This window comes from Rhodococcus sp. Eu-32 (assembly GCF_003336925.1).
GTDB classification, from domain to species: domain Bacteria; phylum Actinomycetota; class Actinomycetes; order Mycobacteriales; family Mycobacteriaceae; genus Rhodococcoides; species Rhodococcoides kyotonensis_B.
The window spans coordinates 1-85,444 of the sequence record NZ_QGNK01000020.1; the positions used below are offsets into that span (position 1 = coordinate 1).

Annotated in this window: 78 protein-coding genes, 1 tRNA gene and 1 pseudogene; 47 read left to right on the forward strand and 33 right to left on the reverse strand. The window is 65.5% G+C overall.

Features of this window, described 5'->3' with window-relative positions:
• From DK926_RS20945 to DK926_RS20960, 4 genes and pseudogenes are all read left to right on the forward strand, one after another.
• Nucleotides 1-197 (forward strand): annotated as a pseudogene (locus DK926_RS20945) (IS30 family transposase); the annotation flags it as partial.
• A gap of 58 nt (nt 198-255) precedes the next feature.
• The gene (locus DK926_RS26890) at nt 256-1,200 is read left to right on the forward strand and encodes an MSMEG_6728 family protein (RefSeq protein ID WP_207890876.1); all 945 of its coding nucleotides are present in this window, start codon (nt 256-258) and stop codon (nt 1,198-1,200) included.
• 10 nt (nt 1,201-1,210) lie between these two features.
• Nucleotides 1,211-1,756, forward strand: coding sequence for a DUF2231 domain-containing protein (locus tag DK926_RS20955; RefSeq protein ID WP_114332013.1), 546 nt, complete (start codon nt 1,211-1,213; stop codon nt 1,754-1,756).
• A gap of 1 nt (nt 1,757) precedes the next feature.
• On the forward strand, nt 1,758-1,937 hold the full coding sequence (locus DK926_RS20960) for a hypothetical protein (protein WP_114332014.1): 180 nt from the start codon (nt 1,758-1,760) through the stop codon (nt 1,935-1,937).
• A gap of 12 nt (nt 1,938-1,949) precedes the next feature.
• On the opposite strand, the gene DK926_RS27230 is transcribed toward DK926_RS20960, so the two are convergent.
• On the reverse strand, nt 1,950-2,081 hold the full coding sequence (locus tag DK926_RS27230) for a hypothetical protein (protein WP_261768936.1): 132 nt from the start codon (nt 2,079-2,081) through the stop codon (nt 1,950-1,952).
• Between the two features lie 96 nt (nt 2,082-2,177).
• Nucleotides 2,178-2,552 carry an Lsr2 family protein gene (locus DK926_RS20965; RefSeq protein ID WP_114332015.1) on the reverse strand — a complete coding sequence of 125 codons (375 nt, stop codon included), beginning with the start codon at nt 2,550-2,552 and terminating at the stop codon, nt 2,178-2,180.
• A gap of 251 nt (nt 2,553-2,803) precedes the next feature.
• On the opposite strand from DK926_RS20965, the gene DK926_RS20970 reads away from it, so the two are divergent.
• The gene (locus DK926_RS20970; RefSeq protein WP_114332016.1) at nt 2,804-3,532 is read left to right on the forward strand and encodes a GAF and ANTAR domain-containing protein; all 729 of its coding nucleotides are present in this window, start codon (nt 2,804-2,806) and stop codon (nt 3,530-3,532) included.
• A gap of 74 nt (nt 3,533-3,606) precedes the next feature.
• Here the strand turns inward: DK926_RS20970 and DK926_RS20975 are convergent, their stop codons facing one another.
• The 10 genes from DK926_RS20975 to DK926_RS21020 form a co-directional block, all read right to left on the reverse strand.
• Complete coding sequence (locus DK926_RS20975; protein ID WP_114332058.1) at nt 3,607-4,062, reverse strand: hypothetical protein; 456 nt, start codon at nt 4,060-4,062, stop codon at nt 3,607-3,609.
• Nucleotides 4,063-4,088: 26 nt separating this feature from the next.
• Nucleotides 4,089-5,039, reverse strand: coding sequence for a DUF6745 domain-containing protein (locus tag DK926_RS20980; protein WP_243636933.1), 951 nt, complete (start codon nt 5,037-5,039; stop codon nt 4,089-4,091).
• Nucleotides 5,040-5,291: 252 nt separating this feature from the next.
• Nucleotides 5,292-6,110 carry a sialate O-acetylesterase gene (locus DK926_RS20985; RefSeq protein WP_068423007.1) on the reverse strand — a complete coding sequence of 273 codons (819 nt, stop codon included), beginning with the start codon at nt 6,108-6,110 and terminating at the stop codon, nt 5,292-5,294.
• Between the two features lie 11 nt (nt 6,111-6,121).
• On the reverse strand, nt 6,122-7,315 hold the full coding sequence (locus tag DK926_RS20990) for a lipase family protein (protein ID WP_114332060.1): 1,194 nt from the start codon (nt 7,313-7,315) through the stop codon (nt 6,122-6,124).
• Nucleotides 7,312-8,856 carry a cellulase family glycosylhydrolase gene (locus tag DK926_RS20995; protein WP_243636934.1) on the reverse strand — a complete coding sequence of 515 codons (1,545 nt, stop codon included), beginning with the start codon at nt 8,854-8,856 and terminating at the stop codon, nt 7,312-7,314. Before DK926_RS20995 ends, DK926_RS20990 begins: the two co-directional genes overlap by 4 nt.
• On the reverse strand, nt 8,853-10,109 hold the full coding sequence (locus DK926_RS21000; protein ID WP_114332017.1) for an acyltransferase: 1,257 nt from the start codon (nt 10,107-10,109) through the stop codon (nt 8,853-8,855). The genes DK926_RS20995 and DK926_RS21000 overlap by 4 nt, the downstream gene beginning before the upstream one ends.
• Nucleotides 10,110-10,119: 10 nt before the next feature.
• Nucleotides 10,120-11,337: a lipase family protein gene (locus DK926_RS21005; protein WP_114332018.1), complete on the reverse strand. Its 1,218-nt coding sequence runs from the start codon at nt 11,335-11,337 to the stop codon at nt 10,120-10,122.
• Nucleotides 11,334-12,005: a Wzz/FepE/Etk N-terminal domain-containing protein gene (locus DK926_RS21010; RefSeq protein WP_114332019.1), complete on the reverse strand. Its 672-nt coding sequence runs from the start codon at nt 12,003-12,005 to the stop codon at nt 11,334-11,336. Before DK926_RS21010 ends, DK926_RS21005 begins: the two co-directional genes overlap by 4 nt.
• Complete coding sequence (locus tag DK926_RS21015; protein WP_243636935.1) at nt 12,002-13,252, reverse strand: lipase family protein; 1,251 nt, start codon at nt 13,250-13,252, stop codon at nt 12,002-12,004. The genes DK926_RS21010 and DK926_RS21015 overlap by 4 nt, the downstream gene beginning before the upstream one ends.
• A 4-nt stretch (nt 13,253-13,256) precedes the next feature.
• The gene (locus DK926_RS21020; RefSeq protein ID WP_114332021.1) at nt 13,257-14,654 is read right to left on the reverse strand and encodes a polysaccharide biosynthesis tyrosine autokinase; all 1,398 of its coding nucleotides are present in this window, start codon (nt 14,652-14,654) and stop codon (nt 13,257-13,259) included.
• A gap of 233 nt (nt 14,655-14,887) precedes the next feature.
• Between DK926_RS21020 and DK926_RS21025 the strand changes: the two genes are divergently transcribed.
• The 10 genes from DK926_RS21025 (at nt 14,888) to DK926_RS21070 (ending at nt 26,456) form a co-directional block, all read left to right on the forward strand.
• Nucleotides 14,888-16,168: an O-antigen ligase family protein gene (locus DK926_RS21025; protein ID WP_243636936.1), complete on the forward strand. Its 1,281-nt coding sequence runs from the start codon at nt 14,888-14,890 to the stop codon at nt 16,166-16,168.
• Nucleotides 16,169-16,280: 112 nt separating this feature from the next.
• Nucleotides 16,281-17,792: a cellulase family glycosylhydrolase gene (locus DK926_RS21030; RefSeq protein ID WP_114332062.1), complete on the forward strand. Its 1,512-nt coding sequence runs from the start codon at nt 16,281-16,283 to the stop codon at nt 17,790-17,792.
• A gap of 528 nt (nt 17,793-18,320) precedes the next feature.
• Nucleotides 18,321-19,466 (forward strand): glycosyltransferase, encoded by a 1,146-nt coding sequence (locus DK926_RS21035; protein WP_114332023.1) that lies wholly within the window; start codon nt 18,321-18,323, stop codon nt 19,464-19,466.
• Nucleotides 19,463-20,458: a GDP-mannose 4,6-dehydratase gene (locus tag DK926_RS21040; protein WP_114332024.1), complete on the forward strand. Its 996-nt coding sequence runs from the start codon at nt 19,463-19,465 to the stop codon at nt 20,456-20,458. Before DK926_RS21035 ends, DK926_RS21040 begins: the two co-directional genes overlap by 4 nt.
• The gene (locus tag DK926_RS21045; protein WP_114332025.1) at nt 20,455-21,426 is read left to right on the forward strand and encodes a GDP-mannose 4,6-dehydratase; all 972 of its coding nucleotides are present in this window, start codon (nt 20,455-20,457) and stop codon (nt 21,424-21,426) included. The genes DK926_RS21040 and DK926_RS21045 overlap by 4 nt, the downstream gene beginning before the upstream one ends.
• Nucleotides 21,423-22,034: an acyltransferase gene (locus tag DK926_RS21050; protein ID WP_068422779.1), complete on the forward strand. Its 612-nt coding sequence runs from the start codon at nt 21,423-21,425 to the stop codon at nt 22,032-22,034. The genes DK926_RS21045 and DK926_RS21050 overlap by 4 nt, the downstream gene beginning before the upstream one ends.
• A 70-nt stretch (nt 22,035-22,104) precedes the next feature.
• Nucleotides 22,105-23,166, forward strand: coding sequence for a glycosyltransferase (locus DK926_RS21055; RefSeq protein ID WP_243636937.1), 1,062 nt, complete (start codon nt 22,105-22,107; stop codon nt 23,164-23,166).
• Nucleotides 23,163-24,308: a polysaccharide biosynthesis C-terminal domain-containing protein gene (locus tag DK926_RS21060; protein ID WP_114332064.1), complete on the forward strand. Its 1,146-nt coding sequence runs from the start codon at nt 23,163-23,165 to the stop codon at nt 24,306-24,308. The genes DK926_RS21055 and DK926_RS21060 overlap by 4 nt, the downstream gene beginning before the upstream one ends.
• On the forward strand, nt 24,305-25,414 hold the full coding sequence (locus DK926_RS21065) for a glycosyltransferase (RefSeq protein WP_114332026.1): 1,110 nt from the start codon (nt 24,305-24,307) through the stop codon (nt 25,412-25,414). The genes DK926_RS21060 and DK926_RS21065 overlap by 4 nt, the downstream gene beginning before the upstream one ends.
• A gap of 16 nt (nt 25,415-25,430) precedes the next feature.
• Nucleotides 25,431-26,456: a beta-galactosidase gene (locus DK926_RS21070; protein ID WP_114332027.1), complete on the forward strand. Its 1,026-nt coding sequence runs from the start codon at nt 25,431-25,433 to the stop codon at nt 26,454-26,456.
• Nucleotides 26,457-26,550: 94 nt separating this feature from the next.
• On the opposite strand, the gene DK926_RS21075 is transcribed toward DK926_RS21070, so the two are convergent.
• The 6 genes from DK926_RS21075 to dcd form a co-directional block, all read right to left on the reverse strand.
• A complete protein-coding gene (locus tag DK926_RS21075) occupies nt 26,551-27,603 on the reverse strand; it encodes a fused (3R)-hydroxyacyl-ACP dehydratase subunits HadA/HadB (protein ID WP_114332028.1) in 1,053 nt (350 codons plus the stop codon).
• 102 nt (nt 27,604-27,705) lie between these two features.
• A complete protein-coding gene (locus DK926_RS21080) occupies nt 27,706-28,644 on the reverse strand; it encodes an Hsp70 family protein (RefSeq protein WP_114332029.1) in 939 nt (312 codons plus the stop codon).
• 111 nt (nt 28,645-28,755) lie between these two features.
• A complete protein-coding gene (locus tag DK926_RS21085; protein WP_243636938.1) occupies nt 28,756-29,616 on the reverse strand; it encodes a hypothetical protein in 861 nt (286 codons plus the stop codon).
• Nucleotides 29,617-29,700: 84 nt separating this feature from the next.
• On the reverse strand, nt 29,701-31,149 hold the full coding sequence (locus DK926_RS21090) for a CYTH and CHAD domain-containing protein (RefSeq protein WP_114332031.1): 1,449 nt from the start codon (nt 31,147-31,149) through the stop codon (nt 29,701-29,703).
• A 38-nt stretch (nt 31,150-31,187) separates the two neighbouring features.
• Nucleotides 31,188-32,249 carry an Hsp70 family protein gene (locus tag DK926_RS21095; protein WP_165839640.1) on the reverse strand — a complete coding sequence of 354 codons (1,062 nt, stop codon included), beginning with the start codon at nt 32,247-32,249 and terminating at the stop codon, nt 31,188-31,190.
• Between the two features lie 110 nt (nt 32,250-32,359).
• Nucleotides 32,360-32,938: a dCTP deaminase gene (gene dcd / locus DK926_RS21100; protein WP_068422760.1), complete on the reverse strand. Its 579-nt coding sequence runs from the start codon at nt 32,936-32,938 to the stop codon at nt 32,360-32,362.
• A 225-nt stretch (nt 32,939-33,163) separates the two neighbouring features.
• On the opposite strand from dcd, the gene DK926_RS21105 reads away from it, so the two are divergent.
• From DK926_RS21105 to DK926_RS21130, 6 genes are all read left to right on the forward strand, one after another.
• Entirely contained in the window at nt 33,164-33,919 is a 756-nt protein-coding gene (locus DK926_RS21105; protein ID WP_125833440.1) for a hypothetical protein, read from the forward strand.
• A complete protein-coding gene (locus DK926_RS21110) occupies nt 33,916-36,066 on the forward strand; it encodes an Rv1355c family protein (protein ID WP_114332034.1) in 2,151 nt (716 codons plus the stop codon). Before DK926_RS21105 ends, DK926_RS21110 begins: the two co-directional genes overlap by 4 nt.
• 43 nt (nt 36,067-36,109) lie before the next feature.
• Complete coding sequence (locus DK926_RS21115; RefSeq protein ID WP_279387097.1) at nt 36,110-37,954, forward strand: EAL domain-containing protein; 1,845 nt, start codon at nt 36,110-36,112, stop codon at nt 37,952-37,954.
• Between the two features lie 56 nt (nt 37,955-38,010).
• Nucleotides 38,011-39,813, forward strand: coding sequence for an EAL domain-containing protein (locus tag DK926_RS21120; protein ID WP_243636939.1), 1,803 nt, complete (start codon nt 38,011-38,013; stop codon nt 39,811-39,813).
• Between the two features lie 50 nt (nt 39,814-39,863).
• A tRNA-Gly gene (locus DK926_RS21125) sits at nt 39,864-39,934 on the forward strand.
• Between the two features lie 137 nt (nt 39,935-40,071).
• Nucleotides 40,072-41,019 carry an alpha/beta fold hydrolase gene (locus DK926_RS21130; RefSeq protein WP_114332035.1) on the forward strand — a complete coding sequence of 316 codons (948 nt, stop codon included), beginning with the start codon at nt 40,072-40,074 and terminating at the stop codon, nt 41,017-41,019.
• On the opposite strand, the gene aac(3) is transcribed toward DK926_RS21130, so the two are convergent.
• Both aac(3) and DK926_RS21140 read right to left on the reverse strand, forming a co-directional pair.
• Nucleotides 40,959-41,810 (reverse strand): aminoglycoside 3-N-acetyltransferase, encoded by an 852-nt coding sequence (gene aac(3), locus DK926_RS21135; protein ID WP_114332036.1) that lies wholly within the window; start codon nt 41,808-41,810, stop codon nt 40,959-40,961. The genes DK926_RS21130 and aac(3) overlap by 61 nt on opposite strands.
• A complete protein-coding gene (locus DK926_RS21140; RefSeq protein WP_114332037.1) occupies nt 41,807-42,967 on the reverse strand; it encodes a helix-turn-helix domain-containing protein in 1,161 nt (386 codons plus the stop codon). The genes aac(3) and DK926_RS21140 overlap by 4 nt, the downstream gene beginning before the upstream one ends.
• A gap of 201 nt (nt 42,968-43,168) precedes the next feature.
• Here DK926_RS21140 and DK926_RS21145 point away from each other — a divergent pair, with 201 nt between their 5' ends.
• The 6 genes from DK926_RS21145 to DK926_RS21170 all read left to right on the forward strand — a co-directional run bounded on the left by DK926_RS21145 (nt 43,169) and on the right by DK926_RS21170 (nt 49,789).
• Nucleotides 43,169-44,863, forward strand: a complete 1,695-nt coding sequence (locus tag DK926_RS21145; protein ID WP_243636942.1) for an aldehyde dehydrogenase family protein — start codon at nt 43,169-43,171, stop codon at nt 44,861-44,863.
• Between the two features lie 9 nt (nt 44,864-44,872).
• Entirely contained in the window at nt 44,873-46,456 is a 1,584-nt protein-coding gene (locus tag DK926_RS21150; RefSeq protein WP_114332039.1) for a GMC family oxidoreductase N-terminal domain-containing protein, read from the forward strand.
• Nucleotides 46,457-46,728: 272 nt separating this feature from the next.
• Entirely contained in the window at nt 46,729-47,418 is a 690-nt protein-coding gene (locus DK926_RS21155; protein ID WP_114332040.1) for a hypothetical protein, read from the forward strand.
• A 6-nt stretch (nt 47,419-47,424) separates the two neighbouring features.
• Nucleotides 47,425-48,633: a molybdopterin-dependent oxidoreductase gene (locus tag DK926_RS21160; RefSeq protein ID WP_114332041.1), complete on the forward strand. Its 1,209-nt coding sequence runs from the start codon at nt 47,425-47,427 to the stop codon at nt 48,631-48,633.
• Nucleotides 48,630-49,124, forward strand: coding sequence for a hypothetical protein (locus DK926_RS21165; RefSeq protein ID WP_207890877.1), 495 nt, complete (start codon nt 48,630-48,632; stop codon nt 49,122-49,124). The genes DK926_RS21160 and DK926_RS21165 overlap by 4 nt, the downstream gene beginning before the upstream one ends.
• Nucleotides 49,121-49,789, forward strand: coding sequence for a methyltransferase domain-containing protein (locus DK926_RS21170; RefSeq protein WP_114332043.1), 669 nt, complete (start codon nt 49,121-49,123; stop codon nt 49,787-49,789). The genes DK926_RS21165 and DK926_RS21170 overlap by 4 nt, the downstream gene beginning before the upstream one ends.
• Before the next feature lie 44 nt (nt 49,790-49,833).
• Here the strand turns inward: DK926_RS21170 and DK926_RS21175 are convergent, their stop codons facing one another.
• The gene (locus DK926_RS21175) at nt 49,834-51,153 is read right to left on the reverse strand and encodes a hypothetical protein (RefSeq protein WP_114332067.1); all 1,320 of its coding nucleotides are present in this window, start codon (nt 51,151-51,153) and stop codon (nt 49,834-49,836) included.
• Between the two features lie 65 nt (nt 51,154-51,218).
• Here DK926_RS21175 and DK926_RS21180 point away from each other — a divergent pair, with 65 nt between their 5' ends.
• Genes DK926_RS21180 through DK926_RS26770 form a run of 7 tightly spaced genes read left to right on the forward strand, consistent with a single transcriptional unit; the run spans nt 51,219 to nt 55,349 of the window.
• A complete protein-coding gene (locus DK926_RS21180; RefSeq protein WP_114332068.1) occupies nt 51,219-52,010 on the forward strand; it encodes an S-methyl-5'-thioadenosine phosphorylase in 792 nt (263 codons plus the stop codon).
• A complete protein-coding gene (locus DK926_RS21185) occupies nt 52,007-53,062 on the forward strand; it encodes an NAD-dependent epimerase/dehydratase family protein (protein WP_114332044.1) in 1,056 nt (351 codons plus the stop codon). The genes DK926_RS21180 and DK926_RS21185 overlap by 4 nt, the downstream gene beginning before the upstream one ends.
• Nucleotides 53,055-53,696 carry a glycosyltransferase family 2 protein gene (locus DK926_RS21190; protein WP_207890878.1) on the forward strand — a complete coding sequence of 214 codons (642 nt, stop codon included), beginning with the start codon at nt 53,055-53,057 and terminating at the stop codon, nt 53,694-53,696. Before DK926_RS21185 ends, DK926_RS21190 begins: the two co-directional genes overlap by 8 nt.
• Nucleotides 53,693-54,340: a DUF2064 domain-containing protein gene (locus DK926_RS21195; RefSeq protein ID WP_114332045.1), complete on the forward strand. Its 648-nt coding sequence runs from the start codon at nt 53,693-53,695 to the stop codon at nt 54,338-54,340. The genes DK926_RS21190 and DK926_RS21195 overlap by 4 nt, the downstream gene beginning before the upstream one ends.
• A gap of 50 nt (nt 54,341-54,390) precedes the next feature.
• Nucleotides 54,391-54,807, forward strand: coding sequence for a helix-turn-helix domain-containing protein (locus DK926_RS21200; RefSeq protein WP_114332046.1), 417 nt, complete (start codon nt 54,391-54,393; stop codon nt 54,805-54,807).
• Entirely contained in the window at nt 54,804-55,145 is a 342-nt protein-coding gene (locus tag DK926_RS21205) for a DUF4180 domain-containing protein (protein WP_114332047.1), read from the forward strand. Before DK926_RS21200 ends, DK926_RS21205 begins: the two co-directional genes overlap by 4 nt.
• 45 nt (nt 55,146-55,190) lie before the next feature.
• On the forward strand, nt 55,191-55,349 hold the full coding sequence (locus DK926_RS26770; RefSeq protein WP_165839641.1) for a hypothetical protein: 159 nt from the start codon (nt 55,191-55,193) through the stop codon (nt 55,347-55,349).
• Nucleotides 55,350-55,352: 3 nt separating this feature from the next.
• Here the strand turns inward: DK926_RS26770 and DK926_RS21210 are convergent, their stop codons facing one another.
• The gene (locus DK926_RS21210) at nt 55,353-55,781 is read right to left on the reverse strand and encodes a MarR family transcriptional regulator (protein ID WP_243636940.1); all 429 of its coding nucleotides are present in this window, start codon (nt 55,779-55,781) and stop codon (nt 55,353-55,355) included.
• 118 nt (nt 55,782-55,899) lie between these two features.
• Between DK926_RS21210 and DK926_RS21215 the strand changes: the two genes are divergently transcribed.
• From DK926_RS21215 to DK926_RS21225, 3 genes are all read left to right on the forward strand, one after another.
• The gene (locus DK926_RS21215) at nt 55,900-56,994 is read left to right on the forward strand and encodes a DUF4185 domain-containing protein (protein WP_114332048.1); all 1,095 of its coding nucleotides are present in this window, start codon (nt 55,900-55,902) and stop codon (nt 56,992-56,994) included.
• A gap of 56 nt (nt 56,995-57,050) precedes the next feature.
• On the forward strand, nt 57,051-57,674 hold the full coding sequence (locus DK926_RS21220; RefSeq protein ID WP_114332049.1) for a class I SAM-dependent methyltransferase: 624 nt from the start codon (nt 57,051-57,053) through the stop codon (nt 57,672-57,674).
• Nucleotides 57,675-57,751: 77 nt separating this feature from the next.
• Nucleotides 57,752-59,587: an acyl-CoA dehydrogenase gene (locus tag DK926_RS21225; protein ID WP_114332050.1), complete on the forward strand. Its 1,836-nt coding sequence runs from the start codon at nt 57,752-57,754 to the stop codon at nt 59,585-59,587.
• A gap of 141 nt (nt 59,588-59,728) precedes the next feature.
• On the opposite strand, the gene DK926_RS21230 is transcribed toward DK926_RS21225, so the two are convergent.
• From DK926_RS21230 to DK926_RS21240, 3 genes are all read right to left on the reverse strand, one after another.
• Nucleotides 59,729-60,685: a hypothetical protein gene (locus DK926_RS21230; protein WP_114332051.1), complete on the reverse strand. Its 957-nt coding sequence runs from the start codon at nt 60,683-60,685 to the stop codon at nt 59,729-59,731.
• Nucleotides 60,686-60,920: 235 nt separating this feature from the next.
• Nucleotides 60,921-61,412, reverse strand: a complete 492-nt coding sequence (locus DK926_RS21235; protein WP_068422701.1) for a flavin reductase family protein — start codon at nt 61,410-61,412, stop codon at nt 60,921-60,923.
• On the reverse strand, nt 61,409-61,921 hold the full coding sequence (locus tag DK926_RS21240; RefSeq protein ID WP_114332052.1) for an NAD(P)H-dependent oxidoreductase: 513 nt from the start codon (nt 61,919-61,921) through the stop codon (nt 61,409-61,411). The genes DK926_RS21235 and DK926_RS21240 overlap by 4 nt, the downstream gene beginning before the upstream one ends.
• A gap of 165 nt (nt 61,922-62,086) precedes the next feature.
• On the opposite strand from DK926_RS21240, the gene DK926_RS21245 reads away from it, so the two are divergent.
• A complete protein-coding gene (locus tag DK926_RS21245) occupies nt 62,087-62,848 on the forward strand; it encodes an SGNH/GDSL hydrolase family protein (RefSeq protein WP_114332053.1) in 762 nt (253 codons plus the stop codon).
• Here the strand turns inward: DK926_RS21245 and DK926_RS21250 are convergent, their stop codons facing one another.
• The 3 genes from DK926_RS21250 to DK926_RS21260 all read right to left on the reverse strand — a co-directional run bounded on the left by DK926_RS21250 (nt 62,849) and on the right by DK926_RS21260 (nt 67,230).
• Entirely contained in the window at nt 62,849-65,134 is a 2,286-nt protein-coding gene (locus DK926_RS21250; RefSeq protein WP_243636941.1) for a VanW family protein, read from the reverse strand. It abuts the gene before it with no gap.
• A 216-nt stretch (nt 65,135-65,350) separates the two neighbouring features.
• The gene (locus tag DK926_RS21255; RefSeq protein WP_114332072.1) at nt 65,351-65,776 is read right to left on the reverse strand and encodes a GAF domain-containing protein; all 426 of its coding nucleotides are present in this window, start codon (nt 65,774-65,776) and stop codon (nt 65,351-65,353) included.
• A 140-nt stretch (nt 65,777-65,916) separates the two neighbouring features.
• On the reverse strand, nt 65,917-67,230 hold the full coding sequence (locus tag DK926_RS21260; RefSeq protein ID WP_068422686.1) for an acetyl-CoA C-acetyltransferase: 1,314 nt from the start codon (nt 67,228-67,230) through the stop codon (nt 65,917-65,919).
• 97 nt (nt 67,231-67,327) lie between these two features.
• Here DK926_RS21260 and DK926_RS21265 point away from each other — a divergent pair, with 97 nt between their 5' ends.
• Both DK926_RS21265 and DK926_RS21270 read left to right on the forward strand, forming a co-directional pair.
• The gene (locus DK926_RS21265) at nt 67,328-68,674 is read left to right on the forward strand and encodes a 3-oxoacyl-ACP reductase (RefSeq protein WP_114332054.1); all 1,347 of its coding nucleotides are present in this window, start codon (nt 67,328-67,330) and stop codon (nt 68,672-68,674) included.
• Complete coding sequence (locus DK926_RS21270; protein ID WP_114332055.1) at nt 68,671-69,528, forward strand: MaoC/PaaZ C-terminal domain-containing protein; 858 nt, start codon at nt 68,671-68,673, stop codon at nt 69,526-69,528. The genes DK926_RS21265 and DK926_RS21270 overlap by 4 nt, the downstream gene beginning before the upstream one ends.
• 340 nt (nt 69,529-69,868) lie before the next feature.
• On the opposite strand, the gene DK926_RS21275 is transcribed toward DK926_RS21270, so the two are convergent.
• Both DK926_RS21275 and DK926_RS21280 read right to left on the reverse strand, forming a co-directional pair.
• Complete coding sequence (locus DK926_RS21275) at nt 69,869-70,474, reverse strand: TetR/AcrR family transcriptional regulator (RefSeq protein ID WP_068422675.1); 606 nt, start codon at nt 70,472-70,474, stop codon at nt 69,869-69,871.
• A gap of 88 nt (nt 70,475-70,562) precedes the next feature.
• Nucleotides 70,563-71,732: a glycoside hydrolase family 3 N-terminal domain-containing protein gene (locus tag DK926_RS21280; RefSeq protein WP_068422982.1), complete on the reverse strand. Its 1,170-nt coding sequence runs from the start codon at nt 71,730-71,732 to the stop codon at nt 70,563-70,565.
• Between the two features lie 93 nt (nt 71,733-71,825).
• Here DK926_RS21280 and DK926_RS21285 point away from each other — a divergent pair, with 93 nt between their 5' ends.
• From DK926_RS21285 to DK926_RS21295, 3 genes are all read left to right on the forward strand, one after another.
• A complete protein-coding gene (locus DK926_RS21285; protein ID WP_068422672.1) occupies nt 71,826-72,293 on the forward strand; it encodes a universal stress protein in 468 nt (155 codons plus the stop codon).
• A gap of 121 nt (nt 72,294-72,414) precedes the next feature.
• On the forward strand, nt 72,415-72,585 hold the full coding sequence (locus DK926_RS21290) for a DUF2613 domain-containing protein (protein ID WP_084423591.1): 171 nt from the start codon (nt 72,415-72,417) through the stop codon (nt 72,583-72,585).
• Entirely contained in the window at nt 72,566-76,903 is a 4,338-nt protein-coding gene (locus DK926_RS21295) for an alpha-(1->3)-arabinofuranosyltransferase (protein WP_165839642.1), read from the forward strand. Before DK926_RS21290 ends, DK926_RS21295 begins: the two co-directional genes overlap by 20 nt.
• A 21-nt stretch (nt 76,904-76,924) precedes the next feature.
• Here the strand turns inward: DK926_RS21295 and DK926_RS21300 are convergent, their stop codons facing one another.
• Entirely contained in the window at nt 76,925-78,055 is a 1,131-nt protein-coding gene (locus DK926_RS21300; RefSeq protein ID WP_207890879.1) for an acyltransferase, read from the reverse strand.
• A 202-nt stretch (nt 78,056-78,257) separates the two neighbouring features.
• On the opposite strand from DK926_RS21300, the gene DK926_RS21305 reads away from it, so the two are divergent.
• Nucleotides 78,258-79,388, forward strand: a complete 1,131-nt coding sequence (locus tag DK926_RS21305; protein ID WP_068420383.1) for a DUF3068 domain-containing protein — start codon at nt 78,258-78,260, stop codon at nt 79,386-79,388.
• A 51-nt stretch (nt 79,389-79,439) separates the two neighbouring features.
• On the opposite strand, the gene DK926_RS21310 is transcribed toward DK926_RS21305, so the two are convergent.
• The gene (locus DK926_RS21310; protein ID WP_114332076.1) at nt 79,440-80,618 is read right to left on the reverse strand and encodes a polysaccharide biosynthesis protein; all 1,179 of its coding nucleotides are present in this window, start codon (nt 80,616-80,618) and stop codon (nt 79,440-79,442) included.
• A gap of 25 nt (nt 80,619-80,643) precedes the next feature.
• Between DK926_RS21310 and DK926_RS21315 the strand changes: the two genes are divergently transcribed.
• Entirely contained in the window at nt 80,644-82,338 is a 1,695-nt protein-coding gene (locus tag DK926_RS21315) for a hypothetical protein (protein ID WP_207890880.1), read from the forward strand.
• Here DK926_RS21315 and DK926_RS21320 read toward each other — a convergent pair.
• Nucleotides 82,320-83,513 (reverse strand): glycosyltransferase family 4 protein, encoded by a 1,194-nt coding sequence (locus DK926_RS21320; protein WP_114332075.1) that lies wholly within the window; start codon nt 83,511-83,513, stop codon nt 82,320-82,322. The two genes, DK926_RS21315 and DK926_RS21320, sit on opposite strands and share 19 nt — an antisense overlap.
• A gap of 102 nt (nt 83,514-83,615) precedes the next feature.
• Here DK926_RS21320 and DK926_RS21325 point away from each other — a divergent pair, with 102 nt between their 5' ends.
• Both DK926_RS21325 and DK926_RS21330 read left to right on the forward strand, forming a co-directional pair.
• A complete protein-coding gene (locus DK926_RS21325; protein WP_114332056.1) occupies nt 83,616-84,401 on the forward strand; it encodes a class I SAM-dependent methyltransferase in 786 nt (261 codons plus the stop codon).
• A gap of 31 nt (nt 84,402-84,432) precedes the next feature.
• Nucleotides 84,433-85,332: an ROK family protein gene (locus DK926_RS21330; protein ID WP_114332057.1), complete on the forward strand. Its 900-nt coding sequence runs from the start codon at nt 84,433-84,435 to the stop codon at nt 85,330-85,332.
• Nucleotides 85,333-85,444: the final 112 nt, after the last annotated feature.

Here is an 85,444-nt window from a genome sequence, read left to right on the forward strand (position 1 = left end):
CGTGGCAACGTGGCACCAACGAGAACACCAACGGACTGCTTCGTCAGTACTTTCCCAAAGGCACCGATCTGTCCGTTCACTCCCCGGAACGGCTCGCCGAGGTCGAGGACCTACTCAACAACCGTCCTCGTAGGACCCTCGGATGGGATACTCCTCTGAAGGCATACGACAAGACGCTCGTTGCGATGACCGCTTGAGACCGCCTACATTCGCGCGCACGGGTTTGCGGAACCCACCATCCGGGCACGCGCCACCGTGCAGACATTTCTTCCCGATGCCGGCTTCGTCCGCTCGGCGCGGGCGCTCGACGACAAGCGCCTCGGCAAGCAACGCGTCGAAACCTTCCAGATTCTGCGCGCCCTGATCTGGCCGACCTACGGATGGAAACGACACCCCGCAGTGACGATGTGGCGCGGCTTCACGCCTGCGCTCGTTGCCTACGGCGTCGCGACGTGCCGGGAATGGGCAGCGCGCGGTCATGCCGACGCGCTCGAGCCACAATTTCTCGACTACGGCACTCCGCGCACGTTCGACGAACTGAGCCGCGAAGGCCGTCTGCCACCATGGCTCGGGGACGACGCCGTCCACGAAAGCCACCGACGGGCATTGGCGAACAAGGCTCCCGAGCTCTATCCGAAGGAATGGTCCGGCGAGCCGGGATACGTATGGCCCGCACCGCCGTACCCGTTGTGGCCATTGCCCTTTCGCGTGGGACGCGACCCACTCACCTCGGAGACACCGACGAAAACCGTCGGCCATCTTCTCGACGTCGGAGCACCCGGTGCCGCCATGCTCGAACCGGGGAATCCCGCGTGGGATGCATTGCGAGAGTTGAAGAAAGGCGAGTCCGTCGACATCGAGTTCGACGAACCGTCGACGCTCACGATAGCGGCCAGCCGGGTGCGTGCCGGACTGACCGCATGCATTCTCGACCGCGACGAACCGACCGACGATTTGCTACCCGACGCGACGGCCGAGCAGGGAGGGACCGTGTCGACATCGATCGCCCGTACACCGAGCGAACTCGACCGCGAGGCGATGGCCGTCGAGAAGACCGATCCGGGACGAATCCGCTGGTTTCGACGCGGCCAGGCCATCGACCCCTCCGGCTTCTCCCTCGTCGTGACCACCGGCGCACAAATCCCACCCGAGCTGTCGGAATTGCCGACGCTGACGATTACGAGCACCCAGCGCGGGTAACCGACCCGGTATGAACCTGACTCCGCTGTTCCTGCCGTTGGAAAAAGCGTCACTGCTCGACCCCGTCAGCGATACCGTGGCCACGAAGTTGCGGTCCGCATTGGACGGCTCACCCGTGGACGGGCTGCTCCGAGGGACCTTCGTCGGACACCCGATGCATCCGATCCTGGCGTACTCGGCCGTCGGAACGTGGAGCAGCGCTGTGCTTCTCGACCTGACCGGGGGTAACGCCGAAGCCGCGCGCCTGCTGATCGGAGCCGGACTCATCGCCGCCCCGACGGCCATCGCGACCGGCTGGGCGACCTGGTCGACTCTGACTCGCGAGCAGCGACGCGTGGGCCTCATCCACGCGGGCAGTAATGCGGTAGCGGCCGGGCTGTTCGCGGCGTCGTATCGCCGTCGATCGAAAGCAGTGAATTCGACGCCGGACAAGACCGCCAAAGCGTTGGCGCTCGCGGGATTCACCGTCGCCGGGGTCGCCGGAGCGCTGGGCGGACACCTCGGGTTCAACATGGGCGGCGGAGTCGCAGCCCGGGCAGTCGCAGCGGGGGTGTGACATGGCCGTCGACAACCGATTCGCTGCAATGAGGGCCAGCGGAGTCACCGCCGACGGTGTGCGCCGATTCGCGGACGGCAGTTCGGAAAACCTGAATCCCGACGCGCTCGCGGCTCTGACCGAAGCGAACCTGACGGAGTCCGAACTGCACGACCTCGCCGAATGGCTCGAGACGTCCTAGCTCGAGAATGCTCTAGAACGTTCCGCCGCCGAGAATGTGGGCGAGACCCAGCCCGATGAACGTGATGACGTAGAGGGGCCCACGAATCGGGTCGCCCGCACTCGCTCCTTCGTGCAGCCAGGTGAGGAAATCTGCCGATCCCATGGGCCCTCTTCTCGTCGGTGTCCGTCCTGTGATCCGCTCCGATGGTAAGGCGTGAACCTTCACGTCGGCAGCGAATCGCAGGCAATTGTCGACGCGTCAGTGCGCGTCCTCGTACGCCTCGACAATGTCGGCCGGAATACGGCCACGATCGTTGATTTCGTAGCCACTGTCGGCGGCCCACTGACGGATGGCGCGAGTCTGCGATGCATCGCGCTTCACGGGCGCGGCAGCCTTCGATGCGGCTTTCGTCGTCACTCCGGCCGAAGCGGCTTTTCTCTTGCGCCCGCCGACCCGCGTCGCATAACCGACGTAGTAGTCGAGCTTCTTGCGAAAGTCGTTGGCGTTCTTGTTCTTCAGATCGATCACGTAGTCGACTCCGTCGAGCGAGAACTCGATGGATTCACCTTGGCCCTCATCGATTGCAGTGCCGTCGATGTCGTCGATCAATTCGTAGATCACTTGCTTCGCCACGTTGCGATACCTTCCGAAGTTTCGATGAGTGAGCCTCAGGTTAACTACTGTAGGTCCAGAAACGTGAATCGGAGTGACAGACATCGCCGAAAAACGCGACGGATTCCACATATTTCGGAACAATTCCGACGCGGCGAACCTTTCGGTACGAATACAGCGCCGTGCCGCGTTTCGTTTCGGAGATGCAATCGCCGACAGGCTCCTGGTGTGGCAGGGTAGGAATGGGATCACTACTGCCAGAGGAGGCCCGGATGAAAACGAACGCACATTCGGTGCAGCGCGCGATCGCGGATCTGGCACGGACGATGCACGCGTCCAGCAGTTCCGGTCCACACACCGCGGACGACGTCATCGCCGAGGTCACCGCAGGTGCCACACGAATGGTTCCCGGTGTGGACCATGCTGGAATCAGCTTGCTGCAGCGCCACGGAAAGAAGCACACGTTCGAGGCGAAAGCGCCTACCGGCGCTATTTCCGAGTTCATCGATCGCGTCCAGGACACCGTCGGCGACGGCCCGTGCCTGCATGCCATTCGCAACAGATGCACCGTTCTCGTCGACGATTACACGACCGAGTCCCGGTGGCCCGAGCTGACCGCAGCCCTGCTGGACGGCACACCGGTCCGATCCAGCGTGTCGATCCTGCTGTACACCGACCAGCACTCGATCGGAGCACTCAATCTGTACTCCGAAACGCCACACGCATTCGACGAGACGGTCGTCGACGAAGCCGAAGCCCTCGCCGCACACGCAGCAGTCGGCATCTCCGGGGCACGTCGGGACGCGCAGTTCAGGTCCGCGCTCGCGTCACGCGACATCATCGGCCAGGCCAAGGGAATTGTCATGGAGCGTTTCGGGCTGGACGCGCTTCAAGCCTTCCGCCTACTGAGCAAGGTGTCTCAAGACCGGAACGTCCCAGTCGTGCAGCTAGCGGAACAGCTGGCCACGACGAACATCCCGATGGTGCCGAATTCCGGCTGACGCAGACGACATGGGCAGCCGCGGACACCCTGGGCACAGCCCTGTCGAAGCAACCGATCACGGGGTACTAGGTTTCAGTCCGCCACGAGCCGTGACGACTGCAGATACCCACCGGTTCCGCGTTCACGTTGCCGCCCGATCACATACCGACCCGGTGCAATTCCGGTGGCACCGTGTTCGGGATGGATCAGGTACGCCACCGTGTCGACGTCGACGATCCCGAGGGCCAGACCGCGCGTATCGCGCACCGGTGCCGACCAGGTACACGCCCCCTCGTCGGCGACGAGGCTGTGCGGGTTCCCGCCCGCGGCGCTTCGGAGCAGTTCGATGCCGTACAACGGAACGGGAATCGTGCGGGTCCACGGGGCGGTCGTCACGTGCTCGGCGAGCACCGAATGCGGAACGACGATGAGGTCGCCCTGCGCTTGAAGACCGTTCACGACGGGAATCGACACCTCCGTGTCGAGGTAATCGAAGACGTCGAGACCGGTGAGGGACGTGAGTGCGGACAGAGTCATGTTCATACGAATCACCTTGTGCAAGGAGTAGGAAAAAGTCAGGTACGGCGGAGGAGCCGGGCGTAGTCGTCGCCGTCGATGCCATAGGTCCAGCCAGCGGCGTTCATGGCCGTCGACAACCAGTACGGAACGTACAGGCCATAGCGCCGACGACGGCCGTCGCGTTCTTCGGATCCGTTGGTGACGAGCAGAATTCGGCTGCGCCGTCCCCACGCGTCGGGAGTCGTGTAGAGCTCCAGACTGCACCCGGCGTTGCCCGGGTCGTCGGTAGCGTCGATCAGATCGAGGCCCGATGCCTCGATGTACGTATCCCATCCGATCCGTTCGATCGCGCATCGGCGGACCTCGACGTTGCGTTCCGCTGCGATGCGATCGACCGACGGATCACGCACCACCCACTCGGGGACGATGGCACCTCCGAGCACGAAAGCCGCAGAACCGTCGGCGAATTCGAGAGCCGGCCCGTCGTCGCGGTGCAGTCGACGTTCACCCTGCGGACTCCCGGGCATCGGCTCGGTGTGCAGCACCGTCGGGCGTTCCGACATGATGCACACGTCGTCGAACGCCCACCACCATCCGGTCGACACGATCAGAGCGGCCGACGCGTCGAGCAATTCGTGGTCCTGGGTCCACATCGATACACACCCGGACGAGCGATAGACGTCGAAGAACGCGACCCGATGCGCTTCCTGCTGCCCGTACCACGGAACACCCATCGTCACCGGCGGGAGCAGCGACTTGACGGCCGTCGCGACACCGTCGATCAGGCTGGTACGCAACGGATCCCAGATGGCCTGCCGAACCAGGTCGTGCGCGCGATCGTGTGACCAGTATCTGCGTTCGATCGCGGCGTTCATCCTTCTGCGCGACGCGGAGAGCAGACCAGCGATGGAGGCCGACGCCGACTCCACTCCGTCACCGCCCAGTGCGATGGGTCCCGACAGTGCCAGCGTCTTCGCCAATTCGACGGCAGCCGGGGGTGACGGCACCCATTCGAACCGCGGTAATCGTAGGCCGCATGATCGATACATCTGCGCCACAGCAGCTTCGGCCGTTGCACGATCGGACGGTCCGGACGCGAGTCCGTGTTCGAGCCATTTTCGACGGATGGCAGGGAGATCTTCGACAATGGCGCCCAGTAGTGTTCGGGCGCTCGTTCCGGCGGTCACGCGACGGAGGCGGAATCCGCCTTTCCTGTAGTCATAGTCATCGAGAATGGCACGACATTCCGCAGAGCGCAACTACATGTTCGCGAAGCTGTCCCACATTCGCCGACCGAGTTCGCGCTGCCCCGCGGCGTTGTAGTGAATCTTCTCGGTCTCGCTGTTGTAGAGCCCACGCGGCCCCGGCACGTAGACGACGCTGCCTCGACGACGCGGGGTGTCGCGATGGACCGCGTCGATCACCGGATAGTCCGGATGCGCGGATTCGATCTCGTCGGGCACCATCTGACCGATCACGAACGGCACTTCCCCGAACCGACCACGAACGGTGTCGATGACCGAATCCAGTTTCTGCGCATATACCGGACCGGGGGTCAGCGGCACGTCGCTCTCCCCCTGATGCCACAGCACCGCAGCCAAACTGTTGCCGGGAACGAGCGCGAGCCCGGATTCGATGCGCGCCAGCGCATTCCAGAAGAGATTGACACGGGCTGCCCTGTCCGCCGGGTCCCAGGAAATTCCGTTCACGCGCGCGAAGGCCGAATCGCCGCGCGCGTAGGGAACCAGCAGGACAGGCCGACCGGTGTCGTCGGCGAGGCTTCGTGCGAACGTCGTCGCGAATCCGACTGCCTTGGAGGGCACTTCGTGGAACAGTGGGTCACAGCCCGCGACGATCGTGTTCTTCGATCGACCCGACGACGCCCACTGATGCACCCGCGGGTGCGGCTTGTCCAGGCCGTCGCGATCCAGTCCGACGCCCGCGCCGTGCGCGTTCGATTGCCCCATCACCGCGACTACGAGGTACGGCTCGGTGAACGGTTCCACCGGCAGGCCCGTACCCAGCCGCCGCTTGACGACGTCCTTCGCACGAACTTCCAGGTTCCTTCGCAGACTCACGGCCCTGTCCTTCACTTGCAGTCGTCGACGGCGGGTTCGCCGGCGAATCGTTCACCGATCCAGTGGTTCACCGCAGTGCCGTCGACGTCGCCGTGTCCCTTTCCCGGCTGTCGATCGATCGCGACGGTATCTCCCAGCGCACACGCCCTTCTCACGGCTTCGTCCGTCCACGCCGCATCGATGTACGTATCCGCGTCGCCGTACACCACGAGCATCGGAGCAGTCGCACCCTGCTGCGGGACGGACATCTCGTCGAGGAAGTAGCGCAACAGTCCGGCCGCATCCTCGGTCTTCGGCGCCAGGTCCGTCGGACCGATCCGCTTCGCCGCCTCACCGCGCGCCGACGCCCCGTCCGGGGTGCAAGCGCTCAGTGCGTCCCAGTCCGCGGCGACGTTGCCACTGCGGTAGAGGTCCAGGTCCAGGCCCGGTAGCTTTCTCGACAGTGACTCCAGAACCCACTGCAGAAGCGGAGCCTGATCTGCGGTCAGAGTTCCTCGTTGCGCCTTGTCGACCAACCCTGCCATGTTGGCTCCTGGAGCGAGGCTCGCCGATCCGAGCATCTCCAATTCCGGTGCGTACCCGGCCTGTTCGTTGGCCGCCCACGCTGCACCGCCGCCCTGTGAGCCACCGAAGGCGACCCACCGGTTGGACACGTTCGGAAACACGTGCCCGAGCGCACGAACCGCGTCGATCATGTTGTAGCCCGCTGCGATGTTGTCCAGGTACGGGTGCACACCGGGATGCCCTAGACCCTCGTAATCGGTGATGGCGATGGCGAATCCGGCCGCGGTGTATCCCGCGACGAGCGGCGCCACGCCGAGCAGGTCGGACGACAGCGACGGACCGCACGCCTCGTCGATCCCCGTCGTGCCGTGGCCGAACGAGATGACGGGCCAGCCTCCGTCGGGGGCGTCCCCGGTAGGGGTGAACATGCTGCCGGAGACTTCGACATCGCCGACACTTCGGTAGACCACCCGCGCCGCGTTCAGTCCGGACCGAGTGACGCTCCACGGAAGATTCGGCATCGTCTCGGCGCTGACGATCGAGCCCGGGCCCGTGCCGTTCTCCGCGATCTCGATCGGCTCCGACGGTCTGTCCCGGAGCACGAACGCGGCAATCCCCGGGACGGCGAACAGCGACGGGTTGGCGGCGCAGCCCGTCAACAGGAGCGACAGGGACAGCACGGCAACAAGTTTGGATCTCATCGCGCCAGCACCTGCGCTCCCGAGTCGACTTCCCACCGGATGCGGCCGAATTCGAAGTCGGTCACCCGCCCGGTACCGTCCTGGTACTCCTCCGACGTGGGATAACCGATCTCCGGCGTCCACGCGTCGAGAATCGCACCGCGCACCACGTGCACACCCGTTCGCTCCGAATGGAACACGCGGGCACCGCCGTCGGCGTCCAACTGCTGTATGCCCTGCACGTACGGCCCTGCCGGCAGGAAACCGGACGCCAGAACAGTCGACGCCACCTGATTCGGAGACATCGCGAAACCGTTTGCCGAGCGGAACAGCACACCACCGGCGAACTCCTGCGCCACGTACGGCCTGCCGATACGATCGTGCCCCGGGTACACCGGAGTCAACGACTCGCCGAGTGACGGAATGCTCTGCGCCACAGCGTTCATGGCCAGATATTCCGGATCGTCGAGCATGCCCGACTTGATGGCCGAGGTCAGTGCGGTGTACGCCGGCTTCGGAGTGAAATCACGGTGCAGAACCCCGAAGTTGTCCTCCGGATTGTCCGAGCCGGCCAGCCGATCGCGAATCTCGTGCACGTACATCGGTCCCGCGAACGACAGCTGACTCCATTCGCGGATGAACGACGTCATCAACTCGCCCTGACGGTCCTCGGTGATTCCGGCACCCACATCCGTGGGTGAGCCGAACTCGGTGGCCCAGATCTGCTTCTGGTCGTCACCGTGCGTGAGCATGTGGCGACGCATGTCGGCGATCATCCGCAACGCGCCGTCCGGAATCGATTCGGTTCCGACCAGCGTGCCGGGGTACGAGTAGGGGTGCACGGACAGCGCGTCGAAGTAGCCCTGTGCCCCAGCCGCGTACATCCGTTTCAGGAATGTCAGGCCGTTCATCGTGTTCTCGTTGTCACCGACGGCCCCGATCGCACCGCCGATGACCATCGCGTCCGGGTCGACGGCTTTGATCTGCGTGTACGCCTCCCTCAGCATGTCGGCATACAGTTCGGGGTCGGCCCAGGGCGCGAAGAACACCTTGCCGTTCGGCTCGTTCCAGATCTCGTAGTGGTGGACGCGACCCGAGAAGTGCTGTGCCACTTGGCCCGCGTAGCGACCGTACTCCTGCGCCGACGCCGGCTTGCTCGTGAGTCCGAGCGACGGATCGGCAGCAGCCCATTCGGGTGTGTAGTCGAGGATCGCGAGCACTTCGATACCGCGGGCGAGAGCCGCATCGACGACGCGGTCCGTCGGCTCCCAGACCTGCACTCCCGGTTGGGGTTCGAGCAGAGGCCACGCCATGTCGAGGCGCAGGCGCGTCGATCCGGATGCCGCCACCGCGTCGAGACTGCGGTCGAGCTCGTCCTCACTCGCCCACAACAGGGGTGCGCCGCCGGTGAATCCGATGGGCTTCAACGGGACCGGAGCGGAAGGGCCGGGGTCCGGAATGCTCGGGCCGTCGAGCACGAGCGGGTTCTGCTGCACGGCGGGTGCCGACCCGCATCCGGCCAGCAGCACACCGGCGAGCGCCACGAGAAGCAGTCGCCTCACGTGGACTTGTATCGACGCGCCAACGTCAGCGCCGGCTTCTCCACGAGCCGGTAAGTGACGGTGCCGAAGACGATGCTGACGACCGTCACCACCGCGAAGTTCCACAGCATGCCTGCCGGACTGTCGCCTGCCATCCAGCCGAACCGTCCGACCATGATCAGAATCGGGAAGTGCCACAGGTAGACACTGAGCGAAATGGTGCCGATGTAGCTCAGCGGAGCCCAATCCGCGAGTTCGGCGAACTTCGACCTCTGACCGCGTGCCAGCGGCACGATGATGAAGAGAATCAACAGGGCGGACCCGATGGCGACGAACGTGCTCTGCCAGCGAGAGTTGTCGTCGATCAGCTTCAGCGACAGGGCCGCCGCGGGGATCATCGCCAGGAAAGCCCACCACCGCATCCGAGTGACGAAGCGGCCCTTTATGATTCCGCGTTCGATGGCCACGAACACGACGGCGACGAGCATGCCGTACGTGAAGTTGTCGGCGAGCGACCAGAAGCTACGGCTCAGGACGGCGATCTCGTTGGGGCCCCAGTCCAGAAGCAGCGGATCCGTGATTCCCGACGCCTCCACCCGGCTCTGCGTGTACAGCTTGCCGGTGAGGCCGATGACGAACATCGCCCCCACCGGGATGAGGGCGAGAACGGGTGCAGGGATGTTCGTGCGCCCCCGTAGGTAGAACGAGATCGCGGCGAGGAGCGGCAACGCGATGTAGAACGCGAACTCGAGGGACAGCGACCACGACGGGTTGATTCCGGTCTGCAGGTACTGCGGAATGTAGGAGTGCACGAGCGTCAGGTTCGCGAGCAGTGCGAGCGGATCGGTCAGCATGCCGAGCCCCGCGTCGGTGAAGTGCCGTTCGGCGACGGCAGCGTTCTCGACGAAGACCGCACGGAGCACGACACTGCACAGCAGGAAGATCACGATGTACGCCGGGAACACACGCAGGATGCGGTGTACCGCGTAACTCTTGTTGTCGGGCATCGGCTTTCCGGCGAACAGCCGTCGCACCATCGGCAGGAAGATCAGGAAGCCCGACAGTGCGAAAAAGAACACGAGCCCCTGACCGAGCAGACCCAGCTTGAACGTCGCCACCGTCTGCGGGCTGTTGTGTCCGCCCACGTGCACCGCGAGCACCATCAGGCATGCGATACCGCGCGGCCCGTCGAGTCCGAGGATGCGGGCCGGGCGCTTGTCGGTGGACGCCGGCTCGGTAGCGGCAGCGGCCGTCCTGTCGGGGGTTGCGGTCATCGTCTTCGCCTTACGGTTGTGGCGGTGCTGGGCAGGAACTGACGGCCGGTGTGCCCGCGAAGCGTTCGGTGATCCACGGGAACGCAGCAGCTCCGTCGATGTCTGCGTGGCCTGCATTCGGTTGGAGAAGCGATTCGACGGTGTCCCCCGCCGCACATGCTGCGGCGATGGCACCGTCCGTCCACGACTGCGTGATGAGCGAGTCCTGTCCGCCGTAGATCACCAACATCGGTGCCGCCGAACGGGTTCGGGGGAGACTCATCTCGCGTAGATAGCCTTCGAGGGCTCGTTCCGCTTCGGGGGTGGCCGGCCGCAGGTCGTCGTCGTCGATCTGCGCAGCCAGCTCCGTCCGGTCCGCGGCGAGAGGTCCACCGCACGCGGACAATTCGTCCCACCGTTCGGCGACGATGCCGCGGCGATAGTCGTCGAGATCGATCTCGGGATGCGACTCCGCCAGTCCGACGAGCACCCACTGCAGCAACGGCTTCTGGTCGGCGGTCAACGTGCCGTCGGCCGCGGCCCGTGCGAGGCCGGTGATGTCCGCCGCGGGAACCAGGCTGACCGAACCCACCATTTCGAGGCCGTCGCCGTAAGTGCCTGCGAGTTCGTTTGCAGCCCAGGCAGCTTGGCCGCCCTGCGAGCCGCCGAACGACGCCCACCGATCCGACGCGTCCGGGACCAGCTTCTGCGCGGCGCGTACCGAGTCGATCAGGTTGTTCGCGGCGGTCGTGGCATCCAGATACGGGTGATACGACGAGTCGAGCCCGAGACCCTGGTAGTCCGAGACCGCGACGACGTAACCGGACCGCACGAGTGCGGTGACGATCGGCGAACTGCCCAGCAGTTCCGGATCGGTCGACGGCGCGCAGTCCGGTTGCACACCCGTCGTGCCGTGGCCGTACGCGATGATCGGCCACCCGCCGTCGGGGGCATCCCCCTCCGGCGCGAAGATCGTGCCCGACACTTCCGTGGCCGAACCGTCGACACCCGACGTCGATCGGTACACCACGCGCGCCACGGTCGACGAGATTCCGCTGAGCCGGCGATCGACGGTCAGGAGATCGTCGGCGCTGACGAGCGAACCCGGCCCGTCGCCGGAGTAGTCGGCCGTCAGCGTTCCACCCAGCGCAGCCGAATCGGGTTGCGTCGGAGACTCATCGGAACATGCGCCCGCCACCAGGACAGCGGACAGTGCGCACGCCCCGCCGACGCGTCGTAGATGTTTCATCGTCTCGGTACCCCCACCTCTTCGAAGATGTGCTCCACTTCGTCACGGTGATCGACGGCATCACGCCACACCCCCGACGCGATCACCAGGACACAGCTGACGACGAATCCCATTCCCCCGCCGACGATCAGATTACCGACGAGCGTCTCCTCCTCCTCGGACACGGCAGCCGCGTCGATCAGCGTCACGTTCGACACCGGTCCGTTCGCACCCAGGTCGATCTCCTCGACCAGTTGAATCAGATTCGCGGCCAACGCATTCGCGATGTCTCTGGCTTGCTCTCCGGACTCGGCGACCGCCGTGATGTCGAACAGCGCGGACGCCGGCACAGGGCTGACGACGACGTCCTGCTTCAGCTCGTCCGGCCCCATCGGCAGACCCAATTCGACGATGACGCGCCTCAGCACCTGCTCGCTGGTCGTCAACTGCACGTAGCTTTCGACGCGCATCATCGAACTTCGGTTGCCTTCTTGCGCGGCTCGCGTCGTCGTCGGACCCGGCGCGGTGACGAACACACGCGTCGACGCCGTGTAGGACGGTGCCACAAGCGATGTGGCAAGCCATGCACCTGCCAGACTCAGTACCGTCGCGGCGAGGATCAGCGACCACGAGGCACGCAGCATCCGGCCGTAATCCTTCAGCCGTGGCACCCCGGTCGGCGCGATCATCGATCCAACTCGCACGTGTCGACGACGTCCTGACCGGCGAATCGCGCCTTGACCCACGGCAGCGATCGGGTGCTGTCGAGGTTGCCGTGGCCTTCGCCGCGGTGCAGTTCGTACTCGACCACATCGCCCGACGCGCAGGCCTGCTCGAGCGCCTTCTCGGTCCACGGCTCGAGGATGAGGTCGTCCTCGGATCCGTACATGACGAGAAGCGGGGACGTCGACTTCGCCTGCGGCACAGCCATACCAGCCAACCAGCCGCGTAGTCGATCCGTCGCCTCCCTGCTGACGGGACGCAGGTCCGACGGCTGCAGCCGCGCGACGAGTTCCGGTACCAGGTCGGAACCGGGCGGAAGGCACTGCATGAAGTCGTTCCACCGCTCCCTGGCCAGACCGGAACGGTAGTCGTCGAGGTTCATCTCGGGATGCGAGATCGACAGGCCCTGCAGCGCGTACATGAGGAGGGGGTACTGCGCGCGCGTCAACGTGCCGTTCGCGGCCGCGTCGGCAAGCCCGGTCATATCCGAGACCGGAACGATGGCCGCGGTGCCCACGAGTTCGAGCCCACCGCCGTACTCGCCGTTACGGTCGCTGGCGGCCCACGCCGCCATGCCTCCGAGCGACACCCCGTACGCGGCCCACCGGTTGCTCAGCGTCGGAACCAGGTTCCGCGCCGCACGGACAGCGTCGATCATGTTGTAGCCCAAAGTTTTCGAATCGAGGTACGGGTGATAGTCACCGCCCAGTCCGAGGCCCTGGTAGTCCGACATCGTCACTGCATAACCGTTGAGGACGAGTGCGGCGACGATCGGCGCGCTGCCCAACAGATTCGCGTACTCCGACGGGCCACAGTTGTTCAGCACACCCGTCGTGCCGTGGCCGAACGAGATGATCGGCCAACCGCCCTCGGGCGCAGCACCTCCCGGGATCAGCACGGTTCCGGACACGTCGGTGACCCTGCCGTCGATACCCGACGTCGATCGGTAGACGACGCGAGTTGCCGTCGCACCGAGTTCGGTCACGTCGTCGGCGATGTCGTCCATCGGCTCGAACGAGCGCAACGAACCGGGTCCGGTATCGGCCAGGTTCGGCGGCGGCAGAGGCTCGGGAGCCGACGTCGTCGCGGTAACGGGCGTCGTGGCCGCGTCGGGCGACAGAACCACCTGGTCGTCCCGGGCACACCCCGCCACCAACGACAGGGCCGCGCACATCCCCGCCGCGATTCGGGCCGGCCTCGTGGACCGCAGCATGCGTCTAGCCCCTACTGGACGAGGGAGCAGGTTCCTCCCAGGTGGCGTCGGCTGCCTGCGGCTTGGTCTGTGCCGCAGCACCTCTCGCGTGCGTCGCGGCACGACGACGGGTGGGCTCGAACGTCGTCACCACTCCGAGGACGTTGCCGCCCACACCGCCCAGAACCTTGACGGTCCGGCGCAGCTTGTCACGCGTCGTGCTGCCGACGCGTGCGAGCACCAGTGCGCCGTCGGCGAGCGCGGTGAGAACTGCACCGTCGGTGACGTCGAGCAACGGAGGCGTGTCGACGATGACGTAGCGATAGTCGCCGCGCAGCGTCTCGAAGAGAACCTGAGCACGGTCCGAGCCGAGCAGCTCGCTCGGGTTCGGTGGCACCGGCCCCGCAGGCAGCACGGAGACACCGCTGACGACGTCACGGTGAATGGCGTCGTCCGGACGATGCTCGCCGGACAGTACGGTGCTGAGGCCGCGAGTCTGCGCGATTCCGAGGCGATCGGCGAGTTCGGGCGTGCGCATGTCGCCGCCGACGAGCAGAACCTTGTAGCCGGCCTCGGCCATCACGGCGGCGAGGTCGATCGCGGTCGAGGTACGTCCCTCGCCTGTACTACCACTAGTGACGGTGATGACCCGCGGCGGCGAACCGGCACCGAGGAAACGAATGTTGGTTCGCAGGGCTCGCAGCGGCTCACCCATACGACTGAACGTGGCGACGGCGGTGGACGGTCGCTCCGGGTCGACCGGAAGACCGCCGATGACGGTGCGACCCGAGATGTCCTCTGCGCGAGCACGATCGCGAATCGAACGGTCCATCAACCCGCGGGCGAGCGCAGCGAGGACGCCGACGACGAAACCTGCGACTGCGCCGAGGACCAACAAGGTGACCAGACCGGTGCCGGACGGGCTCGACGGAACGTCTGCCTGATCGACGATGGTGGCTCCGGCAGCCGGGTTCCCGCCGCGCTGCGACGTCTCGAGTTCCTGGACGACCTGAGTCAGCTGACCCGCGACGGCGTTGGTCAGTGCGCGGGCGACGACCGGATCCGAATCGGTGGCACAGAGGTCGAGCAACACGGTCTTCTCGAGCGGCGTCGCAGTAAGCCTGTCGCGCAACTCGTTCGCGGTCATCGGCAGCTGCAACTGGTCGACCGCGCGCTGCGCGACCTGAGTGCTGGTGGCCAGGCCGGCGTACGAGTTGACGCGCTCCTGAGAGAACAGGTTGTTCTGATAGGCCTCGCCGACCGAGCTACCACCCTCGGTCGTGACGAACAGACGAGCACACGCCTGGTACTGCGGCGCCGAGACGAACGAGTACACGAGTCCGCCGACGATGCCGAGCACCGTCGCGACCGCGACGATCCACCATCCTGCACGGAGAATCCGCCCGTACTCTCGAATCTCCACGAAATGCTCCTCTTCGATTGCCCGGTTCGCCAGAAAGAATAAAGTGCAGAGAACAATTCAGCAGTACATACATGTTGCGACCGGATGAAAGCGTGACAACATCAGTGCCCATGAACATCTCGAAACGTGTTGACGCGGCTGTGATCGTCGTCGTCCCGTTGTTCGTTACATTCTTGATGATCGTCGGTGGAACGCCAGGAAAACTTGGTGCTTTCGCCCTTGTCGGGCTTGCGGTGGGAGCTTACATCGGACTCAGGCACCCCACATATCTGACTCGCGCTCTTGCATTTTCGCTGGGCGCGCTCCCGTTCGGCTACGTCCCCGGCGTTCACGCGCCGTTGGTATTCACGCTGGGATTCGGCGTCGTACTCGCGTCGGTGATCCACCGCACAGGAGTGAGTCGCGTCACACACGGTGAGATGGCCGTCATCGCATTGATCGTCACGTCCGCACTGTCGGTCGTCGCAACCGGCAGCGCGACAGTGGATTACGCGGAATTCGGGAAATGGCTCGTTTCGACTCTCGTAGCGGTATCGCTACTCCGGTTGCCGCGGACGGAACTCGAGTTGTTCGGGAGGATCTACGTCTACGCGGCCTCCCTCGCAGCGGCATTCGCGATCGTCGTTCTGATGGGCGACCCGGCGGGCAAGTTGATCGGCTACCTTTCCCCGTTCGGATACGGCACCGAGGAGGAAAGCACGCGCTTCGTCTATTCCGGCGGCGCGGCGACGGTTCGACTCGCCGGCACGTACATCGACCCCAACGCCGCGGGCATCGGTCTGTTCGTCGCACTCATGCTCTGCGTACTGCTCCTCCGCGACAGGATGCGAGTGGCACTGTCGGCGTTGCTGTTCGGCGCACTCGTGCTGACCCTGTCGCGCGCTGCCCTGTTCTCTGTGGTGTTCGGCGTCGTGCTGATGCTGCTGTTTCAATCCATGCGGACGCGCGACCGCGTCGTCATCATCGGCGGATTCTTCGCCGCGTTCGTGGCTGCACTGTCGGTCCCGACCGTGCGTAACCGGGTTTTCTCGTCCTTCGGCAGTGGCGATGCCGGGTCGAGCGCACGAGGTGACGCACTGGCCGATTTCCCCGGGCACATGGCCGGCCACTGGCTGTTCGGGCTCGGCTGGGGGCGCACCGAATTCAAGGATCCCGGCTCGGCGTTCGAGGTCAACTACGTGGCCAACGCCCCGCTGCTGTCCGTCTATCGCGGCGGAATTCTGGCAGGCCTCGCCTTTGCCGCGGTGATCGTCGTCGGCGCGATCATCGGCTACCGATGCCTACGATCGAAGCATTGGGAACACGGATTCATCGGGGGCGGATTCATCGGGTTCTGCGTCGTCGCGCTGCAGTTGGATTTCCCCGTCGTCACCATTCCGGCCACGACGATGGCCTTTTCGGTATTGATCGTCTTCCTCGTCGTCGCGTGGGAAAAGGCCACCGATAACGTGCCAGACGACCGAACCCGAAGGCCATTTGCGTCGCAAAGCCCGGTAGCGACAAACGTGGCTTGACCAGCAGTTCGATACGAAAAGACAAAGTGATTGCGGCTTGTAACACTTTCGATTTTCCTGCAATGATTTCTCGATGGGCTCGCGAAAAGAGCCCCCTTCCGGAGAGATCATCATGAGCCGTATTCGACTTCGATCAGTGGTGTCCGCACTGTCGGTAGCCGTGATGACCGCGAGCCTGTCGCTCGGGGTCACGTCCTACGTAGTACCGACCGAGCACACACTCGCCCAGGCCGACGCGGCCGTGACGCCGACGACGGTCGGCGTCTCCGACAACGGTGCGCTGTTGTGGTCGAGCGACGCCGAACTGAACACGACGCTGTCGATACTCGACGCCGCGGGCATCAAGTCGATGCGCGTGTCGATCCCGTGGGCCAACGTCGAGCCCGCACAGAACCAGCTCGTCTGGACCGCCGTCGACCGCGTCGTGAATGCAGTGAACGCGCGCGGCATCTCGATGCTCGGCATCATCGCCTACACACCGACCTGGGCGACGTCACCACCCGGACAGGCACTCAACTACCGGCCCGCGTCGCCCGCCCTGTTCGGCCAGTTCGCCGGCAAGGTCGCCGACCGATACAAGGGCAAGATCGAGGCCTACGAGATCTGGAACGAGCCCAACGGAGCGATGTTCTACGGTCCGTCCCCCGACGCCGCCGGGTACACCGACCTGCTGAAAGCCGCCTACCCGGCCATCAAGGGCGCCGACCCGTCGGCCACCGTCGTCGGCGGGGTACTAGGAGCCGTCGTCGACAATCACGGGATGCAGAACCCCGTCACGTTCACGCGGCAGATGTACGCCGCGGGCGCAGCCGGGAAGTTCGATGCGCTGTCGTTCCACCCGTACCAGTACACGATGAAGTTCGCCGACGGCACGTACGTCGACGACTCTCCCGTCCGTCAGGTCATGGACATTCGCGCGCTCATGGTCGCGAACGGCGACGGTGGAAAGAAGATCTGGGCCACCGAGTACGGCGTCCCCACCGCCGTCGCGTCGGAAGAGCAGCAGAGCGACATGATCACCCACTTCGTCACGAAGTGGCAGGAGCTGCCGTACACCGGCCCGATCTACCTGTACCAGCTGAAAGACCAGCAGACGGGTAGTCAGGACACCGAGATGACGTTCGGCCTGCTGCGCTCGGACTGGAGCGGCAAGCCCGCGCTCTGGGGCGTCATGTCGCAATTGATGAACGGCATTCCGCGCTCGGCCGAGTACAACCGGTTCCAGATGGTTCCGTCCGACCTGGGTGCAGCCGTCAGCCCGGTCTTTCCGATTCGCGACACGTGGGCGCAGATCCGCGACTACGCGACGGTTTTCCAGACGCCGACCGGGTTCATCGCGTCGCCGAACGTGGTCGCCGACGCGGTCCGCCGCACCGGCTTGCTGCCCACTACCGGCTTCGCGAACGGCTACCAGGACTTCGACAGCCCCTACGGCCTGCGCGTGTTCTCGACGGACCTCGGCGGGACGCGGCTGATCGGCGGCGGCATCATCTCCGCGTGGGACCCGACCCTCGGCCCCGCAACCAGCGACGAGACGCCCATCGACGGCGGCGGTGTGCGTGTGACCTTCCAGTACGGATCGATCACCTGGACGCCGACGGCGGGTGCGCGGGCGCAACGGTAGGCGCTTCACGTGCGCGCGAATGTATAGCGGGCTATACATTCGCGCGCACGCGGGGACCGAAACAAACTGAAAACCGAATTACTGCCACTTTCACCGACCAGTCGATTACAGACCGGTCGGTGTTTTTATTTCGAACCGAGTTTCACGCCTTTTTTTCGCAATATCGCCCGGCGGCTCGGAGAATTCATTTCCGTAGTGTTAAATCGCGAGGAATACCGAGTATCCATACTCTCTCGCGTCCGATTCGTCATTGTGAAGCACATCACTTAGTGCTACCAATTCAGGCGCATGTCGGATACTTGTTTACTGTGAACGACTGACACAGTGGGACACCACTGTGTTCGGAGTTCTCGTCCCAGTCGGGGGACGCACATAAGCCCGGAAGTACATCGCACAACGACGTCGCGAAATCCATGCTTTCCGCGGTCGGGAATTCAAGTCAGAGTCTCTTTGTGCACGGTTCGACACGATTGGTACAAGAATGAATGCAAACGCCGCTGTGCAACGGAAACATCTGCGGGTCGCCGCATGACGGAGCAACTCACCCGCCCGATACGCGTCGCCATCGCCCACGACTACCTGACACAGCGCGGCGGGGCCGAGAAGGTCGTGCTCGCCATGACCCGCGCTTTCCCCGGTAGTCCCGTCTACACGACGCTGTTCGAGCCGTCGACCACGTTCCCCGACTTCGCAGGCGTCGACGTTCGCACCTCGACGTTGAACCGAATCGGGTTCCTGCGCAAGAACCATCGCCTCGCGCTCCCTCTTCTGCCGTTCGCGTCGAGCTCGATAGCGATCGACGCCGACGTCGTACTCACCAGTACGAGCGGCTGGGCACATGGATTCCGCACATCTGGACGCAAACTCGTCTACTGCTATTCACCTGCACGATGGTTGTACGAATCGCAGATGTATCTCGGCGAATCCAGCAGCGCAATGAAACGTGTTGCACTGAAAGCACTCTCCTGGCCGTTACGCCGGTGGGACCGTCGCGCAGCAGGTTCCGCAGACCGCTACCTGGCCATCTCCACGATCATCAACAAACGCATCACAGATGCGTACGGCATCGCATCCACCGTGCTTCCCGCGCCGTTCACCGTCGAGACCTCACCGGCCGAACCGATCACCGACGTCGAGAACTGGAGCGGCGGAGAGCCGTTCCACCTGTGCATCTCGCGCCTGCTCCCCTACAAGAACGTCGACAAGGTCATCGCAGCGTTCGCCGGGACCGACCACAAGCTCGTCGTCGTCGGACGCGGCCCCGAAGCCGAGCGTCTGCGAAAAGTCAAGTCGGACAACGTTCTCATGCTCAGCGACCTCAGCGCAGGCGAAATGACCTGGCTGTACACGATGTGTAACGCCGTCGTCGCCGCGAGCTATGAAGACTACGGATTGACCCCCATCGAAGCCGGCTTTCACGGGAAACCGAGCGTCGTTCTCCGGTGGGGCGGGTTCCTGGACACCGTCGTCGAAGGCGTCACCGGTGTCTATTTCGACGAACCGACGCCCGAAGCAATCCGGGCAGCGGTCGAGAAGCTCGAACGAACATCATGGGAGCCGCTGAAGATTCAGGCTCACGTGGAGCAGTTCAGTGAAGAACGCTTCGCAGCAGAACTGATTGCGGCAGTCACGGAAATTCACGAAGAGAACATCGAGAGGAAGCTGTCGCAATGACCAAGAGGGCATTGATCACGGGAATCACCGGTCAAGACGGTCTTTACCTTGCCGAGCTTCTACTGAGCAAAGGGTACGAGGTCTTCGGATTGCTTCGGGGACAGAACAATCCGAAGGCTGCAATGCTCGAGCGCGTCCTTCCGCAGGTCGAGGTGCTGACGGGCGATCTGCTCGATCTGTCCAGCCTCATGCGCGCGTTCGCCTACGCAGATCCGGACGAGGTCTACAACCTCGGCGCCGTCTCCTTCGTCGCCTACTCGTGGGAGAACGCACGTCTGACCACCGATGTCACCGGCGGCGGGGTGCTGAACATGCTCGAAGCCACGCGTGGCTACCAGGACATGGCGGGCAAGCAGGTTCGCTTCTACCAGGCGTCGAGCTCCGAGATGTTCGGCAAGGTGCAGGACGTCCCGCAGCGCGAGTCGACGCTGCTGTGGCCGCGTTCGCCGTACGGAGTCGCCAAGGTCTACGGCCACTACATGACGATCAACTACCGCGAGTCGTACGACATGCATGCCAGCTCGGGCATTCTGTTCAACCACGAATCACCGCGTCGCGGAATCGAATTCGTGACGCGAAAGGTCACCCGCTCCGTTGCTCGTATCGCGCTCGGCCTGCAGAGCGAGATCTCGCTGGGCAATCTCGACGCCAAGCGCGACTGGGGCTTCGCCGGCGACTACGTCGAGGCGATGTACCTCATGCTGCAGCAGGAGCAGGCCGACGACTACGTCATCTCCACCGGAGAGACGCACTCCATCCGCGAACTGCTCGACCACGCATTCGCCGCCGTCGACATCACCGACTGGTCCGAGTACGTCAAGATCGACCCCCGCTTCTTCCGCCCCGCCGAGGTGGACCTGCTCGTCGGCGACTCGTCGAAGGCCCAGGAGAAGCTCGGATGGAAGCCTAAAGTCACCTTCCCCGAACTGGTTTCGATGATGGTGCAGAGCGACTTGGCCGAGCAGTCGGCCGACGTGGTCAAGATCGCGTGACTGCCAGGCGGGAGCCGCCTAGCGCCCTCGTGACGGGGGTTGCCGGGCAGGACGGCAGCTACTTGTCCGAAGCGCTCGTCGATCTAGGATGGACGGTCCACGGTGTGGCTCGGCCGGGCTCGATGAGCGTCGTCGACGACGTCACGATGCATCAGGTCGATCTCGGTGAGCCGGGCGCCGCGTCGGATCTCGTCGGTGCCACCGACCCCGACTACGTCTTCCATCTCGCCGGCATCTCGTCGGTGTGGCGGTCGTGGAAGGACCCGGTGTTGACCACCCGAGTCAACGGCGTCTCGGCCGCATCGCTGCTCGACGCCTGCCACACGCATCAGGAGGCGTCGGGCAAACGGGTCATGGTGATCAACGCGTCGAGTGCCGAGATCTTCGCCGGGTCCTCGGACCCGATCCAGAACGAGAATTCGCGTATCGCGCCGACGTCGCCCTACGGTGCATCGAAAGCACTGAGTCACAACATGGTTCAGGTGTACCGATCTCGCGGTCTCGAAGCCACGAACGCGATTCTGTTCAACCACGAGTCGCCGCGACGGCCCGATACGTTCGTCACCCGCAAGATCACGAAGGCGGCCGCCGCGATCGTTCGTGGCACGCAGAGCAAGCTCGAGCTCGGCAGTATGTCCGCGCAACGCGATTGGGGTTGGGCGCCCGACTATGTCGCCGCGATGGTCGCGATGGCGTTGCACGGCAAGGGTGACGACTTCGTCGTCGCGACCGGGCAGTCGCACAGCGTCGCCGACTTCGTCGCCGCCGCGATGGCAGCCGTCGGGATCGACGACTGGCGCAGCTACGTGGATGCGGATCCCGAGATGCTGCGTCCCGCCGATTCGGCCAGAATGATCGGCGACGCGTCCAAGGCACGCGACGTGCTCGGGTGGGCGCCCACCAAGAACTTCGAGGAGATCGTCACCGCGATGGTCGAATTCGACATGACCGAGGAGATGGCAGCATGACAGCGGTGGAAGAACCCACGACGGACGCGAAGATCCACCACGTGTCGGACTACAAGATGCAGGACATCTCGTTGGCCCGCAAGATCCGAAACCGGATCGGCACACTGGGTTTCAACATGGTGGTCACCTACATCCCGTCGCACGTCGTACGGCAGAACTTCCTGCGCGCGTTCGGGGCGACGATCGGCAAGGACACGTCGATCTTCCGCGGCACCACGATCCTCGACATCGAGAATCTCGTGATCGGTGAGGCATGCTCCATCGGCTTCCGGTGCATGTTCGACGCGCGCGGTGGAATCACCATCGGCGACAACGTCGTCATCGCGAGCGACACGCACATCATCGGTGGGTACCACGACCACAACGATCCGACGTTCAAGCCGATTCTTGAACCGACGTTCATCGGTGACTACGTCTGGATCGCCAGCCGGTGCACGGTGCTCAGCGGTGCCACGATCGGCCGTGGCGCCGTCGTCGGCGGCTGCTCGATGGTGCGCGGCACGGTGAACGAGCTCGAGGTCGTCGCAGGCACGCCCGCCAAGGTGCGCAGCATGCGTGATCCGAATGCGCTGCAGTACCGCCCGAAGTATCGTCCACTGTTCTACTGATCCCCACGTGCGTGCGAATACATAGCCCGCTATACATTCGCGCGCACGTGCTCCGAAGGAGCCCTCCCCGTTGATCCTCAGCGACCAGAGACTCGTCTACGTCGCCCCGCGCTCCGGCGTGGGCGGCGTCGGTGACTACTCCGACGACTTCGCGGCCGCCGTGCGTCCGCACTTCGGCGAGGTCGTCGAGTACCGCCACGACGGGCCGGGCAGCGATTCGGTGCGCGACATTCTCGCCCACCGCAAGGCCGTCGCCGCGCTCGTCGACCCCGGCCGCACCATCGTGCACTGCGAGCTCAGCGGCGGGTCCGTCGTCCCGTTCTGGGCGACGCATCGGCTCGCCGGGGCACCACCGGTGACCGCGACGGTCCACGACCCGCCCGGGCTCGTCTGGTGGCCTGCACGCACCAAGCTCCTGGCCGGCCGGAAGGTCCTCAATCACGGTCTGCACTACCCGTTTCGCTCGCTGTGGCGCACGCTCGAACGCCGTGTCGCGGCTGACCGCACCCTGTTCGCGTTGACCAAGGCAGGCGCCGACTCCCTGAACGCCGAATACCCCAGGGCCACGGCCAAAGCGAGCACGATCTTCGTGCCGGACCGTCCCGATCTTCCACCGGCGGAGGATCGCCCTCTCGCAGTCGGATTGTTCGGACTCGTGTACCGCGGCAAGGGTTTCGATCAGATTCAGAGCCTCCGCGACAGGTTGCCGCGCGAGATCGCGATTCGCGTCGCAGGCCGCGGCACCGACCAGCTTCCAGCCGTCGACGGCGTCGAGATCGTCGGCGAAGTCAACGACGCGGACGAGGACGCGTTCTTCGCATCCATTCGTGCACTCGTCGTCCCGTACGGCAAACGCACCATCTACGGCGACGCGTTCCCCGCGTCGTCCGTCGTCACGCGGGCCATCGCGTACCAGACCCCGATCGTCTGCCTGAAATACGGTGCCTTGTCCGAATCCGACGGCGGGGCAGTGGTCGTCGACGGAGGAATCGCCGACATCACCGACGCAGCGCGTGATCTGGTCACCGACCCCGTCGCGCTCCGCACGCTCCGGCTCGAGGTCGAGACGCTGCGCCGGGCCAACACCGCTGAACTCGTCGTGCAGGATTTCCTGGCGGAGTGGTCCAGGTGAACGCGAACCTGATCAAAGCCGGTGTCGCCGCACTCTGGACGTACGGCGGGCGCGGCATCGGACTGCTGTGGACCGTCGCACTGATCGCGCAGCTCGGTATCGCCGACTACGGCCACTACGCCATGGCGTTCGCACTCGCCGCGATCGTCGCTGCGCCACTGGATCATCCGTTCGGCGTTCGGTCCATCCGCGTCGACGAAGCCGACTACCTCGGCGAGCGCACCACCCGTGCACTGATCGGTGTCGCGCTGATCGCCGTCGGACTGTGCCTGATCGACGTGAACTACGTCGCGTGGTTCGCCCTCGTCGTCGCGGGCGGCGAAATGACCTTCAACGCATACAAATCGAGAGCTCTACGCGACGGCCACCCCGACGTCACCCAGCGGATGGACACCGTGCGTCAGGCGTCGAGCATCTCCTTGGCGACGGCATACCTCTTCGCCGTGTCCGAGCCGACCCTGCTCGTCGCGAGTCTGCTCTACGTCGCACCGTATTTCGTCATCGCCGTCGTCGCACTCGTCCAGACACGTGTCGCACGGCCGCTCCTGCCCGGGTCGTGGCGCGAGATTTCGATGTTGTTCTCCGAGAACCTCGCCAACGCCGTCTACATCCAGGGCGACGTGCTGCTGCTCGGCTACCTCACCGACAGCACCATCGCCGGCTACTACTCGGTCGCCTCGGTGACGGCATGGGCCGTCGCGTTCGTCGGCCAGTCGTTCGGCCACACGTTCCACGAGAAACTGCGCCTCGCCGACGGCCGCGTCACGGCAGGCCCCGCGTTGAAGCACACCGTCGTACTCGGCTGCGTCGCAGGTTCTTTGCTGCTGATCGCCGGTGTCGTCCTGTTCTTCACGCCCGCGCCGTCGCAGGTCGCCGGAGCATTGGTCGTCATGTCGTTCTTCGTCGTCATGCGCGTGATGAACTACGTGTTCACGACGGTGCTCTATCTGCAGCATCGCGACCGCACCCGCGTTCTGGCCGCGGCGGTACTCGCGCCGCTGAAGATGGTGCTGATTCTGTGTCTGTTCCCGCTCGGTGCCGTCGGCGCCGCTCTTGCATCGGTGGTCACCGATGCAGTCCTGCTCGTGTGGTTCACGCGGGCTCTCTACCGTGAACCCGCCAAGGAAGAGGTGGCCTCGTGAGGCGTGCGACGTTCCTGCTGTCGAAGGACCCGATCACCGAGCACGGCGGTGATATCGCGTTGTCGCGCTTGATGATGCAGCTCGCCCGCGAAGCGTTCGAGGTGCGGTCGTTGTGCTTGTCGAAAGAGACCGATCCGTCGCCCGATCCCGACGTCACCCGAGTCCTCAAGCCACGTGTCGACGCGAAGCTGCTGCTGAAATCGTTGCGTCCCACGCGCAGTGTCGTGCACGGCCGCTACGACGTCGACGCCTTCGTGCACGCAATCGAGGCGTCGCGCTCGGATGTGTATGTGGCCGAACACAGTTACATGGCCGAGCCGTTCATCCGCTCCGCCAAGTTCGGTTCGCCGTTCGTCATCAATACCGTCAACACCGAGTCCCAGGTGTGGAAGGTGACGCGTGGGCTCACCGGACGAATCGAGGCGCCGCGCATCCTGCGCGACGAGATTCGCGTCGCTCGTGCAGCCGATGCCGTCGGAACCTACGACGCCGACGAGGCAGAGATGTACCGCAGCAACGGCGTCCGAGACGCTCGGTGGATAGATCTGACGCTGGAGCCGACGCCCAAGCTCGACCTCACCGAAACCGCGAACCGTCTCGTCTTCATGGGCACGCGCGACTGGCCACCGAACCAGGAAGCGTTCAAGATCGCGCTCGAGTACTGGCCCCGGATCTCGGACGGCATCGACGACGCCGAACTGTGCATCATCGGCGCAAAGGCCACGGGCGCAGTTGATCCCGTGTATCCGCCCGGCGTCCGTGACCTCGGTTTCGTGGACGACCTGCAGGAGTTCCTCGGTACGTGCCGCGCACTGATCGCACCCGTCGCCACGGGCGGTGGAGTGCGTGTGAAGATTCTCGACGCAGCCAGCAAGGGGCTCCCCGTCGTCGGAACCTCGGCTGCCGTCGGATCGCTCGGCCCGGTGTTCGAACTGCCCACGTTCGACGACCCAGAGCACTTCGTCGCCGAATGCCGTCGCTACCTCCTCGACCGCAACGCCGCCGTCAAAGCAGGAGAGCGGATCTACGAACTCAACGCGGCTCGCTGGGAAGAACGCATCCCGCACACGACCGTCGCATCGTTGATCGGCGCACCGCTCCGATAACACCTAGGATCACGCCATGCTGACACGACGCCTGCTCACCGTCGCTGCTGCCGCAGCTGTTGCGCTCGGACTGTCCATGCCCACTGCGCAGGCTGCCCCGCCGTCGGGACTCGGTTTCAGCAGCGGTGCACCGTTCGTGCTTCTCGACGACGCGACCCTGAACAACGAGCTCGTCGCCGGCCGAGAGGTCGGTGCATCGTGGGTGCGTATCGTCGTCAACTGGGCTGCGGTCGAGACCGCGCCGGGCGTGTTCGACTGGAGCAACACCGACCGCGTCGTCGATGCAGCTCGGGCACAGGGATATTCGGTGCTGGCGGTGTTGGCGGGAACACCGGCGTGGGCGCAGGGTCCGATCCCGAGCATTCTGCCGGGTGCCGTTCCCGTCGATCCGAACACCTTCGGTGCATTCTCCGGCGCTGCGGCAACGCATCTGGGCGATCGCGTCGACACCTACGAGGTATGGAACGAGCCGAACATCCCGTCGTTCTTCGCACCCGTGGACGCGTCGCGCTACGTCGGTCTGCTGCGTGCCGCCTACCCGGCGATCCACGCGGGCGATCCCGGCGCGACCGTGATCGGTGGTGGGCTCGCCACGACGATCGACACCGGCGGCTGGACCGTGGCTCCGGTGACGTTCCTGCAGCAGATGTACGCGGCAGGTGCCGCAGGGTTCATGGACGCACTTGCCATGCATCCCTACACTTTTCCGTTCACCGTCGAGAACGACCCCAACGGCCAGTGGGCGCAGGTCGACCAGGCCCACGGCATCATGAATGCCAACGGCGACGGTGGTAAGAAGATCTGGATCACCGAGCTCGGTGCGCCGACCGGGAACGGTCCGATGGCGGTGACCGAGGACGCGCAGGCGGCGATCATCGGAAGTAGCCTGGCACGGGCGTCGACCCTTCCGTACGTGGGGCCGGTGTTCGTTCACTCGCTGCGCGACGCAGGAACCGACGCGTTCGATGCGGAGCAGAACTACGGTCTGCTGCGGAGCGACTTCAGCCGGAAACCGTCGTTCACTGTGGTGCAGGGCTCCTGACTTCTCGCCGCGTCCCTGCGCAGGTTTCAGCCGGCGCGCAGGTTGCAACGTGCGCGTTCGCTGCAACCTGCGCGGCACCCCCGTCGACGACGGGTTAACCGAGCTGAACCGTGGCGGTGGCGCGGTGCCCGAAGATTCGTTTTCCCTCGAACGTGGCTCCGAGCGCGACGACGGCAGTGCGGCTGTCGGCGTCGAGTGATTTGATCTTGCCGCTGAACTCGATCTCGGCAGCCTTGTGCGGGCCGACGGGAATCGGTGCGGTGAACCTGACGGTGTAGTCCTTGACCGCACCCGGGTCGCCGATCCACGAGGTGATGTAGCCGCCCCCGAGACCCATCGTCAACATTCCGTGTGCGAGAACGTCGTCGAGGTCGATGAGCTTGGCGAACAGTTCGCTCCAGTGAATCGGGTTGGCGTCTCCTGCAACGCCCGCATAGTTGACGAGGTCACCGCGAGTCAGCAGAACGGTACGGCCGGGGAGCGTATCCCCGACGGCAACGTCGTCGAACTTCACCGCAGGCTGGGCATGGTGCTCGACGATCTCGAGCGGCGGGTGCTCGATCTGCTCCTCGGCATGATCGGCCGCGTTGGCACGAGCTGCCGACGTCGTCGCGCCGTGCATGACGAGATTCTCGGCCGCCTCGACGATACCGCTGTCGACGTCACCCTCACGGCCGATGAGCAGCGTCGTGTACGTGGTCTGGACGAGCTCGTTGCGTTGATTGGACACGATGTTCTTGGTGACCATCATGTCCTTGCCCATGACTTCCTTGTAGGAGTCGAGCGAGACGTCGCAGTACAGCTGATCACCGGCGACGATCGGCTGATGGAATTGCAGAACCTGATCGGTCTGCAGCATCTGACTCAGATCGAATCCGACGGCGATCTTCTCGAGCAGCCGACGCTGCGCGAGAGTGCCGACCAACGAGATGAACGTGAGAGGCGCGACGACCCCGGTATACCCGAGCGCCTTGGCTGCGTCGCCGTCCCAGTGGGCCGGATTGAAATCCTGCACCGCGCGCGCGTATTCGCGGACTTTCTCGCGTCCGACCTCGTAGTAGTCGTCGGTTCTGTAGTGCTGGCCCACCATTGCCCGCGCGTGCTCAGCCGGATCGACCCCTGCCACTGTTGACTCGCTGTCGCTCATTCCAGAAAACCTACCGGTCTCTCCGCGACGGGTTCCACAGGGGACGAAGAGCTTGTGGAACGTCATAGGAACGGTTGGAGCGCATGATCGCTCGCCACAGTTCTACGCCGATCGATCGCGCGCCATCGGATCGAACCGCGGCGGCGAAATCGTGGTCACGGCGGCGAACGGCCGCGGCGGCCGACGTCGCACCGCATCGGCGGCAAGCAGCGCAGCCCCGTGCGCCGTCAACGACTCGGGGAGCGACGGCGCGAGAACGGGCAGCTTGAGATCTCGACGAAGAACTCGCCGCAGCGACGGAATGTGTGCGCACCCCCCGACGAGGGCGAGCGCGCCGACGGCCCTCGGCGCGTCGACGATGATGCTTGCCGTCCAGTCCTCGATCGAACGGATGGATCGGTCGATGATGTCGTCGAAAGAGTTGCGCCACAACCGAACCGGACCCCCGACGAACGGACCCGACACCTCCGCCACCCGCAAGCTCGACAGCTGTTCCCGCGCATAGCGGACCGCGGTCGTGAGAGCGTCGAGAGCTGCGGTCGACACGAGCTCGTCAGCGCCGTAGGTCTCGAGCAGATAGTCGCGCACCGCGTCGTCACACACAGCGCCACTGAACAGCGAAGTCCGCGCCGAACCGAAAACCTGTCCCGACGACGGGTCCACGACCGACACCGTCGTACCGGACGCACCGATATCGCAGATCGCAACGGTACGAAGACCGTCGAGCTCGCCGGTCCCGCGAAGAAAACGCAGCTGCGCGCCGAGCTCCGACACCACCATGCAGCGCTCGGACCGGTGCATCGAATACGCCGACGTACGCATCCGCGACGCGGGATCGTCCGGAACGGCGAGTACGACGTCCTCCCCGTCGACGCGCTGCGACAACGCCATCGAGTCGAGAAGATCGAGGGCGGCGCTGACGTAATCGGCCGGCTCGAACGAGCGCGCGACACTGGCCGACGTCACCGAATCGTCGGCGACGTCGAGTGCAGTTGCGCGTGCCGTCGACGTTCCCACCGAGACACCCAGCACCGCATTCATGACTACCTCGACTTCAGGTCAACCCCAATCCGACCAGCAGATACTAGCGGCAAACAAGTCTTCCGGTAGGTCGAACGACAGTTTTGCGATCTTTCGGTTTGTTTTCGCCGTTCACCCAGCGGCGCTCGTAGACGCCACAACCGCAGTGGTCGCGCTCGAACTCGGCGGCGTGGTCGTCGTTACCGGCGGCGTCGTGGTCGTCGTCGGCTCGGGAGCCTGAGTCGTCCGCGACGTCGTCGAGGCGACCGGACCGGGCTGCTGCGTCTGCGTCGACACCGGGCGAGGAGGGACGACGGGTACAGGGGCGATAGCGTCCCTCGTAGCGGAAATCGTTGTGGTCGTGCCGATTTCGACAGGCACGGGCGGACCAGGGGTCACGGCCTCCGGCTCGACGGGCTCGACGGGTTCGACCGTCATCGTCACCGCGTTCGTGGGATGCACCATCTCGACGGGAACGGGCGTGTGATCGGGCGTCGGCGACGACGTCATCGCCCATGCGGTGACACCGCCGAGCGCAGCCAGCACGCACGCGGCGGCCGCCGCGACCGGCCAGGCCCTTCGGCGAGCCCCAGGCAGGGCACCGGTCCTGGGTGCGACGACGTCGACTTCACCGACGAGCAACGCCGCGGCGACGTCGGGCGAGAAGGCATCGGTCAGTCGCTCGTCGAAGATGTCGACGACGAGCACCGGATCGGGTTCGGTCTCGGCCAACGCGTCGGCGACGATCTCACGTTGCAGCGAGTTCTCGCACACGACGGCAGCGCCGACGAGAACCAGGTCGTGCTGCCGCGCCTGAACCGACATGAAGCCGAGCGCAGTCGACACCGCACCGGCTATCCCACCCGGCGCAGCTGCGACCGGAACCGTTCGCTTGGCGATCGGGCCCTGCTCCGGCGTGCCGGTCTCGACGAGCGACGCGGTGACCTCGTAGGTGCTCACGTGCACGCCCAGCGCAATACGCACTTCTGTCACGGCTCCCTACGCTCGACGACCGACCGGGGATTCCGGTCGGTTTCTCGTGCGTCAGGTTACCGCTGTGCCCGGTTCGAGGGACAGTCAGAGGGACAAATCCGACACCGCGGCCCGGGCGGCCTCGGCTGCCTGCATTTCCCGGGCATAGAGCAACCCGAAGGTGAATCCGTTCTCACCCGGCGTGACACCGGCGACGCGGCCGAGTTTCTGCAGTGTCTGCGCAGCGACGACCGAATCCTGATGCTCGCCCAGCACCTCCTGGACGTGCTTGAACTTCTTGATCTCGGCCTTGGCTTCCTTCTTGCCGAGGATCGGCTGCATGAGCTCGGCGGCGTACCGGGCGCGCTTCGCCGCTTTCCGCGCCTTGTGCAGTGCTTCGTCGTCACCCAGTTCGATGGCCTGATCGATACGCCTGGCGACCTTCTTGGACGCTTTCCGCGCCAACTTGGTCAGAGACTTCTCGCCGACGTCCTCGGCTCCGTCGACCAACGGAAGCTTCTGCGACCATGTCGTCAGGGTGGTGAGCAGGCGGCGGTACCGGTCGCCGTCGAGTTCGGTGGTCACAATCGCACGAGAACGAATCTGCTCGGCCAGCAGGTCGTTCTCGATGCGCGACGCGACCGGGCCCAGCACCAGTTCTTCGGGGAGCGTGTGCACCGCGGCGGAGAATCGAGCTCGTTGCACCTGCCGGTCACGAACCTCACCGAGAAGCCCTGCATACCAGGACAATTCCTCGTCGAAACGCTCGGCTTGCTCGTCGTCGAACAGATCCGCGAACACACGGAGCGTGCTGCGGTAACGCCGGATCGCCACACGCGTCGAATGAATGGGGTCGAGACCGCGTCGCAGATAGACGTCGCCGGCGAAGATGGCCTGCGCCTGCTCGTCGAGGTAGGCCGCGACAACGCCGATCGGTGTCGACGACGGCCGGGCCGGCCGAGTCGTCAACGCGCGGTGCAGTTTCGAGGAACTGGCCGATCGCGTGGCGCCTGCGGACTTCAGGACCTTCGCGGCCTTGTCGAGAGTTTTCTCCGACCCGGCAGGCCCCAGTTCGACTTCGAGCTCACGCCAAACGCTCCCCGGCGCTCCTGGGACGTCGGCGCTGACCGAATCGTCGGCGACCTCGGCGAGTACCGCCCCACCGGCACCGGTGACGACATGAACGCGGCGCAACGACGTGAGCGTCGCGACGGGTACCAGTGGCTTGCCGAGGGCGGCGCCGACGAGAAGATCTGCGAGCTCGTCCGGAACCACCGCGTCCTCACCGGTTCCGAGCGGGAGCCGAATCTCTGTGCGGGCCTTGTCCGCCGGCACCTTCGCGTGCCATCCGGTATCGGCATCTCCCCGACGGCGACGGAGCGTGATGCCTCGCCGCAGAAGATCCAGATCTGCTGTGTCGTAGTAACTACTGACCAACTGCACTTCCGATACGTCGATCGAACCACCCTTCGGGGCCAGATCGGTCAAGGAGGGAAAGACGAAGTCCGCATCTGCGTCGAACTTGTCTTCACGTTCGGTCTGAATCGAAGCCATACCAACCAGTGTGCCCGATTCGAATGAACATCAATCGATCATCCGGCCGGAACGTGCGTCGGAGAGGTGAACACGGCACGGGACGGGTTGCCGTCGCCGCCAGCCTGATCCGCATCCCTCGACATTGCACCGGCGGACGCGGTCACCCCGCCTGCGACCACAAGCGCAACCACACCACCGAGATACCGAGACCTCTTCAGCCTGCCCCGGTGCCTGGACGACGAGTCGCTGTGCCGTGGTCTCCCCGCCGCCGGCCCTGCACCCGAGACGGAAAGCCGAGCCGCGGTTCCGGCAGCTCCCCTCGCGGCGAGCAGTTGTGGATCGGCAGGGACGAACACGGGCACCGATACCGCGTCGAACAGCGACTGTCGGACGATCTGCATGTCGGCGCCCCCGCCGACCGCGAAGAGCGCGCCGACGTGACCATGCGCGGCAATCATCGCCTCGGCGAGTGTGACCGCGTCGTAGACATCGTCACGAATGAGGTCGTCCAGGTCGCTGCGATACACCGTGACCGCGCCGCCCGACAGCGGGCCGTCGATGTCGACCGCGCTGAAACGCGACAGTCGCTCCTTGCCCGCGCACACGCTCTCGACGAACGTTTCCTGCACGTCGGGAGCCAACGGACGGCCGAAGCCGTACCGCTCGAGCAGAAACCGCACGAGGGCCGCGTCGCAGGCATCGCCGGACAACACGGTGGTGCGACGTGAGACGTGTACGTGGCCCGACGCGACGTCGACGATGGACACGGTGACGCCGCCGGCGCCGACGTCGAACAACGCAACGGTCTCCTCGTCGACGAGCAGTCCGGTTTCCTGCAGTGCACCGATCTGCGCACCGAGGTCGGACACGAGTGCAAGACCGTCCACGTACTCGACGCCGTAGGCCTCGGTCGGATTCTTGTCGCGCAGCGCCAGTACGGGAGAGGGCGTCTGTCCCGCCATGTCCTTCACCGTCGCGGTGACGGCCTTCCAGTAGTTCTGCGACGCGGCCGGAAGGGCGGCGAACATCTCGGTGCTCGTCGGTGGAGTACTGGTCGAGTCCACCGAAAGCCCGTGAATGCCACTCACGCCGAGGGATGCGCCGAATACGGCGGTCATCGAAAAACCTCGCTCCATGTAAGCCCCGACCCACACGGTTGCTACGCAAGGCTAGCCGAAAAACAAGCACAACGCAGGTTTCCAACCGATAAACCGACCTCTGGTGCGGTTCAGTCAACCGGGGACTGCACGAAGTTGAGGTAGGCCTTCGACGGCGTCGGACCCCGCTGACCTTGGTATTTCGACCCCACGGACGCGCTTCCGTACGGGTTCTCCGCGGGGCTGGACAGCCGGAACAGGCACAGCTGCCCGATCTTCATGCCCGGCCACAACGTGATGGGCAGATTCGCGACGTTCGACAGCTCCAGCGTGATGTGACCGCTGAACCCCGGATCGATGAATCCTGCCGTCGAGTGTGTCAGCAGCCCGAGACGGCCGAGCGAGCTCTTGCCCTCCAGTCGTCCCGCGAGGTAGTCCGGCAGTGTCGTCAGCTCCAGAGTCGAACCGAGCACGAACTCGCCCGGGTGCAGCACGAACGGCTCGCCCTCAGCCGGCTCGACGAGCGTCGTCAATTCGTCCTGCCGTTTCGATGGATCGATGTGGGTGTAGCGAGTGTTGTCGAACACCCTGAACAGCTTGTCGAGCCGCACATCGACACTCGACGGTTGCACCATCGAGGCATCGAACGGCTCGATGCCAAGGTTGCCGGTGGACACTTCGGCACGGATATCGCGGTCGGAAAGCAGCACACCGAAGGCTAACGTGCCGCCCGGAAAGTGGGTAACGCTGCACCACCCGTCCGCGACTGGTTACCGGCGGGTATCGAAGTCGCCGCTCGCGCGGGCACGCCGAGATCCGTCTCCGCGCCCACCCCTTCGGATTTTTGCCGGACTCACGTTCGTTCCATTTGCGCCGATAATGAGCAATGTCCACCAATTCTGGCCTCATCACGGGGCTATCACAGAGGGATGACGATGAATTCCACCTTCCTGCTCGATCGGGGACTCGGAGAACGAATGCGTAATCACGTTCTCGTTCCACCCGAGTCGAGCTATTTCGACCATGAATTGCAGTGCACGGTGCTGGCCACCACGCCGAGCGCACGCCCGGACCTGTGGCGAGAATTCGTCGAGGGCGCGCGAGAGAGTTATTCGCATTTCGGTGTCGAGAAAGCGTTGGAGTACGAGCGAATCGCAGACGGGTCGACGACGTCGCTGTTTTTCGCGAAGCTGAGCAGATCGGGAGAATTGTGTGGAGGTCTGCGGGTTCAGGGCCCGTACTCCTACCCGCAGCAGACTCACGCGGATCTGGAGTGGGCGTCGTCGCCGACCGGTCGAGCCGCACTGCGGTCGATGGTGGCCGATCGGCTTCCACATGGCGTCGTGGAAATGAAGACCGTGTGGTCGTCGGTCGACGGACCTCGGTGCGGTAGACCCGGATACCTCGGCGCCATCGGTGCATCGCTGGCCGCCGCCGTTCTCGGATGCCGCTTCACTCTCGCGACGAGCGCTGACCACGCTGTGGGCCCCTATCTCGACTCGGGTGCCGTGATGGCGGCCCACATCGACCCAGTGCCGTACCCCGACCACCGCTACAACACTCGGATCCTGTGGTGGGATCAACGCGCGATACATGCGACTGCGAGTGCCGAAACCTATCGCTACATCTCCGACGCGGTCGACGCTCTGTTGGGCCGCGCCCCCATCCCCACGGAGGCTGCTGCATCATGACCACACATTGGCAAGCAATCGTTCTCGACGAAACCGACGCGGCGGACCGCGCGGAACTCAGGCGGCTGCGCGACGATCCGACGATCGAGTTTCTCGACACACTGTCGGTACAACGCGAGGGACTCGCGCGGCTGACACCGCCTACGCCGCAGGAAATTCTCGACGAACCGATGCGGTGGGTGCACTACCCGTGGCGTCGAACCGTCGTCGCGACACTGGGACCCGTCGCCTTCCGCCGACTGCGGCTCGACCGCAATCGCAACAAGATCACCGCCGAAGAACAGGATCGATTGTCGACTCTGAAGATCGGCATCGTCGGCCTGAGCGTCGGTCATGCCATTGCCTACGCACTGGCTCTCGACGGAGTATGCGGCGCACTGCGACTCGCCGACTTCGACGAGATCGAACTGTCGAACCTGAATCGCATTCCCGCCACCCTGCTCGATCTGGGTGTCACGAAGCCCGTCGTCGCGGCACGCCGAATCGCGGAGATCGACCCGTACTTGCCGATCGAGATCGACGACCGTGGCGTGACCGCCGAATCCGCCGACAGCTTCGTCGACGGCCTCGACCTCGTGATCGAGGAATGCGACTCGCTCGACGTCAAACTCCTCGTCCGTGAGCATGCCCGCGCACACGGTGTGCCCGTCATCATGGAGACCAGCGACCGTGGCTTGCTCGACGTCGAACGCTTCGATCTCGAGCCGGAGCGCGCTCTGTTCCACGGCCTTCTCGGCGACATCGAATCGAGCACGCTGAAGGGATTGTCGACGCACGACAAGGTGCCCTACGTACTGGCGCTACTGGGGGCCGACGACCTGTCCGCTCGTATGGCGGCGTCGATGATCGAGGTCGACCGCACGACGACGACCTGGCCGCAGCTCGGCAGCGAGGTCGGGTTGGGAGGCGCGTCGGTAGCGGGCGCGGTTCGACGCTTCGGACTCGGACAGAAGCTCGAGTCAGGTCGCGTTCGCATCCACATCGACGAGCATCTGGACGCACTCGCCGTACCGACCGGCGACGTGCACATCGGCGGCGCGGTTCCGTCGCTGTCCGCCGACGAGTCCACGACCGCGACCGTAAGCTCTTTCGACGCGATCGCCGACGCGGCAAACCGGGCGCCCTCGGGAGGCAACGTCCAGCCGTGGCACATCACGGTGTCCGAGGGATCGATCGCACTCGAGGTCGACACGCACCGAACCTCCGGTCTCGACGTCGCCTACCGCGGCAGCCATGTGGCGTTGGGTGCGGCGTTGTTCAACGCTCGCGTCGCCGCAGCGGACCACGGCCTGGTCGGACAGCCGAAAATCCGAACGAACGGAGACACGGCACAGATCACCCTGCCGCTGACCGACGGCATCGACTCCGATCTGGCAGCCAAGTACCCCCGTGTGCTGTCCCGTGTCACGAATCGCAATCTCGGAACGCCCCGTCCGTTCGACGACGCGACGAAGGCTGCGTTGTCCGACGCGGCGGACGCCGAGGGTACGCGTCTGGCGCTCGTCACCGACCGCGACACGATCGAGCGCGTCGCCGACATCATCGCCGAGTCCGATCGCATCCGCTATCTCACGAACTCGCTGCATTCCGAGATGATCTCGGAACTGCGTTGGCCGGGGCAGGCCGATCCGAACACCGGAATCGACGTGCACGCGCTGGCGCTCGATCCGACGGACCTCGTCAAGCTCGATGTATCACGTCGCTCGGATGTCATGGCGCTGCTTCGTGATTGGGACGCAGGCGTCGCCCTCGGCGAGGACAGTCATGATCGCATCATGTCCAGTTCGGGTCTGGCGGTCACGATCGTTTCGGGAGACACACCCGCCGATTTCGTGCGCGGCGGGTCCGGCACTCAGAACGTGTGGATCGCCGCCGAAGAACACGGTCTCGCAGTACATCCTGCGTCACCGGTGTTCATCTACGCCCACGAGCCCGCGGAATTCGACGAATTGTCGGCGCACTACGCGCAGGCCCTGGCCCAGCTGAAACAGCAGTTCGATTCGATCGTCGGAATCGACGCCGGAGAGTCGATCGCGTTGGTTCTGCGTTTGTCTCACACCGACGAGACGGCTGTGCGCAGCCGTCGTCGAACGCGGCCTCATGTGGCTCCGAAGCCGGTAGAGTCGGGCGCCGTAGCGCAGAACTGAGTCAACCGCTGTCGGGCGGGCGTCGAGATGGCCGGGGGTAGCCGTGAAACACATCCGTAGTCTCGACGCTCTCGTCACCGACGTTGCATCGGAACTCATGGGAGTCGATGCAGCGTCGGTGATGACCGCGTACACGCGAGTACTGCGCACTCTCGTCGAATACTTCGGTGTGGACGCCGCGTACCTTCGACACACCGATTACGACAACCGCGCCACGGTCATGGTGGCCGAGTGGCCAGCCCGACCGGACGCCCCCGATCCGGACCCCCTCGGAGTCGTGTACTTCGCCGACGCCGACCCCGTCTTCGCAGCCTGCGAGCATCTGCTGCACCCCAAGGTGTTTCGGCCGCGTCCCGACGAAGAAGAATATCGACGACGGGTCAAGGCTGCGTCCGGGTACGCGGTCACGTCCATGGCGGTCGTCCCGCTCGTCCAGGGCAGGTCGATCGGGTGGGTCGGTCTCATCAAGGGCGGTGACCGCGACTGGTCCGAACAGGAGACCAACGCTCTGGTCGCGATCGCGTCGATGTTCACGCAGGTGCACGCTCGAATCGAGGCCGAGGAGTCACTGCGCACGGCGGCCGAACACGATGCACTGACCGGATTGTCGAATCGGCGTGGCGTGACCGACGACCTGGAACGACGGCTCGTCGCCAAGGCCACGGGCGGGCCGGTCGCGGTCCTGTTCCTCGACCTCGATCGATTGAAGGCACTCAACGACTTCTACGGTCATACCGCAGGGGACGCCTACCTGTGCGCACTCGCCGACACCCTGCGGGGTGTGCTGGATCCCGACGTCACCATCGCACGATGGGGCGGTGACGAATTCGTCGTCGTACTCCAGCCCGCGACGATCGACGGCAAGACGGCGTCGCCGTACGACGTCGCATGCCGGGTGCTCGACGCAGTCTCCTCCACCCGGGTTCTCATCGCTGGTGACGCGATCAACCGCACCGCGAGTATCGGTGTGACGACGGCATATCCGGGTGTGGACAGTGTGCACGAGGTGATCGCGAACGCCGACCAAGCCGCATTGGTGGCTAAGCGAACCGGCGGAAACAGCGTCGCACTGTTCGATTCCACCATCAGAGCCCGCAACGCACTGAGGAACGACGTCGAACTGCATCTGCATTCGGCGATCGAAAACGGCGAGCTGATACTGCATTACCAACCGGAGATCGACCTGCAGACCGGTCGTATCACCGCCGTCGAAGCATTGGTTCGATGGCAGCACCCCTCGCGCGGATTGCTACCCCCTGCGGACTTCATCGACATCGCCGAATCCTCCGATCTCGCAACCGAACTCGGCCGCTGGGTGCTCGAGGACGCGCTGCGCACCTACAGTGAGTGGGCCCGCGACATTCCGACGCTGGACATCGTTCTGCGCGTGAACGTCTCGCCTGCACAGCTCCTGGCGACCGAGTTCGTCGACATCGTCGCGCGCGCACTGACCTCGGGCTCCGTGGCCCCGACCCATCTCTGCCTCGAGATCACCGAGAACGCCGTCGTCCAGGACACCGGACAGACGGCGAAGGTTCTCACGATGCTGCGCGAGCTGGGCGTGAGTATCGCGATCGACGACTTCGGTACCGGTTTCAGCTCTTTGGCGCACTTGAAGATACTTCCGGTCGACGCGCTCAAGATCGACCGCGAGTTCGTCGAGCATCTCGACTCGGACGCGAGCGACCAGGCCATCGTTCGATCGATCGCCTCACTCGCGAAAGCATTCGGTCTCGACCTGATCGCAGAAGGCGTCGAGACCGAAGCGGCACGGTCCGAACTGCTCGCCGTCGGATGCCGTCGCGCACAGGGCTACCTCTTCTCGCACCCCGTTCCGGAAGAAGACATGCGAAACATGCTGGTCTCGGCTGTAGAGTCGGCTCCGTGATGCGGGGAGTCTCGAGGTAGGAGAAGAAGCTGAATCGACGTCGGAGTCTGGATGCTGTGGTGACCGATGTCGCGACGCAGCTGATGGGCGCCGACGCTTCGACCGCCCAAGAGACCTACGAGGCAGTTGTCCGAGGACTCGTCAACAGCTTCGAACTGGACATCGCGTTCCTCCGCCACGTCGATTTCGATACACGGTCGAGTGTGCTGATCGCCGAATGGCCACCGCGCACCGACGTCAGGCATCCGGACCCGTTGCACATCGTCCCGTTCGAGAACGCCGAACCCGTGTTCGCGTCGACCGAACTGCAACACGACGTTCGCGTCATTCGTGCAGGGGACGGAGTCGACGGATACCGAGTACTCGTCGAGTCGGCGTCCGGATTCGTCGCCGACACCTTGGCGTCGGTGCCGATGGTCGACAACGGCGTCACGGTGGGTGTGCTTGGGTTCGGAACGGTGTCCGCGCGTGAATGGACGTACGACGAACTGAACGCCCTCAGGGCGATTGCGGCCCTGATGACACAGGTCCACGCGAGAGTCGATGCGGAGAATCGCGTCCGGTACGCCGCGACGCACGACGAGCTGACGGGCTTGTTCAACCGCCGTGCACTGCTCACGTATCTGCACGAGCGACTCGACGATCATTCGACCGGGCCGATCGCGGTACTGGCCCTGCACCTCGATCAATTGAAGGCGCTCAACGATTTTCTCGGCCATCTCGCCGGGGACGAATACATCGTCGCAGTGGCAGACATCCTGCGCAGCGAGATCGGATCGGACGCGGTGATCGCACGTCTTGGCGGTGACGAGTTCGTCATCGTGCTGCGCAGCCCCGCCAACGCACACATCGCCACGGTGGCCGCGAAGTCCGTGCTCGATGCAGTCAAAGCGCTCAATGCGCCTGGCGTGGACGGAAACCGTCGAGCGAACATCGGGATATCCGTCGCCCACCCAGGACGCATCACCGCCGAGGCCGCCCTGAAAGGCGCCGACCAGGCCGCGCTGATCGCACAGGCCGACGGCGGCAGGAATATTGCGCAGTTCAACGAGGAGGTACAGCGGGAGAGCGAGCTGCGAAGCGACGTCGAGGTGCATCTGCGTAACGCAATCGAGGACAACGCATTGCTGCTGCACTTCCAGCCGGAGATCGACCTGATCAGCGGCAGGGTCACGGCCGTCGAAGCACTCGTGCGATGGCTACACCCGATCCGTGGCCTTTTGCCCCCGAACGCGTTCATCCCCGTCGCCGAAGCGACCAACCTCGCACCCCAACTCGGCCGGTGGGTTCTCGAGAACGCGTGCCGGACGCTGGCCGACTGGCGCAACACACTGCCCGGACTCGACATCTCGATGCGGGTGAACGTCTCACCCGCACAATTGGTGTCCACCGACTTCGTACGCACCGTCGCGGCCGTGCTGCGCCAGTACGGCATCGCGCCCGCGTCACTGTGTCTCGAGATCACCGAGGTCGCCGTCGTGAAGGACCTGGAACGCACCCGACGAACCCTGCACGGGCTACGCCGTCACGGCGTCCACGTCGCCATCGACGATTTCGGCACCGGCTACAGCTCTCTGTCGCACCTGAAGGAACTACCGGTCGATGCCTTGAAGATCGACCGGGCATTCGTGTCCAGCCTCGGAACCGCCGATCGAGACGACGTCGCGATCGTCGCTTCGGTCGTCGGACTTGCCGCATCCTTCGACCTCGACGTCATCGCCGAGGGCGTCGAGACGCGGGAGGCAGCCGATGTTCTGGTGCGGCTCGGATGCCGACGCGCCCAGGGCTACCTGATATCCCGACCTGTCCCCGCCGCCGACGCACTCGAGCTGCTACGGGGCGTCACCATCGACATCTGACGCACCCCCGTGCTGCTACAGTGTCTTCTCGCGGGTCGTAAGACCCGAACGCCGGTGTAGTTCATTGGTAGAACGCGACCTTCCCAAGGTTGAGAGGCGGGTTCGATTCCCGTCACCGGCTCTTCACGGAGTTATCGGCGTGTAACGACCGACCTGCCATTTGTGAACAATCCCGATGGATCCCCTCGCTCGCTGCGACAAGTCACCACGACCGGCATATCGTGAAGGCAACGCGGGGGAGAATGCGCGAGGGATTGTGTGAACCGCACACTGACTGTGGCTTTCTGCACGGTAGCGATCGCGCTCGGTGCCGGCATCGCGACGGCACAGCCCGTCGTGCCGTCCGTTCCCGGCCCTGCGCAATCCAGTCATGCCGACGCGATCCGTTACTCGGAAGCGCATCCGAACTCGACACCACCCGGCGTCAACGACACCTCGTGCGTGCCGTCGCCGAACCATCCGAACCCCGTGATCCTGGTGCACGGCACCGATGCGACGGCGTATGCCGACTGGGCGGGCCTCGGTCCGGTCCTGCAGACACAGGGGTACTGCGCGTATGCACTGAACTACGGCGCGTCGCCCGACGGAACGACGTACGGATACAGCGATATTCGCGACAGCGCAGCCGAACTGAAGGACTTCACCGAACACGTTCTCGCGCGAACCGGCGCCGAGAAGGTGGATATCGTCGGTTACTCGCAAGGCGCTGCGGTGTCACGGTATTACACCAACGAGTTGGGCGGGGCTGCCGTCGTCGACGAGTGGATCGGTATCGCGTCACCGACCTACGGCGGAAACGCGTACGGCTTTTCCCCTGTCGTGCAATCGATTCCGGGTGGAACCACAGCGGTGTCGAGTGAATTCGGGCCCGCACTCGTGCAACTGCTTCAGGGATCGGAATTTCTGAACCAATTGAACGCACACGGCGACACCGTGCCCGGCGTCCACTACACGTCCATCGCGACCCGCGTCGACGAGACGATCCAGCCCTACACAAACGCGCTGTTCCACGACCCGAACGTGACGAACATCGTGGTGCAGGACGTCTGCCCGATCAACAACGTCGCGCACTTCACGATCACCTACGATCCGACGACGCTGGGACTCGTTCTCGCAGCGCTCGCTCCGAGCGCGGGAATCGTCCCCTACTGCGGTCCGGTTCCTCTCGGTGCAGGCATTCTCGACGTCGTCGTCGCGAGCAACTGACTCCGACGCGTCAGCCAGTCGACCGCGAATGCGGTAATCTCCCGCGCGTCGACGAGCACGCTGTCCGCGTCGCCGATCGTGCCTCGACGGCCGGAACCGGTCGCGAGGAAATCCTCGACGACGGACGCGAAGTAGTCGTCGTCCAGGCCGTCGACGATCGGTCTCGACGTGTCGAACTCCTCCACCCATCGCCAGACCGTGCTGCCGTCGTCACCCCGCAGCGGGTATTCGATGCGCACGCGACGTTTGTCCGGTATGTCGGCGATGGCCTCCGCATGGTGCAACACCGTCATCGTGTCGAGAGGCGCCCCGACCATCAGCACCATGCCACCCGACGCGACGATCCGCGCCAACGGTGTCGAGGCGCCGTAGCCGTCGTCCATCGGGTGATCACGTGTCAGTTCGTCGGCGCGAAAACCCCACGCGGACATGGCAGCTCCCGGATTTGCGCTGGTGTGCACACCGGACCTGGAACGAATGGTCGACGCCAGGATGCCGTGGTCGCGAGCGGGCCGGGACGTCGCGGGGTCGTACGGCGGGACGTGCGCGCGCAGCGACTCCTGCACACTGCCGTCAGCGTTCCAGATGTCGACACCGACGTCCCAATCCTGGTACGACACAACCGTTCCCGACGGACCGACGACGTCGAGCACCGCGTCGACGAGCGCATCGGGGCCTCCGAGAACCGGACCGACTCGGCTGAACGCGGCGTGCATCATGACGATGTTCCCGTCGCCGAGACCCAGTGCTGCCGCGTCGGCCGCCAGGCTCGCCCGTGTATGCGGGCTCACTGGATCGAGCCGTCCATGCACAGCTGATAGGCACGCAACCCGATGAACAACTCCGACGCGTGGACCGGGTCGAGGAAGTCCCGCCCCGTCAACTCCTGAATCCGCCGCAAGCGGTACAGCACGGTGTTGCGGTGATAGTGCAGCCGTTCGGCTGCGTCGGTGGTCGATCCCTTGGAGCGGAACCACGCGTCCAACGTGGCGAGCAGGCTCGACCGCTCGGCGTCGGGGAGATCGAGGAGTTTGCCGAGGATCTGCCGTCCTGCGGTGCGTCCGGAATCGGGGTTTCCGGCGAGCAGCAGCGGGACCGGAACCGAGTCGAACCGCGTCGACGCGGAATCGTCCACGCGTGCACACGCCCGGGCGAGCCTTGCCTGCTCGACCGCGGCAGGCGTACCGGACGGAGACGAGAACAGCGAGCTGACGCCGATGTTGCCGCTGCCCGTAGGAATGGCGTCGACGACGGCGTCGAGAACGGCATCGGAACCGGCGAACAACAGCCCGAGCACGCCGTCGACCTCGCTGTCCCAGATCGCATCGACCCCGCGAGTAGCGATGTTCGCGCACGACGCCTCGGCCGACACGACGACGAAACTGCCACGCTCGGGGATGCGGAAGGTGCGCAACGCGTCGGAGACGGCGGCCGGATTCGACCCATGACCGGCGAACACCGCCCGGACGAGCCGTCGTCGCACATCGGCGTCCTGCTCGGCCCTGGCTTCGGTGCTCAGTCGATACGCGTCCGCCGCCGCATCGGAGTAGACGTCCACGAGGGCCCACACCTGCGCTGCGATGTCGAGCAGCGCCCGCGGTCGGTCCGCCTCCGAACGCTCCATGAGCTTTTCCCAGATCAGGCGTCCGCCCAATCGAAACGCGTGGAGAAGAGCGGCCAGCGGAACCCCCTGTTCGGCCTTCAAGCGACCCGCTGCACGCGCGGAGTCCAGATCGATCGGTCGTAAGCCCGCGAGGTTCGAGATCAGCGCCGTGACGTTCGCGAAACAAGCCTCGCGAAGCTGCTCCTGCGTCAACGACGTGGACTCGACGTATCCGTGCTCGGCGTCGAGGATGCGTCGAACGAGCTCGTCGGTGAGGCTGTCCACCGCATCCATCAGCGGCGCCGCCAGCTCGTAGGACGCGGTGGCAGCCGGTGCAGTCGTCATGATTCGATGCTAGATCACCCGGTGTTAGCCAGGCCACAGTTTCGTTGTGCGGCGGCACAAGAAGTCGAGAGCGTCCGCCCATAGCGCCCGCGTTCGGCTGCGATGACAATCACAGCGAAGGACCGATGCCGAGCGAGACGGGGGCTGCCCGAAGTGACCGAACGATCCACAACCCATCTGCACGTTGCCGAGAACGCGGAGATCGAGGCACGCCATGCCGTCGACACGGCCCTCGCAGAGCTCGGCGAGGGCGAGAAGACATGGGCGTCCCTGTCGCTGTCGAAGCGCGCGGATCTTCTCGGACGCGTCCGTGACCTCACTGTCGCGCACGGCAACGAATGGGTCGACGCCGCCCGCGTGATCAAGGGCTTGAGCGAGTCGTCGCCGCTGCTCGGCGAGGAGTGGATGTCGGGGCCCTACGCGTTCGCCGGCGGAGCGAGCATGCTCATCCACACGCTGACTGCGTTGGACTCCGGCAACAGCCCGCTCGCGTCGGTCGAGTTCGGTTCGGCCCCGGGCGACCGCACGACGGTTCAGGTCCTACCGATGACCATGTACGACTCGTTGCTGCTGAGCGGTTTTCGCGCCGACGTCTGGCTGAAACCCGGCATCGATGCAGCGACCGCGACCCGCAGCGCCGGGCTGGCCCAACGTGAGCCGACGCGGACCGGCGGCATCGGCGCCGTCCTCGGTGCAGGCAACATCACCTCGATCGCACCACTGGACACGTTCTACGAGCTGTTCGCGCACAACCGCGTCGTCGCACTGAAGCTCAACCCCATCACCGATCCGATGCTGCCGGTCCTGACGACGGTGTTGGCGCCGCTGATCGAGGTCGGCGCGGTCCGCATCCTGACCGGCGGCCCGGAAGTCGGAACGTACCTCGTGCAGCATCCGTCGGTGGCGCACGTGCACATGACCGGTAGTTCGATCACGCACGACGCCATCGTGTTCGGTCCAGGTGAGACCGGCGCCGAACGTAAAGCAGCCAACGACCCGATCCTGACGAAACCGATGACGAGCGAACTCGGTGGCGTGTCACCGACCATCGTGTTTCCCGGCAAGTGGAGCCGCGCGGACATCGAGTTCCAGGCCGAACACATCGCGACGCAACGACTGCACAACAACGGCTACAACTGCGTCGCAGCGCAGGCGGTCATCGTCTCGTCGGCATGGGACCAGCGCGACGAATTCCTCGCCGCCCTGCGTGACGCCCTCGACCGCGCGCCCGGTCGCCGCGCCTACTACCCCGGCAGCGACGCGCGGGTGACCGGAGCGCTCGACAGCTATCCTCGGTCGGAACGGTTGAGCAACGGACGCGTGCTGATCGGCGACATCGATCCAGGCGACGAAACGGCCCTGCTGACCACCGAGTACTTCGCGCCGGTCCTCGGTGTCGTCGAACTACCGTGCACCGGAACCACATTCGCCGAGAAGGCCGTGCAGACCGCGAACGACGACTTCGTCGGAACGCTCGGGGTCAACATCATCGCGCATCCCTCGACGATCGCCGAGATGGGCGATCGCTTCGAATCCGTTCTCGCCGAACTGCGCTACGGAACGGTTGCCGTCAATACGTGGACGGGCCTCGGATTCCTCTCCGCCGCAGCCACGTGGGGCGCATTTCCCGGACACACCATCGACGACGTCCAGAGCGGCATCGGCATCGTGCACAACGCTTTGCTGATCGACGGCGCGGAACGGACGGTGGTGCGCGGCCCGTTCCGGCCTGCGCCGCGCTCGCTGCTTGCCCGGGAATGGGCGCTCACCCCCAAACCTCCGTGGTTCCTTTCCAACCGAACGGCCGCCACGACAGGTAGGTTGCTGACAGCATTCGCCGGTAAGCCGTCGTGGACGAAACTTCCCGCGATCTTCGCCTCGGCGTTGCGCGGATAAGGGGGAAACATGGACCACCCATCGATCGCCGATTACGTCGTCGTCGGCGCAGGATCCTCGGGGGCTGTGCTGGCGAACCGGCTGAGCGCCGACCCACGCAACAGCGTCGTCCTCCTCGAAGCGGGGCCGGAGGACAAGAACAAGTTCGCGCACATTCCTGCGGCGTTCTCGAAACTGTTTCGGAGCGACGTCGACTGGAACTACGATTCCGAGCCCCAGCCCGAACTGAAGGGCCGCAGCATCTTCTGGCCGCGAGGCAAGATGCTCGGCGGGTCGTCGTCGATGAACGCCATGATGTGGGTCCGCGGATTCGCGGCCGACTACGACGAATGGGCGTCACTGGCCGATTCGTCGTGGTCGTTCGACAAGATCGTCCCCTACTTCCGCAAGATCGAAAGCATCGAGAACGCAACAGCTCTCGACGCCGGCAACTCCGGCCCGTTGATCGTGTCGAACCAACGCAGCCCGCGTGCACTGACGTCGTCGTTCCTCGAGGCCGTGCGCGAAGCCGGCTACCCCGTCGAACCCGCGAATCTGCCGGAGCCGAGGGGCTTTTCGCAGACCATGGTCACGCAGAAGCGTGGGGCGCGGTGGAGCACGGCGGACGCGTACCTGAAGCCGATCCGCAAGCGCTCCAACCTGACCGTTCTCACCGAGTCGCAGGCGCAGCGAGTGGTGTTCGAGGGGACCGCGGCGGTAGGCGTCGAGTACGTCTCGGGTGGTGTCGTCCGTACCGTGCGTGCCGCGCGCGAAGTCGTTCTCGCCGGAGGGGCGGTCAATTCACCGCAGCTTCTCATGCTGTCCGGCATCGGAGACAAGGCACAGCTCGACGCACACGGCATCGAGGTCCTGCACCATTCGCCGCACGTCGGCAAGAACCTCACCGACCACCTCGCCGCGTTGATCGGCTGGAGCGTCGAGAAGGATTCGCTGTTCTTCGCCGAGAAGATCCCCGAACTGGTCAACTACCTCGTCCGACGACGCGGAATGCTCACGTCCAACGTGGCCGAGGCGTACGGGTTCATCAGGAGTCGTGACAGCGTCTCGCTGCCCGACGTCGAGCTGATCTACGCGCCCGCGCCGTTCTTCGACGAAGGCCTCATCGCGCCCGACGCGCATGCGGCCGTCATCGGGTCCGTCCTGCTCCGGCCCGAGAGCCGCGGCGAGATCACGTTGCGCTCCGCCGACCCGCTCGCCAAGCCCATCATCGAACCCCGCTACCTCAGCGATCCCGACGGGGTGGACCGGCAGGCGATGATCGAAGGGCTGCGCGTGTGTACGCAGATCGCATCGCAGCCGGCGCTCAAGGGGTTGCTCGGCGACATCGTGCGGCCGAGGGTCGGTGCCGACGCCTCCGCCGACGACCTCCTCACCGAGGCGCTCGAACAGAACGCGCACACGCTGTACCACCCCGTCAGCACCTGCCGCATGGGTAGCGACGCGTCGAGCGTCGTCACGCCGGACCTGCGGGTGCGCGGCGTCGACAAGCTGCGCGTTGCGGACGCGTCGATCATGCCGACGATCATCCGCGGGCACACCCACGCGCCGAGTGTCGTGATCGGTGAGAAGGCCGCGGATCTGATTCTGGGCTGAGCGCCCCGCCGAAATCCAAACATCACGGTACGGTCACGAATCGTGCCGTGTGTTGTCACGGGCCGTAACGATCGCGCTGAACGAGTGACCCTGTCCCCTTGCCGATGTAGCGTCGAATATGCCACCGCCACAACATGTATGGCGGCGTCGCTGGAAGACGAACGAGAGCCGGGAAAGCCGGCCATCGACTTTCGACCCATCCGGATTCGAGGCTGCGGCGAATCCCCCACAACGCTCGGGTAAGACGAGCCAACGCAAGGGAGAAAATCATCATGATCTCGATCCGTAAAGTCATGGCCACCACCGCAATCGGTGCGATGACGCTCGTACCGCTCGCGGCGTGCTCCAGCGACGATTCGTCCAGCTCCAGCTCCAGCGACACCACGTCGGCAGCAGCCACCTCGGCCGAAGCGACTCCGGAGCCCGTTGCCGAGGTCGACGACCTGTCCAACGGCGTCAGCACCGCGGTGGCCCTCGACCCCGGATTCACCGGCGCGCTCACGACCCTGGGCCTCACCCCCGGAACCATCGGAACCGCGACTCTCGCAGACGGTTCCATCTCCTTCCCGATCACCGGTGGCGAGGTCAAGTACTGGGAGCCGGGCACCGTCGACCCGTACGTGCAGGGCGAGATCATGCACGACGGCAGCGGACTCTCGCTGACCGCAGGTGACACCGTCGTCGAGCTGACGGACTTCGACATCGATCCGGGAACGTCCCTGCTGACCGGCACGGTCACGGTGAACGGCGACGTCGCCGCAGAAGATGCCGTCATCTTCGATCTCGACGGCCGCACCCTGAACCCGCTGGCCACCGGACCCGACAACACCGCGATCCTGCAGGGCACCCAGGTCAAGATCTCGGAGACTGCAGCCGGCCTGCTGAACGACACGTTCAAGACCGACGCCGTCACCCCGGGCCTGCTCGTGGGCGTCGCAACCATCACCATCGCCACTGCGTAAACACCGATGGGTTTTCGCAGCCCGCTCCGCGGACCGTGGTTCACCTCGGTCCTCGGAGCGGTTCTGCTCGTCGGCCTGCCGATCGTCATCGTCACCGGGCTGCTGTCCTACATCGCGTACGGACCGCAGTTCGGGCAGGCGATGCCCGGCGATGTCGGCTGGCTGCGGTTGCCGCAGTTCGATTGGCCCACCGATCCCGCCTGGCTGTATCGCCTCACGCAGGGCTTGCACGTCGGACTCGGATTGGTGCTCGTTCCGATCGTGTTGGCCAAACTGTGGTCGGTCATTCCGAAGCTCTTCACGACACCACCCGTTCGGTCGATTGCCCAAGCGCTCGAACGCCTTTCGCTCCTTGCGCTCGTCGGGGGCATCCTGTTCGAGATCGTCACCGGTGTTCTGAACATTCAGTACGACTACATCTTCGGCTTCAGCTTCTACACGGCCCACTACTGGGGCGCGTGGATCTTCATCGCCGGGTTCGTCAGTCACGCGATTCTCAAGACACCGTTGATGATTCGCACGCTCCGCGGACGCTCGCTGATGCAGGCTCTTCGTGACGGGCAGGAGCACGGCGATTCCGATCTCATCGCCGCCGACCCGTCGGAGCCCACTATCAGCCGACGCGGTGCGCTTGCCCTCGTCGGTGGTGGTGCGGCATTCGTCGCCGTACTCACGGTCGGACAGACGACGGGCGGATTCCTCCGAAACGCAGCAATTCTCCTTCCCCGTGGCCGTTCCTACGGCGACGGACCCAACGACTTCCAGGTCAACCGGACCGCCGCTGCTGCCCGGATTCCCGAGGACCATGCGGGGTGGACGCTCACCCTGACAGGAGGGACGTCGCCGGTGACCTTCACGCGCGCGGCGTTGCTGACGATGCCACAACACACTGCCCGGTTGCCTATCGCCTGCGTCGAAGGCTGGTCGACGGTACAGACATGGACAGGAGTGCGGCTACGCGACCTGGCCGCCGCTGCCGGAACCCCCGAACCGTCGTCCGCGCAGGTCACGTCGCTCGAGAAGGACGGTCCGTTCCGTCAGGCGGTGCTGCAGTCCAACCAGGTGCTGCACCCGGACTCGCTGCTGGCGCTGCGAGTCAATGGAACCGACCTGTCGCCGGACCACGGTTACCCGGCTCGCATCATAGTCCCGGCCATGCCAGGGGTGCACAACACCAAATGGGTCGAGACCATCGACTTCAGGACGGTTTCGTGAGGTACTTCGTCCGCTTCTACGGGGCGCGCCCATTGCACGTGCTGGCAATGGGTTTCGCCTTCGCTCTCATGGGCTATGTGGTCTGGATGGCAGGCATACAGACATTCTGGAATCGCGATGTCTGGTGGCAGTCCATCGCAGTGTGGTTCGCAGGGGCCGTCGTCGTGCACGATCTGGTGCTGTTCCCGCTCTACGCAGTCGTCGACCGGTCTCTCTCGAGCGGTATCGCTGCAGTCCGCGGCCGCGCCCCTCACGTCCGCTGGCGTGTATCGCCGCTCAACTACATCCGAATCCCGTTGATGGGGACGGCATTGACGTTCGTGCTGTTCTTGCCCGGGATCATCTCGCAGGGGTCGGAAACCTACGTTGCCGCAACGGGTCTGACTCAGGACCCGTTCCTCGGACGGTGGCTCGCGCTCACCGCAGCATTGTTCGGGATCAGCGCCATCACCTATGCACTTCGCATCGCACTCACCAGGAGGCCCGCATGACTGTCACAGCCGACGAGCTGTTTCGACGGGCCTCCTCGGGCCTTCCCTGTTGGATGGGAGATTCCGACGGCACACGCGTCTCGTTGCCGATCGCTCGATGGATGGGTGGCGACGCGTCGACGGCCGAAGACCGTATCGCCGACAATCGCATGATCGGCCATTGCAGCGGTCCCACACTTGATCTCGGCTGCGGCCCCGGCCGTCTCACCGAAGGGCTTGCGCGACGCGGCATCTCGGCTCTGGGCGTCGACACCTCCCGTGAGGCCGTTCAGTTGACCGTCGGGCGTGGAGGCCGTGCGGTGCTGCGAGATCTGTTCGAACCTCTACCGAACGCCGGCGAGTGGGCCTGCGTCCTGCTGGCGGACGGAAACATCGGCATCGGCGGAGATCCGGTCCGGCTGTTGCGTCGTGCCGCCGAACTGATCCGCCCCGACGGCACGATCATCGCCGAGGTCGATCCCCCGGGCGACGGCGCCGTACGTCGACGGACCGTGCGATGGGAGACCGACACGATGGTCGGTGACTGGTTCGCGTGGGCCAGCGTCAGCGCCGACGCGACGGCCGATCTTGCACGCTCGGCCGGCTTACGCGTCGTCGACATCGGGCAGATTCACGGGCGATATTTCGCGCGCTTGAGTGCGCCTTCGGCACCCGTGCTCGGATAGTCGGTGCCTGGGCCAACTATGCACGCACGGGCGGCGCAGCCGCACTACCAGTTCGTGAACAGCAGATGATTGATCAGCAGCGCCGCGAGTACCTGCAGGGCAAGCCAGAACTTGTGCGTCCGCGTGGGAAGTACCGCGGGGGCCAACAACATCCACATCGCGAACGGCAGCCAGATGCGTTCGGTCTCGGCCTTGCTGAGTTGACTCAGGTCGGCCATGACGACGGCGGCGAGCCCCGCAAGGACGAGCAGATTCACCGGATGCAGCCTCGTGAAAATGCGCGGCAGTGCGGCCGGTACGGCAATACCCAACGCGCAGAACAGCGCTGCGAAGTTGGCCCAGCCCCAGTACGCGAACGGCCGGTCCGTCGCGATGCCCTGGTAGTAGCGTTCCTGGACCAGCTCGTACCCGTCGAACCACCAGAAGCCGTACGCCGTGAAGATCGCCGTGACGACCAGCGCACCGGCGACCGCGCCGATCAACGGCCACGCCGTGCGCGCCGCGATCAGCACCGCGATCGCAGGCAGCCCCATCAGCACGAGACCGTAGTTGAGGTAGATGCCGAACCCGAGCAGCACACCGGCCGCGATGGACGCCGGCCACCGGTGATGCTTCGTCGAAACGGCCAGCAGCGCAATGCCCCACGCGACGACACCCGTGTAGAACGCGTCGGCGGACACGGCGATCCAGATCGCGGCGGGTGCGATCGCGACGAACGGCGCTGCCCGACGCGCCATCGTCTCGTCACCGAGAGCCCGCAGCGCCACCATGACCGCCATCGCCGCGCTGGTTCCCACCAGAACGCACAGCCCCGCGGCCCACGCGCCGCCGCTCAGCCCGAGACGGTCGAGCCACACGAACGTCAGCAACGCACCCGGCGGGTGGCCGGAGACGTGCGTCGTCCACGAGTCGGGTTGGTAGTCGAGAATGCGTTCGGAGAAGCCGCGCAACGCCTCCGGGATGTCGGTGATGCCGGGGACCTCGTGCAGATACTCGTCGGTCGACGCGAGCCGGTCGACGAATCCCCGTCGCCACCCGTCGATCATCGCGAGCGACATGGTCCACGCACCCGACGCGGCCCACGTCGACAGCAGGAGCCGTCGCCACGACAGCCGTCGAGCGATCTCGGGACCCCACAGCACGGCGGCGACACCGAGCAGGATCGCGAACGGTGTGCCCCAGCCGAAGTGGATCTCACGGAACCCGAAAAGCGGTGCCGCGTCGGCGAAATCGCGGACCTGCTGCGGAGTTCTGTTGATGATCGGCGTGACGAGCTCGTTGCCCAGGTAGGGGACGACGAACGCCACCGCGACGAGTGCAACGGCAAGAACGGCCGCGACGGATTCTCTCCAATACCGGATGATGTTCACCTAACGTTCGTGCGAGTCACTCGTTGCGCACAGCATAGAAGAGGATGGAAGAGGGAACCATGACAACCAGTGCCCGCCCCGACGTAGCCGTCATCGGCGGTAGCGGCTTCTACTCGTTCTTCGACGACGACGCCGAGTCCGTCGTGGTCGACACCCCGTACGGGGCTACGAGTGGGCCCATCACCGTGGGCGATGTCGACGGGCGCAGCGTCGCGTTCCTGCCTCGGCACGGCGCGAAGCACGAGTACTCCCCGCACACTCTTCCGTACCGGGCGAACATATGGGCGCTGCGGTCGCTGGGCGTACAGCGCGTCTTCGCCCCGTGTGCCGTCGGCAGTCTGGTGGCCCGGTACGGGCCGGGGACGTTCGTCGTCCCCGACCAACTCGTCGACCGTACGTCCGGGCGCGCGCAGACGTACTTCGACGAGGGTGGGGTGCACGTCGAGTTCGCGGATCCGTACTGCGGCGATCTGCGTGCTGCGGCACTGCAGGACGGAGTCGTCGACGGCGGCACGATGGTGGTCGTCGAAGGACCGCGGTTCTCGACGCGGGCCGAGAGTCAATGGTTCGCCCGGCAGGGGTGGACGCTGGTCAACATGACGGGCCACCCGGAAGCAGTCCTCGCCCGGGAACTCGAGCTCTGCTACGCGCCGATCGCCCTCGTCACCGATCTCGATGCAGGAATCGAAGCGGGACAGGGAGTTCGCGCGGTCGACGTGTTCGCCGAGTTCGCGCGGAACATCGAGCCGTTGAAGACGTTGGTGCGTGGCGCCATCGGCGCAGCTCCGACCGGTCCGTGTTCGTCCTGCCGAATCCACGACGGCGCCGACCTTCCGATCGAGTTGCCATGACACGCGTATTGCTCACCGGTGCAGCCGGTTTCATCGGCGGTCATATTCTCGAGGCGTTGCGTCCCGAACACGACGTTGTGGCCGTCGACGTGTATCTGGCGTCGGCTCACGGCGATTCGGGCCGCTCCGACGGCATTGCCGCAGTCGATGTGCGGGACCGAGAGGCGTTGGCGTCCTCGCTGAAAGGCGTCGACGTCGTCTGTCATCAGGCTGCCGTCGTCGGCGCGGGTGTGAATGCCGCCGACGCCCCGGCATACGCGAGCCACAACGACTTCGGCACCGCCGTGTTGCTCGCGGCGATGGCCGACGCCGGATGCACGCGGCTGGTGTTGGCGTCGTCGATGGTCGTCTACGGCGAGGGACGCTATCGCACCGAGGACGGCAGGATCGTCGTTCCTGGCCCGCGGACCCGTGCAGATCTGGATTCGGGCCGCTTCGACAACACCGACCCGGACACCGGTGAATCGCTGGAGTGGACCCCCGTGCCCGAGGACGCGCCGCTGCACCCTCGAAGCACCTATGCCGCAAGCAAGCTCGCCCAGGAGAACTACGCACTCGCCTGGTCGCTCGCGACGGGCGGATCCGTGACAGCACTGCGCTACCACAACGTCTACGGTCCGCACATGCCGCGAAACACGCCGTATTCCGGTGTCGCAGCGATGTTTCGGTCGTCGCTCGAGGCCGGCCGCGCGCCGCAGGTCTACGAGGACGGGGCGCAGGCCCGCGATTTCGTCCACGTCCACGACATCGCGACGGCCAATGTTCTGTCGATCGACGCCGCGTTGCCGGGGTTCACGGCGCTGAACGTGTCGTCCGGACAGCCGATCACGATCGGCGAGGTCGCTACCGCACTGTCCGACGCGTGCAACGGCCCAGCTCCCGAGGTGACGGGCCAGTATCGATCGGGCGACGTCCGGCACATCGTCGCGAGTCCCGAGCGGGCGCGGCAGCTGATCGGGTTCGAGGCAGCCGTCGGGCCACGGGACGGACTGCGCGAGTTCGCAACGGCTCCTCTGCGCGACGCCGAGAGCACAGGAGCGCCGAGTGTCTGACGTGACCGTGATCATCCCGTGCATGAACGAATCCGGTTCTCTGCCGGGCGTTCTCGCGCGCATCCCGGGCGGCTATCGCGTCGTCGTGGTCGACAACAACTCGACCGACGGTACCGCCGACGTCGCTGGCGCGCACGGGGCGACGGTCGTTCACGAGACCCGGCCCGGATACGGGTCGGCCGTTCACGCCGGGGTTCTGGCTGCCGAGACCGACATCGTGTGCGTTCTCGACGGCGACGGCTCGATGGATCCCGCCGAGCTTCCGATGCTCGTCGCGGAGTTGGACCGCGCCGACCTCGTGGTGGGGCGTCGCAGATCGAGACACTCGCCGATACATGCACGCGTCGGCAATTACGTTCTGGCCCTGCGTCTTCGCACGAAATACGGCCTACCCGTGCACGATCTCGGTGCGATCCGCGCGGTGCGTCGCGCAGCGCTCCTCGACCTGAACGTCACCGACCGCCGCTCCGGCTACCCGCTGCAATTGCTGGTGCTCGCGTCGAAGGCGGGGTGGCGCGTCGTCGAACGCGACGTCACCTACAGCCCACGCACCGCGGGCGCATCGAAGGTGTCCGGTTCGATCAAGGGCACCGTCGTCGCGGTGCGCGACTTCTGGAAGGTGCTGTCGGAGTGAACGTCACCGCGCTCGTCGTCGCCAAGGCCCCGGTCCCCGGTCTCGCCAAGACGCGGCTGGCCGCCACCGTCGGTGCCGACGCGGCCGCCGACATCGCCGCTGCCGCACTGCTCGACACGCTCGACGCGGTCGCGGACGCCGACTTCGCTACCCGCGTCGTCGCACTGACAGGCGACCTCGACGCCGCCGCCCGAGGGACCGAGATCGCCGCCAGATTGGCGTCGTACACCGTGGTTCGGCAACGCGGCGACGGATTCGCCGAGCGACTCGTGAATGCACACATGGACGCCTTCCACGGGCTACCTGTATTCCAGATCGGTATGGACACGCCGCAGGTGACGCCCGAACTGCTGAACGTGTCGGCCTCGCGGATGACCGACGGGCGATCGGTGCTGGGCCTGGCCCAGGACGGCGGGTGGTGGGCGCTGGGAATTCCCGACGCGTCGCTGGCGCGGGCGCTGCTCGACGTGCCGATGTCCACGCCCGAGACGGGCGCCGAGACGTTGGCGGCCCTGACGGCCCGGGGCGCGGAGGTCACGATGCTCGACGTGCTGCGGGACGTGGACCATGCGTCCGATCTGGCGATCGTTGCGGCAGATTGTCCGCCGGGTGGACGCTTCGCCCTCGTGAGTGCGAATGTATAGAGCGCTGTACATTACCGATAGCGGGTGTCGATAGCGTAGGATAGGGAAGTATGGGGAACGACTTCTACACCGCCGAGCAGGTTGCCGAGCTTCTCGGCCTGCACGTGCGGACCGTACGCAACTACATCCAGGACGGCCGGCTGCCCGCGGTGCGGATCGGCAAGCAGTACCGCATCACGCCTGCCGGACTCGCGTCGCTCACCGGAGGCGACGCTCCCGCTGATCGTCCCGACGTGCACGTCACCAGCATCGTCACTGTCGACACGATCGACCGGCAGACCGCGTCGCGCCTGGCCACGTCGCTTCAGGCTTCCGCCATGGGGCGCGGCAACGCCGGAACACGCCTGCGGATCGACACCGCCTACGACGACACCGCGTCGACCTGCAAGATCGTCGTGATGGGCGACGCCCTCGACACCGCGGAAGTGCTGCGTCTCGTCGACGCCTTCGTCGAGGGAACGCGATGACCATCCTGTTCGTAGACGCCGACGGACCTCTGCTCGGTTCTGAATCCGATGCCGTCGACCTGGTCGGTGACGCATTCGGACTTGAAGCAACAATGATCGCCATTCCTGCCGAACGATTTCGTCCCGAATTCTTCGAGCTCCGAACTCGGCTGATGGGGGAATTCACGCAGAAATTGGTGAACTATCGAATTCGGCTGGCCATCGTGGGTGACATCAGCAGATTCACGCAGGTCAGCGAGTCGCTACGCGCATTCGTCGCCGAGTCCAATCGCGGCCGACACATCTGGTTCGTTGCCGACCGAAGATCTCTACAAGATCGCATCGCAACAATCGACTAGCTGGTTTCTACGGTTTTTCTCAGAGGCGAGTGCTAGAAACACTATGTGGTCGGGTTACTCATCGGCATTGCGATCTGGTTGGCGTTGGCATTGATTGTCGCCGTCGTACTGGGCCGTGTCGCGAAGCGAGCCGACAACGAAGAACTCGGCTCGACGCTGAACTGGAACACCTCGGAGATCGACGACAGCGTGCATCACGACTGAGCGCTAGTCGGCCCGTTCCACTAGCGCGTTCAGGATGTCCGCAGCGGTGGCCAGGGTGTCACGCTGCTCGTCCGTCAACTCGGCCAACTGCTCCGCGAGAACTCTCTCGCGTGACGCGACATCCTGCGACGCCACTCGACGGCCCTCGTCGGTGAGCGTCAGCAGCACCTGGCGACCGTCCGTCGGGTGCGGAACACGCTCGATCAAGCCCATCTCGAGCAGCGCGGACGACGACCGTGAGATCGACGGCGGCTTGATCCGCTCTCGCACGGCGAGCTCACCCGTCGTCGTCGGCCCCTCGCGAAACAGCGTCGCCAGAATCGACAGATGTGCGACGGGAATCTTGTCGCTGGAATGCCGCAACCTGAGCTGCCGGTTCAGACGCATGGCCATGACCGACAGATCCCTCGCGAGGTGCGGGTCGGTGCTCACTCGAACAGGTTAGCGCGGCGAATCATTGCATTTCGAGAACCGATTACCCGTTTCTGTCGGTTTCTTGGGCTAAACTACCGGGCGCTCGTTCGAAACAGGGTGGAAGCCGGGGGGCTTGGTGAAACGATCTCTTGCCGTAGGTATTACTGTGCTCGTGCTGTCGCTGGTCGCTGCAGGACAAGCTGGCGCTAACCCCAATGCCGTCAATCCCATTCCGGGCCTCAACGGGGTGTTCGGCCTTCCGCCCCTGACGGGACGCACTGTCGCGGTCGCGCAGGCGACAGGCCTCGCCAGCGCCAACATGACCCAGAACTACAACATGCTCGGCACCGACCTCGGCATCATGTGGGACAACGGCAACGGCGAAATCCTCACCGCCTTCGGAGACACCGCAGGACTCGGCCTGCCCAATCTGTTGCAGGGCAGCGTCTGGTCCTGGAAGAGCAACTCCCTCGTGCGCAGCCGCGACGGCAATCTCGCCGACGGCATGAACTTCGACAGCATCGTTCGCGACCCACTGGGCCAGGCCAAGGAACTCGTTCCCAGCCCGAAGATCCCCTTCGTCGAGATCAGCCGCATTCCGACGGCCGGGGTCGCCCTCGGCCCCAACCAGTTCATGAGCTTGATGTCGGTCAAGAACTGGGGCGAGCCCGGCAAGTGGGAGACCAACTACTCCGGCCTCGCCGTTTCGGGCGACAACGGCGAGAACTGGGCGGTCGTCCCCGAGACGCAGCGCAACTGCGACGGCGGGAACCGCAACTTCCAGCAGAACGCGTTCTTGAAGGACGGCGGTTTCGTGTACGTCTACGGAACCCCTCCGGGACGAGGCAACTTCGGTCACGTCGCACGGGTGCCCGAGAAGGACATCCTGAATCTCGGCGAGTACGAGTACTGGAACGGCAGCGAGTGGAAGAAGAACGATCCGGCAGCGGCTGTCCCGATCGTCGACAACGTCGGTGAGCTGTCCGTCGCGTACAACCAATACCTGGGCCAGTACCTGATGCTCACCACCGACCCCTTCAACTCCATCGTGATGCGGCGCGCCTCGTCCCCCGCCGGTCCGTGGAGTCCGCCCGAGGTCGTCGTCGACACGCGACAACTCCCGAGTGCATACGCGCCGTTCATTCACCCATGGTCGTCGGGCCGGGATCTCTACTTCCTCGCCACCGTGCATCAGAACTACAACGTCCTGCTGCTGCGTACGACGCTGTAGGACAGCCCGTTTCAGCCGGGCTGCTGGCTGCGGTGTCACGCCGATAGGCTCGTGACATGGACGCCGCAGACTGGGACCGCAAGTATTCGAGCCGGGATCTGGTCTACGGAGCGCCGCCCAATCAGACGCTCGTCGAGATCGCCACGTCGCTGCCGCGCGGTCGTGCGCTGGATCTGGCGTCGGGCGAGGGGCGCAACGCGCTCTGGCTCGCGACGCGCGGCTGGGAGGTGACGGCCGTCGACTTCTCTGCGGTCGGACTGACGAAGGGGTTCGAGATCGCGTCGCGGTCGCCGAAGTCGGTCCGCGACCGGCTGACGTGGGTTCATGCGGACGTGACACAGATCGCTCCCGAACCGACGTATGACTTGGTTCTCGTGCTGTATCTACATCTGTCCCACGAGCAACGACGCAAAGCAATCCACAACGCGCTCGACGCGTTGAAACCTGACGGAATCCTCATGATTCTCGGGCATCATTCCGACAACATCTCCGCTGGGGTGGGCGGACCCCAGAATCCCGAACTACTCTATACGGCAGAGGAATTGGCGATCGATGTCGGGGATCGAGCCGTCGTTTCTCGATGCGACAGAAGGCTCAGAACAACCGACAGTGGTACCGCCATCGATGCTTTGCTACTCGCCGGTAAGTCCGGTCTTGGCAGCCGGAACGAACGGGGGTAACATGCCTCTATGTTACCGACGAGTAGCTAACTTGGGCGGTACTCACGAGACCGCACCACCGACTGGAGAGCGACGCAATGGGCCATTACAAGAGCAACCTTCGGGATCTCGAGTTCAACCTCTTCGAGCTGTTCGGGCTCGACGAGTCCCTCTCGGGTGACAACTTCGGCGACCTCGACGGCGAGGCGGCCCGCGACATGCTTCGCGAGGTAGTACGCCTGTCCGAGGGCCCGCTGGCCGAGTCCTTCGCGGACGCGGACCGCAACCCACCCGTGTTCGACCCCGAGACCCACACCCTGAAGCTGCCCGACTCGTTCAAGAAGTCGTTCAAGGCGCTCTACGACGGTGAATGGTGGCGCGTCGGCCTCGACGAGGAGATCGGCGGCATCGCTGCACCTCGCAACCTGGGCTGGGCCATCAACGAGATGCTCCTCGGTTCTCAGCCCGCTGCATTCATGTACTCCGCCGGACCTTCCTTCGCCAACGTGCTGTTCCACAACGGAACCGACGAGCAGAAGGAATGGGCCAAGGTCATCGCAGAGCGCCAGTGGGGCGCCACGATGGTTCTCACCGAGCCGGACGCCGGATCCGACGTCGGCGCAGGCCGCACCAAGGCGATCAAACAGGAAGACGGCTCCTGGCACATCGAGGGCGTCAAGCGCTTCATCACCTCGGCCGTCTCCGACGACCTGTTCGAGAACATCTTCCACCTCGTGCTGGCCCGCCCCGAGGGCGCAGGACCCGGCACCAAGGGACTCAGCCTCTTCTTCGTCCCGAACACGCACTTCGACTTCGAGAAGGGCGAGCTGGGCGAGCGCAACGGCGTCTTCGTCACCGGCGTCGAGCACAAGATGGGTCTGAAGGCGTCGGCCACGTGTGAACTGACGTTCGGCGGCCACGGCATTCCCGCACAGGGATGGCTCGTCGGCGAGGTGCACAAGGGCATCGCGCAGATGTTCGACGTCATCGAGCATGCGCGAATGATGGTCGGCACCAAGGCAATTGCCACGCTGTCCACCGGCTACCTCAACGCACTCGACTACGCCAAGGAGCGTGTCCAGGGCGCCGACCTGACGCAGATGACGGACAAGTCCGCGCCGCGCGTCACCATCACGCACCACCCCGACGTTCGACGCAGCCTGATGACGCAGAAGGCATACGCCGAGGGCCTCCGCGCGGTCTACCTGTTCACGGCCGCCCACCAGGATCCGATCACCGCGAAGCAGGTGTCCGGCGCCGACGAGGACCTCGCCTTCCGCGTCAACGACCTGCTGCTGCCCATCGTCAAGGGCGTCGGTTCGGAGATCGCGTACCACCAGCTGGCAGAGTCGCTGCAGACTCTCGGTGGTTCCGGCTTCCTGCAGGACTATCCCATCGAGCAGTACATCCGTGACTCGAAGATCGACTCGCTGTACGAGGGCACCACGGCCATCCAGGCGCAGGACTTCTTCTTCCGCAAGATCGCCCGTGACCGCGGCGTAGCGCTGGCTCATGTTGCAGGACAAATCAAGTCGTTCATCGACAGCGAAGCGGGCAACGGCCGCCTCAAGGCAGAGCGCGCACTGCTGAACACCGCGCTCGAAGACGTGCAGGCCATCGTCACCTCGATGACCCAGCAGCTCATGGGCGCTCAGGAACACCCGACCGAGCTGTACAAGGTCGGACTCGCATCCGTGCGCTTCCTCATGGCCTTCGGTGACCTGCTCATCGGCTGGCTGCTGCAGCGTCAGGCCGAGATCGCCATCACGGCACTCGACAACGGTGCCGAGGGCGCAGACAAGGCCTTCTACGAGGGCAAGGTCGCTGTGGCATCGTTCTTCGCCAAGAACGTGCTCCCGCAGCTCACGGCAACTCGCACCATCCTGACGAACCTCGACCTCGACGTCATGGAGCTCGACGAAGCCGCATTCTGATCTTCGGCTTCTCGACGGCCGCACCCGACTTCGGGTGCGGCCGTTGGTGTTTCTGGGTTCTGCCCGCAGACGCTCACCATTTCGCTGGATGCACGCGGAATCGTTGGCCATTTGCCGTGCACCTGGCAAAACGGTGAGCCACTAACGGAGCTTTCCCGGCCGCACGCTGGCCGTCGGCTTCGGGGAGTTCTCGGCCCTCACGATCGCTCGACGGATTCGGTCCACTACGACGTCGAACGTGAAGATTTCGCTCCACGTCCACCTGACGACCTGCAGTCCGGTGTCGCGGATCGAGTCCTCTCGTTTCTTCTCCTCGAAGACAGCGTCCCCGGGATCCTGCCCAGGGCGAAGGAATTTCCCGTACTTCACCTTGCCGTCGCACTCACCCATGACCGCGGGCGTCACACCGAAATCACTTCGTCCGAGGAACCTGCCCCTCGGATCGCGAACCTCCACCTGTAGCTCGACGTCCCGAAAACCGTGCTGATGCAGCCGAATTCGACTCAACGACTCGGCGACGCTTTCGCTCCGCGCGTCCACCATGTCCGCGACACGCCGGGCAGAGGCGATGCCCTGCCATCGACGTGCACGTTCCAACTCTTCTGCGACTTCGTCGAGCGATGCGCCGTGCCTCATCGCGACATCACCGAGCACCACCGCGGTATCCAGTGACATTGTCCGAGCGATGTCGACGAGTGTGCGTGCGAGTGTCGTGGTTCGAAAGCCGTCGACGATCACAACTTCGCCGAGGGGCGAACAGTGCGTCACCACCCCTTTCGACGTCCGGCCACCACCACGCCGATCACGTGTCACGTGGACCCGTGACAAATCGATCCCGTAGAGGGGAAGTCCATGAAGTATCGCAGCCGATTCGTGACTCACCACTGCTTTGTCCGACAACGTGGGCAGGACCGCGTCGATGAGTAGTCGATGCGTGGACCTGGCGTCGAGAGAGTCCGAGTGGTCTGCACCGATGTAGTTACCGTGGTGCAGCGTCCTCCAGCCGCCGCTCGTGCGCAGCGCGCGAATTTCGTGGTCGGCCAGGCCCATCGACAACGCGTCGCGACGACTGAGCAGCCGGGTGGGATCGAGTTCCATGCCGCCAAGACTGCACGCTGCCAACGCTCCCGAACGGGCTCCGCCGCAATCTGTGCACAAGTTCTGGGCCTGTGGATAGATTCCGGCACGGACGTACCGTAATGAGGTCCGTGACACATGCTCACCACTTCGCCAGACGCGCTCGAATTGGCTAGCAATTTGACGTGCGTCTGGCGAAACGGTGAGCGGCTACGGACCGCGTTCCCTCGATCGGCCGCGTGAGGGAGGAAGGACGCTACGCCTGCAGACGGCGGAACTTGCTGCCGTGGAAGATGATCGGACTGATTTCGCTCTGCACCTCGAGCGAATGGATACGCAGCAGCACGATGACGTGGTCGCCGGCGGGAACCTGCTGGTCGATGCTGGTCTCCAGCCAGGCGGTGGCACCCTCGATGAACACTGCGCCCTGGTCGGTGGTCAACAGCTCGAGACCTGCGAACCGGTCACCGGTCTTCGCCGCGAGCGTGCGGGCGGCATCGTTGTGCGCTTCCCCGAGGACGCTGACGCCGATGCTGCTCAGACCCTCGAGCTTCGGCCACGTCGTCGACGTGTTCTGAATGCAGACGGCGACGAGTGGAGGTTCGATCGACACCGCGACGAAGCTGCTCGCAGCAAGTCCGACCGGGGTCCCGTCGATCTCGGCGGCGATGGCGACGACACCGCTGGGGAACTGGGCGTAGGCCTGACGAAGCGTCGTCTGGTCGAGGTCGGTGTGCGTGAGCGTCATGCCGATGCTCCCTTTCGTGCGTCTGCTGCGGCCGTGACGGTGGGTCCCCATCGCCGCGCATAGTCCACGATACGAGTATCGGTGGTGTAGCTGCTGTCCAACAGGTACAGACCAGGTGCAGGGGTGATCGCACCGAGCTCGACGAGCACCGGCTTCAGCAGCAGATCGGGTGCCAACGCATGCGCGGGCCCTGCGCCCAGCATCAGCGGAACGGCGACGACGTCACGCAAGCCCTCGTCGGTGGCGAACTGGTCCAGAAACAGTTTGAGAAGACCGGTGTACGTCGCCTTGAACGTCGGGCTCGCGAAGACCACGATGTCGCTGGACGCAACCGTGTCCACGGCCGCCTTCACCGCTTCGTCACCCCACCCGAGCAGGCCCGCGCCCAAGGTGACGACGTCGATCTCCTGGTCCGCCTGCCCACCGGTGAGCTGCGATGCGAGCAGTCCCGCCGCCTCTAGGGTTCGCGAACCCGGCTTCGGATTGCCTGCCACCACCGTGACTGTCATGCGCCTACTTTCGATCGGAGAACACGTGCACGTCCAGCCAACCCGGTCGAGGTTCGCGTGTCCACGGTCAGAATCATCGTGATTCTTTCGAGGGGGAATGAAATGGCGTCGCGCGACGCTGGACTTTCTGGAACAAATAGTTAGCAAGAGTACGGAGGCCGGAACGTGCCAAGGATCGACAGCTACATCGCGCTCGGAGATTCGTTCACCGAGGGCGTCGGAGACACCGACCCCGCCAGCCCGAACGGCGTCAAGGGCTGGGCAGATCGCGTCGCCGAGCAGTTGGCCGTCGGCAATCCCGAGTTCCGCTACGCGAACCTCGCCGTCCGCGGCAAGCTTCTGGACCAGGTGATCGAGGACCAGGTCGGCATCGCGATCGAGGCGGCCCCGGATCTCGTCACCATCTACGCAGGCGGAAACGACATGATGCGGCCGAAGGTCGATATCGACGGCATCGTCGCCCGCTACGACGCGGCCCTCGCCGATCTGAAGGCCACGGGAGCGCGCGTCGTCGCCTTCACCGCCTACGACGCCGGCTGGTCACCGATCTTCCGCATGCTCCGCGGTCGCACCGCGATCTACAACGAGCTGCTCCGCGGCGTCGCCGAACGCCGTGGCGTCGAGCTCGTCGACTACTGGCGTTTCGACGGCTACGACGACCCACGTATGTGGGACTGGGACCGGCTGCACATGTCGACCCTCGGTCACACACGGATGGCAGCGGAAGTACTCGACTTCCTGGGCGTCCCCCACTCGATCGAGGTCGACGCCCTCGATCCCCTGCCTCCTCTCGCGGCCGCCGAGAGGCGTCGGGAGAACACGGAGTGGGTCAGGTCGTTCGCAGGACCGTGGGTGTCGAGACGATTGCGCGGCACGTCGTCGGGTGACGGTGTGGCGCCGAAACATTCGTCGTTGCAGGCGCTGTAGCTACTCGCCGTCCGCCGGTGGGGTCGCCGCAGGCGGTTCGGCGGGCGCGGGCCGATTCGCCGGGGTCTCCTCGGACGGCGAATCGGCAGGCGCCTCCGGCTCGGGTTCGGGCTCGGCTGAGACGCACCTGACGATCGGGATCGGGTCGTACTTGACCGTCCGCGTGTTGCGCGAGATCTCGTTGCCCGTCGCCACATCCGTGATCACCCTGGTGTCGCTTGCCGTGAATCCTGGTCCACCGCTCGACGGTACGCACGCGCTGCCCGCGGGCAACGTGATCGTGTTCGGGCTCGTCGGGTTGGTGCGCGGTCCGGTGATCGACTCGACGTCGACCGTCTTGGTGCCCCAAAGACGCACCGTGACATTGGAACTCGTGCCGAACGACTCGATCAGCACACCGGTTTTGGTCGGGTTGGTGAACTTCAGGTCGATCGCGCCCTCGAACACCGTCGCCTCACGCGCTTCCGGGTAGCGGCTGATGTAGTAGCTGTGTTCGGTATGCCCGGCGTCTTCCATGCCACCGAAGTACGACGCGTTGTACAGCGTCGTCGCGAACTGACTGATGCCGCCGCCGACGGCGCGATCGGGTCGGCCGTTGTCGATGATGCCGGACTCGACGAATCCCTGCGCCGACCCACGGGGCCCGGTGTACTCGTTGAGCGAGAACGTTTCTCCCGGCTTCACGAGAGCGCCGTTGACGATGTCGGCGGTCAGACGAATGTTGACACCTGACGCGTACTCGAACCCGCCTGTCGTGAACTCGCCGATGACCTCGTTGATTCCGAGCGCCTGCGCGCCTTCCGTCGTCAACGCGGGTTGCGCCTGGTCGTAGACGGCCTCGGTCGACCGCGAGTCGGAGGATCCGAGCAGAGTCGGCAACTGCTCCAACGTCTTCGGCCACTGGACGAGTTCGCCGACGACACCGGGCACCACCGTCGGTGCACCGCCTCCGAGCGCGAACGACGCATCCTTTGGCTGGGTTTCCGTCGACGCCAACTGCGGGGCGAGAATCGCGGTGGCGGCCTGCGCGTCGTATCGCTCTGCGAGAGCACCGTTTCCGTCCGGCTCGAACGAGACGACGCTCGCGATGGCGTCCGGCGCGAGGACGGCGGTGGCATTGCCTCGACCGGTGAACACGACCGGCGCGGAGACGGCCGGCGTCGCGACATCTCGAAGAACGCGGTCGACCTCGTCCTGGTGCACGGTCACATCCACCGTCTCGACCGGAAGCTCGACAGTGCCGAAAGCCCAGTTCGATTCGATCTCGTCGCGCGCCGCCGTCACGTCGACGGACTGACCCGGTGCAGGCGTCACCGCGACGGGCGTGGAGCCCTCGAAGACGACGTCGCCTTCGATCGGCTGCCGATCCGTCTGTGCGCGAATCGATTCCACGGCCGCGTCGAGCGCGGGTTCGTCGACCGTCGACTGCACACCGATCTCGCGGTCGGTGAAGAACGACGCCAGTCGCGTGAAGGGGTTGATCGGCTGCGACCCGGCCCGATCGAGCGTCGACGCCCAGTCGACGTCGAGACCTGCTGCAGCAGGGACCAATTCGAGATCTTGGTCGCCGGCGATCACACGCACCGGCTGGTCGACGCGTGCGCCGAGCTCGGACTGCAGACGTTCCTCGGCGTCGTCGTGACTCAGACCGCCGACCGAGATACCGGCAACCGTGACACCGCGGGGCACCGACCCGCTCGTCGACAGCATGTCGGCCGTGTAGAACACCCCGAGAATCGCGACGGCGGCTCCCGCGACGACCGCGATCTTCACTCGCTTCGACGGACCGTCGGCCTCGGACTGATGGGCCGGGGCTTCGGATGAGGCCGGCGCGGATGTTGCGGGCTCGGGTGTTCCGGGCTCGAGTCTTTCGGGCTGCAGTCTTTCGGGCTGCAGTGTTTCGGACTGAGTGGTTTCGGTCTGGGTGGTTTCGGTCTGGGCTGTTCCGGGCCCCGGTGTTTCCGGCTGCTGCGCGTTGGACTGCGGCACTGCCGGCTGAGCTACCGTCGGCGCGGCCGAGTCGACGTCGTCCGGTGCTGCGGCGTCGGAGGGCGCAAGCGCCGAATAGGCCTCGGTCGGCGGGTCGACGGGCGCCTCGTGCTGACCGGCTACGGGCTTCTCGGGAGCGGTCTCGGGGGGCGGTTCGTTCGGATCGATCGCGCGGAGAACCTCGGTGGGAGCGTCGTACGGGGGGACGTCGGGTGCGGCATCATGGCCGGCGGAAGTACCTTCGTCGGGATCCGGCTGTTCTGCACGCCTGTCCCTACCGTCTCCACCGACGCTCACGTTCTCGGCCCTCCCGAACCCCCAGCAATCCAATCGACATCCGCCACGAAGCTTACGCGGGCGCAACCGAACCTTCGCTTCGGAGGATTGGGTCGACAATACGAAGGTGGCCCCGCACCGCTGCCGGGTCGGGGGTCAGGCAGCAGTGCGGAGCCACTCCCAGTATCGCCGGTCTTTGTGATGCGTTACAACGGACGTTGGACTGTCTCTCAAGGTTCATTCGTTCGAATGAGTAACTGTCCAGATTTCCGCGCTGAGCCTGCCGACATTCGCATCATGTGTCTGCTGAAAGTTGCGGCCGCCACGGGCGAAGGTGCGCACAGTGGCCGCCGGAACGCGACGTTCGGGCACAGGCACCCAGCGGCACGGCCGCACATTCACCAAATCCACGTCCGAGGCCGAGGCGTCGTACCGCCAGGGCCCGTCGATCTGCCCGAGGAAATAGTCTCCATCAGCGGAGCGAGTCCAGACGAACGACAGGTCGGGAACAGCGGCGAACCGCTCCAGCCGACGCGCCGTGCGCTCGTCGTACAGCCGATCCGTCCGCGCGACCGCGTCGGCGAAATCAGCGGGAACCGCATCCAATCGACCACCGACTCCGACCACGCCCAGCTCGAGTGCACGATCGACGGCACCCCGCATCGGGGCGCGATAGACGTACCTGTCGGCGTCCGATCTCACGGTCGGCAGATCCATAAACCCCTCGTTTGACGGATCTGCCGACCGGGTCATTCCGCCGGCTCCACTCCTGCCGACCGCCGGCCCCCGCATAGTGCGCTGACTCAGCGCTCGATGATGGCGGTCACACCCTGACCACCGGCTGCACAGATCGAGATCAGGCCACGGCCCGAACCCTTCTCGGCGAGCATCTTGGCCAGCGATGCGACGATGCGACCACCGGTCGCGGCGAACGGGTGGCCCGCCGCGAGCGAGGATCCGTTGACATTGAGCTTGCTGCGGTCGATCGACCCGAGCGCCGAATCGAGGCCCAAGCGCTCCTTGCAGTACTCGTCGCTCTCGAACGCCTGCAACGTGGCGAGCACGACCGACGCGAACGCTTCATGGATCTCGTAGTAGTCGAAGTCCTGCAGCGTCAGACCGTTACGAGCGAGCAGACGCGGAATAGCGTAGGTCGGCGCCATCAACAGGCCGTCCTTGAACGAGCTGTTGCCGTGGATGTAATCGACGGCTGCGGTCTCGGAATCGACGAGGTGCGCGAGCACGGGCAGGTTCCGCTCGGCCGCCCACTCGTCGGTCGACAGCAACGCGGCCGACGCACCATCGGTGAGAGGCGTCGAGTTACCGGCCGTCATGGTGGCGTCGCCGAGCTTGTTTCCGAACACGGGCTTGAGCGTCGACAGTTTCTCGACGGTCGATCCGGGGCGCAGGTTGTCGTCGCGGGTGAGGCCTAGGAAAGGCGTCACCAAGTCGTCGAAGAAACCGCGGTCGTACGCGGCGGCCATGTTCTTGTGGCTGGCGGCGGCGAGTTCGTCCTGGTCCTCGCGTCGAACACCGAATTCTTTGGCGGTGATCGCGGCGTGCTCACCCATGGACAGGCCTGTCCGCGGCTCGCCGTTGCGCGGAATCTCGATGCCGAGCATCGACGGGCGGACGTTGCCGAGCAGCTTGATGCGATCGGTCGTCGACTTCGCGCGGTTGAGCGACAGCAGAAATTCGCGGAGCTCGTCGTTGACGCCGATCGGTGCGTCCGACGTGGTGTCGACGCCACCGCCGATGCCCGCATCGATGCGGCCCGAGGCGATGGCGTCGCCGACCGCGATGACCGACTGCAGACCGGTGCCGCACGCCTGCTGCAGGTCGTAGGCCGGGGTGTACGGGCTCAGAGCGCTTCCGAGAACGGACTCACGAGTGAGGTTGAAGTCGCGGCTGTGCTTCAACACCGCGCCTGCGACGACGAGTCCGAGACGCTCCCCTTGCAGGCCGAATCGGCTGACGAGCCCATCGAGCGTGGCGGTGAGCATATCCTGGTTCGAGGCCTGTGCGTACTTCTTGTCCGAGCGCGCGAACGGGATGCGGTTGCCACCGACAATTGCGACCGGTCGTAGCTGCTTGCTTGTCACTGCGTCTCCCAACATCGCTGAAATAGCCCTGGTGGAGTTTCATCTTACTGACGAGTAAGTTGGTTGTCGACACCCGGTCGAGCGCTTCGCGGCGCCGAATGAAAGGTAGGACATGGCAGCCACCAAGGGAGCCCCAGACCTTTACTCCACGTTCCTGGCGTCCGCGCCGGGCGCGTTCATCGCCAAGCAGGCAGGACTGCCGCAGCCCGAGAAGCTGCGGCGCTACAAGGCAGGCGAACCGCCGCTGGCAGGACCCGTACTGATCGGCGGAAACGGCCGACTCGTGGAACCGCTGCGCACCCTTCTGTCCGACTACCCCCAGGCCCAGCCGCACGACGAGAAGTACGGCGCACTCGTGTTCGACGCCACCGGCATCGGTCAGGTCTCCGAACTCGAGCAGCTGTTCCAGTTCTTCCAGCCGGTCATCCGCAATCTCGCGCCGTCGGCGCGCGTCGTCGTCATCGGTACGACGCCCGAGGAGACAGCCAGCGTCGACGAGCACATCGCGCAGCGCGCCCTCGAAGGCTTCACCCGAAGCGTCGGCAAAGAGGTCAAGCGAGGTGCGACGGCGCAGCTCGTCTACATCTCCCCGAAGGCGTCGACCGGGCTGTCCGGACTCGAATCGACGCTGCGGTTCCTGCTGTCGGCCAAGTCGGCGTTCGTCGACGGCCAGGTCATCGCCGTCGGCGATCAGGACTCCGAAGCTCCCGCATCGTGGGACAAGCCGCTCGCAGGCAAGGTCGCCGTCGTGACCGGCGCTGCCCGCGGCATCGGCGCAACGATCGCCGAAGTACTCGCACGCGACGGCGCCACCGTCGTCGCCGCAGACATCCCGGCTGCAGGTGAAGCACTGTCCGAGACCGCCAACAAGGTCGGCGGCACGTCGCTCGCGCTGGACGTCACTGCGGACGACGCGGGCGAGGTGCTGTCGAAGCACCTGCTCGAGCGTCACGGCGGCGCCGACATCATCGTCCACAACGCAGGCATCACCCGCGACAAGACACTCGCCAACATGGACGAGAGTCGCTGGAACTCCGTCATCGGCGTCAATCTGCTTGCTCCACAACGCATCACCGACCACCTAGTCAAGGCCGGGGCGCTGAAGGAAGGCGGCCGCGTCGTCGACGTCTCTTCCATTGCAGGTATCGCGGGCAACCGCGGCCAGACCAACTACGGAACGTCGAAAGCGGGTGTCATCGGCCTCGTGCACGCGTCGGCGCCGGTTCTCGCCCAGAAGAACATCACCATCAACGCCGTCGCCCCGGGCTTCATCGAAACCGCGATGACGGCCGCCATTCCGTTCGCGACGCGCGAAGCAGGCCGACGCATGAGCTCGCTGCTGCAGGGCGGTCAGACCGTCGACGTCGCAGAAACGGTGGCGTACTTCGCCTCTCCCGCATCCAACGCCGTCACCGGACAGATCGTCCGCGTCTGCGGCCAGAGCCTCCTCGGCGCATGAGCGTCGTCAAGCTCGACGAGCAGCCGAAGACGTCCGACATCTACGCATCGGCGGCACTGGGCGCTCTGCCGTTCCTCGGATCGAGGTCGAACTCGGTGCCCGACACCGTCTTCGAACTGAACGGCCTGCGCGTCGATCCCGACAATCTCGCCGGGTACTGCCGGGCGACGGGTCTGCGATTCGGCGACACCCTGCCGATCACCTACCCGTTCACGCTTGTCTTCCCGACGGTCATGAAACTGATGGTGTCCAAGGCGTTTCCGTTCGCGGCCATCGGATCGGTACACGCCGAGAACGTCATCGAACAATTCCGCGACATCTCGTCGTCGGAGCCGCTGGACGTGCGCGTGCACGCCGAGAACCTGCGCGAACACCGCAAGGGCTTGTTGGTCGATCTCGTCAGCGAAGTCAGCGTCGGGCGTGAACTGGTCTGGAAGCAGACCTCCAGCTTCCTCAGCCTGCAGAAGACCTCGCTGTCGGGTGGTCCACGTGAAGCACCGCCTGCCGACGAAGTGCCACCGCCGCCGACCCGCACCCTGCGAGTCGACCAGAAGACGATCAGCAAGTACGCGTCGATCTCCGGCGATCGGAACCCGATCCACGTGTCGACGTTGGGGGCCAAGGCTTTCGGCTTCCCGCGCACCATCGCGCACGGAATGTGGAGCGCCGCAGCGGTACTGGGCATCGTCGAGGGTCGCGTGCCCTCGCGCGTCACGTACAACGTCCGCTTCGGCAAGCCGATCATCCTGCCCGCGACGGTCAACCTCTATGCCGAACCCGTCGAGTCCGGCTGGGATCTGTCCCTCAAGCACCCGAAAAAGGGTTACCCGCACCTGACCGCCACGTTGAGATAGGTGCCCGGCCCGGGTTCGGTGGTCTGGGTCCGGTGTTCTGGGTCCCCGGAGTGACCGAATGTCACATTCGGTCACTTCGGGCCGGGCCACCAGAGCGAGGGCGCCCCTCGGTCACTCAGAGTGACCCGAAAGCCACATTCGCTCGACCCCCGGCCAGGCTCACCAGAGCGAGGGCGCCCCTGAGTCACTCAGAGTGACCCGAAAGCCACATTCGCTCCGAACCCCCGGGCAGGCCTACCAGAGCGAGGGCGCCCCTGAGTCACTCAGAGTGACCGGAAAGCCACATTCGCTCCGAACCCCCGGGGCGAGACCGAACCCCGGCCGGGCCCATCAAAGCCCACTACCCCAGGTGCGCAGTTTTCTTACCCGCCAGACCACGCCAGGCGAGGTTTTCGAGCAGGTCCGCGGCCGCGTCGACCTCGATTTCGCCACCGGCGACGCGGTCCGCGACGGCTTCACCCGCCCCGACGAGGGCGACGGCCATGAGGCCGAAATTCTGGCCCGGCTCCGGGTCCTTCGTGCTCATCTCGAGCAGTCCGGCGGTCAGTTCGATGAGCCGATCACGACTGCTCTGCACCTGCGACGCGAAGGCCGACTGTCCGATGGCCTGCCGGTACAGCACCATCCAGGACTTTCGGTGTTCGCCGACGAAGCCGAGGAAGCCGAGGAGTGCGCGTCGTAGCTGCTCGCGCGGAGTGAGCGTCGGGTCGGCGGCTGGGGTGAGTGCCTCGACGAACTTGACGCCCTCCCGGTTGATGCACGCGGCGAACAGTTCGTCCTTGGATCCGTAGTACAGGTAAAGCATCGGCTTGGAAATCGACGCCTTCTTGGCGATCGCATCCATCGAGGTCTCGTGAAAACCGTTGTCGGAGAACACATCGACCGCCGCGTCGAGCATCTGCTGCTCCCGGACGGCACGGGGCAATCGCTTGGAGCCGCCAGCCATGTGTCCTCCCAAACAACGTCGAACACATAACCTTACTCCACGGTAAGGAGGCCTACGTCACTACGAGCGTTCGAAGAGCCCGTGAAATCTAGCAGGCACCCTTGAACTGGGCCACAGTGGCAGCCGACCGATCGACCTGCGCGGCAGGCAGACGCCCCGTCGCGACGGCTTCCTCGAGGTTGTCGAGCACTGCGGGCACGTCATCGGTCGTCAGCCACAACGCCACGTCGGCGCCCGCGACCAAGGCGGACTCGACGGCTGCGACGATGCCCAGCCGATCCGTGATCGCGGCCATGCCGCTGAGATCGTCGGTGAAGATCGGCCCGGTGAACGGTGCAGCGCCGTATCCGACGCCGTCGCGCAGCAACTTCATCGCGGCGGGGCTGATGCTGGCCGGGTATCCGGGATCGGTCAGACCGGGAACGTCGAGGTGCCCGACCATGATTCCGACACCTGTCTGGGAGAGAGCCTGATAGGGAAGCAGATCGGACTGACGCAGCTGTTCGAGCGGAGGCGTCGTCACAGCACCGGTGTGCGAATCGCCGGAGCCGGAGCCGTGGCCGGGAAAGTGCTTGATGACGGGCTGAACTCCCGCGTCGCGCAATCCCTGGGCGTACGCCCCGGCGTAGGCGATGACCTCCTGGGGATCCTCGCTGTACGAACGGTCACCGATGACCGAATCGTCGGGCTGGCCACTGACGTCGACGACGGGAGCGAAATCGACGGTGATGCCGAGCTCTTTCAGCTCGGTGCCGCGTTCGAGGGCCATCTGATACGTCTGATCCGGCGTCATCGTCCGGGCTGTTTCACGCGCCGACGGATCGGGACCCAACAGATCTTCGACGCGTGAGACCCTGCCGCCCTCTTCGTCGATCGTCACCATCGGGGGAACCGCGGCCGCCGCGTCGATCTCGGGTACTTGGCCGTAGGCGAGCGTCGACGAATCGGTCCAACTGCCGATGAAAATTCCGCCGACCTGCTCACGGGACATGATGTCGACGGCGTCGGCAGTTCCGGTGACGCCGACCGTCAACAGCTGCGCGAGGCGCTGGCGTTCGGTGAGGGTTCCGACGAACGTCGCACACGCGTCGACCGGCGGCGGAACGACTTCGCTTGTCGTACCGGTCGGTTCGGCGACGGGGACGGGCGAGGACGTGGCAATCGGCGCCGACTCGGAGCTCTGACTACTGCATCCGGTGACGACACCGACCCCGAGCACCACGGCGAGGACGGGCACGGGCGAACGGAACTTCCTCATGACATTCGACCGTAGCGGAGCGGACCGTACCCACGCGATCCCGCGTCCGAACGAGATAACCTTGGACAAAAGCGACATCAGAAGGGAAATTCGATGCCTTCGGACCTGATCCTCATCGCCTACGACGGCTCCGACAACGCCAAACGCGCCATCGAGTACGCAGGCCGCTTTCTGACGACGCGGCGGGCTGTCGTCGTCACCGCATGGGAGCCGATGGTGCGCCAAGCCGCGCGCATGTCGGGACTCTCGGGCGTCATGCAGCCCGAATGGGTTCCCGACGACCAGGCCGAGGACGTCGCGCTGACCGACGCGAAGGTGACCAACAACGAAGGCGTCGCACTCGCAGAACGAGCGGGTCTGGAAGTCGAGGGCAGCTGCGCCGAATGCACGACGGCGATCTGGAGCGCCATCGTCGAGAAAGCCGACGACGTCGACGCCGACATCATCGTCACCGGCACGCGCGGCACGACGGGGCTCCGTTCGTTGCTCCAGAGTTCCGTCGCCGATCATGTGCTGCGCCACAGTCATCGACCGGTGTTGATCGTCCCTCCGGGCAAGTAACGCAGGTTCGCGGTCGCCTGAACCGCGCGTGCACCCGGGCGCCCACGCGTTCGGGTGATACCGTGAGCCGCGCGCGCGATCGTTTGTCCCCGGCGCCTGTCGACGAAAGTGGAGAACCGAGATGAAGTTCGCTGTCCCGGGAGTTGTTGCTGCGGTGGTCGGCGCGGTGCTGGGCGCCGGCGTCGTGTTCGGAGTGACTGCGGCGGCGTCGGACAACACCCGTCCCGACATCGATCGTTCCGGAAATGCCGACTCCTCGCTGCTGAACCAGGTTGAGTACGGCAGCCGCTGACGCTCCTGCTTCGATCTCTTCCGAACCACTCGGTCGACGGTGGCTGCTCGGCGTCTCCGCCCTCGCGTTCCTTCTCACCTTTCTCCAGGTTCCCGGCTTCACTGTTGCGGACACCAAATACGACCTGACCCAGAACCCGCTGGGCTTCCTCGCGCGCGCTGCGCACCAATGGACGTCGCAGGCGCCGCTCGGTCAGGTCCAGAACCAGGCGTACGGCTACTTCTTTCCGCACGGAGCGTTCTTCGCGCTCGGTGATGTTCTGTCGATTCCGCCGTGGGTCACACAGCGCATCTGGTGGGCGCTGCTGCTGATCGCGGGTTTCTGGGGAATCGTTCGACTTGCCGAGGCGCTCGGTGTCGGAAGCCGCAGCTCGCGCATCGTCGCGGCGTTCGCATTCGTTCTGTCGCCGCGCGTGATCACGACTCTGGCGTCGATCTCGTCGGAGACGATGCCGATGATGCTCGCGCCGTGGGTGCTGATCCCGATCGTGTGGGCGTTCCACCCGGGTTCCGACAGGTCGCCTGCACTCCGCAAGCTCGCCGCGCAGTCGGCCGTCGCCGTCGCGCTCATGGGTGCCGTCAATGCCGTTGCGACGGCGGCCGCGTGCCTCGTCGGCGTCGTCTGGGTACTGTGCCACCGACCGAACAGTCGCTGGATCCGGTTCTGCGCGTGGTGGGCAGGCTTCCTCGTCCTCGCGACACTGTGGTGGATCGTCCCGCTGCTGCTACTGGGCAGCGTCAGCCCGCCGTTCCTCGACTACATCGAATCATCCGGCACCACGACGCAATGGGCGTCGCTCGCCGAAATTCTGCGCGGCACGAGCAGTTGGACGCCGTTCGTCTCCCCCGAGCGCGTCGCCGGCGCCGTGCTGGTCACGCAGCCGGCGGCCGTCGTCGCGACGGGTGTCGTCGCAGCGGCAGGCGTCATCGGCCTCGCGATGCGGTCCATGCCTGCCCGGGGACGCCTCACCGTCCTGCTGTTCGTCGGCATCGTCGGACTGACCGCGGGCTACGTCGGCGACCTGAGCTCGCCGATCGCGGACTCCGTCCGACTATTCCTCGACACGGCAGGTGCTCCCCTGCGCAACGTGCACAAGCTCGAGCCGGTCGTTCGAATCTCGTTGGTACTCGGGCTCGCTCACCTCCTGGCACGTGTTCCGTTGCCCGGCTCCGCGCCGTTCCGGACATGGACCACAGCGATCGCACACCCCGAACGCGACAAGATGGTCGCCGTCGCCGGGCTCGTCCTCGTCGCTCTGACGTTCTCGACGTCACTCGCCTGGACCGGCAAGCTCGCCCCTCGCGGTGCCTATCAATCCATTCCGCAGTACTGGCACGATGCGGCCGACTGGCTCACCGAGAACGCGTCGGGAACGAGTCCCGACGGCTCCGACGCCGACCGCGCCCTCGTCGTCCCCGGCGCCCCCTTCGCCCTGCAGACGTGGGGCCTGACCCGCGACGAACCGCTCCAAGCATTGGCGACGACGCCATGGGCCGTGCGTGATTCGGTGCCGCTCACCCCTCCCGGCGCGATTCGCGCGCTCGATTCCGTCCAACGCCTCATCGCCGACGGCTCCCCGTCGGCGGGTCTCGCGGACACGTTGCGCGGTCAGGGAATTCGCTACGTCGTCGTGCGGAACGATCTGGAACCGGAGACCTCTCGTTCCACCCGTCCCGTGCAGGTGCATGCGGCACTCGACGGATCCCCGGGACTGACGCGCGTCGCCGAGTTCGGTGACGAGATCGCCCCCGGCACGGTGGAGGGCGTCACCGTCGACGGCGATCTACGGCCCCCGTACCCGGCAATCGAGATCTACGAAGTCGAGTCGACGGCAGGGGTGTCCGGCCCCTACGCCGTCGACCTGGATCGCGTGCCGTTCGTGCAGGGTGGCCCGGAATCGGTGCAGCGCTTGAACACTCGGCGTAACTCCGGCGCTCCGGACCCGGTCCCTGCCGGTCCCGTCATCCTCGCATCCGACGCGGCCGCCGCAGGCATGGACGTCGACACGGTCACCGTGACGGACACCCCGATGAATCGGGAAACGGATTTCGGGCAGGTCGACGACCACAGTTCCGCGCTGCGTTCGATCGACGAACCGCGACGGTCGCTCAACGAAGTGCCCGACTATCCGGTCGACGGCGCCGACACAGTGAACGCGGAATGGGAGGGCGCGACCATCACCGCGTCGAGCTCCGCCTCGGATTCGACGCAGATCGGTGGCACGAAGCCCGGCAGTGGCGTCGCGGCAGTCGTCGACGGCGACCTCGCGACGGCCTGGGTGTCCAACGGCATCGAAAGCGCTGTGGGACAGTGGCTTCAGGTCGAGTTCGACACTCCGATACGCGGCGGACTGCTCCATCTGCGCACGAGTCCCGGCACCATCGGCGACCCCGTGAAGTGGCTCGAGATCACCACACCGAACGGCAGCACCGCGGCCCGCGTCGACAGGCCGGGTGATCCGTTGACGGTGTCGCTTCCCGGTGGCTCCACGCCCTGGGTGCGAATCACTGCGAAATCGACAGTCGACGGCACCCGAGGAAGCCAGTTCGGCATCAGCGAGCTGTCCGTCGACGACTACTCCGATCGCGATGCGCCGCGACCGGTGTCGATCGTTCACCGTGCGGTACTCCCTCCCGTGACCGACGGTGCGCGCGTGAAGGAGTGGGACCTCGGCCAGGAATTCCCCGGTCGCCCTGGATGCCTCGACACCGCCGATCGCATCCGGTGCAGCAGCGGCCTGTCGCAGCAACCCGAGGAACTGGGCAGGTTCTCGCGAACGTTGTCGGTTCCCATCGGAACTGCGGTGTTGCCGGAACTGACGCTGCGCACTCGACAGAGCCCTGAGCTGGAAGCGCTTCTGTCCCAACCTGATCGGCCTAGGGCGAGTGGCGCGTCGGACGTCGGCGATCTGCACGGCTCGGCGTTCGCGGCCACCGACGGCGACGACCGCACGTCGTGGACGGCACCGCAGAAGAGCGTCGAGAAGCGAGCGGGAACTCAACCGACCCTGACGATAGATCTGCCCGAGCCGACCCTCGTCGACGGTCTCGCCCTGACGCCGAGCGTCGGCACCCTACCCGCGCACCCGACGCGCGTGGCCGTGAATCTCGGTGCCGGACCGCAGGTTCGGGACGTGGACACGGACGGGACCACGACCGTCGACCTCCAGCCACGGGTGACCGACCGTATCGTGCTGTCGATCGTCGACTGGGACGACGTGTTGGACCGGAACTCACTCGGCTTCATCGTCCCGCAGCCGCCGGGTCTCGCCGAGGTGACCGTCCTGTCCGGCGGACAGGAAGTCGGCACAGCTGCCGACGGGGTCACTCGTGCCGGCTCCGCTCCCGCGAACGAGGACCGCGAGATCACCGTCGGATGCGACGTCGGACCGATCGTGTCGATTGCCGGGCAGACCACCCGCGCGTCGGTGACCGCGACGGCAGAACAATTCCGTTCCGGTGCACCGCTGCAGGCGACGATGTGCGAGGGTGTGTTCCCGGTCCCGAACGACAGGCTCAACCCGACCCCGCTGCCGGAAGGTCGACAGGACGTCGTCGTCGATCCGGGTGCGGCGTTCGTCGTCGACGGAATGCGACTGCGCACCATGCCCGTTCCTGCATCTGCAACCGATCGTTCCGCAGGCTCCACTGCTGCCGAGACCACGCAGGCGAACACCCCCCGCCAGGTGACGACGTCGGCGTGGGAAGAGAACCACCGTGAGATCCTGCTGAGCGACTCGACGACCGATCAGCTCCTCGTCGTCCCCGAGAGCAGCAACATCGGTTGGCGCGCAACGACTCCCGACGGCACCGTACTCGAGCCCGTCGTCGTGAACGGGTGGCAGCAGGGCTGGATCGTTCCCGCAGGAGTCACTGCGGTGACGCTCGATTACCCGTCGGACACGTGGTACCGCCTCGGCATCTTCGGCGGCCTGTTACTGCTGATCCCGTTGACCTTCTTCGCTTTCCGTCGGAGCCGAGAGACCGACACACCCGCCCCGGCGCCCTGGCGCAGTCCGATACTCGCCTGGACGTTCCTACTCGTCGCAGCAGCGGTCGTCGCGGGTGTCGCCGGGGTCGTCACGACGGCGGCTGTCGGTGCACTCGGCTGGTGGCTTGGCCGACGCTTCGGACCGGACATCGCCGCGACGACGCTCGTCGCCACCGCAGGCGTCGGCACCCTGCTCTCGATGGGTCTGCTGTCCAAGGGGCCGTGGCGCGACGCGGACGGCTACGTCGGGCATTCGTATCTCGTGCAGTTCTCGGCACTCGTCGGCATCGCGGCTTTGGCGGTGAGTGCGCTACGCACCCGTGCGTGAAAAGTTGGTCCATGGACCGACTTACCGCGCACGGGTGCGCAGCGCCCGCCTCGCCGGCTCCTCGATCAAGGCGTAGCTCGCCGCGGCGACCGGAATCGACAGGCCGACGGTCACGACCAACACCAACAGGAAATGGCCGGAGAACGGGATGAGACCGAACACCGGGAAGACCATCGCCAGCACGACGAGATGCCAGATGAAGATGCCATAGGACCAACGACCGAGCGCGAGCGTCACCGGATGTTCCAGCACGCGGTGCTTCCGACCTTCGTCGGCGAGGACGAGCGGCGACAACATCGCGAACGCGAGGATCGCGCCCAGCGTCACCTTGACCGCGAACTGCCACGGCTCGGGACGCACCAATCCTTCCGGCCCGGCGAGAGGCGTCGCCGACAGGGCGAACGCCACCACCGCAATGGACGCGGCAAACACCCTGTGCCCCATGACGCGATGCATCCACGTTCTGGAACTCGTCGAATACTCGGCCAGCAGCATGCCCGCCGCGAACCAGGCGAAGTAGCCGGGCAGCCAGTTGTCGTGATGGATGGCGTCGGGCGTCGACACCGGGATGAATGCCCAACTCAGACTCGCGAGAGCGACGACGAACAGCACCGGCCGCCGGAATCGTGCTCGGTCACCACGCAGTCCGAGCATCGATACGGCAATGAGCGGCAGCACCAGGTAGAACGCCACCTCGACCGACAGACTCCACATCTGAGTCATGCCCTCGGTGAGCGTCAACGGTACGAACACCTGTGTCAGAGACAGATTCGCCGCCCACACCCGCCAACTGCTTCCCGTGTTCGGCAGGAACAACAGCACCAGCGCCACGACGACCCAGTACGCGGGCAGAATGCGGACCGCCCTCGACCAGAAGTACCGCAGGATGGGTTGGGCCTGGCCGAGGCCCCGTGCGTGAGCCGCATGCGGCCGCCACAGCAGAAAGCCCGACAGCGCGAAGAACAACGCGACGGCGAGATCGAATCGTCCCCAGATGCGGCCCAGGACGGCCGAGTTCGCGGCACCGGTCTGGAACGCGACGTGCGTGACGATGATCCCGATGGACGCGAAGGCGCGCATCCCCTCGAGCGAGGGAATGAACCCACGCAACGGAACGACTTCGCGCGGAACGGAGACAGTCGGTGTACTCATCGTCGACCAGTCAAGCACTTACGTTCGTGAAAGTTGACCATGATCGGGCGTGCCCGCGACTGCGACGCGTGATCACTGTTACTGTCACCTGCGACGTGGCGATACCAATCGGACACTCCAGGTCGGGGACGCGGGCGTTCACCCGAGCTGACGGGGGTGGAAGCAGCGGCACGCCGGGAAATAAGACTAAGGAGACTGTCACATGGCGGAGCGCTCAGGGCCGAGCCGGATTGTTGCCCTCGTTCTCGTTGGCCTGGGTGCATTCCTCGTGATCGCCGCGATTCTGATACCGACCTACACGGTGTCGCGCCTCGAGAAGACCCCACTGGACCTCGAGGTCACGACGGTGTCGACCGGAACGGGCAGCGTGCTCAACGCCGCATCGCTCACCGCGGGTCGCGCACAGGTCGACCAGAACGTTCCGCTCGTGTCGCAGCGTTTCGTCACCGTCGAGGAGCCGTCGGGCGCAACGGACATGACGCTGCAGGCCGGACAGACGTTGCGCCGCAGTGACAAGCAGGGCGACACCGGTCTGCTGACCGCGACCGTCGACCGCGTCACCGTCGACCGCGTCAGCTCGATGCCCGTCGACGATCCGATCGGCAGCATCCAGGTGCAGGGTGATAAGCCCGCCGAGGAAGTGCAGCACACGGGCCTTCAGTACAAGTTCCCGTTCAACGCCGAGCAGAAGAGCTACCCGTTCTTCGACATCAACGCTCGCGCGTCGAAGGACATCGATTTCGTCGAAGAGACCGAGATCAACGGCACCAAGGTCTACAAGTACCAGCAGGATGTCGGACCGGTCGATCTGTCGACGGTCGTCAACACCCCGACCAACAAGGTCACGTTGCCTGCGGCGACGTGGGGCGTCGAGGGCGGCGAGGCTCCGGTCACGATGACGCGCTGGTACGAGAACACGCGCACGGTGTGGGTCGAGCCGGAGACCGGTGTCATCGTCAAGGGCGAAGAGCAGGTCCACCAGTACTACTCGCGCACCGCGGGCCAGCCCGAGGTCGACGTCCTGAACGCCCCGATCGCGTTCGACGAGAACACCGTCGAGTACCAGATCCAGCAAGCCAAGGACGGTCAGGACAAGCTGTCGCTGTTCGGCCGCACGCTCCCGATCATCGCGGGCATTCTCGGAGTCATCTCACTGATCGCAGGCATCCTGCTCGGCCTGCGCGGCGGCCGCGGCCCGCGTCAGCCTGCACGCACCGGTGGACCGCAGCGCACCGACGACGGCGGCTACGCCCCGCGCACCGAGCCCGTCGGCCGCGACTGGACGACGGACCGGACCGAGGAAATCCCCCGTACGAATCTCTCGAAGGAGTAGGCGACTTCGTCGCCCGTGAGTGGGAATGTGTAGCCCGCTATACATTCCCACTCACGGGCGCGACGCGCCTATCGCGACTGCGCTCATCACCGCCGCACACACCGCAGCGACGGACGCCGCGACGGTGACGAACTGGACCACTGTCGACGCCACCGTCACCAGAAGCACCACCTCGACGACGAGGCCGACCCAGGCGACGGCCGCGAGGCGAGTTCTGTTGCCCGCGATGGCCCACAACAATCCGCTCTGCAACACCGCGAGGCACGCGCCCTGCAGCGCGAAGATCCACACATACCCCTTGACCGGTGCATAGGCGTCGCCGACGAGGAGCGGCAACAGAGGCGACGCGACGGCACACCCCACGACGAGCACGGCCCCGATTCCGGCGACGACCGCAAGCGCGGATCGAAGCGCCGACGCGGACTGCTTCGGGTTCGCCATTCTCGGATACAGCACGACGCCGACGGCTTGAGGCAGCCAGAACGCGGCCTTCGTCGCGACCGCACCGAGTGCGTAAAGACCGGCTTGGTCGTCGTCGAGCAACGCCTTCACGAGCACGAGATCGACCGAGGACAGCAAGATCAACGCCAGTTGCACCTGAGATGCGGCGAGCACTTCGACGACGCTGAGCCGGGATGTCGACGGCCCAGTCGTCGTTCGAGTCGCAAGCCGAGCGCCGACGGCCACGATCGACGTTCCCACCGCACTGGCCGCCAGGACGATGCCCGGCCCACCTCCGAACGCCAGTACGACGACCGCGGGCACGACCTTGCCGAGACCCGCGGCAGCCAACACGATGCTCAACGTCCCGAAACGCGCAGAACCTTGCAGCAACCCCTGTTCCGTCGCCAACACGACCAGCACGGGCGCGACGACCAACGCCGACACCGTCGCCAGCACGCCCGTCTGCAGCGCCCAGGCGACCACCGGCGATGCGACCAACGCCAGGACCGCGACGACGGCAGCGGACCGATATCCGAGCGACCGCAGCTCACCGCTGTTCCGCCCCCGCACGACGTCACGCGCGACGACGGACTGCAGCGCGAGCGCGGGCACCGCGAGAACCAACTGCGCGGCGAGCAGGCTCGCGAACTCGGCGTAGCCGGCGAGGCCGAGGAAACGGCTGGCAGGCAGGTGAAGCAGGTACGACGCGGCGTTGGCCGCCATCGACCCGGCCGTGACCATCGACATCCCGGCGACCGCCGAGGTGCTGACGGTGCGGGACGGCATGGGGACACGGTATAGGGTCCCGTGAGTGGCGTGGACGCAGCGCGGCCGGACGGCCGCACCGGCAGCGTTCAGCCTGATCGTCGCGCTCGCCGTCGTCGGGCCCCTTCTCGGCCCGGGCTACCTGCTGATGCGCGACGCGGTCAGCACCCCTCGCTCGTACCTGACCGACGCCGCTCTCGGTACGACCGATGCCGCCGCCCGAGCGGTGCCGCAGGACGCGTTCGTGGCGACGCTGTCGACCGTCGTCGACGGCGGAATCGTCGTCAAGACCGTGCTGCTGCTCGCGCTGTGGCTGGCCGGGTGGGGTGCAGCGCAGATGGTGCGAGTGTTGCTTCCCGTCGCGTCGACGCCCGCGCTGCTGACGGCGTCGACCGTCGCCGTCTGGAACCCGTACGTGGCCGAGCGTCTGCTGCAGGGGCATTGGTCGCTGCTCGTCGGCTACGCCGCAGTGCCGTGGACTGTCTGTGCCGCCCTGACCCTTCGCCGACGCGGCCGCTGGGCCTCGCTGGCAGCCTGTCTCGCCGCTGCGGGTCTGACGCCGACGGGTGCGCTGCTCGCGGCGTCGGTCGCGATCGTGCTCGCGGTGACTCCAGGCGGCGTGCATCGCGCCCGTCGAACCGTCGTGACACTTGTGCTGGCCGTCGCGGCCTCGCTGCCGTGGCTCGTCGCGACCGTCGTGTCCGGAGGTGGAACCGAGGGCAGCGACCCGGCCGGAGTCGCAGCATTCGCGGCCCGCGCCGAACCAGGCCTCGGCACGATCGGCAGTCTCGCCGGACTGGGCGGCATCTGGAACTCCGACGCCGTCCCGCCGACTCGCACGTCCGTGTTCGCGCTGTTCGGAACGGTGTTGCTGCTGGCAGTCGTCGCGCTGGGTCTCGCACCGCTGTGGCGGCGTCGACGCAACCCGTACGTGCTCGCGCTGGGTGTCGTTGCGGCTGTCGCAGTTCTGGGCCCCACGCTGGGCGCGACCGGCCCAGGCCTGCGCGTCGGCGAATGGGCTGTCTCGAACGTCCCCGGCGCGGGACTGCTGCGCGACGCCCAGAAGTGGGTTGCGTTGGCGATGCCGTTCTACGCACTCGCGGCCGCGGCCGGAGTCGTCTGGGTCGGTGTGCGACTGCGCAATCGATGGCTGCCTGCGGTCGCCGCGATGCTGGCCGTCGTCGTCGCGCTGCCCGACCTGGTGTGGGGCGTCGCCGGGCAGGTCGAGCCGGTTCGCTATCCGTCGTCGTGGACCACCGTCGCCGAAAGACTCGAGAACGAAGCGGGCGATGTAGCCGTCCTCCCCGCGGGCATGTTCCGGATCTTTCCGTACAGCGGCGACGCGCCCGTGCTGGATCCGGCGCCGCGCATGCTGCCGCTCGACGTGCTGCAGACCGGCGAACTGATCGTCGCGGGCGGCACGGTCCGCGGTGAAGGATCACGAGCGGAGGACGTCGGGTCCGTGCTGGTGGCCGGCGGCGACGTCGAACGACTGCGAGAACTCGGCGTCGCGTGGGTGTTGGTGGAACGTACGACGCCCGGGCAGCTCGGCGACTCGCAGCGCACGCTGGACCAGCTCGAGAACGTCTACTCGGACGACGAATTGGCGTTGTACCGCGTTCCGGACGCACGGGAGAGAGCTCGATCGTCGGCCAACCGGGTGGTCGGCGCGGCACATCTGGTGTGGATCGCGCTGCTCGTCGGCGGGGTGAGCGTCGCGGTCTACAGGCGCAAGACCTGAGCCGGCCCGGGCGACACCAGCCCGGACACGTGCGCACCCCTCGTCGACGCCTCGAGAACGTTGCGCACGCCGTGCGCGCATTGCTCCCACGAGAACTCCCGCGCGCGGACGCGTGCCTTCTCACCGAGATCGGCACGCAGGTCGGCGTCGAGCAGAAGATCGGCCACGGCATCGGTCAACGCAGGAACGTCACGCTCGGCCTCGTCGGAGCCGACGAGCAAACCCGTCACGCCGTCGATGATGGAGTCCGTGAGGCCCTTCGAGCTGCGGTATCCCACCGTCGGAACACCGTGCTGAGCCGCTTCGACGACGGCGAGACCCCACCCCTCCTTGCGCGACGGCATCACATGCACCCACGACTGCCCGAGGAGTTCGTGTTTGCGAGCCTCGTCGACGTGGCCGTGGAAGGTGACTGCGTCGTCGATGCCGAGTTCGGTGGCGCGCTGCCGCAGGTTGTCTTCCCACCAACCGCCGCCGATGACGTCGAGATGTAGGTCCGGAACACGCGGCCGCAGGGCGGCGACGGCGGCGAGCGCGTCCTCGATCTGCTTGTGCGGCACCAGACGCGACAGCACGGACAGCGACGGATGAGCGGATCGAACGTCCTCGGGGGCCCCGGGCGGAAGCGCGTCGACGCCGTTGCGAACGACGGCGATGCGGTCACGATCGACCCCGAGGGCAACCAGCTCGTCGGCCGACGGCAGCGACACCGTCAGATACTGATTGCGTCGATGCACCCGCGGCGACACGACACTCTCGAGCCACCAGCCGAGCTTGGCCATCAGCGGACCCGCTACCGGCCACTGCTCGCGATGGCAGTGATGCACCAGCAACGTCACCGGGGCGGCCGCGGCGAGGCGCGAGAAGAAGGGAATGCCGTTCTGGGTGTCGACGACGGCGTCGGGCCGGATTCCGCGCAGAGGCCCGAACCCGAGCCGACCAGCGACGATGGCAGCCAGAGCCCGCGGGTACACGCTGAGACGACCACCCCCGCGACTGATGCGGATGCCGTCGACCATCTCCTCGGCGGGAGCCCCCGGGTACGACGCCGTCCGCAGCGTCACTCGAACTCCGCCTCGCGCCAGACCCGCGCCTACCTGCTCGAGGTAGCGCTCGCTGCCCCCACCTTGCGGGTGGCCGGTATCTCGCCAGCAGAGCAGCAGCACCTCTTGCACAGCTTCCCCCATCACGGCCACGAAACACGAACTCGAAACACCCTAGCGGTTCGTCCGGCCCAGCGAAGCTCGACGCGTCAGCTTCACATACTCTTTCTGCTCGTGTCGTACTTCAGGAGCCGCAGGTCCGGGGTCACCCGCTACTTCGCGAAACGCGCGACACTGCGTCGATCGGTGAGCCTGCTGAAGGACTTCGGACACGAACAGACCGCCCCCGACATCTTCTACGGCGCACTCGCCCGCGACTCCGTCGAGCTGATCGGTGACCTCTACCGCGGCCTGACCGGTGACGAGCTGCGCGACCGCGTCGTCGTGGATGTCGGTGGTGGTCCCGGCTACTTCGCCCAGGTGTTCCTCGACAGCGGCGCCCGGTACCTCCCGGTCGAACCGGACCCCTCCGAGATGCACGCCGCAGGACTGCAGGTGCACGGCAGCGTGCGCGGTTCCGGGATGGCACTGCCGTTCCGCGACGACAGCGTCGACATCTGTTTCTCGTCGAACGTCGCCGAACACGTGCGTGAACCGTGGACGATGGCCGAGGAGATGCTCCGCGTCACCAAACCCGGTGGCCTGATGGTGCTGTCGTACACGCTCTGGCTCAGCCCGTTCGGCGGTCACGAGACCCGGCCGTGGCACTACGTCGGCGGTCGATACGCCGCCGAACGCTACCGCCGAAAGCACGGCCGCGACCCGAAGAACCTCTTCGGAGAATCCCTGTTCGACATCGGTGCCGCCGACGGATTACGTTGGGCGCGAAGCACTTCCAACGGTGATCTACTCGCGGCATTCCCTCGCTACCATCCGCGGTGGGCCTGGTGGCTCATCGACATCCCGTTCGTTCGGGAGCTACTCGCGAGCAATCTCGTCGTGGTCCTGCGGGCTTCCTAGAACCGAGCGCGGGCACCGGTACCGTGGAACGATGACTGCGCTGGCATTGGACATCGGAGGAACGAAGATGACCGCGGCGGTCGTCGCCGAGGACGGGCGCCCCGGCGAAGCACTGGAAGTTCCGACGCCCCGGACGGACGTCTGGAAGGCCTGTTCCGAGCTGCTCGACGCGGTAGCCGTCGGCAGCGACATCGACCGCGTCGGAATCGCGTGTTCCGGGCCTGTCGACACCGTCGCCGGATCCGTCGCACCGATCAACATCCCGGAATGGAAGGACGGCTTCGGCCTCCGCGAAGCGGTAGGAAAGCAGTTTCCCGACGCGTCGGTGACGGTCGCCATGGACGGCGGATGCGCCGCGCTCGGCGAGCACATGTTCGGCGCTGCGCAAGGCGTCGACGACGTGTTGAGCATCGTCGTGTCCACCGGGATCGGCGGCGGCCTTGTTCTCGGCGGTGAGATCGTGCACGGACGCAGCGGAAATGCGGGCCACATCGGCCACATCGTCGTCCCCGGTTCGACGACGCCGTGCACGTGCGGCGGCCTCGGCTGCGTCGAAACGGTGTCCAGCGGGCCGTCCGCGGTGCGCTGGGCTCAGGAACAGGGATGGGAAGGCTCGACGGGCGCCGAGCTGGCCAGGTCCGCGGGGGACGGTGACGTCGTCGCGATCACGACGCTGCAGCGCGCGGGCGTCGCCTTGGGGCAGGCCATCGCGTCGGCGGTGGCGCTGGTGGACGTGAACCTCGTCGTCATCGGGGGCGGATTCGCGCAGGCCGGGCCACCGCTGTGGGATCCGATCAAAGAGTCGGCGGCACTGCACGCGCGACTGCGCTTCCTCGACGACCTCGCCATCGTGCCCGCGAAACTCGGCGGGGCCGGGACGCTGACGGGCGCGGCGGTTCTGGCGGCTGCGCCACCTGTGATGCTCCTATGAGTGTCAACTTCCGATTTTTTGTGTGAGTAGCTGGAACATTTCGCGGGCGACGGCTCGTTTGAGGCAGCGGATGATGTCGCGTTTGCTTTTGCCTTGGGCGAGTCGTTTGTCG

Coding starts and splice junctions, on each gene's coding strand:
- DK926_RS20955 (WP_114332013.1), top strand. CDS start 1,211: ATGAACCTGACTCCGCTGTTCCTGCCGTTGGAAAAAGCGTCACTGCTC.
- DK926_RS20960 (WP_114332014.1), top strand. CDS start 1,758: ATGGCCGTCGACAACCGATTCGCTGCAATGAGGGCCAGCGGAGTCACC.
- DK926_RS27230 (WP_261768936.1), bottom strand. CDS start 2,081: ATGGGATCGGCAGATTTCCTCACCTGGCTGCACGAAGGAGCGAGTGCG.
- DK926_RS20970 (WP_114332016.1), top strand. CDS start 2,804: ATGAAAACGAACGCACATTCGGTGCAGCGCGCGATCGCGGATCTGGCA.
- DK926_RS20990 (WP_114332060.1), bottom strand. CDS start 7,315: ATGAGATCCAAACTTGTTGCCGTGCTGTCCCTGTCGCTCCTGTTGACG.
- DK926_RS21000 (WP_114332017.1), bottom strand. CDS start 10,109: ATGACCGCAACCCCCGACAGGACGGCCGCTGCCGCTACCGAGCCGGCG.
- DK926_RS21005 (WP_114332018.1), bottom strand. CDS start 11,337: ATGAAACATCTACGACGCGTCGGCGGGGCGTGCGCACTGTCCGCTGTC.
- DK926_RS21010 (WP_114332019.1), bottom strand. CDS start 12,005: ATGATCGCGCCGACCGGGGTGCCACGGCTGAAGGATTACGGCCGGATG.
- DK926_RS21015 (WP_243636935.1), bottom strand. CDS start 13,252: ATGCTGCGGTCCACGAGGCCGGCCCGAATCGCGGCGGGGATGTGCGCG.
- DK926_RS21030 (WP_114332062.1), top strand. CDS start 16,281: ATGAGCCGTATTCGACTTCGATCAGTGGTGTCCGCACTGTCGGTAGCC.
- DK926_RS21035 (WP_114332023.1), top strand. CDS start 18,321: ATGACGGAGCAACTCACCCGCCCGATACGCGTCGCCATCGCCCACGAC.
- DK926_RS21040 (WP_114332024.1), top strand. CDS start 19,463: ATGACCAAGAGGGCATTGATCACGGGAATCACCGGTCAAGACGGTCTT.
- DK926_RS21050 (WP_068422779.1), top strand. CDS start 21,423: ATGACAGCGGTGGAAGAACCCACGACGGACGCGAAGATCCACCACGTG.
- DK926_RS21070 (WP_114332027.1), top strand. CDS start 25,431: ATGCTGACACGACGCCTGCTCACCGTCGCTGCTGCCGCAGCTGTTGCG.
- DK926_RS21075 (WP_114332028.1), bottom strand. CDS start 27,603: ATGAGCGACAGCGAGTCAACAGTGGCAGGGGTCGATCCGGCTGAGCAC.
- DK926_RS21080 (WP_114332029.1), bottom strand. CDS start 28,644: ATGAATGCGGTGCTGGGTGTCTCGGTGGGAACGTCGACGGCACGCGCA.
- DK926_RS21090 (WP_114332031.1), bottom strand. CDS start 31,149: ATGGCTTCGATTCAGACCGAACGTGAAGACAAGTTCGACGCAGATGCG.
- DK926_RS21095 (WP_165839640.1), bottom strand. CDS start 32,249: ATGACCGCCGTATTCGGCGCATCCCTCGGCGTGAGTGGCATTCACGGG.
- DK926_RS21105 (WP_125833440.1), top strand. CDS start 33,164: ATGAATTCCACCTTCCTGCTCGATCGGGGACTCGGAGAACGAATGCGT.
- DK926_RS21110 (WP_114332034.1), top strand. CDS start 33,916: ATGACCACACATTGGCAAGCAATCGTTCTCGACGAAACCGACGCGGCG.
- DK926_RS21140 (WP_114332037.1), bottom strand. CDS start 42,967: ATGACGACTGCACCGGCTGCCACCGCGTCCTACGAGCTGGCGGCGCCG.
- DK926_RS21150 (WP_114332039.1), top strand. CDS start 44,873: ATGGACCACCCATCGATCGCCGATTACGTCGTCGTCGGCGCAGGATCC.
- DK926_RS21155 (WP_114332040.1), top strand. CDS start 46,729: ATGATCTCGATCCGTAAAGTCATGGCCACCACCGCAATCGGTGCGATG.
- DK926_RS21160 (WP_114332041.1), top strand. CDS start 47,425: ATGGGTTTTCGCAGCCCGCTCCGCGGACCGTGGTTCACCTCGGTCCTC.
- DK926_RS21170 (WP_114332043.1), top strand. CDS start 49,121: ATGACTGTCACAGCCGACGAGCTGTTTCGACGGGCCTCCTCGGGCCTT.
- DK926_RS21180 (WP_114332068.1), top strand. CDS start 51,219: ATGACAACCAGTGCCCGCCCCGACGTAGCCGTCATCGGCGGTAGCGGC.
- DK926_RS21185 (WP_114332044.1), top strand. CDS start 52,007: ATGACACGCGTATTGCTCACCGGTGCAGCCGGTTTCATCGGCGGTCAT.
- DK926_RS21200 (WP_114332046.1), top strand. CDS start 54,391: ATGGGGAACGACTTCTACACCGCCGAGCAGGTTGCCGAGCTTCTCGGC.
- DK926_RS21205 (WP_114332047.1), top strand. CDS start 54,804: ATGACCATCCTGTTCGTAGACGCCGACGGACCTCTGCTCGGTTCTGAA.
- DK926_RS21220 (WP_114332049.1), top strand. CDS start 57,051: ATGGACGCCGCAGACTGGGACCGCAAGTATTCGAGCCGGGATCTGGTC.
- DK926_RS21225 (WP_114332050.1), top strand. CDS start 57,752: ATGGGCCATTACAAGAGCAACCTTCGGGATCTCGAGTTCAACCTCTTC.
- DK926_RS21230 (WP_114332051.1), bottom strand. CDS start 60,685: ATGGAACTCGATCCCACCCGGCTGCTCAGTCGTCGCGACGCGTTGTCG.
- DK926_RS21235 (WP_068422701.1), bottom strand. CDS start 61,412: ATGACGCTCACGCACACCGACCTCGACCAGACGACGCTTCGTCAGGCC.
- DK926_RS21240 (WP_114332052.1), bottom strand. CDS start 61,921: ATGACAGTCACGGTGGTGGCAGGCAATCCGAAGCCGGGTTCGCGAACC.
- DK926_RS21255 (WP_114332072.1), bottom strand. CDS start 65,776: ATGCGGGGTGCCGTCGATCGTGCACTCGAGCTGGGCGTGGTCGGAGTC.
- DK926_RS21260 (WP_068422686.1), bottom strand. CDS start 67,230: ATGTTGGGAGACGCAGTGACAAGCAAGCAGCTACGACCGGTCGCAATT.
- DK926_RS21265 (WP_114332054.1), top strand. CDS start 67,328: ATGGCAGCCACCAAGGGAGCCCCAGACCTTTACTCCACGTTCCTGGCG.
- DK926_RS21270 (WP_114332055.1), top strand. CDS start 68,671: ATGAGCGTCGTCAAGCTCGACGAGCAGCCGAAGACGTCCGACATCTAC.
- DK926_RS21275 (WP_068422675.1), bottom strand. CDS start 70,474: ATGGCTGGCGGCTCCAAGCGATTGCCCCGTGCCGTCCGGGAGCAGCAG.
- DK926_RS21280 (WP_068422982.1), bottom strand. CDS start 71,732: ATGAGGAAGTTCCGTTCGCCCGTGCCCGTCCTCGCCGTGGTGCTCGGG.
- DK926_RS21285 (WP_068422672.1), top strand. CDS start 71,826: ATGCCTTCGGACCTGATCCTCATCGCCTACGACGGCTCCGACAACGCC.
- DK926_RS21290 (WP_084423591.1), top strand. CDS start 72,415: ATGAAGTTCGCTGTCCCGGGAGTTGTTGCTGCGGTGGTCGGCGCGGTG.
- DK926_RS21300 (WP_207890879.1), bottom strand. CDS start 78,055: ATGAGTACACCGACTGTCTCCGTTCCGCGCGAAGTCGTTCCGTTGCGT.
- DK926_RS21305 (WP_068420383.1), top strand. CDS start 78,258: ATGGCGGAGCGCTCAGGGCCGAGCCGGATTGTTGCCCTCGTTCTCGTT.
- DK926_RS21310 (WP_114332076.1), bottom strand. CDS start 80,618: ATGCCGTCCCGCACCGTCAGCACCTCGGCGGTCGCCGGGATGTCGATG.
- DK926_RS21330 (WP_114332057.1), top strand. CDS start 84,433: ATGACTGCGCTGGCATTGGACATCGGAGGAACGAAGATGACCGCGGCG.